Origin of the sequence: Achromobacter aegrifaciens (genome assembly GCF_902859735.1) — a bacterium.
Classification (GTDB): Bacteria; Pseudomonadota; Gammaproteobacteria; order Burkholderiales; family Burkholderiaceae_B; genus Achromobacter; species Achromobacter aegrifaciens.
This window is the reverse complement of sequence record NZ_CADIJY010000021.1, coordinates 1-82,001: the sequence shown is the minus strand read 5'-3', so window position 1 is coordinate 82,001 and position 82,001 is coordinate 1. Positions and strand designations below refer to the sequence as shown.

General features: G+C 66.5%; 80 protein-coding genes. 39 read left to right on the top strand and 41 right to left on the bottom strand.

Annotated features, from left to right (window positions below):
* Nucleotides 1-759 precede the first annotated feature (759 nt).
* The 5 genes from HV766_RS29040 to argB form a co-directional block, all read right to left on the bottom strand.
* On the bottom strand, nt 760-1,812 hold the full coding sequence (locus tag HV766_RS29040) for an Ldh family oxidoreductase (RefSeq protein ID WP_119450185.1): 1,053 nt from the start codon (nt 1,810-1,812) through the stop codon (nt 760-762).
* Between the two features lie 12 nt (nt 1,813-1,824).
* Nucleotides 1,825-3,318 carry a DASS family sodium-coupled anion symporter gene (locus tag HV766_RS29035; RefSeq protein ID WP_054457779.1) on the bottom strand — a complete coding sequence of 498 codons (1,494 nt, stop codon included), beginning with the start codon at nt 3,316-3,318 and terminating at the stop codon, nt 1,825-1,827.
* 314 nt (nt 3,319-3,632) lie between these two features.
* Nucleotides 3,633-4,208, bottom strand: coding sequence for a nucleoid occlusion factor SlmA (slmA, locus tag HV766_RS29030; RefSeq protein WP_054457778.1), 576 nt, complete (start codon nt 4,206-4,208; stop codon nt 3,633-3,635).
* A gap of 56 nt (nt 4,209-4,264) precedes the next feature.
* Nucleotides 4,265-5,011 (bottom strand): pyrimidine 5'-nucleotidase, encoded by a 747-nt coding sequence (locus tag HV766_RS29025; protein WP_054457777.1) that lies wholly within the window; start codon nt 5,009-5,011, stop codon nt 4,265-4,267.
* Complete coding sequence (gene argB, locus HV766_RS29020) at nt 5,011-5,913, bottom strand: acetylglutamate kinase (protein ID WP_013396740.1); 903 nt, start codon at nt 5,911-5,913, stop codon at nt 5,011-5,013. The genes HV766_RS29025 and argB overlap by 1 nt, the downstream gene beginning before the upstream one ends.
* Before the next feature lie 265 nt (nt 5,914-6,178).
* Here argB and HV766_RS29015 point away from each other — a divergent pair, with 265 nt between their 5' ends.
* The gene (locus HV766_RS29015; protein ID WP_175182294.1) at nt 6,179-6,967 is read left to right on the top strand and encodes a MetQ/NlpA family ABC transporter substrate-binding protein; all 789 of its coding nucleotides are present in this window, start codon (nt 6,179-6,181) and stop codon (nt 6,965-6,967) included.
* A 134-nt stretch (nt 6,968-7,101) separates the two neighbouring features.
* Here HV766_RS29015 and HV766_RS29010 read toward each other — a convergent pair whose 3' ends face one another.
* From HV766_RS29010 to HV766_RS28995, 4 genes are all read right to left on the bottom strand, one after another.
* A complete protein-coding gene (locus HV766_RS29010; protein WP_054457775.1) occupies nt 7,102-7,596 on the bottom strand; it encodes a peroxiredoxin family protein in 495 nt (164 codons plus the stop codon).
* On the bottom strand, nt 7,593-8,333 hold the full coding sequence (locus tag HV766_RS29005; protein ID WP_175182293.1) for a BON domain-containing protein: 741 nt from the start codon (nt 8,331-8,333) through the stop codon (nt 7,593-7,595). The genes HV766_RS29010 and HV766_RS29005 overlap by 4 nt, the downstream gene beginning before the upstream one ends.
* Nucleotides 8,330-8,923, bottom strand: a complete 594-nt coding sequence (locus tag HV766_RS29000; protein WP_054457773.1) for a phosphoheptose isomerase — start codon at nt 8,921-8,923, stop codon at nt 8,330-8,332. The genes HV766_RS29005 and HV766_RS29000 overlap by 4 nt, the downstream gene beginning before the upstream one ends.
* A gap of 87 nt (nt 8,924-9,010) precedes the next feature.
* A complete protein-coding gene (locus HV766_RS28995) occupies nt 9,011-9,493 on the bottom strand; it encodes a YraN family protein (RefSeq protein ID WP_119450187.1) in 483 nt (160 codons plus the stop codon).
* 66 nt (nt 9,494-9,559) lie between these two features.
* Between HV766_RS28995 and rsmI the strand changes: the two genes are divergently transcribed.
* Together rsmI and HV766_RS28985 are read left to right on the top strand one after the other, a co-directional pair.
* The gene (gene rsmI / locus HV766_RS28990; RefSeq protein WP_175182292.1) at nt 9,560-10,495 is read left to right on the top strand and encodes a 16S rRNA (cytidine(1402)-2'-O)-methyltransferase; all 936 of its coding nucleotides are present in this window, start codon (nt 9,560-9,562) and stop codon (nt 10,493-10,495) included.
* A gap of 3 nt (nt 10,496-10,498) precedes the next feature.
* Nucleotides 10,499-11,083, top strand: a complete 585-nt coding sequence (locus HV766_RS28985; RefSeq protein ID WP_175182291.1) for a methylated-DNA--[protein]-cysteine S-methyltransferase — start codon at nt 10,499-10,501, stop codon at nt 11,081-11,083.
* A gap of 30 nt (nt 11,084-11,113) precedes the next feature.
* On the opposite strand, the gene HV766_RS28980 is transcribed toward HV766_RS28985, so the two are convergent.
* Nucleotides 11,114-12,076, bottom strand: a complete 963-nt coding sequence (locus tag HV766_RS28980) for a septal ring lytic transglycosylase RlpA family protein (protein ID WP_054457769.1) — start codon at nt 12,074-12,076, stop codon at nt 11,114-11,116.
* The gene (gene rapZ, locus HV766_RS28975) at nt 12,073-12,945 is read right to left on the bottom strand and encodes an RNase adapter RapZ (protein ID WP_054457793.1); all 873 of its coding nucleotides are present in this window, start codon (nt 12,943-12,945) and stop codon (nt 12,073-12,075) included. Before rapZ ends, HV766_RS28980 begins: the two co-directional genes overlap by 4 nt.
* A 184-nt stretch (nt 12,946-13,129) precedes the next feature.
* Between rapZ and HV766_RS28970 the strand changes: the two genes are divergently transcribed.
* The gene (locus HV766_RS28970; RefSeq protein ID WP_175163483.1) at nt 13,130-13,882 is read left to right on the top strand and encodes a c-type cytochrome; all 753 of its coding nucleotides are present in this window, start codon (nt 13,130-13,132) and stop codon (nt 13,880-13,882) included.
* A 12-nt stretch (nt 13,883-13,894) separates the two neighbouring features.
* Nucleotides 13,895-15,178 carry a c-type cytochrome gene (locus HV766_RS28965; protein WP_054457767.1) on the top strand — a complete coding sequence of 428 codons (1,284 nt, stop codon included), beginning with the start codon at nt 13,895-13,897 and terminating at the stop codon, nt 15,176-15,178.
* Nucleotides 15,179-15,185: 7 nt separating this feature from the next.
* On the opposite strand, the gene HV766_RS28960 is transcribed toward HV766_RS28965, so the two are convergent.
* The 9 genes from HV766_RS28960 to HV766_RS28920 form a co-directional block, all read right to left on the bottom strand.
* The gene (locus HV766_RS28960; RefSeq protein WP_175163479.1) at nt 15,186-16,619 is read right to left on the bottom strand and encodes an aminotransferase-like domain-containing protein; all 1,434 of its coding nucleotides are present in this window, start codon (nt 16,617-16,619) and stop codon (nt 15,186-15,188) included.
* Between the two features lie 22 nt (nt 16,620-16,641).
* Nucleotides 16,642-17,568, bottom strand: coding sequence for an HPr(Ser) kinase/phosphatase (gene hprK / locus HV766_RS28955; RefSeq protein ID WP_013396727.1), 927 nt, complete (start codon nt 17,566-17,568; stop codon nt 16,642-16,644).
* Nucleotides 17,569-17,589: 21 nt separating this feature from the next.
* Nucleotides 17,590-18,045: a PTS sugar transporter subunit IIA gene (locus HV766_RS28950; RefSeq protein WP_006389881.1), complete on the bottom strand. Its 456-nt coding sequence runs from the start codon at nt 18,043-18,045 to the stop codon at nt 17,590-17,592.
* A 363-nt stretch (nt 18,046-18,408) separates the two neighbouring features.
* A complete protein-coding gene (gene hpf, locus HV766_RS28945; protein ID WP_013396726.1) occupies nt 18,409-18,747 on the bottom strand; it encodes a ribosome hibernation-promoting factor, HPF/YfiA family in 339 nt (112 codons plus the stop codon).
* A 222-nt stretch (nt 18,748-18,969) separates the two neighbouring features.
* Entirely contained in the window at nt 18,970-19,764 is a 795-nt protein-coding gene (gene lptB, locus HV766_RS28940) for an LPS export ABC transporter ATP-binding protein (protein ID WP_054457765.1), read from the bottom strand.
* 32 nt (nt 19,765-19,796) lie between these two features.
* Complete coding sequence (gene lptA / locus HV766_RS28935) at nt 19,797-20,426, bottom strand: lipopolysaccharide transport periplasmic protein LptA (RefSeq protein WP_054457764.1); 630 nt, start codon at nt 20,424-20,426, stop codon at nt 19,797-19,799.
* Nucleotides 20,423-21,055 (bottom strand): LPS export ABC transporter periplasmic protein LptC, encoded by a 633-nt coding sequence (gene lptC, locus HV766_RS28930; protein WP_054457763.1) that lies wholly within the window; start codon nt 21,053-21,055, stop codon nt 20,423-20,425. Before lptC ends, lptA begins: the two co-directional genes overlap by 4 nt.
* A 37-nt stretch (nt 21,056-21,092) precedes the next feature.
* Nucleotides 21,093-21,701, bottom strand: coding sequence for a KdsC family phosphatase (locus HV766_RS28925; protein ID WP_082401242.1), 609 nt, complete (start codon nt 21,699-21,701; stop codon nt 21,093-21,095).
* Nucleotides 21,698-22,687, bottom strand: a complete 990-nt coding sequence (locus HV766_RS28920; RefSeq protein ID WP_054457761.1) for a KpsF/GutQ family sugar-phosphate isomerase — start codon at nt 22,685-22,687, stop codon at nt 21,698-21,700. The genes HV766_RS28925 and HV766_RS28920 overlap by 4 nt, the downstream gene beginning before the upstream one ends.
* Before the next feature lie 103 nt (nt 22,688-22,790).
* On the opposite strand from HV766_RS28920, the gene purT reads away from it, so the two are divergent.
* From purT to HV766_RS28880, 8 genes are all read left to right on the top strand, one after another.
* Nucleotides 22,791-24,008: a formate-dependent phosphoribosylglycinamide formyltransferase gene (gene purT / locus HV766_RS28915; RefSeq protein ID WP_054457792.1), complete on the top strand. Its 1,218-nt coding sequence runs from the start codon at nt 22,791-22,793 to the stop codon at nt 24,006-24,008.
* Nucleotides 24,009-24,273: 265 nt separating this feature from the next.
* Entirely contained in the window at nt 24,274-24,819 is a 546-nt protein-coding gene (locus tag HV766_RS28910) for a GbsR/MarR family transcriptional regulator (RefSeq protein ID WP_059378283.1), read from the top strand.
* Between the two features lie 127 nt (nt 24,820-24,946).
* On the top strand, nt 24,947-26,521 hold the full coding sequence (locus HV766_RS28905) for a cytochrome ubiquinol oxidase subunit I (protein ID WP_119450190.1): 1,575 nt from the start codon (nt 24,947-24,949) through the stop codon (nt 26,519-26,521).
* A 13-nt stretch (nt 26,522-26,534) separates the two neighbouring features.
* Complete coding sequence (gene cydB / locus HV766_RS28900) at nt 26,535-27,689, top strand: cytochrome d ubiquinol oxidase subunit II (RefSeq protein ID WP_054457758.1); 1,155 nt, start codon at nt 26,535-26,537, stop codon at nt 27,687-27,689.
* A gap of 16 nt (nt 27,690-27,705) precedes the next feature.
* Nucleotides 27,706-27,831, top strand: coding sequence for a cytochrome bd-I oxidase subunit CydX (cydX, locus tag HV766_RS28895; RefSeq protein WP_054457757.1), 126 nt, complete (start codon nt 27,706-27,708; stop codon nt 27,829-27,831).
* Nucleotides 27,828-29,606 carry a thiol reductant ABC exporter subunit CydD gene (gene cydD / locus HV766_RS28890; RefSeq protein WP_175182290.1) on the top strand — a complete coding sequence of 593 codons (1,779 nt, stop codon included), beginning with the start codon at nt 27,828-27,830 and terminating at the stop codon, nt 29,604-29,606. The genes cydX and cydD overlap by 4 nt, the downstream gene beginning before the upstream one ends.
* Nucleotides 29,603-31,306 carry a thiol reductant ABC exporter subunit CydC gene (gene cydC / locus HV766_RS28885; protein WP_119450192.1) on the top strand — a complete coding sequence of 568 codons (1,704 nt, stop codon included), beginning with the start codon at nt 29,603-29,605 and terminating at the stop codon, nt 31,304-31,306. The genes cydD and cydC overlap by 4 nt, the downstream gene beginning before the upstream one ends.
* Before the next feature lie 54 nt (nt 31,307-31,360).
* Complete coding sequence (locus HV766_RS28880) at nt 31,361-31,915, top strand: adenine phosphoribosyltransferase (protein ID WP_054457754.1); 555 nt, start codon at nt 31,361-31,363, stop codon at nt 31,913-31,915.
* Nucleotides 31,916-31,933: 18 nt separating this feature from the next.
* Here HV766_RS28880 and HV766_RS28875 read toward each other — a convergent pair whose 3' ends face one another.
* A complete protein-coding gene (locus HV766_RS28875) occupies nt 31,934-32,824 on the bottom strand; it encodes a LysR family transcriptional regulator (RefSeq protein ID WP_013396712.1) in 891 nt (296 codons plus the stop codon).
* Between the two features lie 383 nt (nt 32,825-33,207).
* Between HV766_RS28875 and HV766_RS28870 the strand changes: the two genes are divergently transcribed.
* Nucleotides 33,208-33,591, top strand: a complete 384-nt coding sequence (locus HV766_RS28870; RefSeq protein WP_054457753.1) for a DUF4148 domain-containing protein — start codon at nt 33,208-33,210, stop codon at nt 33,589-33,591.
* 433 nt (nt 33,592-34,024) lie between these two features.
* The gene (locus HV766_RS28865) at nt 34,025-35,137 is read left to right on the top strand and encodes a porin (RefSeq protein WP_054457752.1); all 1,113 of its coding nucleotides are present in this window, start codon (nt 34,025-34,027) and stop codon (nt 35,135-35,137) included.
* 172 nt (nt 35,138-35,309) lie between these two features.
* On the opposite strand, the gene ilvA is transcribed toward HV766_RS28865, so the two are convergent.
* Nucleotides 35,310-36,818 (bottom strand): threonine ammonia-lyase, biosynthetic, encoded by a 1,509-nt coding sequence (gene ilvA, locus HV766_RS28860; RefSeq protein WP_054457791.1) that lies wholly within the window; start codon nt 36,816-36,818, stop codon nt 35,310-35,312.
* Between the two features lie 73 nt (nt 36,819-36,891).
* Between ilvA and HV766_RS28855 the strand changes: the two genes are divergently transcribed.
* Nucleotides 36,892-37,428 (top strand): YqaA family protein, encoded by a 537-nt coding sequence (locus HV766_RS28855; protein WP_054457751.1) that lies wholly within the window; start codon nt 36,892-36,894, stop codon nt 37,426-37,428.
* A gap of 133 nt (nt 37,429-37,561) precedes the next feature.
* Nucleotides 37,562-41,521: a DUF3683 domain-containing protein gene (locus HV766_RS28850; protein WP_119450193.1), complete on the top strand. Its 3,960-nt coding sequence runs from the start codon at nt 37,562-37,564 to the stop codon at nt 41,519-41,521.
* A gap of 102 nt (nt 41,522-41,623) precedes the next feature.
* Here the strand turns inward: HV766_RS28850 and HV766_RS28845 are convergent, their stop codons facing one another.
* A complete protein-coding gene (locus HV766_RS28845) occupies nt 41,624-42,592 on the bottom strand; it encodes a Bug family tripartite tricarboxylate transporter substrate binding protein (RefSeq protein WP_175182289.1) in 969 nt (322 codons plus the stop codon).
* A gap of 129 nt (nt 42,593-42,721) precedes the next feature.
* Nucleotides 42,722-43,441: a YggS family pyridoxal phosphate-dependent enzyme gene (locus tag HV766_RS28840; RefSeq protein ID WP_119450194.1), complete on the bottom strand. Its 720-nt coding sequence runs from the start codon at nt 43,439-43,441 to the stop codon at nt 42,722-42,724.
* A 199-nt stretch (nt 43,442-43,640) separates the two neighbouring features.
* Between HV766_RS28840 and HV766_RS28835 the strand changes: the two genes are divergently transcribed.
* Together HV766_RS28835 and HV766_RS28830 are read left to right on the top strand one after the other, a co-directional pair.
* Nucleotides 43,641-44,882 carry an aminotransferase-like domain-containing protein gene (locus tag HV766_RS28835; protein WP_054457747.1) on the top strand — a complete coding sequence of 414 codons (1,242 nt, stop codon included), beginning with the start codon at nt 43,641-43,643 and terminating at the stop codon, nt 44,880-44,882.
* A gap of 193 nt (nt 44,883-45,075) precedes the next feature.
* Nucleotides 45,076-46,092, top strand: coding sequence for an amino acid ABC transporter substrate-binding protein (locus HV766_RS28830; protein ID WP_054457746.1), 1,017 nt, complete (start codon nt 45,076-45,078; stop codon nt 46,090-46,092).
* 57 nt (nt 46,093-46,149) lie between these two features.
* Here HV766_RS28830 and HV766_RS28825 read toward each other — a convergent pair whose 3' ends face one another.
* The 3 genes from HV766_RS28825 to dprA all read right to left on the bottom strand — a co-directional run bounded on the left by HV766_RS28825 (nt 46,150) and on the right by dprA (nt 48,765).
* Entirely contained in the window at nt 46,150-46,623 is a 474-nt protein-coding gene (locus HV766_RS28825; protein ID WP_054457790.1) for a hypothetical protein, read from the bottom strand.
* An 8-nt stretch (nt 46,624-46,631) separates the two neighbouring features.
* A complete protein-coding gene (locus HV766_RS28820) occupies nt 46,632-47,540 on the bottom strand; it encodes a hydroxymethylglutaryl-CoA lyase (protein WP_054457745.1) in 909 nt (302 codons plus the stop codon).
* A gap of 112 nt (nt 47,541-47,652) precedes the next feature.
* Nucleotides 47,653-48,765, bottom strand: a complete 1,113-nt coding sequence (gene dprA / locus HV766_RS28815; RefSeq protein WP_119450195.1) for a DNA-processing protein DprA — start codon at nt 48,763-48,765, stop codon at nt 47,653-47,655.
* Nucleotides 48,766-48,981: 216 nt separating this feature from the next.
* Here dprA and def point away from each other — a divergent pair, with 216 nt between their 5' ends.
* Both def and fmt read left to right on the top strand, forming a co-directional pair.
* On the top strand, nt 48,982-49,494 hold the full coding sequence (def, locus tag HV766_RS28810; RefSeq protein WP_054457743.1) for a peptide deformylase: 513 nt from the start codon (nt 48,982-48,984) through the stop codon (nt 49,492-49,494).
* A 175-nt stretch (nt 49,495-49,669) separates the two neighbouring features.
* The gene (fmt, locus tag HV766_RS28805; protein ID WP_175182288.1) at nt 49,670-50,611 is read left to right on the top strand and encodes a methionyl-tRNA formyltransferase; all 942 of its coding nucleotides are present in this window, start codon (nt 49,670-49,672) and stop codon (nt 50,609-50,611) included.
* 34 nt (nt 50,612-50,645) lie between these two features.
* Here the strand turns inward: fmt and HV766_RS28800 are convergent, their stop codons facing one another.
* From HV766_RS28800 to HV766_RS28785, 4 genes are read right to left on the bottom strand one after another with little or no spacing between them, the layout of a single operon-like run.
* Complete coding sequence (locus HV766_RS28800; RefSeq protein ID WP_054457741.1) at nt 50,646-51,272, bottom strand: pyridoxamine 5'-phosphate oxidase family protein; 627 nt, start codon at nt 51,270-51,272, stop codon at nt 50,646-50,648.
* Nucleotides 51,273-51,289: 17 nt separating this feature from the next.
* Entirely contained in the window at nt 51,290-51,916 is a 627-nt protein-coding gene (locus HV766_RS28795) for an HAD hydrolase-like protein (protein WP_054457740.1), read from the bottom strand.
* A gap of 49 nt (nt 51,917-51,965) precedes the next feature.
* The gene (locus HV766_RS28790; protein ID WP_175182287.1) at nt 51,966-52,532 is read right to left on the bottom strand and encodes a hypothetical protein; all 567 of its coding nucleotides are present in this window, start codon (nt 52,530-52,532) and stop codon (nt 51,966-51,968) included.
* A gap of 37 nt (nt 52,533-52,569) precedes the next feature.
* On the bottom strand, nt 52,570-53,157 hold the full coding sequence (locus tag HV766_RS28785; protein ID WP_054457738.1) for an LOG family protein: 588 nt from the start codon (nt 53,155-53,157) through the stop codon (nt 52,570-52,572).
* A gap of 220 nt (nt 53,158-53,377) precedes the next feature.
* On the opposite strand from HV766_RS28785, the gene HV766_RS28780 reads away from it, so the two are divergent.
* On the top strand, nt 53,378-53,938 hold the full coding sequence (locus HV766_RS28780; protein ID WP_119450197.1) for a ferritin-like domain-containing protein: 561 nt from the start codon (nt 53,378-53,380) through the stop codon (nt 53,936-53,938).
* On the opposite strand, the gene HV766_RS28775 is transcribed toward HV766_RS28780, so the two are convergent.
* Complete coding sequence (locus HV766_RS28775) at nt 53,935-54,330, bottom strand: winged helix-turn-helix transcriptional regulator (RefSeq protein WP_119450198.1); 396 nt, start codon at nt 54,328-54,330, stop codon at nt 53,935-53,937. The two genes, HV766_RS28780 and HV766_RS28775, sit on opposite strands and share 4 nt — an antisense overlap.
* Nucleotides 54,331-54,411: 81 nt before the next feature.
* Here HV766_RS28775 and HV766_RS28770 point away from each other — a divergent pair, with 81 nt between their 5' ends.
* The gene (locus HV766_RS28770) at nt 54,412-54,729 is read left to right on the top strand and encodes a DMT family transporter (RefSeq protein ID WP_042796135.1); all 318 of its coding nucleotides are present in this window, start codon (nt 54,412-54,414) and stop codon (nt 54,727-54,729) included.
* Nucleotides 54,730-54,764: 35 nt separating this feature from the next.
* Here HV766_RS28770 and rimO read toward each other — a convergent pair whose 3' ends face one another.
* From rimO to HV766_RS28755, 3 genes are all read right to left on the bottom strand, one after another.
* Nucleotides 54,765-56,102, bottom strand: a complete 1,338-nt coding sequence (gene rimO / locus HV766_RS28765) for a 30S ribosomal protein S12 methylthiotransferase RimO (protein WP_054457789.1) — start codon at nt 56,100-56,102, stop codon at nt 54,765-54,767.
* A gap of 179 nt (nt 56,103-56,281) precedes the next feature.
* Nucleotides 56,282-56,539 (bottom strand): helix-turn-helix domain-containing protein, encoded by a 258-nt coding sequence (locus HV766_RS28760; RefSeq protein WP_054457735.1) that lies wholly within the window; start codon nt 56,537-56,539, stop codon nt 56,282-56,284.
* A gap of 245 nt (nt 56,540-56,784) precedes the next feature.
* The gene (locus HV766_RS28755; protein ID WP_054457734.1) at nt 56,785-57,417 is read right to left on the bottom strand and encodes a LysE family translocator; all 633 of its coding nucleotides are present in this window, start codon (nt 57,415-57,417) and stop codon (nt 56,785-56,787) included.
* Nucleotides 57,418-57,509: 92 nt separating this feature from the next.
* Here HV766_RS28755 and rsmB point away from each other — a divergent pair, with 92 nt between their 5' ends.
* The 7 genes from rsmB (at nt 57,510) to HV766_RS28720 (ending at nt 66,944) form a co-directional block, all read left to right on the top strand.
* Complete coding sequence (rsmB, locus tag HV766_RS28750) at nt 57,510-58,847, top strand: 16S rRNA (cytosine(967)-C(5))-methyltransferase RsmB (protein ID WP_054457733.1); 1,338 nt, start codon at nt 57,510-57,512, stop codon at nt 58,845-58,847.
* A gap of 40 nt (nt 58,848-58,887) precedes the next feature.
* Nucleotides 58,888-59,478, top strand: coding sequence for a DUF4390 domain-containing protein (locus HV766_RS28745; protein WP_082401241.1), 591 nt, complete (start codon nt 58,888-58,890; stop codon nt 59,476-59,478).
* A complete protein-coding gene (locus HV766_RS28740; protein ID WP_054457732.1) occupies nt 59,475-61,790 on the top strand; it encodes a sensor histidine kinase in 2,316 nt (771 codons plus the stop codon). Before HV766_RS28745 ends, HV766_RS28740 begins: the two co-directional genes overlap by 4 nt.
* Nucleotides 61,791-61,801: 11 nt before the next feature.
* Nucleotides 61,802-62,494: a response regulator gene (locus tag HV766_RS28735; RefSeq protein ID WP_119450201.1), complete on the top strand. Its 693-nt coding sequence runs from the start codon at nt 61,802-61,804 to the stop codon at nt 62,492-62,494.
* Nucleotides 62,491-63,870 carry a Trk system potassium transporter TrkA gene (trkA, locus tag HV766_RS28730; RefSeq protein WP_054457730.1) on the top strand — a complete coding sequence of 460 codons (1,380 nt, stop codon included), beginning with the start codon at nt 62,491-62,493 and terminating at the stop codon, nt 63,868-63,870. Before HV766_RS28735 ends, trkA begins: the two co-directional genes overlap by 4 nt.
* Nucleotides 63,871-63,921: 51 nt before the next feature.
* Entirely contained in the window at nt 63,922-65,391 is a 1,470-nt protein-coding gene (locus HV766_RS28725; protein ID WP_054457729.1) for a TrkH family potassium uptake protein, read from the top strand.
* Nucleotides 65,392-65,699: 308 nt separating this feature from the next.
* Nucleotides 65,700-66,944, top strand: coding sequence for a YbdK family carboxylate-amine ligase (locus HV766_RS28720; RefSeq protein ID WP_175182286.1), 1,245 nt, complete (start codon nt 65,700-65,702; stop codon nt 66,942-66,944).
* A gap of 56 nt (nt 66,945-67,000) precedes the next feature.
* On the opposite strand, the gene HV766_RS28715 is transcribed toward HV766_RS28720, so the two are convergent.
* Entirely contained in the window at nt 67,001-67,933 is a 933-nt protein-coding gene (locus HV766_RS28715) for a methyltransferase domain-containing protein (RefSeq protein ID WP_054457727.1), read from the bottom strand.
* 287 nt (nt 67,934-68,220) lie between these two features.
* Between HV766_RS28715 and HV766_RS28710 the strand changes: the two genes are divergently transcribed.
* Nucleotides 68,221-68,766: a ComF family protein gene (locus HV766_RS28710; RefSeq protein ID WP_367648239.1), complete on the top strand. Its 546-nt coding sequence runs from the start codon at nt 68,221-68,223 to the stop codon at nt 68,764-68,766.
* A gap of 80 nt (nt 68,767-68,846) precedes the next feature.
* Nucleotides 68,847-69,317, top strand: a complete 471-nt coding sequence (locus tag HV766_RS28705; RefSeq protein WP_054457725.1) for a tRNA (cytidine(34)-2'-O)-methyltransferase — start codon at nt 68,847-68,849, stop codon at nt 69,315-69,317.
* Between the two features lie 50 nt (nt 69,318-69,367).
* On the opposite strand, the gene HV766_RS28700 is transcribed toward HV766_RS28705, so the two are convergent.
* The 5 genes from HV766_RS28700 to HV766_RS28680 form a co-directional block, all read right to left on the bottom strand.
* The gene (locus HV766_RS28700) at nt 69,368-70,360 is read right to left on the bottom strand and encodes a Bug family tripartite tricarboxylate transporter substrate binding protein (protein WP_054457724.1); all 993 of its coding nucleotides are present in this window, start codon (nt 70,358-70,360) and stop codon (nt 69,368-69,370) included.
* 48 nt (nt 70,361-70,408) lie between these two features.
* Nucleotides 70,409-71,491 carry an NAD(P)H-dependent glycerol-3-phosphate dehydrogenase gene (locus HV766_RS28695; protein ID WP_054457723.1) on the bottom strand — a complete coding sequence of 361 codons (1,083 nt, stop codon included), beginning with the start codon at nt 71,489-71,491 and terminating at the stop codon, nt 70,409-70,411.
* A 94-nt stretch (nt 71,492-71,585) separates the two neighbouring features.
* Entirely contained in the window at nt 71,586-72,116 is a 531-nt protein-coding gene (gene secB / locus HV766_RS28690) for a protein-export chaperone SecB (RefSeq protein ID WP_175182285.1), read from the bottom strand.
* A 39-nt stretch (nt 72,117-72,155) separates the two neighbouring features.
* Nucleotides 72,156-72,413 carry a glutaredoxin 3 gene (gene grxC, locus HV766_RS28685; RefSeq protein ID WP_054457721.1) on the bottom strand — a complete coding sequence of 86 codons (258 nt, stop codon included), beginning with the start codon at nt 72,411-72,413 and terminating at the stop codon, nt 72,156-72,158.
* 51 nt (nt 72,414-72,464) lie between these two features.
* Entirely contained in the window at nt 72,465-72,887 is a 423-nt protein-coding gene (locus tag HV766_RS28680; protein WP_059378185.1) for a rhodanese-like domain-containing protein, read from the bottom strand.
* A gap of 162 nt (nt 72,888-73,049) precedes the next feature.
* Here HV766_RS28680 and gpmA point away from each other — a divergent pair, with 162 nt between their 5' ends.
* The 7 genes from gpmA to HV766_RS28645 all read left to right on the top strand — a co-directional run bounded on the left by gpmA (nt 73,050) and on the right by HV766_RS28645 (nt 81,191).
* Nucleotides 73,050-73,802 carry a 2,3-diphosphoglycerate-dependent phosphoglycerate mutase gene (gene gpmA, locus HV766_RS28675; RefSeq protein WP_054457719.1) on the top strand — a complete coding sequence of 251 codons (753 nt, stop codon included), beginning with the start codon at nt 73,050-73,052 and terminating at the stop codon, nt 73,800-73,802.
* Between the two features lie 7 nt (nt 73,803-73,809).
* Nucleotides 73,810-75,408, top strand: coding sequence for a peptidoglycan DD-metalloendopeptidase family protein (locus HV766_RS28670; protein ID WP_175182284.1), 1,599 nt, complete (start codon nt 73,810-73,812; stop codon nt 75,406-75,408).
* Between the two features lie 59 nt (nt 75,409-75,467).
* Nucleotides 75,468-76,913 carry a S41 family peptidase gene (locus HV766_RS28665; RefSeq protein WP_175182283.1) on the top strand — a complete coding sequence of 482 codons (1,446 nt, stop codon included), beginning with the start codon at nt 75,468-75,470 and terminating at the stop codon, nt 76,911-76,913.
* On the top strand, nt 76,910-77,665 hold the full coding sequence (locus tag HV766_RS28660; RefSeq protein ID WP_054457716.1) for a HesA/MoeB/ThiF family protein: 756 nt from the start codon (nt 76,910-76,912) through the stop codon (nt 77,663-77,665). Before HV766_RS28665 ends, HV766_RS28660 begins: the two co-directional genes overlap by 4 nt.
* 107 nt (nt 77,666-77,772) lie before the next feature.
* Nucleotides 77,773-78,960: a GGDEF domain-containing protein gene (locus HV766_RS28655; protein ID WP_175182282.1), complete on the top strand. Its 1,188-nt coding sequence runs from the start codon at nt 77,773-77,775 to the stop codon at nt 78,958-78,960.
* A gap of 102 nt (nt 78,961-79,062) precedes the next feature.
* Nucleotides 79,063-79,782, top strand: a complete 720-nt coding sequence (locus HV766_RS28650; RefSeq protein ID WP_175182281.1) for a FadR/GntR family transcriptional regulator — start codon at nt 79,063-79,065, stop codon at nt 79,780-79,782.
* Complete coding sequence (locus HV766_RS28645; protein WP_175182280.1) at nt 79,779-81,191, top strand: FAD-binding oxidoreductase; 1,413 nt, start codon at nt 79,779-79,781, stop codon at nt 81,189-81,191. The genes HV766_RS28650 and HV766_RS28645 overlap by 4 nt, the downstream gene beginning before the upstream one ends.
* The last annotated feature ends 810 nt before the right edge of the window (nt 81,192-82,001 follow it).

Genomic DNA, 82,001 nt, shown 5'->3' with positions numbered 1-82,001 from the left:
CGCCCGCGCCTACGGGCTACGTACGTCTTGGGTCGCTGCGCTGCTAGATCCGTGATCGGTGACGAGTCTTGCGTTGCCCGTAGCTTACGGCCGCGCGGGCGGCCGTAAGCTACATACGTGGTTTTGGGCGTCGTGGCGATGGTCGCTTGCGCGTTTGCGGAGCGTGGTTTGCTAGTGGCCGCTCATCATTGGGGTGGGGCGGTGATGGGTGGTGCGCGGCAGGCAGCGGCTTGCGCTTGAGGATTTTCTCGCGCGCACCACCCATCCGGCACCGTGGCTTAGCGGTCGGTGATGATCAACGGCCTGGTGACGTTCGGTGATGAGCAGCACCCTTGACGCGTTAACGCTGATGGGTGTCTCACACGCGCGCAGCGTCATTCTCAACCGTAAGACACCGCGGAAGCCTCGGAAGGCCGCCCGGGCGGCCGGCCCGAGGCGAGCCCCGCAAGATCCACCGCCATACCCCACCCGTTGCTAGAAAGCCAAGCACACAGCTCGCCCCAGCTGAGGCCGAATTGCAGTTGAACGAGCCCGTCGCGTCGGCGGCCCGCCATGCGCGGGGCGTCGATAAGCCCGACGGAATCCGAAGGAACCGCCGCAGGCGGTGACGAGGATGAGGATGGGGCAGTCCGGAGCGAAGGCTCCGGACCGCAATCGTTGCCCCGCGCATGGCGGGCCGCCGATGCGACGGGCGTCTTAAGAACCCAAAACGCCCGAAAGCAAGCAAATAAACGTTACCCGCAAGAACCGCCTACAACCTCAAGCAGGCAACGCCTCAGGCACCCCAAGGTCGACCGCCAGCTTGGTAAGACCATCCCAAATCCGGCTATCGAACGTCAGCGTATCCTCGTTAAGCGCCCGGTTGCGAGCTTCGTACTCGCCCGGATACTGCACGCCTTCGACGCCCGGTTGCGGCTTGCAGGCGTGCAGGTAGTCGATGAACGCGCCCACCTCCATCGACCGCCAATCCGTATTGAAGTCCACCTGCGGATCCAGCAGCAGCGCGAACATGTTGTTCGTCGCTACGCCGGTGCGTGGATGCTGCGGCTGGATCGTGCCGCCGCCAGACAGCACGCCGGCCAACAGTTCGGCCACCAGACCCAGGGCATAGCCCTTGTGGCCGCCGAACGGCAGCAGCGCGCCGGGCGGGTCGGTGAACAGCGCGTTCGGATCCGTGGTCGGATTGCCCTGGGCGTCGATCAGCGAGCCCGCGGGCGCTTCCTCGCCTTTGGCGGCCAGCACCCGCGCCTTGTTGACGGCGATCGAGCTGGTGGCCATGTCCACCAGGAACGGCGGACGGCCGCCCGGCAGCGGGCCGGCGAAGCACAGCGGGTTGGTGGTCAGGCAGGCCTGCGCGCCGCCGAAAGGCGCCACGGTCGGCGAGCGGTTGATCACGTTGGTGAAAGCCAGCAGGATCAGGCCCTTGGCCGCCACCATTTCCCCGTAGTGGCCCATGCGGCCCAGGTGATGGCTGTGACGCAGGGTCAGGATGCACTGGCCGTGCTCCTGCGTGCGCTCGATGGCCTTCTCGATGACGACCTTGCCGACATACTGGCCCAGCCCGTGGTGGCCGTCGTAGGCCAGCATTGCGCCGCGGTCGTTGACCAGTTCGGGCCGGCCGTCGGCCTGGGCCAGGCCCTCGGACAGCACGCGCCGGTAGTTCGTCAGGATGGACAGGCCGTGGCTGGTGTAGCCCACCCGGTCGGACTCGACCAGGTGCTCGGCCACGTCGCGGGCGATGTCCTCGGGCACGCCTTGGGCCATCAGCACGCGGCGGCCGTATTCATTGGCTTGGGCGATCGAAATCTTCATGACGCGCCCTCCTTACAGCCAGCCCAGCCAGCGCCAGTAGGTCATGCCCATCAGCAGCATCAGCAGGTAGCCGACGATGGTGACGATGATGCCGACCTTGGCGAACTGCTTGGCGTTGAAGGTCTCCGTTCCCAGGCACACCATGTTCTGCGGCGCGTTGATGGGCAGGATGAAACCGTAGCTGACGACAAAGCCCAGCAGCATGGTCATGCCCAGGCGGCTGAATTCGCCCGGCAGCGTGGCCAGCACCGAGATCAGGATCGGCAGCATGGCCGAGGTCAGCGCGGTGGCGCTGGCGAAACCCAGGTGGATGACAATGAGGAAGGCGGCCAGGATCGCGAAGATCGCCAGCGGTCCGAGGTGGTCCAGTCCGGTGTGCGCCACGACCTGGTTGCCCAGCCATTGGCCAGCCTGGGTCGTCAGCAGGGCGGTGCCCAGGCTGATACCGACGCCGAACACGATCACGGTGCCCCATGGGATGCGCGATTGCACGTCTTTCCACGTCATCACGCCAAAGCGCGGCAGCAGCAGCAGGACCAGGCCGAAGTAGGTGGTGGAAGTGGTGTCGAACTTGTGCAGCTTGCCTTCGGTCGACCAGAACAGCAGCAGCATCAGCGACACGGCCATCAGGCGTTTTTGCGCGCCGGTCATGGGGCCCAGTTCAAGCAGCGACTTCTCGACGGCTTCCTTGCCTCCCGCGATGCTGTCGCTTTCCGGCGGCAGCAGCTTGAGCACGATGATGATCAGCACGGCCGACATGATCAGCGACCAGGGGGCGCCAGCGATCAGCCAGTCCGACCATGCCACGCGTTCGCCCAGCATTTTTTCCATGAAGCCGACGGTCAGCAGGTTCTGCGCGGCGGCGGTCTGGATGCCGACGTTCCAGATGCTGGTGGCCTGCGCCACGATGATCATGATGCCGGCGGCGATGTTGGAACGCTTGTCCACGCCGAAGGCTGCGATGACGCCCATCATGATGGGCACCACGGCCGCGCTGCGCGCGGTGGCGCTGGGCACCACGAGGCTCAGCACGATGGTCACGGCGATACATCCGATCAGGATGCGGCGCGTGCTGGTGCCCACCTTGGCCAGCGTCACCAGGGCGATGCGCCGGTCCAGCCCGGTGAAGGTCATGGCGGCCGCAATGAACAAGGCGCCGGTGACCAGCGCCAGCGCCGAGTTCGCGAAGCCGGTCAGCGCCATGCTGATCGCGGCCGAGGTGCCATAAACCACTTGCGGGTCTTTGATTGTCGGAGCCGTGCCCAGCAGGAAGGCCATCAGCGTCGTGATCATGATCGCGCTGGCTTCGTAGGACACGGCTTCGGTAATCCAGACCACCACTGCGAATGCCAGGATGGCGAGCATCCGGTGACCCGCGACGGGCAGGTCGGCGGGCAAAGGCATCATCAGCACGCCGATCATCACTAGGACGCCGGCGATGAGTCCGATTGGAATTTTGGTTTTCTTTGGGGCTTGCGAGGCAGGGACGGCGGCTTGCGCGGTCATATCCATCTCCGGTTGAGGTCAAACTGCCGACACACCGCCCCGCGAGCAACGGGATAGGTCAAATCGGTGTGTCGACGCTACAGCATGATCGTGACGGCATTGCGGAAAACCCGTATTGATACTGATCAAGCCTGTGGAGATTTGGGCTTGTGGAAAACCTCTGACGGGCATTATGCTCGTCGCCCCGCGCCGCCGGCAAGCGGAGATTGTTGCATGGAACAATGCAAATGGGCGGAAATAGAGACGGATGGAAAATTAATTAGATCGTTTCACGATACTAATTCGCGCGAGGGCCGGCAGGCAGCCCCGGCCGCTCAGCCTAGCGCCAGGCGTAGCTGCTCGTCCAGATGCAGCGTGGGCGCGATGCGCCAGCCGCTCTGCGCGTAACGCAGCCAGCGGCCCAGCACCAGATGCGTCAGCAGGCTGGCGTGCGCCGCCACATTGGCCTGCGGCGGCAGGCCGCCATCGGTGACCGCGATGCGCAGCGATTGCTTCAACGACGCCTCGATGCGGTCGTTGATGTGGTTGATGCGTTCCTGCAGGCGGTTGTCTTCCGTGACCAGCGCATCGCCGGTCAGCACGCGCGTCATGCCCTTGTTGCGTTCCGAGAAGGTCAGCAGCATGGAGACGGTCTGGTGGGCCTGGGTCAGGCCTTGGGGCTCGGCGATGGCGATCTGGTTCACCAGCGTGAAGATGCTGGTTTCGATGAATTCGATCAGCCCTTCGAACATCTGCGCCTTGCTGGCGAAGTGCCGGTACAACGCGGCTTCAGAGACTTCCAGGCGCGCGGCGAGGGCCGCCGTGGTGATGCGGGAGGCGTGCGGCTGCTCCAGCATCTCGGCCAGGGTTTGCAGAATCTGGGTCTTGCGCTCGCCGGGTTTGCTCGCCATGGAAGGGTCTGCTCTCGCGCAGGCTTGACGGTGAAGGGGAGGGGAGGAGCGCGCCGCTATCCCCGCAAGGGGCGTCGGCGTAACAGCAAATCACTGACGGAGTTTACCCGCAAGTCGACATAGGCCGGCCGCTGCGAACGGCCGCGGGCGAACGGCGTGCCGGGGTGATACACGTGCACCGTGCGCAGCCCTGCCTGGCGCGCGCCGCGCAGATTGGCCAAGGTGTCTTCCACCAGCACCGCGTTGCGCGCCTGCACGCCTTCGCGGGCCAGCACGTGGCGCAGCAGGGTGGGCGAAGGCTTGGGCCGGAACTCGCCGTGCAGCCGCATGTGCTCGATGGCCCAGAGGCTGTCGAACTGGCGCAGGATGCCCAGGCGCGCGAGCACCGCACGCGCATAGTGCAGCGGCGCGTTGGTCAGCAGCACCTTGCGGCCCGGCAGTCGGCTCAGCTTGTAGGCCAGCGCCTTTTCCGCGCGCACCAGGGGGCCGACGTCGAAGTCATGGCTGCGGTGCAGGAAATCATGGGGGTCCACGCCGTGATGGCGCACCATGCCTATCATGGTGGCGCCGTAGCGTTTCCAGTACTGCGAGCGCAGGTGGTTGGCAGTGTCGATGTCGACGTTCAGTGCCTCGACCACGGCCATGGTCATGCCGTGGTCGATCTTCGGGAAGATGGCGTGCGAGGTGTCATGGAGCGTGTTGTCCAGGTCGAACAGCCACAGGCGTTCGGAATCGCCCGTGGCCGCGCGGCGCGAGCGGCGCACGCGCACCGCCGGCCGCAACAGGTAACGCTGTGCCCGCATCAGTGCGAGCTGATCATCGTGCCCACGCCCTGGTCGGTCAGGATTTCCAGCAGCAGGCAGTGCGGCACGCGGCCGTCGACGATGTGCACGGAGTTCACGCCGTTCTTGGCGGCGTCCAGCGCGGACGAGATCTTGGGCAGCATGCCGCCGGAGATCGTGCCGTCGGCGAAAAGTTCGTCGATGGTCTGGGCCGACAGGCTGCGCAAGAGCTTGCCGCCCTTGTCCAGCACCCCCGGGGTGTTGGTCAGCATCAGCAGCTTTTCAGCGCCCAGCACTTCCGCCATCTTGCCGGCGACGACGTCGGCGTTGATGTTGTAGGCCGTGCCGTCCTCGCCATAGCCGATGGGCGAGATGACGGGGATGAACTGGTCGTCCTGCAGCGCCTTGACCACGGCCGGCTCGACCATGGTGATGTCGCCGACGAAACCGATGTCGATGGGTTCGGACGGATTGTCCTTGTTGGCCATCAGCTTCTTCTGGGCCTGGATCAGTCCGCCGTCCTTGCCGGTCAGGCCCACGGCCTTGCCGCCGACCTCGTTGATCATCATGACGATGTCCTGCTGGACCTGGCCGCCCAGCACCCATTCGACCACTTCCATGGTCTCGGCGTCGGTGACGCGCATGCCCTGGATGAAGGTGCCTTGCTTGCCGATGCGGCGCAGCGCGTCGTCGATCTGCGGACCGCCGCCGTGCACCACCACCGGATTCAGACCCACCAGCTTCAGCAGCACGACGTCATGCGCGAAGCTGCGCTGCAGACGCTCTTCCGTCATGGCGTTGCCGCCGTACTTGACCACGATGGTCTTGCCGTGAAATCGTCGGATATACGGCAGTGCTTCAGACAGCACAGCGGCTTTGACAGCAGGAGACGAAACGGCAGCAGGGTCGGGGGTGTCGGTCATGGCAGCTAAGTCGGCAAATATACGTATGAGTGGTTAGAAAAAATGCCTGCACAAAAACGCGTCCGGGACGCGGTAGCGCAAGCATACGACGGATTGTAGTACCCACAGGTTTCTTATGCTTTAAACCCATGTTCATATGCCCGACAAATAACCGGCATTCAGGTAAATTGGGGGCGATTTCGCAACGGCCGGCCCCGCAAAAGGGGGCCGGGCCACACCGGCAGGGGCATCGGCCCCGATTTTTTACCCATAAAAGAGGCAACACATGCGTTTGAACTTTGTCCGGTCCGCTCTGGCGGCGTCGGTGTTCCTGGTGGCGGCGAACGCCGCCCATGCCGAAAAAGTGGTGGTGGGCGCGACCCAGGTCCCCCATGCCGAGATCCTGGAAGTGGTGAAGCCGCAACTGGCCAAGGAAGGCGTGGAGCTCGACATCAAGGTGTTCAGCGACTACGTGCAGCCCAACCTGCAACTGGCGGATAAGCAGCTGGATGCCAACTTCTTCCAGCACAAGCCCTATCTGGATTCCTTCAACAAGGACCGCAAGGCCACGCTGGTGCCGGTGGCGCTGGTGCACGTCGAGCCCTTCGGCGGCTATTCCAAGAAGATCAAGAGCCTGTCCGAGCTCAAGGACGGCGCGACCATCGCGATCCCGAACGATCCCTCCAACGGCGGCCGCGCGCTGGTGTTGCTGCAGAAGCAGGGCGTGATCAAGCTGAAGGATCCGTCCAACATCCTGGCGACGGCCGCGGACGTGGTCGAGAACCCCAAGAAGCTGAAGTTCCGCGAACTGGAAGCCGCCATGCTGCCGCGCTCGCTGGACGACGTGGACCTGGCGCTGATCAACACCAACTACGCGCTGGAGGCCGGCCTGGTCCCGACCAAGGACGCCCTCTTCATCGAAGGCTCGGATTCGCCCTACGCCAACATCCTGGTGACCCGCGCGGACAACAAGGACGCGCCCGGCATCAAGAAGCTGGTGCAGGCCCTGCACACGCCCGAGGTGAAGAAGTTCATCCAGGACAAGTACAAGGGCGCCGTGGTTCCGGCGTTCTGATTCCGGCCCGCCGTGGCCTGATCTGGAAACCGCCCATCGGGCGGTTTTTCTTTTGGGCGCCGTCGCGAAGGGGCCGGTTGCCGGGCGAAAAAAAAACCGCCCAGTCGGGGCGGTCCTTTGTGGGGCTGCGGCGCTCAGCCCGCCGCCAGGGCCTTTTCCACGGTGGCATGGAATTCCGCCACGTCGTATTCGCCCAGGTAGCGCTTGATGATGCGACCTTGCTTGTCGATCAGGAAGGCCGTGGGCGTGAGGCGGATGTCGCCGAAGGCCCGGGCAATGTCGCCCTTGGTGTCCAGGGCCACCGGGAAGGGCAGCTTGCGCGTTTCGGCGAAGTTCAGCACGAAGTTGGGCGGGTCGTAGTTCATGGCGACCGCAACCGCCTGGTAGCCCTTGGCGGCGTACTCGTTGTAGGCCGAGATCGTTTCCGGCATCTGCTTCACACAGGTCACGCAGCTGGTGGCCCAGAACTTGACCAGCACGACCTTGCCGCGCAGGTCCTGCATCGAGAAGGTCTTGCCTTCCAGCGTGGTGAAGGTGACGTCGGGCGCGGTCTGGGCGGGGCGCATGACGAACCAGGCGCCGATGCCGACCGCCACCAGGACGGCCAACGCGATGATGGCTTTCTTCATTTGATGGGCATGGCCTCTACGCCGCTGCTGGTGCCGGCCGCGTTATCGCTGCTTGCGCCGGCGCCGCTTTCGATGGGCGCTTTGGTTTCCGTGGAAGTGTTGGTCTTGGAACCGGTATTCGACAGCCGGATGGCTTCCTCGCGGCTGATCGTCTCGAACAGTTTAACCACCTTGGCCACGCCGCCGACGTCGGCGGTGGCGTTGGCGGCATATTCGCCTTCGGCCTGCGTCACCTTGCCCATCAGGTAGACCACGCTGTGGTCGGTCGTGACCGCGATGGTGCCGGACGGCACGTACTTGGTGTTGAGCAGGGCGGTCTTGACCTTGGAGGTCAGCCAGGTGTCGTTGGAGCGCGTGCCGAACGAGGCGATGGGGCCGACGTTCAACTGGTTGATGACCTGTTTGACGTTTTCCACGCCCTGGGCGATGGTGGTGGCCTGGTTCTTGGCTTCTTCGGTGGGCACGTCACCGGTCAGCAGCAGGTGGCCGCCGTAGGCCATGGCATTGACGCGGGCGGTGTCGCCCAGCTTCTGCGAGATCTGGCTCTGCGCCTTGAACGCCATGTTCTGGTCTTCGAGCTGGATGCCGGAGGTGCGGCGGTCCGTCACGACGACCGCGGTGGTGGCGGCCGCGCCGCCCACGATCAGGGGCGCGCAGGCCGACAGCGAGAGCGCGGCGGTGGAGAGCGCCGCGGCGAGCATCAACGGGCGGACTGCGGTACGGACGTCAGAAATCATTCGGTGTCTCCAAGCAGAAGAGCGTCAATGCCGTCGCACAGCGCGTGCAGCAGCAGAATATGGACTTCCTGGATGCGCATCGTGCGATCGCTGGGAACACATAGATGGACGTCCATCGGCGTAATGAGTTCCCCCATCACGCCACCGCCCTTGCCGGTCAGGGCAAGCACGTGCATTTCGCGGGCGCTGGCGGCTTCCATGGCGCGCACCACGTTGGGGGAATTGCCGCTGGTGGATATGGCTACCAGCACGTCGCCGGCCTGGCCGAAGGCGTTGACCTGGCGTTCGAAGATCTCGTCGAAGCCGTAATCGTTGCCCACCGCGGTGAGGATCGAGGTGTCGGTGTTGAGGGCGATGCCGGCCAGGGGCAGGCGTTCGCGTTCGAAGCGGCCCACCAGTTCGGCGATGAAATGTTGCGCATCGGCGGCCGAGCCGCCATTGCCGCAAGCCAGAATCTTGCCGTTGTTTGCCAGGGCGCCGAACAACACGTCCACCGCCACTGCCAGCGGCTCGGCCAGGACGTTCATGCTTTGTTCGCACGCAGCCATGGCGTCGCGAAAGTGCGACGTCATACGAGAGGTCATATCCATGGGCGCGATTATCTCACGGGGCCGAGGGGTGGTTCTGTCCAGGCGTAACGACTGTTAGGCAGGTCGTTACCGGGGGAGGGGCGGACTTCAGGCCTGCCAGAATGCGCCGCGCAGCCACTGGGGATCGCCGGCGTCGAAGACGACCGCGTCAAAGCGCGCCGCCGGCAGTCTGCCGCGCCAGTGGCGCCGGGCCAGCTCCGGCAGCCAGTGGGCCGCGGCGCGGGCCAGCCGGGCCTGCTTGTCCGGCCCGATGCTGGCCGCGGCGCCACCGTAGCGGCTGGGCCCACGCGATCGGACCTCGACGAACACCAGCGTGTCGCCGTCGCGCATGGCCAGGTCGATCTCGCCGGCGCGGGTCTGCAGATTGCGCGCCAGCAGGACCAGGCCGCGCGACTGCAGCAGGCGCAAGGCGGCGTCCTCGTGGTGGTCGCCCTTGCGCTGGGCGGGTGAGCGCCGCGGCGGCGGACGATCCGCGGGCGCTGCGCGGGAGGAACGGCGCCGGCGCCTGGCGGCGCGGCGGCGGGCCGCCAGGGCCAGTTCGCAGGCCAGTCGCAAGGTGTCGTCCGTCATGGGCGCTCCGGAAGTGGCGGGCATAGGCGGCTACACTGACATGGTTTCCCGTGTCTGTAGGCTGCAATGAATCAAAATGTCTCACCTCCCCCTGCCGGAGATGCCTGGTCCCGCGTTTCTGAACGCGTGGCGGGGCAGCATTGGCCTGCCTCGACGCTGTATGTCGTGGCCACGCCGATCGGCAACCTGGGCGACCTGGGGCTGCGCGCCTGGCACGCTTTGCAGCGGGCCGACGTGATCGCCGCCGAAGACACGCGCGCCAGCCGCGCCCTGCTGGACGCCTGGCGCGTGGGCACGCCGCTCATGGCCGCCCACCGCCACAATGAAGCCGCCGCGGCCCAGGCCATCTGCGAACGGTTGGCCCAGGGCCAGCGCGTGGCGCTGGTATCGGACGCCGGCGCACCCGCCGTCAGCGATCCGGGCGCACGCATCGTGCGTGCCGTGCGTGAAGCCGGCTTCGGCGTGGTGCCGGTACCCGGTCCCAGCGCGGTCATCGCCGCGCTGATGGGTAGCGGCGTCACCACCGACGAAAACCCGGGCTATGCCTTTGCCGGATTTCCGCCGCCCAAGGCGGCAGCGCGCCAGCGCTGGCTGCGCACCTGGTGCGCCTTGCCCGCGCCGGTCGTCATGTTCGAATCGCCGCATCGGCTCGCGGCTACGCTGGCCGACCTGCTGGAAGTGTGCGGTCCGGACCGGCTCCTGACCGTGGCGCGCGAACTGACCAAGCGCTTCGAAGAAATCGCGACCTTCCCGATGGGCGAGGGCGCAGCCTGGCTGGCCGCGGATACGCACCGCGAGCAGGGCGAATTCGTGCTGATCGCGCACGCGCCCGCTGAACAGGAAGCGGATGAAGAAGCCGATCCGCGCACCGATGCGCTGCTGGACGCCTTGCTGGAGTCGCTGTCGCTGCGCGATGCCGCGCGCGTGGCCGCCAAGGTTTCCGGCCTGCCGCGGGACGTGCTGTACAACCGGGCGCTGGCCCGCAAGAAATCGGCGGAGTAAGACATGGTGTATTCGACTATCGTGTCCAACAAGCCCGCGGATCCCGACGAACGCCTGGTCTATCGCGACATTCCTACGCCGCTGGGCGACATGCGCCTGGTCGCCAGTCCCAAGGGCCTGCGCGGCGCCTGGTTCACCGACCAGGAACTGCTGCCCGCGGCGGATGGCTGGATTCTCACGGACTCGGATCCCATCCTGGAGCAGGCGCGCCGCGAACTGGAAGAATGGTTCGCGGGCCAGCGCCGCGTCTTCGACGTGGCGCTGGACCCCGTCGGCACCACTTTCCAGCACCAGGTCTGGCATGCCCTGTGCGATCTGGAGTTCGGGGTGCTGGCCAGCTACGGCGATCTGGCGCGCACCGTGGGGCGGCCCAAGGGCGCGCAGGCGGTCGGCGGCGCCGTCGGGCGCAATCCGATCAGCATCATCATTCCCTGCCATCGTGTGATCGGGGCCGACACCTCGCTGACCGGCTTCGGCGGCGGCCTGCCGCGCAAGCAGGCCTTGCTGGCGCATGAAGGCAATCGCTACCGCAGCCGCAGCGCTAGCGCGCGCCGCGTGTGCGACGGGCAGGCCGAACTGCCTTGGTAGGCGGGCAGCCTCGATAGGTCTTGAGGTTTGCTACTGCGAGGCGATGCTGGGCAGGATGCCGATGCGGTCCGACACGATCTGCACGGCGTCCAAGGCGCTCTGCCGGTCGGGGTAGGGGCCGATCTTGACCCGATAGAGGTTATTTGACTGCTCGACCGACGCGGGCGGCGCGCCTGCGGCGCCCAGCTGCGTGTTGATGCGGCTGACCAGCGATTGCGCGTTGGCCGGCTGGCTGAACGCGCCCACTTGCAGGTAGACGCTGCCGATGCCGCCTGCGGCCGGCTGGCGCACCGGCGCTGAACCGGGTGCGGGCCCGGGTAGGGGTTCAGCCGCCAGCGCCACCGGCACGGCGGCGATGGGCGCGGCCACGGGCGAGGAGCCCGTCGCCGATGCGGGTTCGGGTGCGGCCGTGGCGGGCGCGCCTTGCGAGGCCAGCCGCCGGATCTCGTCCTGGGGGATGGCTTCCACGATCACCTGGCCGCTGCCGGGGCCGATGATGCCCAGCTTGTACGCCGCGACATAGGACAGGTCCATGATGCGGTCGCTGTGGAACGGGCCGCGGTCGTTCACCCGCACGATGATGGTCTTGCCGTTGACCATGCTGGTGACGCGGGCGTAGCTGGGCAGCGGCAGCGTGGTGTGGGCGGCCGTCATGGCGTACATGTCGTAGGACTCGCCGATGGACGTGGAATTGCCGTGGAACTTCTTGCCATACCACGAGGCGGTGCCGCGCTTTTTGTAGGGCTGGCCGCTGGTGTCCGGCACGTAGCGCTGGCCGAACACCACATACGGCCGGTTCGCGCCGCTGGCGTAGGGTTCGATCCTGGGCACCGCGTCGGGCACCTGGTCCAGGTTCGAGGGCGGATTCGCGTCTGGCCCGTCGTCCTTGTAATACCCGCCGCCCTTCTTGCGTCCGCCGGTGGAAGAACAGCCAGCCACGGCAATGGCCAGCAGCAGCATCACGAACAGGCGGGTCGGGCGGGACAGGGTCATGCGGATTCGTCAGGCAGTTGGGTGCGATGGCGCACCAGCAGCGGGTCGTGGTCGGCAAAGCGCAGCGCCAGCTGTTCGACCACATAGACCGAACGGTGCTGGCCGCCGGTGCAGCCGATGGCGACCGTGAGGTAATTGCGGGTGTCTTGCGTGTATTGCGGCAGCCAGCGGTTCAGGAAACCGGCGATGTCGTCGATCATCTGCCCCACCAGGTCAAAGCCCGCCAGCCAGGCGGCCACGGGCTCGTCGCGGCCGGTCAGCGGCCGCAGGTCGCGGTCGTAGTAGGGATTGGGCAGGCAGCGCACGTCGAACACCAGGTCCGCGTCGCGCGGCACGCCGCGCTTGTAGGCAAAGGATTCGAAGGTCAGCACCAGCGGCGCGCGGTCGGCCTTGATCAGGTCGCGGATCCAGACTCGCAACTGGCCCGGCGTCAGGTCCGAGGTGTCGATGACGTGTTCCTGCTCGCGCAGCGGCGCGAGCAGTTCGCGTTCCAGGGCGATGCACTCGGACAGCGTCGGGGTCTTGCCGCCATGCTGCAGACGGTCGGTCAGCGGGTGGCGGCGGCGCGATTCGGAATAGCGCTGCACCAGCGTTTCCGTGCTGGCGTCCAGGAAGACCACGCGCAGGCTGGTGCCCATGGCGCGCAGCGCGGTGACTACGTCGGGCAATTCGGCCAGTTCGCCGGGGGAGCGGACGTCGATGGCGACGGCTACGCGCTCCATGCCGTCATCCCGGGCGTTGGCGATGAACTCGGTCAGGAACCGCACCGGCAGGTTGTCGACGCAGGTATAGCTTGCGTCCTCAAGCATGCGCAGGGCGACGGACTTGCCTGAGCCTGAGATGCCGGTGACGAGGACGACTTTCAACATGGACATGATTGTGGCACGCTTTTCGAGGACGATGCCGGCGGGATGACATCTGATATGGCCGTAAACTGCCAATCTGCGCCTGTACCGCTTTGGTCCCCCTGGCGTAAGCTGGGGGCCGGATACTCGACAGATTCACATACGCGCCCCGCCGTCATGCGTTTCGGGGGAATGGAATTCGACCTAGATGTTAGCCTTCATTTCCTTTCGTAGTGTTTCACTGCCGCGTTTTTGGGCAATTTCCCTATTTGGGGTGGCTGCCGCCTTCCTCGCAGCGCCCGCGCCGGCCCAGCCCGCGCCCCAGGAAATCCTGCGTCCGGACACCATGGACGCCCGGGTTGCCGCCTGTACGGCCTGTCATGGCGCGCAGGGCAAGGCCGGCGCCGATGGCTACTATCCGCGCCTGGCCGGCAAGCCGCAGGAGTACCTGTACCACCAGTTGCTCAATTTCCGCGACGACCGGCGTCAGTACCGGCCCATGACGCACCTGTTGACCGGGCTGCCCGACGACTACCTGCGCGAGATCGCCGCGTATTTCTCTTCGCAGCATGTGCCGTATCCGGCGCCGACCCGCGCCGATGTCTCCGCCGCCACCCTGGAGGCCGGGCGCAAGCTGGCCCTGGATGGCGACGCGGCGCGCGGCCTGCCCGCCTGTGCTGCCTGTCACGGCGCCGCCCTGGGCGGCGTGCTGCCCGCCATTCCCGGCTTGCTTGGGCTGCCGCGCGACTACATCGGTTCGCAGATCGGCAGCTGGAAGAACGGCCTGCGCCGGGCGGCCGAGCCGGACTGCATGGCCGACATCTCCAACAAACTCACTCCCCAGGACATCGGCGCGCTGGCCGCGTGGCTGTCCTCGCAACCCGTCGTGGAACCCTACGCGCCAGAGGCCGCGGGTTCGATACGCCTGCCCGCGGAATGCGGCAGCCAGGCGCAACGGTAAGGGAGAGGCCGGATGTCGATCATGAAGAAAGTCCTGTCCCTCCTGTTGCTGCTCGCGGTCGTCGCCCTCGGCGGCCTCTACTGGTTCGGTACGCGCGACGACGCCAGCACCGGTCCCGCCGCGGCCGCGGCCGATACCGCGACGCTGGTGGAGCGCGGCCGCTACCTTGCGCTTGCCGGCAATTGCATGGCCTGCCACACCAGCCGCGGCGGCAAGGCGCTGGCGGGCGGCACGCCCATCCCCACGCCGTTCGGCACGGTCTACGGCCCGAACCTCACGCCCGACGAAAAAACCGGCATAGGCGCGTGGACCGCGGATGATTTCTGGCAGGCGCTGCACAACGGCAAATCGCGCGACGGCACGCTGCTGTATCCCGCTTTCCCCTACACCGAATACACGCGCGTGACGCGCGCCGATTCCGACGCGTTGTACGCCTATCTGCGTACCGTGGCGCCCGTGGACCAGCCCAACCGGCCGCCCGAGATGGAATTCCCCTATGACCAGCGGGCGCTGCTGGCCGCCTGGCGCGCGCTGTACTTCAAGCCGGGCGTGCAGGAGGCCGACGCGGGGCAATCGGTGCAGTGGAACCGCGGCCGCTATCTGGTCGAAGGGCTGGGGCATTGCGCCGCCTGCCATACGCCGCGCAACAGCCTGGGGGCGCTGCGTTCGGCCGACCCATTGGCCGGCGGCGTGATTCCGGTGCTGGATTGGTACGCTCCGCCGCTCACCAACGACATGGAAACCGGCATGGGCAGGTGGTCCGCCGAAGACATCGCGGCCTTGCTCAAGACTGGCATTTCCAAGCATTCCAGCGCCAGCGGGCCCATGGCCGAAGTGGTGCTGGGCAGCACACAGCACCTGACCGACGCTGACGCGCTGGCCATCGGCGTCTACATCAAATCCCTGCCCGCCACGGCGGCCTCAACGGAACGCACGCGGACGGCTGTCGCGCCGGCGGCCATGGAGCTGGGCGGCAAGATCTACCGCCAGCAATGTGTCCAATGCCATCAATCCGCGGGCGAAGGCAGCGGCACGGCGTGGCCCGCGCTGGCCGGCAATCCGACCGTGACGGCGCCGTCGCCCGTCAACGCGATCCGCATGGTGCTCGATGGCGGCTACGCTCCGGCTACGGCGGCGAATCCGCGGCCGCACGGCATGCCGCCCTTCGGACAACTGCTCAACGACGGCGACATCGCGATGCTGGTGACGTACATCCGCAATAGCTGGGGCAATGAGGCGGGCGGGGTGACACCGCTGGAAGTCAAGCGGGCGCGCGCCGCATCGACGCTGAACTGACGCGGAATCAGCGCGCCTTGAGGGCCTGCGCGCAGGCCTCGCGCGCCAACTCCCCCAGCACGCGGATGGCCGCCTGCGCAGCGGCGTCCCAAGGATGCCCGTAGTTCAGGCGCAGCGCGCTGCCGAACTGGCCGCTGGCCGAAAAGATCGGTCCCGGCGCCACGCTGATGCCGCGCGCCAGCGCCTGGCGATGCAGCGTCAGCGCATCCACCGCGGCCGGCAGTTCCAGCCACAGGAAGAACCCGCCTTGCGGACGCGTCACGCGCGTACCGGCCGGGAATTCCTGGGCGATCGCCTCGGCCATGCGCTGCTGCTGTGTCTGCAGCGTTTCGCGCAGGCGGCGCAGGTGGCGGTCATAGCCGCCCTGCTCCAGGTATTCGGCGATGGCGCCCTGGGCGGGGCCGGACGCCGATAGCGTCGACGACAGTTTCAGGCGCTGCACGCGTTGCGTGTAGCGGCCGGCCGAGGTCCAGCCGATGCGGTAGCCCGGCGCCAGGCACTTCGAAAACGACGAGCAATGCAGCACCAGCCCCTGGGTGTCATAGGCCTTGGCGGGTACCGGGCGCACCGATCCGAAATACAGCTCGCCGTATACATCGTCTTCGATCAACGGAATGTCGTGGCGTGCAAGCAGCTGGACCAGTTGCCGCTTTTTCTCATCGGGCATCAGGCTGCCCAGCGGGTTCTGGAATTGCGTCATCAGCCAGCAGGCGCGCGGCGCATGACGCTCGATGGCGGCCTGCATCGCGTCCAGGTCGATGCCGGTGCGCGGATGCGTCGGTATTTCCAGCGCCTTCAGTCCATGGCGCTCAAGCGCCTGCAAGGCGCCATAGAACGTGGGGGCCTCGACCATGACCGTGTCGCCGGGCTGCGTGACCGCCTGCAGGCAGAGATTCAGCGCTTCCAGCGCGCCGTTGGTGACGACGATGTCGCTGGCCGGCACGTTGATGCCGCCGATCAGGTAGCGCAGCGCGATCTGGCGGCGCAGGCCGGGATTGCCCGGCGCCAGGTCTTCCACCGTGTCCAGCGGATCCTGGCGCTTGAGGTGCACGGCCATGGCCTGGGCCAGCCGCGGCAGCGGAAACAGCAGCGGGGAAGGGAAGGCGGAGCCCAGCGGCGTCACGTCTCGGTTGCGCACCGAGCCGAGGATGTCGAAGATGCGTTCGCTGATCGCGAGCTCCGTCGATTCTCCGTCCGGACTGGAGGCGCCGGGTTCGGGCGGCAGGGATGCGGCAGGGGCGTTGACGTAATAGCCGGAGCGCGGCTGCGCCCGGATCAGGCCGCGCGCTTCCAGCAGATAGTAGGCCTGGAACACCGTCGACGGACTGAGGCCGCGCGCCGCGCACGCGTCCCGCACGGAGGGCAGCTTGTCGCCCGCGCGCAATACGCCGTCGCGGATCGACTTGGCGATCTCGGCGGCCAGAGTTTCATACAGGCTCAAGGTGCCGCCGGCCGATGTGCGCCTACTTGCTGCTTTGCAGGATCGCCATGGCCTGGCGTTCCATGAATTCGCCCAGCGTGTCGATGCCGCGCAGCTTCAGGATGGTGTTGCGCACGGCGGCCTCGACCAGCACCGCCAGGTTGCGGCCCGCGGCCACTTGCAGCATGACCTTGCGCACCGGCAGGCCCAGCATGTCCTGCGTGATGTCCTGGAGCGGCAGACGCTCGAACTTGTCCTGTGCGGTGGCGCGCACCAGGTGCACGATGAGCTTGAGGCGCATCTTTCGGCGCACGGAGGTCTCGCCAAAGATGGTGCGGATGTCGAGCAGGCCCAGGCCGCGCACTTCCAGCAGGTTCTGCAGCAGCTGCGGACAGTGGCCTTCGATCATGTTGGGGGCCGTGCGCGAGAACTCCACGGCATCGTCGGCCACCAGGCCGTGTCCGCGCGAGATCAGTTCCAGCGCCAGTTCGCTCTTGCCCAGGCCGGATTCGCCGGTGATCAGCACGCCCAGTCCCAGCACGTCCAGGAACACGCCGTGCACGGTGGTGGTGGGCGCCAGCTTCTTGCCCAGGTAGATGCGCAGCAGGTCGATCAACTGCGCGGCCGCCACGGGCGTGGAGAGCAGCGGCACCTGATGCTGGTCGCACTGGTCGATGAGGTCTTGCGGCGGGGTCAGGCCGTCGGCCAGCAGGATCGCGGGCACGCCGCCGATCAGCAGCTCGTCCATGTGATGCATGCGGCGGCGCAGGTCGAAGCGGGTGTAGTACGCCAGCTCTTCCTGTCCGAACACCTGGATGCGGGACGGATGGATCAGGTTCAAGTGGCCGACGAGGTCCGCGGCCGACATGCCGTCGTCGGGAATCGCGCGGTCCGCGGCGCCTTGGCCGGAAATCCAGTTAAAGGGGATTTTGTCGGCGTTGTCGTCGACGAGTTCCTGCACCGTGAGCATGGCTGCGCTTCCGCGTGGAGTTCAGAGTTGGCCGGTCGTGAGCATCTTGTGGACGACAGCGGGATCGGGCTCTGTGGCCAGGGCCTCGCGCAAGGCCTTGTTCGACATGAGCTGCGCCAGTTCGGCCAGGATGTCCAGGTGCTGCTGCGTGGCCGTTTCCGGCACCAGCAGGCAAAGCAGCATCGACACGGGCTGCCCGTCAGGCGCATCAAAAGTGATGGGCTGGGCCAGGCGGATGAAGGCCGCCAGGGCCTGTTCCAGGCCCTTCACCCGGCCATGCGGCACCGCCACGCCCTGCCCGAGCGCGGTGGAGCCCAGGCGTTCCCGGGCGAACAGGCTGTCGAAGACGAGCGCGCGCGCCAGGCCATGGTTGTTTTCAAAGAGAAGGCCGGCCTGTTCGAACGCACGTTTCTTGCTCGTTGCGAGCATATCGAGCACGACGTTGCCGGCGGGTAGGATGCGCGACAAATGATTCATCGGGTCATTATATGGTTATATGACGCACTGCAATAATCGGCCTCTGAGATGCGTCCTCGGCTCGGTCGCATCATGGGGCGGCAAGAGCGACAGCATAGACCGATAGCGGCGGATTGTGGGCATTCTTGCGCCCGGCGGCGGGGCTGGCCCTGGGGAAAGCGTCGGAAACCTGGAAAAACGGAATCGCCGGCGGAACCGGGAATGGGGGACAAATAAGGGGGGGTGCTGCGGGAGGTACTACAAGGAGGGGAAGTTTGCCGATGCCCCAGCTGGACGTTGCGTCTAGCGGGACACCGGGACTCAGGCAGGATTTCTAGAATCGCTGTTTAGCTAGTCTCGCAGTGCGAGTGCTCATGAAGCGCGTTACTGCTGGGGTGGCGTCAGATTTGCCGCTTGCCGCTTCACGGACTCCGCCGTGTGACTTCGTACCTTGTCCTTGTGCTTGATGACCTGACGGTCGACTTTGTCAGCAAGAAGGTCTATGGCTGCATAGAGGTTTTCATCGGTTGCTTCACAATGAATGTCCTTACCGCTTAGACGCATGGTGATTTCGGCTCTATGCCGCAGGGGCTCTACCGAGAGCATGACCTGGGTATCGATGACGTGATCGAAATGCCGCAGCACTCGCGCCAGTTTGTTCATGACATATTCCCGGATGGCCGGGGTGACGTCGAGGTGACGACCGCAGATGCTCAGGTTCATAGTGTGCTCTCCTTCTAAAAGAGGAAAAAAGGGTGCGCAAAAAGCGCGGCTGATTCGTTAGGCGTTCTCCTTGATTGAGCGGGTTCGTTTAGTACTAGTGTATAGACTCGGGCCGATAAAACAAGCTGACCTAGCGCAAGTTCATGGCATTTTTATGGCTGAGGCCCCAGGGTGCATGCGGCTTTGCGCAGGCGGCGCCTAGGGGTCTTCCCCAGGGCCGCATTACATGCGGAAATGCTCTCCCAGATAGACTCGGCGCACGGCGGGATCGCCCACGATTTCATCGGGATGGCCGTCGGTCAGAACCTTGCCTTCGCTGATGATGTAGGCGCGGTCGCAGATGCCCAGGGTTTCGCGCACGTTGTGGTCGGTGATCAGCACGCCGATGCCGCGGCCCTTCAGGAAGCGCACGATACGCTGAATCTCGATCACGGCGATGGGGTCCACGCCGGCGAAGGGCTCGTCCAGCAGGATGAAGCGCGGGCTGGTGGCCAGCGCGCGCGCGATTTCCACGCGGCGGCGTTCGCCGCCCGACAGGGAGATCGCGGCGTTGCTGCGGATGTGGCCGATCTGCAGTTCTTCCAGCAGCGATTCCATCTGCTCGTTGATCTTGGGCGTGGACAGCGGACGTCCATCCGGCCCCAATTGCAGTTCCAGCACGGCGCGGATGTTCTGTTCCACCGTCAGGCGGCGGAACACGGAAGCATCCTGGGGCAGGTACGACAGGCCCATGTGCGCGCGCTTGTGGATCGGCATCGAAGTGATGACGGAGCCGTCGATCTCGATGCGGCCCGCATCCGCGGGCACCAGGCCCACGATCATGTAGAAGCTGGTGGTTTTGCCAGCCCCGTTGGGGCCGAGCAGGCCCACCACTTCGCCGCTGACCACGGACAGGGATACGTCCTGCACCACGGTCCGGCCGTTATAGGTCTTGCGCAAACCAGTTGCGCGCAGGCTGCCCTGCTTGACGCCCGAGGGCGCGGAGGTTACCGGAGTCGGCACTGAAGGTTGGTTCATCGTGGCTGCGAGTGGTGTTGCATGGGAGGCGTTCAACGCCCCTTCTTGGCTGCCTGCTGCTTGCGGCATTCGGCGATGGCTGCGTCCGACTTGGCGCGCGGTTCAGCCACCGAACGGACCCGGCCGCCGGCCGCGGCGGAGTTGGGGCCGCCATGGGCTTCGTAGGTGCCGGTCTTCTCGTTGTAGCGTACCCGCTCGCCGCGAATGGTATCGAACGGTTTCCCACAGACGTAGCGGATCACGACCGCCTGGCCGATCAGGTCGAAGGTGCTCTTGGTGCCGTCGTATTCGGCGCGCAGGCCGGTGCCTTCGATGAGCTCGAAGGTTTCCGGGCGTTCCTGGCGGATGGTCACGATCTTGCCCTTGTTGGCGGTGGCCGTGCCGTACTGGTTGCCTTGCGCGTCTTCGTTCATTTCCAGCACGTCGGACGTCAGGGTCATGAGGCCGCGCGTCATGTTGACGTTGCCGGTGAAGACGCTCTTCTTCTTCACGTCGTCGTAGTGCAGGGTGTCCGACAGGATCAGCGTGCTGGGCTCTTCCGCCGGCGTCGCTGCCTTGGGCGCCGGATCCGCGGCATGGGCCGGGGCCAGTGCCGAGGCCGTCAGCAGGATGGCGCCGAGCAAGCGGGTCGTCGGGGCAAGGAGAATCCGGAGGTCGGTCATGGTTTTTTCTGGTCAGTGTTGTTGGCGGGAATTTCGGTCCGGCGTTGCTGCCTGCCTTCGGAACCGGCAATTTCCACATCGGTCGATGCCGAAACCTGCAGTTGGCGCGTTTTGTTGTTGTAGTGCATGCCCGTGCCGTTCATGCGCGAACGGCCTTTGATGACTTCCGCCGGCAGGTCGGTGTAGACCACGTCGTCGTCGGGCAGGATGATCAATTGCTGGCTGCGCACGTCCAGCAGGTCGTTATTGGCGTCCGGCTGGCGGCGCACGTGGGCGTCGCCGTTCATGACGATGCGCTTGCCGCCTTGCTCCATCACGGCGGTCTTGGAGACGGCCACGGTGATGGGGTTGTCCTCGCGCTGGCCCACGGCGCGCGGCGAGGTCACATGGTAGGAATCGTCATCCGGGAAATGTTCGGCGTAGTCGCCTTCCAGCCGGTTGATGGGCTTGCCGTTCGGGTCGGTGCGCAGCATGACGAAGTCGCGCGACCAGGCGTCCATTTCGTGGGTGACGCGGCGCGGCGGATCCGTCTGGATGGCCCGCTGCGCGTAATCCGCCGCCCACCACGAGCTGGCGACCAGCACCAGCAGCAGGAACAGCGCGATCAGGGAGGGAAAACGTTCTTTCATCGGGTCTGCCGCAAGGGCGTATGGGTTGTCCTGGCGGTCATTGGATGGCGCCCGGGCCAAGCAGGCCAGGCGCCGCCAGGAAGGCGCCCAGGCGTCCCTGGGCCGCCAGCAGCAGGTCGCAGCATTCGCGCACGGCGCCGTTGCCGCCGGTGTGCGTGGAGACCCAGTGGGCGGCCTGGCTGACGTAGCCCGGCGCGTTCGGCACGCTGGCGGCGAAGCCGGCGCGCTGCAGGGCCGGCAGGTCGATGACGTCATCGCCCATGTAGCCGGTCTGGTTCAGTTGGACACCGCTGCGCTGCGCAAGTTCGGCCAGGGCGCCGCCTTTGTCCCGTACGCCCTGGATGACCTCGGCGATACCCAGCTCGGCGGCGCGGCGCGCCACGATGGGGCCGGAGCGCCCGGTCATCAGCGCAACCTTCAGGCCGCCTTCCATCAGCAGGCGCAGTCCGTGGCCGTCCAGCGCGTTGAAGCGCTTCTGGAGTTCGCCGTTGTCGCCGTAATAGAGGCTGCCGTCGGTCAGCACGCCGTCCACGTCGAACACCATCAGGCGCACTGCGGCGGCGCGTTCGCGCACGCCGGCGGGGATGCGGGCCAGGACCAGCGCTTCGGCCGGATGCGTCACGGGTACAGAAAGAGTCATATTCATACCACTTTGGCGGCCATCAGATCATGCATGTGCAGGGCGCCGAGCAGAACGCCGTCGCTGTCCAGCACGAGCATGTGGTTGAGCCGTAGTTTGTCCATTTGCTGGGCCGCCTCGACGGCCAGCGCGTCGGGAGTGATGCTGCGGGGCGAGCGCGTCATGCCGGATTCGACGGTCAGGCTGCGGATGTCGCCCTGCCGGGCGATCAGGCGGCGCAGGTCGCCGTCGGTGAAGATGCCTAGGGGGCGACGCTGCGCGTCGGTTACGACGGTCATGCCCATGCCCTTGGCGGACATGACTTCCAGCGCCTGGGATACCGGGGTGCCGGCCATTACGATGGGCAGGGCGTCGCCCTGGCGCATGACGTCGCGCACATGGGTCAGCAGGCGGCGGCCGAGCGCGCCGCCCGGGTGCGAACGGGCGAAATCCTGCGGGCCGAAGCCGCGGGCCTCCAGGCAGGCGACGGCCAGGGCATCGCCCAGGGCCAGCGCAGCGGTGGTGCTGGCCGTGGGCGCCAGATTCAGCGGGCAGGCTTCCTGCGCCACGCTGGCGTCCAGGTGGATGTCGGCCAGCCGGGCCAGTTCGGACTGCGGATTGCCGGTGATGGCGACCAGCTTGGCGCCCATGCGGCGGGCGACAGGCAGGATCGTCAGCAGTTCCTGACCGGAGCCGGAATAGGAAATCGCGATGAGGACGTCATCCTGGGTGATCATGCCCAGATCGCCGTGGACGGCCTCGGCGGCGTGCACGAAAAAGGCCGGCGTGCCGGTCGAGGCGAGGGTCGCCGCGATCTTGCGGGCCACGTGGCCGGTCTTGCCGATGCCGCTGACGACCACCCGGCCGCGGCAGGCCAGCAGCATCGCGACGGTCTGCGTGAAGCTGTCGTCCAGCCGGGCGGACAGGTCCATCAGGCCCTGGCATTCGATCTGCAGCGTTCTGCGCGCAGATGCCAGCGCGGTCTCGGACGATGTTGTGGGATGGTCAGTCATACGTGGATTTTAATATCAGTATGCGGGTTTGCCCCCGGAAAGGGCGTATGGCATGCTGGCGGGTCATTTCAACGGCTTTCCAACTTTTTTCCAGGCCCGCTCCATGTCCAGCATTTCCAGCCCCGTCCTTGGCACGCCTTTGTCCCCCTTGGCCACCCGCGTCATGCTGCTCGGGTCCGGCGAATTGGGCAAAGAGGTCATCATTGCCCTGCAGCGGCTGGGCGTGGAAGTCATTGCCGTGGATCGGTATGCCGACGCCCCGGGCCACCAGGTGGCGCACCGGGCGCATGTGGTCTCGATGACGGACCCGCAGGCCCTGCGCAAGGTCATCGAACAGGAACGGCCCCACGTTATTGTCCCCGAAATCGAAGCCATTGCCACCAATTTGCTGGTGGAGCTGGAAGAGGCGGGCGTGGCCCGGGTGACGCCGACCGCGCGCGCGGCCCAGCTGACCATGAACCGCGAGGGCATCCGCCGGCTGGCGGCTGAAACCCTGGGGCTGCCGACCTCGCCGTACCGATTTGTCGACACCGAAGAAGAACTGCGCGCGGCCATCGACGGCGGCATCGGCTATCCCTGCGTCATCAAGCCGGTCATGTCCTCCTCGGGCAAGGGCCAATCCGTCATCAAGAGCGCTGACGACGTCGAATCCGCCTGGCGCTACGCCCAGGAGGGCGGCCGGGTGGGCGGCGGGCGCGCCATTGTCGAGGGCTTCATCCGCTTCGACTACGAAATCACCCTGCTGACCGTGCGCGCCCGCGGCGCCGACGGCCAGGTCGAGACCCGCTACTGCGAACCCATCGGCCACAAGCAGGTCGACGGCGATTACGTGGAAAGCTGGCAGCCGCACCCGATGTCTCCCGCCGCGCTGCAACGTTCGCGGGACATCGCACTGGCGGTCACCTCCAACCTGGGAGGCCTGGGCATCTTCGGCGTGGAGCTGTTCGTGGCCGGCGACCAGGTCTGGTTCTCGGAAGTCAGCCCGCGTCCCCACGACACCGGCATGGTCACCATGATCACCCAGGTCCAGAACGAATTCGAACTCCACGCCCGGGCGTTCCTGGGACTGCCGGTGGATACCAGCCTGCGGCAGCCCGGCGCCAGCAGCGTCATCTACGGCGGGGTCGAGGCCGCGGCGGTCTCGTTCCACAACGTGGCCGAAGCGCTGGCCGAACCCGGCACCGACCTCCGTCTCTTCGGCAAGCCTGAATCCTTCGTCAAGCGCCGCATGGGCGTGGGCCTGGCCGTGGCCGAGGACGTGGCGGCGGCTCGCGCCAAGGCCAAGCGGGTGTCGGCGGCGGTGTCCGTCAAGGCCGGCTAACGCTTCTTTTTCCCCTTTTCCAGCGGCCACCAGCTCACCGGCTGGTGGCCGCTTGCGCTTGTCCGCGGCTTTTGCCAAACCCGCGGAAGCCGTCTGTCACTGCCGCGACATCATGTCTTGCGATCATCCCCCTGCCGCCGGTGTGGTTTGCGCTTTCGCATGGATTGTTTGATAATTTCGGAAATTCCAGAATTTTATGAAATCGGTGTAACTGTTTTTATCGGCCAGGGCGACGCGTCCTGGCCTTGCCGGCGTAGCGCAACCCATGGCCCTGTCTCCCCAAAACGAACGATTCGTCCTGCATTTCGGCGAAATGGGCAGCCGGTGGGGCGTGAACCGCACGGTCGGCCAGATCTACGCCCTCCTGTTCCTGTCGCCCAAGCCGCTGAATGCCGATGACATTGCCGAAACCCTCGGCTTCTCGCGCTCCAACGTCAGCCTGGGGCTGAAGGAGCTGCAGTCCTGGCGGCTGGTCAAGCTCATGCATCAGGTCGGCGACCGCCGCGACTACTTCGAAACTCCCAAGGACGTCTGGGAGATCTTCCGCATCCTGATGGAAGAAAAGCGCAAGCGCGAAATCGATCCCACGCTGACCCTGCTGCGGGACACCTTGCTGGAACCCCCGTCGGGTCCGGATGAGGCATACGCGCAACAACGCATGAACGACATGCTGGAGCTCATCGAACTGTCCACCGGATGGTTCGATGAGGTTCAACGACTGCCGCCAGAAACCCTGCAGAACCTGATGAAGCTCGGTTCGAAAGTGCAGAAGGTGCTGGGTTTCGCCGGCAAATTGCGGGGCAAGGGCTAAGCCTGATCCGCCCCGATTTTTCAGGAAACCTCTATGAAGTTGTATGCAACGCCCGTAACATGGCGCGAGAGACGGCCTGGGAACCATGCCGGTTGCCGCGGCACCTCAACTGCTTGGGAGCGACCCAATGATTGATCTCGACGTCGTAAATCTGTCGCGATTCCAGTTTGCCGCGACCGCGCTCTACCACTTCCTCTTCGTCCCCCTCACGCTAGGCCTGTCGTTCATCCTGGCCATCATGGAAAGCGTGTACGTCATGACCGGCCGCGCCATCTGGAAGCGGATGACGATGTTCTGGGGCACGCTCTTCGGCATCAACTTCGCATTGGGCGTCGCCACCGGCGTCGTGATGGAGTTCCAGTTCGGCATGAACTGGTCCTACTACAGCCATTACGTAGGCGACATCTTCGGCGCGCCGCTGGCGCTCGAAGGGCTGATGGCCTTCTTCCTGGAAGCGACCTTCGTCGGCCTGTTCTTCTTCGGCTGGAACCGCATGTCCAAGGTCAGCCACCTGATCGTGACCTGGCTGGTGGCGTTCGGCACCAATTTTTCGGCGCTGTGGATCCTGATCGCCAACGGCTGGATGCAGAATCCGGTCGGTTCGATCTTCAATCCCGACACCATGCGCATGGAGATGACCGACTTCGCCGCGGTGATCTTCAATCCCGTGGCGCAGGCCAAGTTCGTGCACACGGTCAGCGCAGGCTACGTCGCGGGCGCCATGTTCGTCATGTCGATCAGCGCCTGGTACCTCCTGAAGGGCCGCCACATCGACCTGGCCAAGCGCTCGATGGCGGTCGCCGCCAGCTTCGGTCTGGCCTCGGCGCTGTCGGTCGTGGTGCTGGGAGACGAAAGTGGCTACCTCACCACCGAACACCAGAAGATGAAGATCGCGGCCATCGAGTCCATGTGGCACACCGAGCCGGCCCCCGCGTCCTTCAACCTGATCGCCATCCCCAACCAGGCCGAGCGCAAGAACGACTTCGCCATCGAGATTCCCTACGTCATGGGCATCATCGGCACGCGTTCGCTCACCACGCCGCTGCTGGGCATCGACGACCTGATCCGCCGCGCCGAAAACCGCATCCGCGATGGCATGGTGGCCTATGACGCCTTGCAGAAGATCCGCGCCAATCCCAAGGACGTGGACGCGCGCATGGTGTTTGACAAGACCTGGCCCGACCTGGGCTATGCGCTGCTGGTCAAGCGCTATCAGCCCGACATGAGCAAGGTCACCGAAGACGACATCAAAAAGGCCGCCGTCGATACCGTGCCCAACGTGGCGCCGCTGTTCTGGGCGTTCCGCATCATGGTAGCGGTGGGCATGTACCTGATCCTGTTCTTCGGCGTGGCCTTCTGGCTGGCCTCGCGCGGGCGGCTGGACAGCCGGCGCGGTCTGCTCAAGGTGGCGTTGTGGAGCCTGCCGCTGCCCTGGGTCGCCATCGAAAGCGGTTGGTTCGTTGCCGAATACGGCCGCCAGCCCTGGGTGATCGAAGGCGTGCTGCCGACCTACTACGCGGCTTCCGGCCTGACTATCGTCGACCTGGCGATCAGCCTGACGATATTCCTGGTGCTGTACACGGTGCTGCTGATCATCGGCGTGAAGGTGATGCTGCACGCCGTGAGGAAGGGACCGAAATCCGATGGGCCGGCGCCCGGCGCTGCCGCCGCCGATCCTGTGCACGCTGCCGTGCGGGCCTGAAGGAGAGACAGCGATGGATACTCTTATTCCTTTCGACTACGGCACGCTGCGCGTGGTCTGGTGGGTGCTGCTGGGCGCGTTGCTCATCGGCTTCGCCGTCATGGACGGCTTTGACCTGGGCGTGGCCGCGCTGCTGCCGGTGGTAGCCAAGACCGACGCCGAGCGCCGGGTGGTGATCAACGTGGTGGGACCGGTCTGGGAAGGCAACCAGGTCTGGCTCATCACCGCGGGCGGCGCCATTTTCGCGGCATGGCCCTTGCTGTACGCCGCGTCGTTCTCCGGGTTCTATCTGGCGATGATGCTGGTGCTGATCGCGCTGATCCTGCGGCCGGTCGGCTTCAAGTACCGCAGCAAGATGGAAGGCACCAGCTGGCGCAACCGCTGGGACGGCGTGCTCTGTTTCTCGGGCGTGGTGGCCTCGCTGGTGTTCGGCGTGGCCATGGGCAACATCATCCTGGGCGTGCCGTTCACGTTCGATCCGGTGACCTTGCGTCCGATCTATGAAGGCCACTTCTACCAGTTGTTCATGCCGTTCGCGTTGTTGGCCGGCGTGCTCAGCGTGGTGATGCTGGCCATGCACGGCGCCGTGTTGCTGGCCTGGCGCACGGAAGACCCGATCTCGTCGCGCGCCCGCAACTGGGGCAGGCTGTGCGCCTTGCTGACCGCGGCGCTGTTCGCAGCGGGCGGCTTCTGGGTGGCAAGCGGCTTGCCTGGCCACGTGATCACCAGCGCGGTGGACATGGCCGGTCCGTCGGACCCGATGCTCAAGGCCGTGACGGTGCAAAACGGCGCCTGGATGGCCAACTACGCGAAATGGCCGCTGATGTGGATCGCGCCCGCGCTGGGCGTGGGCGGCGCCGTCCTGGTGGCGCTGCTGCTTAGCGTGCGCGCCAACGTGCTGGCGTTCCTGGCGTCGTCGGTGTCGATCGCTGGCGTGATCCTGACGGTGGGCTTTTCGCTCTTCCCGTTCATCATGCCCTCGTCGACCAAGCCGCAGGCCGGCCTGACCATTTGGGACGGATCCTCCAGCCACTTGACGCTATGGATCATGGTGATCGCGGTCGCCATCTTCCTGCCCATCGTGACCGTCTACACCGCCTGGGTCTACCGCGTCATGCGCGGCAAGGTCACCCATGAGTCGGTCGGCGACACGCCCAACTCATACTGATAAAGGAGCCTCCACCATGTGGTATTTCTCGTGGATACTCGGTCTGGGCCTGGCGTGCGCCTTCGCCATCCTCAATGCAATGTGGTTCGAGCTGCGCGAGGGTCATACCCATGATCCGCGCGCCAGCCGCGAAGACGAGTGAGCGGCGGCGCCAGCAGCCTCGAGCACGATCCCTCGGCCACCCTGAACAAACCGCCGCGCGAACAGTCGCGGTGGTTGATGGCGCTCGCCAAGACGGCCAGGCTGCCGCTGATGCTGGCGGGCGCCGCGCCTCTGGTCAGCGGCGCCTTGCTGGTGGTGCAGGCCTGGTTGCTGGCCAGCGTGCTCGACGCGGCCATCGTCAGGCAGGCGCCCCGGCAGGAGCTGCTGGGCGACATCCTGGCTATCGCAGGGCTCATGCTGGTGCGCGCCTGCATCACCTGGGCGGGCGAGCGCGCGGGCGCGGATGCGGCCGAGCGCATCAAGCGCCACGTGAGGCTGTCGCTTTTCCGGCGTTTGGTGCAGAAGGGGCCGTACTGGAGCCGGGGGCAGGCGTCGGGAGAACTGGCGAGCGCAGTGGTGGACCAGGTCGAGGCCCTGGACGGGTTCTTTGCCAAGTACCTGCCCGCCATGGCCGCGGCCGCCATGCTGCCGGTCGCTTTTTCGGTGGTGCTGCTGCCGATGGACGTGATTGCCGGACTGGTCCTGCTGATCACGGCGCCGTTGATTCCCTTGTTCATGGCCCTGGTGGGCTGGGGCGCCCAGGGCGCAAGCCGCCGGCACCTGCGCGCCTTTGCGCGCTTGTCGGGCTTCTTTGCCGATCGGCTGCGCGGTCTGTCCACCCTGAAGCTCTATGGCCGCGCCGAGGCTGAAGCCGAGTCCGTCGTGGCGGCCAGCGACGCGCTGCGCCAACGCACGATGTCGGTGCTGCGCATCGCGTTTCTTTCATCGGCGGTGCTGGAGTTCTTCGCGGCGCTGGGCGTGGCCGGGGTGGCGGTCTACATCGGATTGACCTATCTGGGATTCCTGGATCTGCGCTGGTCGCCGCTCACTCTGCAGGCAGGGCTCTTCTGTCTGCTGATGGCGCCGGAGGTCTATGCACCGTTGCGCCAGTTCGCGGCGCACTATCACGATCGCGCGGCCGCGCTTGCGGCAGTTTCGCAGATCTCCCTGCTGTTCGATGGCTTGCCGCAGGCTGGCGATGCTGCAACCGATGGAGCGCCTGGCGCACGCAAGGCCGCCGCAGGCCCGGGACGCGTTTCCGCAAGCCGCGGCGCCGGCGCCGCCCTGGCCATCGCGGGTTTGAACCTTGACGCGCCAGGCCGCAGCCAGGCGGTACTGGCGGACGCTGGCCTGACCTTGGCGCCCGGCGAGCATGCCGCGCTGATGGGGCCCAGCGGCATCGGCAAATCCTCCCTGATCGAGGCGATTGCGCGCCTGCGGCCGTTTCAAGGCGATATCCGCATCGACGGCGTGCCCTTGCCGGATTGGGGCGAGGCGGCACTGCGCCAGCGCGTGGCGCTGATTGGGCAGAAGCCGCAGCTGCTGACGGGATCCATCGCCGACAACATTCGCCTGGGGCGTCCGGAGGCTTCCGATGCCGAAGTGCAGACGGCCGCGCGCCGCGCCTGCGTGCTGGAGTTCGCCGAGGCCCTGCCGCAAGGGCTGGCGACGCAACTGGGCGGCCGCGGGCACGGCCTGTCCGGCGGCCAGGCGCAGCGCGTCGCGCTGGCGCGTCTATTCCTGCGCGATCCGGGCTTGATCCTGCTGGACGAACCCACGGCGCATCTGGACGAAGGCACGCAGGCGCGCGTGCTGGACGCGATCCTGGAATTCTCCGCCGGCCGCACCTTGTTGCTGGCAACGCACGCGCCCGCGGTGGCGGCCCGGCTGGGCAGGACGTTGCAGGTGGTTGGCGGAAAAGTGGAAGACGCATGAAGAATCTGTTGTTGCTCCTGCCGCTCTATGTGCGCCGTAAAAGCGGGCTTTTACTCGCATTGTTCTGCGCGCTGGCCACCGTGGCGGCCGGCGTGGGCCTGCTGGGCGTGTCGGGCTGGTTCCTGACCGGCGCGGCGCTGGCGGGGGCGGGCGGCGCGTTCAATCTGTTTGCGCCTTCGGCGCTGGTGCGGGGTTTGTCGTTCCTGCGCATCGTGGCGCGTTACGCCGACCGCGTAGTGGGCCATTCCGCCACGCTGCGCCTGCTGGCGGACCTGCGCGCCAAAGTGTTCTCGGCCTTGATCCGGCTTACGCCGCGGCAATTGGCGCGCTATCGCGACGGCGATCTGGTGGCGCGCATGACGGGCGACGTCGACGCGCTCGATACGGTCTTCCTGTTTGTGCTGGCGCCCTTGATCACCGCCATCCTGGCGGGAGCGGTGTTGACCGCGGTGTTGGGATCGTGGGTGCCCGCCGCCGCACTGGCGCTGGCCCTGGCCTTGCTGGTCGCATGCGTGCTGGTGCCCTTGTGGCTGCTGCGCGCCGCGCGCAAACCTGGCGCGGCGGCCCAGGAGAGCGCGGCGGGACTGCGCGCCGCGACGCTGGACGCGGTGGATGGGCATGCCGACATGGTGGCCTTGCACGCGCAGGCGCAGACGGCCGCGCATTTCGAACGTCTGTGCGACGCCAGTGCGCTCGCCCGCCGCAGCCAGGCGCGGGTGGCTGCGCGGGGACAGTTTTTCCTGCAGGCCGCCGCCGGCGCATCGGTGCTGGCCTTGCTCTGGTTCGGCCTGGACACGCTGGAGATGGGGCGCATGGAAGGTCCCACGCTGGCCGGATTGTTGCTGGCGGTCATCGGCATTTTCGAAGTGGCCGGCCCGATCATGCGAGGCGCATCGCGCATGGGCTCGGCCATCTCGGCGGCCGGACGCATCCGTGAAGTCACGCAAAGCGAGCCGGACATGCAGGATCCGACGACGCCCCGGGCCTTGCCCGAGAGCGGCGCGCTGGAGCTGGACGGCGTGCGCTTTGCCTATCCCGCCCGGGGAGCGGCCGCGAGTCCGCCCGTGCTGGCCGGCGTAAGCCTGCGCGTGGCGCCTGGCGAACGGATCGCCATCGTGGGACCCAGCGGCGCGGGCAAGTCGACACTGTTGCACCTGCTCCTTCGTCTGGAAGACCCGCAGGCGGGACAGGTGCGTTTCGGCGGCTGCGACGCGCGCGCCTGTACGCAGGCGGATTGGCACCGGCGCATCGCGCTGCTGTCGCAGGACGCTCCCGTGTTCCTGGGAACCCTGCGCACCAATCTGCTCATCGGCGATCCCGAGGCGGACGACGCCGCCTTGTGGCGCGCGCTGGACGCTGCGCGGCTGGGCGACTTCGTGCGTGGCCTGCCCGATGGCCTGGACACCTGGGCGGGGGAGACTGGGTCGCAGCTGTCGGCGGGACAGGCGCGCCGCTTGTGCCTGGCGCGTGCGCTGTTGTCGCCAGCTGCGGTCATCGTGCTGGACGAACCCACTGCCGGTCTGGACGTCGAGGCCGAAGCGGCATTCTTCAGCGATCTGGCGGGCGCCTTGCGGGGACGCGCCGTGGTGCTGGCCACCCACGCTGCGTTGCCCGCAGGGGCGGTCGATCGCCGCTACGCACTGCAGGGCGGCCGGCTACAGCAATGTGAATTGTCATCGCGGACGGCAACCCTGGCTTAAGCGCTGTTGCGAGGTTATAGTTCGCCTTGCTTCAATTCTTCAGGGCCGTCTTCCATGCAGACCGACAACGCCGAGTACATCCGGCGCACCATCCGCAGCGTTCCAGACTGGCCCCAACCCGGTGTCATTTTTCGCGACATCACGCCCGTGCTGCAGGATCCGCGCGCGTTCCGGGTGCTTATCGATCTCTTCGTCTATCGCTATATGCGCCAGCGCCTGGACCTGGTGGCTGGCGTGGATGCGCGCGGCTTCATCGTGGGCAGCGTGCTGGCTTACGAACTCAATCTGGGCTTTGTGCCGGTGCGCAAGAAGGGCAAGCTGCCGTTCCGCACCGTGGCCGAGGAGTACTCGCTCGAGTACGGCAACGCGTCGGTTGAAATGCACACGGACTCCGTGCGCACCGGCCAGCGCGTCCTGCTGGTGGACGACCTGATCGCCACCGGCGGCACCATGCTGGCCGCCATCAAGCTGCTGCAGCGCCTGGGCGCCAACGTGGTCGAGGCGGCCGCCATCATCGATCTGCCCGACCTGGGCGGTTCCGCCAAGGTCGCCGCCACCGGCACGCCGCTCTACACCGTCTGTCAGTACAGCGCCGACACGCCCGCGTAACTCATCAACAACCGCCGCTCAAGCGTCCGACAACCTGGGTTGTATGAAATCCAGGAAAGCCTTGGTCTTCGCCGGCAGCATGCGCGAAGGCAGCAGCGCGAAGAGCGGCAGGGGCGTCAGGCTCCACTCCGGCAGCACCCGCACCAGGCCCGCTTGCTTGATTGCGCGTTCCATCGCGTCAAAGACCAGCAGCGGCGTGATGCCCAGGCCTTGTCCGGCCAGCCGTCCGAGCATGCCGACGTTGTTGGCCGACAGGCGTCCCGACACTTGTACGCGTTCCACCTTGTCGCCCGAATGCAGCATCCAGAAGGATGACTCCTCGCGCATGGTGGGGCGCAGACATTCGTGATGGCTGAGATCCGCGGGCACCCGAGGCTCGCCGTGGCGGGCCAGGTACTCGGGAGAGGCATATAGCTGATGGGCCATCAGCACGATCTTGCGCGAGATCAGGCTGGAGTCCGGCTGCTGGCCAAAGCGCAGGATCAGGTCGAACGGATTGCTGATGGGGTCGATCGGGCGCATGCTCAGATCGAAGTCGCATTCGATATCCGGATGCTGCTCGCGGAATTCGCTGATGACGGCGGGCAGGAACAGCTGCGCCAGGCTGGTGGGCAGCGAGATGCGCAGGCGTCCCTTGGGTTGCACCGCCATGTCCAGCAACTGATCGTGCGCAATGCGCGCTTCTTCCACGATATGACGGCAGCGTTCGAAGTAGATGGCGCCGGCCTCGGTCAGGTCGATCTTGCGCGTGCTGCGGTTGAGCAGCCGCATGCCGATGCTGCGCTCCAGTTCGCTGACGCGGCGCGAGAGCGTGGACGTGGGAATATTCAAGGCTTCGGCCGCGTGGCTGAAGTTCTTGCGCTTGGCGACTTCGACAAACAGAGCGATGTCGTTAAGCTGGATATCCATGGGGGCTCTCACGATTTAATTCCATTTCTGGGTGGATTCATATGATAAATGGAATAATTGTCCCGCCAGTAGAAATGTCTATTTCCCCACGCTGAACGGCGCATCCACCCGATCAGCTGCATATGTTCTCTTACCTAGCTTGCTTCCCGCTGAATGCTGGCAAGTCTTGCCGTCGCTGGATGGTATGGGGAACTGTGCAGAAAATGCGCAGATTCTGGCGATAACATCCCGTAATTGTCCCATCTGTGCAAATATGTTCCCCAAAATAAGGGTTTTTACTAGGCTGCAATCGCCAGATACTTCGTCCCAGCAATCAAATTGTCATATCGCACCTGCCAGCCTGGCAGAAGACGATGTGCAAGGTTTAGGATGGAGTCATCTCAATGAAAGCCCTAGCTACCGCACTCATGGTTACCGCAACGTTGGTGGGTATGTCCGCCGCTCACGCCGATGGCAAGACGCGTGAACAGGTCCAGCAGGAACTGCAAGCCGCCAAGGCCGCCGGCCAGGTCACGTTTGGTGAACTGGACTACCCGCCCGCCACCGTCGAGCGCACCAGCCTGTCGCGTGAACAAGTCCAGCAGGAACTGCAAAGCGCCAAGGCCGCTGGCCAGGTGACTTCTGCTGAACTGGACTACCCGCCCAAGGCCGCCGTGTCGCAAACCGCGGGCAAGAGCCGCGAACAAGTGCGCCAGGAACTGGCTGAAGCCAAGGCGCGCGGCGAGTACAGCTTCGGTGAACTGGACTATCCGCCCCAAGGCCGTTAAGTCGCCCCGCTACCAAGGAAAAAGCCCCTACGGACGCCGAGGGGCTTTTTTCTGCGCGGTGCGCACGGCCGCGCTTGCCAAATAGTGTCGCGTTTGCGCATCAGAATTGTGCGAATCAGCCAACAAGTCTTGTTGGCCGGTCAGGCGCGGCAGGAGAATGTCTGAGGCTTGTTTGATTTTTTGCGAGCCTTAATTCGCATTTGATATCAACACGTTAACGCAGGTTTCCAAAGAGGGTAGCTAGTAAGAGGGCCGTGATTATCCCAACCATGGAAAGTAGTTCTTCGAAATCCGGGTTACTTCGAATTGGCGCAGGCTGGACACTGGCTTCAGTGCATGCGCCGCTAACTTGTTCGCAGCGGCACGCAGACTCCCAGCTCTGTGCGCGGTGGGTTTGCGGTTTGCCTTTCATCTCGCCATTTTGGGGACTTATATGAAGAAGACGCTATTGGCTGTCGCGCTGCTGGCTGGTTTTGCCGGCGTTGCGCAAGCCGCAGACTCCGTGACGCTGTACGGCTTGATCGACGCCGGTATCGGCTACGAGAAGGTCAAGTTCGACGGCAATTCGCAAAGCCGTTTCGGCGGCGTGCAGGGCGTGAGCAGCGGCTCGCGTTTTGGCCTGCGCGGTACCGAAGATCTGGGCGACGGCCTGCGCGCGGTGTTCACGCTGGAAGGCGGCTTCGGCCCCATGAACGGCAAGTCGCTGCAGAACGGTCGCCTGTGGGGCCGCCAGGCCACCGTGGGCCTGGACAGCGATACCTGGGGCCGCCTGGAATTCGGCCGCCAGACCAACCTGGCTTCCAAGTACTTCGGTTCGATCGACCCGTTCTCGATCAGCTACAACACCGCCAACATGGGTACCACGTTCGGTAGCGCCAACACGATGCGCCTGGACAACATGGTCCTGTACCAGACCCCCAGCATGGGCGGCTTCAAGGTGGGCGTGGGTTACTCCTTCAGCGCCGATGACGCCGTCAGCGACACCTCGCAGACCGGCTTCCAGACTGGCAACAACAACCGCGTGCTGACCGCGGGCGTGCAATACGTCAACGGCCCGTTGAACCTGGCTGCTGCGTATGACCGCTTCAATCCGTCCAACGGCCAGACCGGCGGCAAGTCCGAAGCCCGCATCCAGGAATACATCCTGGGCGGTTCGTACGACTTCGAAGTCGTGAAGGTTGCGGCGGCATTCGGCCAGACCCGCGACGGCTGGTTCGTCGGCCAGAACATGGGCACCACGCCCGCTGGCATGCAGAACCTGGGCACGTTCAAGCTGGCCGACGGCTTCCGCGCCAATTCGTACATGATCGGCGCGACCGTGCCGCTGGGCCGCCACGCGGTCTTCGGTTCGTGGCAGCGCGCGACCGCCAGCAACGACAAGCTGACGGGCGACGACGCAACGTTCAACGTCTACAGCTTGGGCTACACCTACGACTTCACCAAGCGCACCAACCTGTACGCGTACGCCTCCTACGGCGACAACTACGCGTTCCAGCGCGATGCGACCGACACGGCAGTCGCCGTGGGTGTGCGTCACCGTTTCTAAGCGCTAGGACGTCCGGCAAGACCTTGCTGAATGCGCGGCTCATCTCCGTGGGCCGCCGAGTGACAGCGAACCCCCCCACTGGTTGCCGCCGGACGTTTGTAGAGCAGGGAAGGGAAGGGCCTCCGCAAGGAGGCCCTCTCGTTTTTTATGCGCCCGCGTGAAGGGCGTGGATTTAGAGGAACAGCTTGTAGGCCGGATTGTCGGTCTCGTTCCAGTGGGGATAGCCCAGTTCCGCGACGAAGCTGCGGAACTGTTTCTTGTCGGCGGGCGGCACCTGGATGCCGATCAGGATGCGGCCATAATCCGCGCCCTGGTTGCGGTAATGGAACAGGCTGATGTTCCAGTCCGGATTCATGGCGTTCAGAAAACGCATCAGCGCGCCCGGGCGTTCCGGGAATTCAAAGCGGTACAGCAGTTCGTTGCGCGCCAACGCCGAGCGCCCGCCCACCATGTGGCGCAGGTGGGTCTTGGCCATTTCGTCGTGGGTCAGGTCCAGCGTGTCAAAGCCGTGGCGGCGGAAGTTTGCGGCGATCTTGTCGGGTTCGGACGCCGAGGACACCTGGATGCCGACGAAGACGTGTGCGCGGTCCGCGTCGGAGATGCGGTAGTTGAACTCGGTCACGCTGCGCTCGCCCACCAGTTCACAGAAACGGCGGAAGCTGCCGCGCTGCTCCGGCATGGTGACGGCGAACACGGCTTCGCGCATTTCGCCGACCTCGGCGCGTTCGGATACGAAGCGCAGCCGGTCAAAATTCATGTTGGCGCCGCAGGCGATCGCCACCAGCGTCTTGCCCTTCAGATTGTGTTCGGCCGCGTACTGCTTGGCGCCCGCGACCGCCATCGCGCCAGCCGGCTCCAGCACGCTGCGCGTGTCCTGGAACACGTCCTTGATGGCCGCGCAGATCGCATCGGTGTTGACCACCACGAAGTCGTCCACATACTGGCGCGTGAGCTTGAAGGTCTCCGCGCCCACCATCTTGACTGCCGTGCCGTCCGAGAACAGCCCCACATCGTTCAACTGCACGCGGCGGCCCGCGCGCACGCTGCGCAGCATGGCGTCGGAATCTTCCGTCTGCACGCCGATGATCTTGATTTCCGGACGCAGCTGCTTGATGTAGGCGGCCACGCCCGCGATCAGCCCGCCGCCGCCGATGGCCACGAAGATGGCGTCGATCGGGCCGGGATGCTGGCGCAGGATCTCCATGCCCACGGTGCCCTGGCCGGCGATCACGTCAGGGTCGTCGAAGGGGTGGACGAAGGTCAGCTTCTCTTTCTTTTCCAGGATCTGCGCGTGCGCGTAGGCGTCGGAAAAGCTCTCGCCGGCCAGCACGACTTCGCCGCCCAGGCGGCGCACCGCGTCGATCTTCACTTGCGGGCTGGTGGTGGGCATGACGATGACGGCGCGGCAGCCCAGCCGGCTGGCGGCCAGCGCCACACCCTGGGCGTGGTTGCCCGCCGAGGCCGCGATGACGCCGCGGTTGCGCGCGGCCGGGCTCAGGTTGGCCATCTTGTTGTAGGCCCCGCGCAGCTTGAAGCTGAACACCGCCTGGGTATCTTCGCGCTTGAGCAGCACCGTGTTCGAGATCCGCTGCGACAGCAGCGGCGCCGTCTCCAGCGGCGATTCGACCGCCACGTCGTAAACCTTGGAGGTCAGGATGCGTTTCAGATAGTCAGTGGACATGGACAGCGGGCGGGGCAAGAAGTAGGAAGGTGGGGCAGATTATGCACCCGCGCGCGGCTACACTCGCCCCACTATGGAAGAAAGTCTGTTATCCGCTGTGCATTGGATGCTGGGGGTGCTGTCGCTGCCCTCGGTCGGCCTGTCCGCGATCTTCACGGTCTCGCTGGTGTCCGCGACCCTGCTGCCCTTGGGTTCGGAACCCGCCGTGTTCGGCTACATCAAGCTGGCGCCGGACATGTTCTGGCCGGCCATCCTGGTGGCGACCGCGGGCAATACCGTGGGCGGCGCCATCAGCTATGCCATGGGCCTGGGCGCCGAGCGCGCCGTGCAGCGCTGGAAGGAACACCACCCCCATCCGCATCCTGACGCGACCGAAGGCGGACGCATGCGCGGACGCTGGAACGAGCGGGCCCATGACTGGATCCACCGCATGGGGCCGCCGGCGCTGCTGCTGTCCTGGCTGCCCGCGGTGGGCGATCCGCTGTGCGCCGTGGCAGGGTGGCTGCGGCTGTCGTTCTGGCCTTGCGTGGTCTACATGGCCATCGGCAAATTCCTGCGCTATCTGGTCATGACGGCCGGACTGCTGTGGTTTTTCCCCGGGCAGATCTAGCGCCAGGATTGCACTTAATTGGGGACGCACCGCCCCTCTCATTTCCGAGTTTCGAGCGCTTCCCTAGGGGTATTAGGGGCCAGACTCGGCCTATGGCATAAAATAATTTTTTAAGGGCCCCCTTCTTGCAGCCATGAACGCCCCACTCGCTAGCCACATCTTGAACGGGGCGATGCCGCCCGCAGCACCCGCGCGCTTGCGCGAAATCCCGTACAACTACACGTCGTTTTCCGACCGCGAGATTGTCGGCCGCTTGCTGGGCGACGACGCCTGGAGCCTGCTGAGCGACCTGCGCGGCGAACGCCGCACCGGCCGTTCCGCGCGCATGCTGTACGAGGTGCTGGGCGACATCTGGGTGGTGCGCCGCAACCCCTATCTGCAGGACGACCTGCTCGACAACCCCAAGCGCCGCAAGCAGCTCATCGAAGCCCTGCATCACCGCCTGGGCGAAATCGACCGTCGCCGCGAACCGGACGTGCCCGCCGAGGCCGGCCATGATCCGCACCGCGACGAGAAGGTCGTCGGACTGCTGGCGCGGGCGCGCTCCGCCATCGCCGCATTCGAGGGCGAATTCGACCAGACCGCCATGATGCGCAAGCAGGCGCAGAAGGTGCTGGGCCGCATCACCGCCCGCGACAACATCAAGTTCGACGGCCTGTCGCGCGTCTCGCACGTGACCGACGCCACCGACTGGCGCGTGGAATACCCCTTCGTGGTGCTGACGCCGGACTCGGAAGACGAGATCGCCGCGCTGGTCACAGCCTGTATTGAACTGGGGCTGACCATCATCCCGCGAGGCGGCGGCACCGGTTATACCGGCGGCGCCATTCCGCTGACCTGGAAGTCGGCGGTGATCAACACCGAAAAGTTCGACAAGCTGGGCAAGGTCGAGTCCTGTCTGCTGCCCGGGCTGACCGAGCCCGTGGCGGTCATCCATGCCGGCGCCGGTGTGGTGACCAAGCGCGTTTCCGAGGCCGCCGAGGCCGCGGGCTTCGTGTTCGCCGTCGACCCGACCTCGGCCGAGGCTTCCTGCGTGGGCGGCAACATCGCCATGAACGCGGGCGGCAAGAAGGCCGTGCTGTGGGGCACCGCGCTGGACAACCTGGCCTGGTGGCGCATGGTCGACCCGAACGGCAACTGGCTGGAAGTCAGCCGCCTCGACCACAACATGGGCAAGATCCATGACGTGGACGTGGCGCGCTTCGAGCTCAAGTGGTTCGACGGCCGCGGCAAGCCGGGCGAGCGCCTGCTGAAGACCGAAACCCTGGAAATCCAGGGCCGCGTGTTCCGCAAGGAAGGCCTGGGCAAGGACGTCACCGACAAGTTCCTGGCTGGCCTGCCCGGCATCCAGAAGGAAGGCTGCGACGGCCTGATCACGTCGGCGCGCTGGGTGCTGCACCGCATGCCGCGCTACACGCGCACCGTCTGTATGGAGTTCTTCGGCCAGGCGCGCGACGCGATCCCGTCGATCGTCGAGGTCAAGGGCTACCTGGACGGCGAAGGCCGCGCCCGCGGCGCCATCCTGGCAGGTCTTGAGCACCTGGACGAACGCTATCTGCGCGCGGTGGGCTACGCCACCAAGAGCAAGCGCGGCGTGCTGCCCAAGATGGTCCTGATCGGCGACATCGTCGGCGACGACGAAGACGCCGTGGCCGCGGCATCCAGCGAAGTCGTGCGCCTGGCCAACACGCGCCACGGCGAAGGCTTTGTGGCCGTCAGCCCCGAAGCGCGCAAGAAGTTCTGGCTGGACCGTTCGCGCACCGCCGCCATCGCGCGCCACACCAACGCCTTCAAGATCAACGAAGACGTGGTGATCCCGCTGCCGCGCATGGGCGAGTACACCGATCACATCGAACGCATCAACATCGAACTCTCGACCAGCAACAAGCTCAAGCTGCTGGGCGAGCTGGACGCCTATCTGTGCACGCCGTTGCCGGTCGGCAAGATCGACGACACGGACGTCGAGACGACCCGCGCCGAAATGCTGGCCGAGCGCACGCGCCAGGCGCTGGAACTGGTGGCCGCCGTCCGGCAGCGCTGGCAGTGGCTGCTGGACAACCTGGACCTGCCGCTCCTGCAGGCGCTGCCCGAGCTGCACGGCCTGGGCCTGGGTGAATTGCAACCCGCCTTGTCGGACCGCCTCGCGGCGCAGCCCGGCGCGCGCGTCTTCGACGTGGTGCAGGATCGCACCATCCGCCTGTCCTGGAAGACGGAAGTGCTGGCGGGCCTGCAGCGCACGTTCTCGGGCGCAGCCTACAAGAAGATCATCGACGAGATGATCGCCATCCATGGCCGCGTGTTGAAGAGCCGCGTGTTCGTGGCGCTGCACATGCACGCCGGCGACGGCAACGTGCACACCAATATTCCGGTCAACTCGGACGACTACGGCATGCTGCAGGAGGCCCACCAGGCCGTCGAGCGCATCATGCAGATCGCCCGCGACCTGGACGGCGTGATCTCGGGCGAGCACGGTATCGGCCTGACCAAGTATGAATTCCTGACCGAGGCCGAACTGGCCCCGTTCCAGGACTACAAGCGCCGCGTCGATCCCAACGGCCACTTCAACGCCGGCAAGCTGATGCCGGGCGCGGACCTGCGCCACGCCTGGACGCCCAGCTTCAACCTGATGGGCCATGAGTCGCTGATCATGCAGCAAAGCGACATCGGCGCCATCTCCGAATCCATCAAGGACTGCCTGCGCTGCGGCAAGTGCAAGCCGGTGTGCGCCACTCACGTGCCGCGCGCCAACCTGCTGTATTCGCCGCGCAACAAGATCCTGGCCACCTCGCTGCTGGTGGAAGCCTTCCTGTACGAAGAGCAGACTCGGCGCGGCGTCAGCCTCAAGCACTGGGAAGAGTTCGAGGACGTGGCCGACCATTGCACGGTCTGCCACAAGTGCTACAACCCCTGTCCGGTCGACATCGACTTCGGCGACGTGTCGATGAACATGCGCGCCGTGCTGCGCCGCATGGGCCGCAAGTCGTTCAATCCGGGCACGGCCAGCGCCATGTTCTTCCTGAACGCCAAGGATCCGGCGACCATCAACGCCACCCGCAAGGCGATGGTGGGCGTGGGCTACAAGGTCCAGCGCGCCGCGCATGACCTGCTGTCGGGCCTGGTGAAGAAGCAGACCGCCGCGCCTCCGGCCACGGTGGGCAAGCCGCCGCTGCGCGAGCAGGTGGTCCACTTCGTGAACAAGAAGATGCCCGGCGGGCTGCCCAAGCAGGCGGCGCGCAAGCTGCTGGACATCGAAGACGCGAACTACGTGCCCATCATCCGCGATCCCAAGGCCACCACGGCCGACACGGAAGCGGTGTTCTACTTCCCGGGCTGCGGCTCCGAACGCCTGTTCTCGCAGGTGGGCCTGGCCACGCAGGCCATGCTGTGGCACGCGGGCGTGCAGACCGTGCTGCCGCCGGGCTACCTGTGCTGCGGCTATCCCCAGCGCGGCAACGGCATGACGGACAAGGCCGAGCAGATCATCACCGACAACCGGGTGCTGTTCCACCGCGTTGCCAACACGCTGAACTACCTGGACATCAAGACGGTGGTGGTCAGCTGCGGCACTTGCTACGACCAGTTGGCGGGCTACGAGTTCGACAAGATCTTCCCGGGCTGCCGCCTGATCGACATCCACGAGTACCTGCTGGAAAAGGGCATCAAGCTGGAAGGGGCCAAGGGCGTGCGCTACATGTACCACGACCCCTGCCACACGCCCATGAAGCTGCAGGAACCCATGAAGACCGTGCGCGCCCTGGTTGGCGACGACGCCGTCAAGAGCGACCGCTGCTGCGGCGAATCGGGCACGCTGGCCGTGAGCCGTCCGGACATCTCCACGCAGGTGCGCTTCCGCAAGCAGGAAGAGCTGCTCAAGGGCGATGCCGCTTTGCGCAGCGACGGTTTCACCGGCGACGTGAAGGTGCTGACCTCCTGCCCGTCGTGCCTGCAGGGTCTGTCGCGCTATGAAGGCGACACCGGCATGGACGCGGACTACATCGTGGTCGAGATGGCGCGCCATATCCTGGGCGAAGGCTGGATGGAAGAGTACGTGCGCCGCGCCAACGCGGGCGGCATCGAGCGGGTGCTGGTCTAGGCCGGCAGTCCGCGCAAGATACGCGCAAGATACGCGCAAGAAAAAACCGCGGCCATTGCTGGCCGCGGTTTTTTTTTTTAGCTGTGGCAGTGAGCCGGAGGTTTACTCCAGCTTGATGCCGGCCTTCTTGATCACGTCCGCCCAGGCGCTGCGTTCCTGTTCGGCGTAGGCCTTGAACTCCTGCGAGGACATCGGCATCGGGATGACGCCCATGTCCAGGATCTTCTGCGATACGGCGGGCGACTTCAGCGTGGCTTCCAGGTCGGCGGCCAGCTTCTTGACGACGGGCTCCGGCAGGCCGGCCGGGCCGACCAGGCCTTGCCAGGCATAGGCGGTGAAGTTGGGCACGCCTTGTTCGGCCATGGTGGGCACGTCCGGCAGCGCGGCGACGCGTTCCGGAGTGGCCGCGGCCAACACGCGCAGCTTGCCGGCCTTGACGTTGGGCAAGCCCGAGGCCAGGTCGATGAACATCAGGTCCACCTGTCCGCCCAGCAGATCCTGCACGGCGGGCGCTGCGCCCTTGTAGGGCACGTGCAGCACGTTGGCGTTGGTACGCTGCTTGAAGAGTTCCTGCGCCAGGTGATGCGGCGAACCCGCGCCGGCGGACGCCGCCGACAGCTTGCCCGGCTCTTTCTTGGCGGCCTGGATCACGTCGTCCACGGTCTTGAACGGCGAATTGACGTTCACGGCCAGCAGCAGCGGGAACTTGGCGATGCCGCCGATGTAGGTGAACTTGGACGGATCGTAGGACAGCTTGGCGTACAGCGACGGGTTGAAGGCCAGCGTGCCCGAGTCGGCCGTGCCGACCATGTAGCCGTTGGCCTCGGCCTGGGCGATGGCGGTGGCGCCGATGATGGTGGCGGCGCCGGGGCGGTTTTCGACCACGATGGTCTGGCCCAGCGGCTTTTCCAGGCCGCTTGCCACCGTGCGCGCCACGACGTCGGTGCCGCCGCCGGCCGGGTAGGGCACGATCCAGCGGATCGGCTGGGTGGGCCAGGATTGGGCCGAGGCCGCGCCGGCGGCCAGGGACAGGGCGGCCAGCGCCAACAGGCGCTTCGCGTGCTTATGCATGGGGTGTCTCCAAGTGCGGAATTGAGTATGGGCCGCCGCCGCAGGGTATGCGGGGGGCCTGTTATGCGCCGTTATTATGCCTTGCGTCCCCGGCAATCGGCAGATGTTTTGTGCCCTGCTTTCAGCGGCTTATTGCGGATCGGGATAGCTGCGGGCACCGAAGATCGCCGAGCCGATACGCACCTCGGTCGAGCCTTCCTCGATCGCCAGCTCGAAGTCTCCGCTCATGCCCATCGAGAGGCGGTCCAGCGATACGCCTGGCAGGTTTTCCTGCCGCAGGCGGTCGCGCAGCTCGCGCAGGGTGCGGAAGCAGGCGCGCACCTCGGCGGGATCCGGCGAATTCACGGCCAGCGTCATCAGGCCTTGCACGCGTAGCGTCGGGAAGTCGGCGGTGATGCGGCGCAAGAAGGCGGGCACGTCGGCGGGGGCCATGCCGTACTTGGTGGGCTCGGACGAAGTCTTGACCTGCACCAGCACGTCCAGGGTCCGGCCTTCGTTGGCCAGGCGGCGGTGCAGGGCTTCGGCCAGCTCCACCCGGTCCAGCGACTGGACTTCGGCCGCGTCGCGCGCCGCGTCGCGGGCCTTATTGGTCTGCAGATGGCCGATCAGCACCCATTGCAGGCCCAGGCCGTCCAGCGCCGCGGCTTTCTGGCGGATTTCCTGCGTCTTGTTTTCGCCGTAGCGGGTCAGCCCCAGCGCCATGCCCTCGCGGATGGCGTCCACGCCGAAGGTCTTGCTGACGGGCAGCAGCGTCACGCTGTCCGGGCTGCGGCCGGCGCGCGCGCAGGCGTCGGCGATGCGTTGCTGGATCTGGGCAAGGCGCCCGGCCATGGTGTCTACGGCGGTCATTCAGCTCTCTGGTAGGAACGGGATGTCCCATAGTGTAGGACTGCGCCCGATCGTTTCGCCACAGCGCCCGTGCGCGTCGTTGACCCTGTCTGATCGGCAGGCTTAGAATTTGAAGATATTTGTTTATATTTCAATGTTCTATGCCATCCGGCGCCGCCCCAGCGGGCGACACGGTATCCAACCTACACAGTCTCCCGCCATGTCCACCGCAGCGCCTGAATACGCTTTCGCCACGCCTTTCCTGAATCCCCCAGCTTCCCCCATCCGATCGCTCATGCCGTATGCCATGCGGCCGGGCACCATTTCGCTGGCGGGCGGCTATCCCGCGCAGGAACTGTTCGACGTGGAAGGCCTGTCGATCGCGTCGACCCAGGTCCTGGCCCGCCTGGGCGCCTGCCTGCAGTATTCCAACATCGACGGCCAGGCCAGCCTGCGCCACGAGCTGGCGCGTCTGTCGGCCGAGCGCGGCCTTATCTGCAACGCGGATACCGAGCTGGTCGTGACCGGCGGCTCGCAGCAGGCCCTGGCTTTGCTGACCCGCGTCATGCTGCAGCCCGGCGACCATGCCATCATCGAATCGCCCGCGTTTCCGAATTCCGTGCAGGCGCTGCGTTACACCGGCGCAACGGTGCATACGGTGCAGTCGGGTCCCGAAGGCATCGACGTGGACGCGCTGGACGAACTGGCCGGCCGCATCAAGCCCAAGATGGTCTGCGTGGTCGCATCGTTCTCCAACCCCTGCGGCGCGACCCTGACGCGCGAGCGCCGCCTGCGGCTGCTGGAACTGGCGGTCAAGCACCGCTTCCTGATCGTTGAAGACGATCCCTACAGCGAACTGCGCTTTGCCGGCGAAGCAGTGCCGCCCATCGCCGCGCTGGCCGAGGGCGAAGCGCGCCACTGGGCCGTGTACCTGGCCAGCATGTCCAAGACCATGGCGCCGGCGCTGCGCATCGGCTGGCTGGTGGCGCCGCCCGAAGTCCGCCGCCGCTGCGTCAGCGCCAAGGCAGCCGACGACATGGCCTCGTCCGCCTGGATCCAGGAAGTCGTGGCCCAATACCTGGCCAATGGCCGCTACGGCGAACACGTGCCGCGCATCCGCGCAGCCTACGGCCTGCGCTGTGACGCCATGGCGGAATCGCTGGCCCGCGAACTCAACGGCCGCGTCACCTTCAGCAAGCCCGAGGGCGGCATGTTCTTCTGGGCCCGCCTGACGGGCGAGATCGACGCCACGCGCCTCTTGCCCTACGCCATCGAGCACGAGGTCGTCTACGTGCCGGGCAAGGCGTTCTACGCGGATGCTGCGCAGGCCGACCTGCATGCCATGCGCATGTCGTTCGCCACCATGAATGAAAGCCAGATCGCCCAGGGCATGGTGCGGCTGGGCCGCGCGCTGGACGCGTGCGAGGCCAACGAACCAGTGTCGATCTCGCTGGCTGCCTGATGCCGGCTTGACGGCGCGCATGCGCCGCTGTGCGGCCTGTTGCTATGCTCTTCTGCCTGTCCGCCCCGGCGCTTGCGTGCCGGGGCGCGCATACCTAAATAAGCGTTGGTTATTTGGTTTGGGCGCTTCATGTCTATAAGCTTCTTGCCTCGGCGCGTTCCCGCGCCCGCAAAGCAGAACAGGAAACGAGGTCATGAACATTGCAAAAGGGTTGATCGGCGCAGCGTTGCTGGCGGCAGCGGCGCAGGGCGCGCAAGCGGCCACGCTGGACGTGGTGCGCCAGCGCGGCGCCGTGGCTTGCGGCACGACCACAGGCTTCGCGGGCTTCTCCGCGCCTGACGCGCAAGGCAAGTGGCAGGGGCTGGACGTCGACCTGTGCCGCGCGATTGCCGCAGCGGTCTTCGGCGACGCCAGCAAGATCAAGGTGGTGCCGCTGAATTCGCAGCAGCGCTTCACCGCCCTGCAATCCGGCGAGGTGGACGTGCTGACGCGCAACACCACGGTGACGCAGCAGCGCGATACCGCACTGGGCATCATCCACGCCGGCATCAACTTCTATGACGGCCAGGGCTTCCTGGTGCCGAAGTCCCTGGGCGTGAAGAGCGCCAAGGAGATCAACGGGGCCACCATCTGCCTGCAGACCGGCACGTCCAACGAAAACACGCTGGCCGACTGGGCCCGCGCCAACAACGTGAGCTACAAGCCGGTCGTGATCGAGACCTTCAACGAGGTGGTCAACGCCTTCGCCGCGGGCCGTTGCGACGTCTTCAGCACCGACGCCTCGGGCCTGGCCTCGATTCGCATTTCCAAGCTGCAGAACCCCGACGACTACGTGGTGCTGCCCGAGATCATCTCCAAGGAACCGCTCGGCCCCTTCGTGCGCCAGGGCGATGATGCCTGGCTGAACATCGTGCGCTGGTCGTTGTCGGCCATGATCGAAGCCGAGGAATACGGCGTGTCGTCCGCCAACGTGGACGAGCAGGCCAAAAGCGCCAACCCCAATATCAAGCGCATCCTGGGCGTCACGCCCGGCAGCGGCGCCAACCTGGGGCTGGACGAGAAATGGGCCTACAACATCGTCAAGCAGGTGGGCAATTACGGCGAAAGCTTCGAGCGCAACGTGGGCCAGGGCAGCCCGCTGAAGATCAAGCGCGGGCTGAATGCGCAATGGACGCAGGGCGGCCTGATGTACGCGTTGCCAATACGGTGATGACGGCGGGTTTCGCGCGTTGGGTACTCGATTGCCCGTGCGCGAAGCCCGATGGCTTTATCCGCGCCGGTACAACTCCGCGATCTTCACGAACGCGGCGCGCAATTCGCGCGTGCCGCCCTGGAAGATCATCGGCCGGCCGCGGTGCGTGAACACCACCAGCCGCTTGGAAAACAGCATCGGCACGAAGCGCGCGTAGCGCACGTCTTCCCAGGCGACTTCGCGGCGCGTGAACCAGGTCTGGCGCAGGCCGCGTTCATCGATGGTGGTGATGGATGTCTGCATGTGCCAGGAAACGAACAGCAGCCCCAGGAAGCACAGTCCCACCACGACGGCCAGCAAAGTGTCGAAGGGCTGCGAGGGCGCGCGGATGGCGGTGGTGACCACCTGCACGCCCAGCACTGCCAGGATGACCCAGGTCAGGATGCGGACCCAGTCGGGCCAGGCCTGGCCGGACAAGGGCAGGGGACCGATGGTCCGCAGCAGCGCCGCGTGCTCCTCGGCGGAGGGCGTGCTGGCCGGAGTATTCATGCGATCCGTCATGCCGCCCGTTTGGCGGCGATGGCGTTGCCGGCGCGGCTCGAGCCCTTGCGGTTCAGGTGGGCCGACATCCACTGGCCGATATCGACCACGGCGTCGAAATCCACGCCGGTGTCGATGTCCAGTCCGCGCAGCATGTACAGCACGTCTTCGGTGGCGACGTTGCCGGTGGCGCCCTTGGCGTAGGGGCAGCCGCCCAGGCCGGCCACCGACGTGTGGAAAATCGAGATGCCGGTTTCCAGCGCCGCCAGGATGTTGGCCAACGCCTGCCCGTAGGTGTCATGGAAGTGGCCGGAGATGCGGGCCGGGTCGGCCACGCGCGTCACCGCGGTCATCACTTCGCGCACGCGCCGAGGCGTGCCCACGCCTATGGTGTCGGCCACGTCGATCTCGTCGACCTGCATTGCCAGGTAGCGCTGCGCCACGTCCACCACCGCTTCCACCGGTACTTCGCCCTGATAGGGACAGCCCAGCGCGCAGCTGATACTGCCGCGCACGCGGATGCCGGCGGCGCGCGCGGCCTGCACCACGGGCTCGAAGCGCGCGATCGATTCGGCGATGGAACAGTTGATGTTCTTCTGCGAGAAGGCTTCGCTGGCCGCGCCGAAGATTACGATTTCGTCGGCGCCGGCGGCCAGCGCACCCTCGAAGCCCTTCATGTTGGGCGTCAGCACGGAATAGATGGTGCCGGGACGGCGCTCGATGCGGGCCATGACTTCCGCGCCGTCGGCCATTTGCGGCACCCATTTGGGCGACACGAACGAGGCGGCCTCCACGTTGGGGAAGCCTGCGGCGGATAAGCGGTTGACCAGTTCCACCTTGATGTCGGTGGGCACGAATTCCTTTTCGTTCTGCAGGCCATCGCGGGGCGACACCTCGACGATCTTCACGCGGGAGGGCAAAGCCATGTCTATTCCTGTCTCGGGATGGGGTAGGCGGCGCGGCAGGGCGGCGCTATCTGCTCAATATTAGCGCCATAGCGCCGACCCTGTTTTGCAGGGAGGTCCAGGGGGAACAACCCTATTTCATGCGTTGGTAACGGCCGTCGTCCAGCTGGACGACGCGGCCTTGCAGCTCCAGTTGCACCAGTTGCGTCTGCAGGTCGGCGGTGTCCATTCCACTGCGGGCCTGGATCGCATCCAGGTGCAGCGGATCGTAGCCCAGCGCGTCCAGCACCGGGTGGTCAGGCAAGGCCTCCGCGGCGGCAGGCTGGGCGCGCACGGCCGGCGTGGGGTCGCCGCCCAATTCGTCGGTGATGTCGCGGGCGGTCTCCACGAGCTTGGCGCCCTGGCGGATCAGCGCATGGCAGCCGCGCGAAAGCGGTGAATGGATGGATCCGGGAATGGCGAAGACCTCGCGCCCGCCTTCAGCCGCCAGCCTGGCCGTGATCAGCGATCCGCTCTGGCGGGCGGCTTCCACTACCAGCACCCCGCGTGCCAGCCCGGCCACGATGCGGTTGCGCTTGGGGAAGTGCTGCGGCAGCGCGCCCGTGCCCAGTGGCAGTTCCGACACCAGTGCGCCGTGCGCCGCGATGCGGTGCGCCAGGTCGCGATGCTTGGCGGGGTAGATGCGGTCTATGCCGGTGCCCATGACGGCCACGGTGCCGGCGCCATCGGGGCCGGCGTCCAGCGCGCCTTCATGGGCGGCGCCGTCGATGCCCAGCGCCAGCCCGCTGATGACGCGCCAGCCATGCCCAGCCAGATGCCGCGCAAAGGCGCGGGCGTTCTCCTGGCCGCCGGGCGTGGCGTTGCGCGCGCCCACCACGGCCAGCGACGGCCCCTGCAGGAAAGCGGGGTCGCCTGCGACATACAGCAGGATGGGCGGGTCGGCGATGGTCAGCAGGCTTTGCGGATAAGTCGGATCGGCCAGCGTCAGGATGTGCCGGCCGGGCGCGGCTACCCATTCCAGCGCGCTTTCGACCTGCGCTGCCATTTCTGGCGGCATTGGGGCGGCCAGTTGCCGCGCCAGCGCCTCGGGCAGATGGCGCGACAAGGCGGTGGCGCGCTGGGCGTAGATCTGTTCGGGCAGGCCGAGCGCGCCGAGCAGGGTGCAGGCGGTGGCGGAGCCTATGTTCGGTTCCAGGGACAGGCGCAGCCAGGCGGCCAGTTCGGAAGGGGATTGCGTAAGCGGCATCGTGCGGGCGCGTAAGGGCGTCGGTGGTGCGAGAGTGTCGCATGCGGGGCGCTGGACCGCGGGCCCGAGGCGGATTGATTTGCGGCGCGGAGCGGCCAGGAAACGCCGCGGACATGGCAATCCGGCCAATCCCGGGATTAGCCGAAAACTATTAGAAATCAAGAGTCTAATGAATTAAACTCTTATGTAAACCTGACTACTGGCATTTCCCCCGCAATGGCTTTACTTCCTATTCTTCGCTACCCGGACCCGCGCCTGCACAAAAAGGCCAAGCCGGTCGCCGAGGTCGACGACCGCATCCGCCAACTGGTGCGCGACATGGCCGAAACCATGTACGACGCGCCGGGCGTAGGCTTGGCCGCGACCCAGGTCGACGTGCATGAGCGCGTCGTCGTGATCGACGTGTCCGAGGAAAGCAACCAGCTGCTGGTGCTGATCAATCCCGAGATCACCTGGCGCAGCGACGACTACAAGATCTACGAAGAGGGTTGCCTGTCCGTGCCCGGCGTCTATGACGACGTCGAGCGGGCCTCCCGCATCCGTTGCAAGGCGCTGGATATCGACGGCAAGCCCTTCGAGTTCGAGGCCGACGGCCTGCTGGCCGTGTGCGTGCAGCACGAGCTTGACCATCTGGAAGGCAAGGTGTTCGTGGAATACCTGTCCAGCCTGAAGCAGAACCGCATCAAGACCAGGCTCAAGAAGGCCGAGCGCGAAGCGTTGCGAGCGTAAGGGGCTCACCCCCTACCCGCTGCGCGGGCCCCCTCAGGCGGGCCGCCGTCCAAGGGGTGGCGCAGGCGAACCGGCAAAGCCGGATCCGCGGCGCCCCGGATCGGCCAGGCCTCCTGGCTGCGGGCAACGCGATTCTTTGAACGTCCGTTCCATTTCATTCTTCTTTTCTCGTCCCATGCGCCTAGTCTTTGCCGGCACGCCGGAATTCGCCCGTATCGCCTTTGACGCCCTGCGCGCCGCAGGCCACGAGATCCCGCTGGTCATGACCCAGCCCGACCGCCCGGCCGGGCGCGGGCTGAAGCTGACGCCCAGCCCCGTGAAGCAGGCGGCGCTGGACGCCGGCATCGAGGTCGCCCAGCCGCGCAGCCTGCGCCTGGACGGCCGCTATCCCGAAGAGGCCGGCGAGGCCCGGGCCCTGCTTGAGCGTGTGGCGCCCGACGTGATGGTGGTGGCGGCCTATGGCCTGATCCTGCCGCAGTGGGTGCTGGACCTGCCGCGCCTGGGCTGCCTGAACATCCATGCCAGCCTGCTGCCGCGCTGGCGCGGCGCCGCGCCCATCCAGCGCGCCATCGAAGCCGGCGACGCGCAGACCGGCGTGACCATCATGCAAATGGATCAGGGCCTGGATACGGGTGACATGCTGCTGGAACGCAGCGTGCCCATCGGCGGCGACACCACGGCGGCCGAACTGCACGATGCGTTGGCGCTGGCGGGCGGGGAGGCGATCGTTGCGGCGTTGGACGCGCTGGCTCAAGGCGGACTGACGCCGCGCAAGCAGCCCGAGGCCGGCGTGACCTACGCCGCCAAGCTAGACAAGGCCGAAGGTGCGCTGGATTGCTCGCAGCCAGCCGCACTGCTGGCGCGCCGCGTGCGCGCCTTCAATCCCGTGCCGGGCGCCAGCATCCGCCTGCCCGGCCTGGCAGATCCGGTGAAGGTGTGGCGCGCGCAGGCGCTGGACCAGGCCACGACGGCTGCGCCAGGCAGCGTGCTGCGCGCCGATGCCACGGGCATCGACATCGCCACCGGCAACGGCGTGCTGCGTCTGTTGGAACTGCAGAAAGCGGGCGGCAAGCGCCAGCCCGTGGACGTGTTCGCGCGCGGCTGGCAGCCGGCCTGAACCCGCCGGGGCCTGGCGGCCCCGGGATCTTTCTTCAATACAAGGTGCTGGCCACGCGGGCAGGCAATTCGCGGTCGTAGGTGACGCCGTCGAAGGTGCCCGCCGTCAGGTCCGACAGGATGCGGCCCACGCTGGGCAGCGCGGTGCGCGGCACCTGTGTCGCCGGATCCCATAGCTTGGAGCGCAGCAAGGCGCGCGAACACTGGAAGTACACGGTGTGCACGTCCACGACCAGCACCGAGCGCGGGAGCTTGCCGTCCATCTCGAAGCGCGCCAGCAGCGCCGGGTCCACGCTGATGCGCGCCGCGCCGTTGACCCGCAGGGTCTCGCCCACGCCCGGCACCAGAAACAGCAGCGCGACCCGAGGATCGGCCAGGATGTTGCGCAGGCTGTCGATGCGGTTGTTGCCGCGGCGGTCCGGCAGCAGCAGCGTCTTGTCGTCCTCTACCACCACGAAGCCGGCGGGATCGCCGCGCGGCGAAGCGTCCAGGCCATCGGGGCCCGCAGTGGCCAGCACCGCGAAAGGCGCCGCTTCGATGAAGGCGCGGTAGTGCGGATGCACATGATCCACCTCCTTCTTGATGGAGGCTTCGCCGGACGCGCCATACAGCGCCTGCAGGGCGTTTGCGTCGGTGACCAGATGGGCGGGATCGATATGCATGGCTGCGGGTTCCAGGTTCAGGCCAGCGCGGCTGGCAGGTCGGCAACGGTCAGGAACAGCTCGTCGGGGCCGCGTTCGCGCAGGGCCTCGACATGGTTATAGCCCCAGGCGACGGAACCGATACGCACGCCGGCCTTGCGGGCGGCGTCGATGTCGCGCATTTCGTCGCCCACCAGCAGGAAGCGCTCGGGGGCGGTGCCATGCTGCTTGAGCAGGCGGTCGATCTTGGCGGACTTGCCGAACAGGTCGGTGCCGCATTCGTAGTCGTCGAACAGGGCGGCGGTTTCAGCGCCCAGCACGCGCTGCACGTTCTCGATGGAGTTGGAGCTGACCACCGCCAGCCGCAGCCCGCCCGCCTTCAGGCGCGCCAGCGCGTCGGGAATGCCGTCGAACAGGTGCACGCTGGGGTCGATTTCCTGCATCAGCGTGCGCACGTGGGCCATGATGGCGGGCAGCTTCCACAGCGGGATGCCCAGAAACTTGAGGATCTCGGCGGCATCGCGATGGCGCAGCTGGTCGCGTTCGGAGGCGTCGATCTTGCGGAAGCCATATTTGTCGGCCACCGTATTCAGGATGGAGTTGAACCATGGCATGGTGTCCGCCAGGGTTCCATCAAAATCAAAAGCGGCGATGTCGTATTTCAAGTCGCGGGTCTCTGAGCCTGTTGATGCTGAAAATAGTCTTGTGCCGGCCCTAGGCGCCGTTCGGATGCAGCAGATAGTGCACGACGGGAGCCAGGCCCTCGAGCGGCGGCGCGCCGGCCACGACGCGGGCGGCGCTGGTCCAGGGATAGTCCAGACCCAGCAGCCAGCCGAACACGGCTTCGGTGTCGTGCGCGGGCAGCGTCACCATGGTTTCGATGGTGATGACGAGGTTGCTCGCGCGATAGGGCTCGGGCTGGAATTCCCAGTCATAGCGGCCACAGCCCACCCGGACGTTGCCCGTGGCCTTTTCCGTCATGCCCACGATCCAGTCGCACTGGTAGGCGGGCAGGCGCGCCCCGGTCTCGGGTCGCGCCAGATAGAACGTGTAGACGTTGTCGTAGGTCTGGCCGAACTTGCGCACCAGCGTATCGGTGATGGCGGCCAGGCCGTGCGACTCGGGCGGGAAGGCGATGGCCTGCGTGCGCAAGGCCATCTTCAGCACGGCGTCCGGTGCGAACGCGCGCGCCATGTAGTGCGGGCGGTTCTCGTCCTTGGCATGAAAGTAGTCGCGCAGGACGGACTCGGTGCTGGCGGGAGTCAACGCATGGGTGGGCATTGCGGGGCTTCCGTTGTGGTCGGGTGGATGGATGGCCTCAGGCCTTGATCTGTTCGAACCACTTCGAGACATTGGGCGGTTCGTACATGGCGTAGCGGTCCAGCAGCAAAGCAGGGTCCTCTTCCACCACCAGCATGTCGCGATGCTGGGGGCGGATGAATTCTTCCTCGACCGCATGGTCCACGAACTGGACCAGCGCGTCGTAGTAGCCGGCAATGTTCAACAGGCCGCAGGGCTTCTGGTGCATGTTCAGCTGCGCCCAGGTCCAGACCTCGAAGAACTCTTCGAGCGTGCCCGCGCCGCCGGGCAGCGCGATGAAGCCGTCGGCCTTCTCCATCATCATGGCCTTGCGCTCGTGCATGTTCTGCACCAGGTGCAGCTCGGTCAGGCCGCGGTGCGCCTGCTCCTTCTTCATCAGCAGTTCGGGGATCACGCCGATCACGCGGCCGCCGGCGGCCAGCACCTCATTGGCGACCACGCCCATGATGCCCACGACCGAGCCGCCATACACCAGCCCCAGATCGCGCCGCACCAGTTCGCGGGCCAGCACGCGGGCCTGCTCGATGTAATCCGGCCGGGCGCCCGGGTTCGAGCCGCAATACACGCAAATGTTCTTCAAAGTCATAGATCTTCGGGTGATGCCCATCCCGTTACAGATTGCGTCACGGGTTTTCGGGAAGCCCATAGTTTACGCAAGGATCGAAAACCGTTTTCGCCGGGCAATTTGGGGGGCGCAGGCAATGTTTGGACACAGCATGTTCCGCCACGATCGGTAGACTGGGTTGTACGGAGAGACTGGAAGCCCAGTGTCGCAGTGCTTTCACTTAACCAAGAGGAGCCACGATATGGAACAAGCAACCCGTACCCAAGCGCAGGCGAACCGCCCGTTCGACATGGACGTGAAGGCCATACGCGCCAAGGCGCGCCAGGACATCGAGTCCGGCGCCGTGACCGACACCTATCGCGCCGACCGCCAGACCGTGCTGAAGCTGCTGAATGAAGCGCTGGCCACCGAGATCGTCTGTGTGCTGCGCTACAAGCGCCACTACTTCATGGCCCGCGGGCTGAACGCCGAGCCCGTGGCCGCCGAATTCGCCGAACACGCCACGCAGGAACAGGACCATGCCGACCGGCTCTCGGAACGCATCGTGCAGCTGGGCGGCGAGCCCAACCTGTCGCCCAAGGGGCTGTTGGAGCGCAGCCATTCCGAGTACGTCGAAGGCACGTCGCTGGAGGACATGATCAAGGAGAACCTGATCGCCGAGCGCATCGCCATCGACAGCTACCGCCAGATGATCGAGTACATCGGCGAACAGGACACCACCACGCGCCGCCTGCTGGAAGAGATCCTCGCGGTGGAGGAAGAGCACGCCGACGACATGTCGGACTTCCTGGCCAAGCGCTAGCGGACGCGCCGCGCCGCCCGGGCGTCATGGCGGCGCGCGGCCGCGTCCAGCGCCGCATGATGGGTCTCGGCCCAGCGGTCCAGCGCGATCAGGGCCACGTTGAGGGATTGGCCCAGTTCGCTCAGCCGGTAGTTCACGTGCGGCGGCACGGTGCCCAGGTCCTCGCGCAGCACCAGGCCGTGACGCTCCAATTCCTTGAGCGTCTGGGTCATGACCTTCTGTGAAATCCCGTCCAGCCTGCGCAGCAGCTCGTTGTTGCGCATGGGGCCATGTTCCAGCGCAGGCAGGATCAGCGGCACCCATTTGCCGGCAATCAGTTCCAGCGCTCGGCGCGACGGGCAGGCAGCGTCGAACACGTCGCCCGAGGGCACGGAGGCGGATGGCTTTTTCATAGTTACCAAAAGGTGCGTACTTGTCTTGTGGTAACTATAGTCTCTAAGCTAGCCGTTCCCTGGTTCTGGCAGGAGGCCGCAATGGCCTGGTTGATTCTGGTCGCCGCGAGCGCGGTGGAAATCGTGATGGCCCTGGCCTTGAAGTATGCGGATGGCTGGACGCGATTCTGGCCCAGCGTGATCGGCATTGCGGCCGCCCTGGGCAGCGTGTTCCTGCTGACGCTGGCCATGAAGCAGCTGCCTGCTGGCACGGCCTACGCCATCTGGACCGGTATCGGGTCAGTGGGCATTACCGTGCTGGGAATCATGCTGTTCGGGGATTCGCCGTCTGCCGCGCGCCTGCTGTGCATTGCGATGATCGTGGGCGGCGTGGCTGGGCTCAAGCTGCTGGAAGCCTGAGCTGCGCGCGGCGGGCGCCGCGCGCAGGAGCGGATTCAGATCGCGTCGGCCCAGAGGTCGTATTCGTCGGAATCGGTGACGCGGGCGCGCACCAGATCGCCTGCCTTCAGGGGCTTGTCCGAGCTGACGTAGACGCAGCCGTCGATTTCAGGCGCATCGGCGCTGCTGCGGCCCACGGCGCCGTCTTCGTCCACTTCGTCGATCAGCACGTCGATCTCGCGGCCCACCTTCCTGGCCAGGCGGGCGGCGGAGATCGATTGCTGCAGCTCCATGAAGCGTTCCCAGCGTTCCTGCTTGACCTCGTCCGGCACCGGATTGTCCAGCAGGTTCGCGGGCGCGCCTTCCACCGGCGAATACTGGAAACAGCCCACGCGGTCCAGCTGCGCTTCCTGCATCCAGTCCAGCAGGTACTGGAAGTCTTCCTCGGTTTCTCCGGGGAAGCCGACGATGAAGGTCGAACGGATCGTCAGGTCCGGACAGATCTCGCGCCAGCGCTTGATGCGGGCCAGGGTCTTGTCCTCGAAGGCCGGGCGCTTCATGGCCTTCAGGATGCGCGGGCTGGCGTGCTGGAACGGGATGTCCAGGTAGGGCAGGATCTTGCCCTCGGCCATCAGCGGGATCACTTCGTCCACGTGCGGGTACGGATACACGTAGTGCAGGCGCGTCCACACGCCCATCTCGGACAAGGCCGTACAGAGCTCGGTCATGCGGGTCTTCACCGGACGGCCGTTCCAGAAGCCGCTGCGGTACTTCACGTCCACGCCATAGGCGCTGGTGTCCTGCGAGATCACCAGCAATTCCTTCACGCCCGCCTTGACCAGGCGCTCGGCTTCGCTGAGCACATCGCCCACCGGCCGGCTGACCAGGTCGCCGCGCATCGACGGGATGATGCAGAAGCTGCAGCGGTGATTACAGCCTTCCGAAATCTTCAGATAGGCGTAGTGCCGCGGCGTGAGCTTGATGCCTTGGGGCGGCACCAGGTCCAGGTAGGGATTGTGGTCCTTCTTGGGCGGCGCTGCCTCGTGCACCGCGCGCACCACCTCTTCGTATTGCTGCGGGCCGGTCACGGCCAGCACGCTGGGGTGCACGTCGCGGATCACCGATTCCTCGACGCCCATGCAGCCGGTCACGATGACCTTGCCGTTCTCGGCCAGGGCTTCGCCAATGGCCTCCAGCGATTCCGCCTTGGCGCTGTCGATGAAGCCGCAGGTATTGACGACGACCACGTCGGCATCGTTGTACTCGGGCGTGACTACGTACCCTTCGGTGCGCAGTTGGGTCAGGATGCGCTCGGAGTCGACCAGGGCCTTGGGACAGCCCAGGGAAACGAATCCCACGCGCGGGGTCCGGCCGTCGGCGTTGGCGGCGGCGATGGTGTCGGCCAGGGCGGAGGTGGCGGACGCGTTCGCGTCAGCGTCGTTGGCCTTGCCGGGGCCCTTGCCAGGCCGGGAGGTTTCGAGGATTTCCAATGTCGTTCACCAAAAAATCGCGCGGCAAACGTGTCGCGCGGCGGATGTGTTGTTCGTGTCGGGCGAGGCCGGGGCGGCTGGCCTCAGGATTCAGCGTGTTCGTTGGCGGGCCACGGGGGCAGCTCTCGCAGGGTCTCGGGGTGCATCATTGCTACCTGCAGCAGGGTCTTCGCCGCGCCCGAGGGGGTGCGCCGTCCTTGCTCCCAATCTTGCAGAGTGCGTACGCTCACGCCCAGCAGTTCAGCGAAATCCGTTTGAGGCAGGCCCACGCGGCTGCGTGCTTCGCTGATATGCGACGCCTGCCACGGTACGCTGCGCGCCGTCGGGGCAGCATTCTTCATGGCTCTTCAAAAGTCGGGCGCCTGTGTGGCGTCCCAGGGTTCAGGCCATCGCACCAGGATGGGCGGCGAAGGCGAATTTTTAATTATACGGCATTGCCGTAGGTCGAGCGCGGGGCGCTTAGCGCGATGTGCCTGCTATCAGGAATCATCCCCGCGCGTAGTGCGGTCGCGAGGCGGACCGATGCATCCGCGTTGTTGGGTGCTGCCCAACGTGTATCCGTGCGGGATTTGGAATCGAGGTTGCATCAAGGCGCGCTGCGCCGATACAGCGCCAGCGTCCCCGCCAGCCCGATCAGCAGTCCCCCGCAGACGCGGTTCAGCCAGCGCAGGCCAGCGCCCTGGAAGGCGCGCACCATCTGCGCGCCCAGCGCGGCGTAGGCCAGCATCACGGCGATGTTCATTAGCGCCATGACCCCGGCCAGTACGGCGTACTGCGCCAGCAGAGGGGCGGCGGGATTGATGAACTGGGGCAGGAAGGCGGACATGAACAGCAGCGCCTTGGGGTTGGTCAGCGCCACCGCGAAGCTGCGCAGGCCCAGCGCCAGGCCGGCCGGACGCCGGGCATCCGCCTGGGCGGCGGGCATGACCAGCGCCGCGTCCGAGCGCAGCATCTTCCAGCCCAGGTACGCCAGATAGGCCGCGCCCACCCATTTGATGAGCTGGAAGGCGATTTCGGACGCCGCCAGCACCACGCCCAGGCCCGACGCCACCGCGCCGATCAGGACCAGGTCGGCCAGCACCGCGCCGGCCATGCCCCAGCAGGCAGCGCGCACGCCGTGGCGCGAACCGTTGCTCATGGCGAGCAGGACGGTGGGGCCCGGCGTGATGATGGTGACGGCCGAGGCCAGGATGAAGAGCAGCAGGGTGGCGAGGGTCATGAGGGGCTCCGTGGCTGGGGCCAGTGTGCCGCGACGGCCGCCATTCGTCCAGGTCCGGCTACCATAGCGGTCTTATCTCCTGAATTTGCATCATGTCCACGCGTTCCGACTCCCCCAATCTGGCCCCTCCGCTGTCCTCCGTCCTGCTTTCCAGCGCGGAGGTGGTCGAGGGCGTGCTGGACGGCCGCTCCCTGACGGACGCGTTGGCCGACGTGGAATCGGCCCTGCGGCCCGCCACGCAGGCCGTGTCGTTCCATGCCATGCGTTACCTGGGCTGGGCCGACGCCGTGGGCCGCGAGATGGTGCAGCGCTATCCCAGCGTGTTGTTCGAATCTTTGTTGCTGGTGTCGCTGACCCTGCTGAAGGAAGAAGGCGATGCCGCCGCCGCCCTGCCGGGCATGCCGGTCTACGCGGCGCACACGGTGGTGGACCAGGCCGTGACGGCGGCCTCCCGCAGCCGCGCCCTGGCTTCCTATAAGGGCATGCTCAACGCCTGCCTGCGTCGTTTCCTGCGCGAGCGCGCGGCGCTCGAGGCTGCCGTGGCGGACAGCCCCGAGGCCCAATGGAACCACCCCGGCTGGTGGGTCAAGCAGCTGAGCGTGGCCTATCCGCGGGAATGGCGCGAGATCCTGGCTGCGGCCAATGTGCCCGCGCCGCTGACCCTGCGGGTCAATCGTCGCCGCGCCAGCCGCGAGCAGGTGTTGGCCGCCTTCCAGGCCGCCGGCCTGGCGGCCGAACCTGTGGGCCAGTCCGGCCTGGTACTGGCCACGCCCAAGCCGGTCACGCAACTGCCCGGCTTTGCCGAGGGCTGGTGGTCGGTGCAGGACGCCGGCGCGCAACTGGCGGCCGAACTGCTGGCGCCTGCCGACGGCATGCGGGTGCTGGACGCCTGCTCGGCCCCTGGCGGCAAGACCGCCCACCTGCTGGAGCTGGCCGATATCGACCTGCTGGCGCTGGATGCCGACGCCGACCGGCTGGCCCGCGTCGGGCAGAACCTGGACCGGCTGGGTCTGGCAAGCGATCGTGTCCAGTTGAAAGCGGCGGATGCGGCAGACCTGGACGCCTGGTGGGACGGCAAGCCGTTCGACGCCGTGCTGGCCGACGTCCCCTGCACGGCCTCGGGCATCGTGCGCCGCCATCCCGACATCCGCTGGCTGCGGCGCGAGAACGACGTGCGTCGCACGGCCACCCTGCAGGCCAGCATCCTGGACGCGCTCTGGCGCACCGTGGCGCCCGGTGGGCGGCTGCTTTACGTGACCTGCTCGATCTTCCCGATCGAGGGTACGCGCCAGGCGCTGGAGTTCATGCAGCGCCATCCGGAGGCGCAGCGCCTGGACGCGCCCGGCCAATTGCTGCCAGTTGCGGTCGATGCAACACCTGCGGCGCAGCGCGACGGGTTTTTCTACGCCTTGTTTGCCAAGCAGTCCTGAATCGCCAAGAATAGGGGGCATGACGTAGTTCCGGTGCCGTATGTCCATTATTCCGCGCTTATTTCTCGGGTTGTTGCTCGCATCTGCCTTGCTTTCCTTCGTGCCGGGCGGGCAGGCGCATGGGGCGGAACCCAAGGTCACCGAAGTTCGCCCGGCGGTTCGAGACGGCCAGCTCCAGATCGACGCGGACATCGAGTTCGAACTGAACTCGCAGCTGCGCGAAGCCGCCCAGCGCGGAGTGCCGCTGTATCTCACCGCCGACCTCACCGTCACGCGCGAACGCTGGTGGTGGTTCGACAAGTCCCTGGTCGACACGTCCCGCACCTGGCGCATCATCTACAACGCCCTGACCCGGCAATGGCGGGTGGGCGTGGGCGAACTTACCTTTCCAGTCGCCTCGCTGGATGACGCCATGGGGGTCATCCGGCATATCCGCAACTGGCCGGTGGCGGACGCCGCCGACTTCGATGCGGGCGTGCTGTACGGCGGCCAGTTGCGCCTGCGCCTGGATACGTCGCTGCTGCCGCGGCCCTTCCAGGTCAACGCCCTGAACAGCAGCTCCTGGGTACAGTCGACGCCGTGGATGGACTTCACGTTCGTGCTCAGCGACAAGGAGAAAGACCCGTCATGAGGCTTGTGCTTCGGCTGGCCCTGATGGTTGGCGCCGCAAGCGGCCTGGCATTGCTGGGGCTGTTGGCGTGGTCCACCGGCAATGCCTCGCGCTTTGCGCGCTACTACGACACGCTGCTGGTGCTGAATGGCATTTTTGCGCTGGCGCTCTTCATCTGGGTGGTGGCGCTGACCGTGAGGCTGGCGCGGCAGATCCGTCGACGCCAGTTCGGCGCGCGGCTGACGGCCCGTTTTTCCCTGGCGTTTGCGCTGATCGGCGTGGTGCCCGGCGCCCTGATCTACACCGTGTCGGTGCAGTTCATGTCGCGCTCGATCGAATCCTGGTTCAACGTGCGCGTGGACACGGCGCTGGAGGCGGGCCTGAACCTGGGCCGCGCCGCGCTGGATTCGCTGCTGGCCGACCTGGACGCGCGTGCGCGCTCCATGGCGATGGAACTGAACCGCAGTTCCGACAGCGGCGTGACGCTCGCCTTGACGCGGCTGCGCGAGGCCAACGGCGTGCAGGAAGCCATGGTCTTTACCGGCAGCGGGCGCATGATCGCGTTCTCCACCAGCCAGTACGGGCAATTGCTGCCCGCGATGCCGCCGTCCACCGTCATGAACCAGCTGCGGCTGGCGCGCGGCTACTCCGCCGCCGAGGCCGATGACCCGGTGACCCCCGGCGCTGAAGGCGGGCTGCACCTGCGGGTGGTGATTCCGCTGACCGGCCCCGACCGCTACGACAACCTGTTGGGACCGGCATCCGAACCGCGTTGGCTGCAGCTGCTGCAGCCGGTACCCGAGCAGATCGCCCACAACGCCAATCTGGTGCAGCAGGGTTTTCGCGACTACCAGGAGCTGGCGCTGTCGCGGCTGGGCTTGCGCAAGCTGTACGGCATCACCCTGACCCTGGCCTTGCTGCTGGCGGCCTTCGGCGCCATCGCGGTGGCGCTCTCATTGTCCAAGCGGCTGGTGCGCCCGCTGCTCAGCCTGGCGGGCGGCACGCAGGCCGTGGGCGTGGGCGACTACCGGCCCTTGCCCGAGCCGCCCGAGCGCGACGAAGTCGGCCAGCTCACGCGTTCGTTCAACGCCATGACACGCCAGCTCGACGAGGCCCGCCGCATGGTCGAGAGCAACCGGCAGCAGCTGGAACGCTCCAATGTCTATCTGGAAAGCGTGCTGTCGAACCTATCCTCCGGGGTGCTGGTGTTCGACGAATCGTTCCGCGTCACCACCGTCAACCAGGGCGCCCAGACCATCCTGGGCGCGGACCTGCGCTCGGTGATCGGACGGCCGCTGGAAACCGTGGCCGGCATGCTGGAGTTCGCCAACATCGTGCGGCAGGCTTTTTCCGCCCACGCCGCGGTGGGGTCCGAGCGCCAGCACTGGCAGCAGCAATTCGAGATCGCCCCGGGCCAGGACGACGCGCCCGCTGGCTCGCAGCCCCTGACCCTGCTGGCGCGCGGCACGCATCTGCGCGTGGACGGGCGCGGCAACGGCTATCTGGTGGTGTTTGACGACATCACGGAAGTGATCTCGGCCAACCGGACCGTGGCCTGGGGCGAAGTCGCCCGCAGGCTGGCGCACGAGATCAAGAACCCGCTTACGCCGATCCAGCTATCGGCCGAGCGCCTGGCGATGAAGCTGGAGGGCAAGCTGCCTCCCGCCGAGGCCCAGATCGTGGCACGGTCTACCAATACCATCGTCAACCAGGTGGCATCGCTCAAGCAGATGGTGGACGACTTCCGCGAATATGCCCGCACGCCGCCGGCCGTGATGCAACGCATCGACTTCAACGCCCTGGTGGCGGACGTGCTGTCGCTGTACGGCTGGGAGCCCGAAGGCGGTTCGTCGCGCCTGGCCGAAAAGGCCCTGAATCTGGACGTGACGCTGGCGCCGGACCTGCCGCCCATCGAGGGCGATCCCACCCAGTTGCGGCAGGTGATCCATAACCTGATGTCCAATGCCCGCGACGCGATCGCCGAGCAGGGCGGGCAAGGGCGGGTCAGCGTGACCACGCAGCTCATGCGCAGCGAGCAGCCCGACCGGGCGGCCCATCAGGCGCTCAGGTTCACGGTCGCCGACACGGGCCCGGGCTTTCCTCCCCAGGTCATGCAGCGCGCGTTCGAGCCCTACGTCACCACCAAGTCCCACGGGACTGGGTTAGGATTGGCAATCGTACGCAAGATCGTGGAAGAACACGGCGGGCGTATAGACCTTGCGAACCGCAAGGAAGGGGGCGCGCGGATCTCCATATTGTTGACCCGGCTGGCTTCCGAGGCCGATACTATGGACGCGACCGCGCAAGAAAAGGATAATGCGGCTACGCAATAGGTGGATGCTTTATGGCCAGAATTCTGGTGGTTGACGACGAAGTCGGTATACGCGAGCTTTTGTCGGAAATCCTATACGACGAAGGACACACGGTCGAGCTGGCTGAAAACGCGGCGCAAGCGCGCGCCGCACGCTTGCGCATGCGTCCTGACCTGGTGTTGCTGGACATCTGGATGCCGGACACGGACGGCGTCAGCCTGCTCAAGGAATGGGGCTCGCAAGGCCTGCTGGACATGCCCGTGATCATGATGAGCGGCCATGCCACCATCGACACGGCAGTCGAAGCCACGCGCATCGGCGCCATGGACTTCCTTGAAAAGCCGATCACGCTGCAGCGCCTCCTGAAGACGGTCGCCGCCGGCCTGGCGCGCGGCCGCGCGCCGCATCCGGCGCCTGCCGCCGCGCATTCGGCCGTGGCCAGCCCCGCGGTGGCGCTGGAAGACGAACTCGATCCCCCGGTCCAGGCCGCCGCGCCGTCCAATGAAGTCCCCGTCACGTCCAACGGCCAACTGGGCAGCATTTCGCTGGACCAACCGCTGCGCGAGGCGCGCGACGAATTCGAGCGCATCTATTTTGAATACCACCTGGTCCGCGAAAGCCACAGCATGACCCGCGTGTCGGAACGCACGGGGCTGGAACGCACCCACCTGTACCGCAAGCTCAAGCAATTGGGCATCGAGTCCGCCCGCAAGCGGAGCTCATGAAGATCCTGATCATGGGCGCTGGTCGCGTAGGCACCAGCGTGGCCGAGAACCTGGTGTCCGAAGAGAACGACATCACGGTGATCGATTCGGATCCTGTCCAGCTCCAATACCTGCAAGAACACTTTGACCTGCGCGTCGTCCATGGCGACGGCTCGCAGGTTTCGGTGCTGGAGGCCGCTGGCGCCGCCGACACCGACCTGCTGATCGCCTGTGCGGCCTCGGATTCGGCCAATATGGTGGCCTGCAAGATCGCGCGCCAGCTGTTCAACATTCCCCGCCGCATTGCCCGCATCCGTTCGGTGGAGTTCGCCGAACACCCGGAACTCATGAGCGAAGAGGGCTTCTGCATCGACGCCCTGATCAGCCCCGAGCGCAGCGTCACCACCTATCTGCACAGCCTGATCGAATTTCCCGAGGCCCTGCAGGTGGTGGAGTTCGCCGAAGGCCGGGTCAGCGTCGTGACCGTGCGGGTCGGGGCGGGCAGCCCGATGGCCCATTCGCCGGTCGACAAGCTGCGCGACGTCTGGCCCGACGTGAAGGCGCGCGTGATCGACGTGCTGCGCGGCGGCAGGCCGCTGCGGGCCGGCAGCGGTACCGTCGTCGCCCCGGGCGACGAGGTGGTGCTGGTGGTGGACTCGCGCGATGCGCGCCGCGCCGTTCGGCAGCTGCGTGAGGCCGAGCGTGCCGTGCGTCGCGTGATGATCGCGGGCGGCGGCAACATCGGCCTGCGCCTGGCGCGCCAACTGGCCGAGGAAAAATACAGCGTCCGCATCATCGAGCGCGACCAGAAGCGCTGCGAATACCTGGCGACCCAGTTGCCCGACAGCGTGCTGGTGCTGCACGGCAGCGGCACCGACGAGGCGCTGCTGGAACGCGAGAACATCGAGGACATGGACACCTGGCTGGCGCTGACCAGCGACGACGAGGACAACATCATGTCCTCGCTGCTGGCCAAGCGCCTGGGCGCGCGCAAGGTGATCGCGCTGATCAACCGCCAGGCCTACGGCGAACTGATGCAGGGCAGCCATATCGACATCGCCGTGTCGCCATCCCAGGCCACCATGAGCGAACTCCTGCGGCATGTGCGCCGTGGCGACGTGGCCGCCGTGCACCGGCTGCGCCAGGGCGTGGCGGAAGCGCTGGAGGCCATCGCCCACGGCGACCGCTCCACCTCCAAGGTGGTGGGGCGCGCGGTCGGGCAGATCAGCCTGCCCAAGGGCGCCAGCATCGGCGCGCTGGTGCGGGAGGACGAAATCATCCTGCCGGACGCCGACACCGTGATCGAATCCGACGACCACGTCATCGTCTTCGTGCCCTCGCGCCGGCAGATGCCGCGCGTGGAAAAGCTGTTCCAAGTCTCGGCGTCGTTCTTCTGATGCGCGCCGCCTCCTTCCTTCTGCGCGGGCCGCGCGCGGCCGGATAGCTCCATGAAGCGCGTCCTGGGCACTCTCTACATCCTGGGCCTGACGATGGTGATGTTCGCGCTCACCATGCTGATCCCGCTGACCGTCGCCTACGTGGGCGGCGACGGCGCGCGCGAGGCCTTCCTGGACGGGTTCCTGATCTCGGTGGGCATAGGCGGCGGCCTGGCCGCGATAACGCGCCGCGCCCGCTGCGAGTTGCGGGCGCGCGACGGCTTCGTGCTGGTGTCGGCCGTGTGGGCGGGCCTGCCCCTGCTGGCGGCCATTCCGCTGCTGCTCTACTTCCATGGCGCCGGCTTGCCGCTGTCGTTTACCGGCGCCTATTTCGAGGCCATGTCGGGCCTGACCACCACCGGCGCCACCGTCCTGACCAATCTGGACACCTTGCCCGCGTCGATCAACCTGTGGCGGGCCACGCTGATCTGGATCGGCGGCATGGGCATCCTGGTGCTGGCCGTGGCCATTCTGCCCCTGCTCGGTGTCGGCGGGCACCAGGTGGTGCGGGCGGAAACCCCCGGACCGATGAAGGACGAGCGGCTCACGCCGCGCATCGCCAGCACCGCCAAGGCGCTGTACGCGGTGTATTTCGTGTTCTCCATCCTGTGCTTCCTGGCCTACCGGGCGGTCGGCCTGTCGTGGTTCGAGGCCTGGTGCCACATGGCCACCACCATGGGCCTGGGCGGCTTTTCGACCTGGGATGACGGCTTCGCCCATTTCGATTCGGTCGCGGTGGAAATGGTGGCGATGGTGTTCATGCTGATCGCGGGCATCAACTTCGCCACCCACTTCAACGCCTTCCGCCAGCGCAGCGCGCGCGCCTACGTGCGGTGTCCGGAGGCGATCCCCTACCTGGTGGTGGTATTGGGAGTCGGGCTGGTCATCTCGGTGTTCCTGTTCCTGAAAGGGGTCTATGAAGACCCGCTGCAGGCGCTGCGCTACGGCATGTTCAACACGATTTCCATGGCGACCACCACGGGCTACGCCAATACCGACTTCGCGCAGTGGCCGCTGTTCGCTCCGCTGACCATGCTGCTGCTGTCGGGCTTCGCCACGTCGGCCGGGTCGACCGGGGGCGGCATCAAGATGATCCGGGCGATCCTGCTGGTCAAGCAGGCGCGCAATGAGCTGGTCACAATGTTGCACCCGCACGCGGTCAGCCCGGTGCGCATCAATGGCCGCGCGGTCGAGACCCGCACCATGTCGTCGGTGCTGGCCTTTATGCTGTTCTACGGCCTTTCCATCGCCGTTTTCACCAGCCTGCTGCTCCTGTCCGGCCTGGATCCGATCACCGCCTTCTCGGCCGTCTTCGCCAGCGTCAACAACACCGGACCAGGCCTGGGGCCCGTCGGACCCATGGGCAACTTCGCCGTCCTGTCCGATTTCCAGATCTGGGTCTGCACCTTCGCGATGCTGATCGGGCGCCTGGAACTGCTGACGGTGCTGGTGTTGTTCACCCCTATTTTCTGGCGGAAATAGATAAGGGATAACCCTTATAAGGGTTGTCCCACCCCCTCTTGAAAGCCCCTTGAGCGCTTGCTTTCCGGCTGCCGCAGCCCGGGAGGCCGCGCCATTTCTATGCCGTGAGCGCTCGCTCACTTTCCTTCACAGGGAAAAACCGATTGCTTCGTGATGTTGCACATAAATGTCACGATTTTCCATCTTCTTGCCACAAAACAGCGGCTATCATGCGTGCACAAGCTGCCGTCTAGTGCCCCCCGGGCTGTTTCCGGGCTTCAAGGTCGAACGGCGCACACCCTCATCAAACATTCAGAAAGGAGTCCGAGATGGAACAGATCCCGTTCATTTCGTCGGCCCCCAACACCCTGGGCATCGAGCTCGAGCTGCAACTGATAGACCCGCGCAGTTTTGACCTGACCGCAGCCTCGGACGAGCTGCTGGCCCAAATGGCCAACCACCCCATCGCCGACCGCGTTAAACCGGAAATCACGCGGTCCATGATTGAACTGAATTCCTCGGTGCACGAGCACCCCATGGGCCTCTTGGCCGAGATGCGCGAAATGCGCGACGCCCTGATCGAAGCGGCGGACGCCGTGGGCGTATCGGTCGCTGGCGGGGGCGCCCACCCCTTCATGCGTTGGCAGGAACGGTCCATTTCGGACACCCCGCGCTTCCAGTACCTGGCCGAAATGTACGGTTACCTGGCGCGTCAATTTACGGTCTTCGGCCAGCACATCCACCTGGGCGTCAAGAACGGCGACGATTCCATCAAACTGTTGCGCCGCCTGTCGCCCTATGTGCCGCACTTTATCGCCCTGTCGGCCTCGTCGCCCTATTGCGAGGGGGTGGACACCTTGTTCTCGTGCTCGCGCCTGAACGCGGTGAACAGCTTCCCGCTGGCCGGGCACATGCCGCCCGAAGTGAAGGACTGGTACCAGTTCGAGGCCCATCTGGCGCAGCTGCGCGCCTATGGCCTGGCGGAAAGCATCAAGGACCTGTACTGGGACATCCGCCCCAAGCCGGAATTCGGCACGGTCGAAATCCGCGTGTGCGACACGCCGCTGACGGTCGAACGGGCCTGCCAGCTGGCGGCTTTTGCCCAGGCCCTGGCGGTGCTGCTGATGCGCGAGGGCGACCCCGGCGACGGCGCCTGGCTGTCCTACCGCAGCAATCACTTCCAGGCTTGCCGCTTCGGCCTGCAGGGCAGCTACGTGACGCCGGACGGCCAGCGCCTGCGGCTGATGGACCACCTGCGCAACCTGTTCCAGCGCCTGATGCCGGTGGCTGAAGAACTGGGCACGGGCGACATGATCGCCGCCCTGCGCGATGAATCCATGCGCAGCGGCAACGATTCCCGCTGGCTGCGCAGCCAGTTCCACCGCTTGCGCGACCTGCCGTTGGTGGTGGAGGCCATGTCGAACGCCTGGCGCGGCGTGGCTTCGCCCGGCGTAGGGCCCGCAGAACCGACGGCGGTCCTGAGGCGCCGCATTCGCGCAACCTCCGAGCCTATGTCGGCGTTGCCGGCTTCCGAGCCCGGGGTCAGCGTGCCGATGCCGGAACGCCTGCACTAGACGGGGAGGCCGGCGCCCGCAAAGCGCCGGCTCTGCCGGTCAGCCTGCGGCCCAGGTCAGGGCGCGCGGTGCCGGCCGCCAATCGCGCTGACCGACAGCCGGGTTTCACCGGCCACGGTGCGATGCGCCGCGGCGCGCCAGGCGTGGCCGTAGGCGACTTCGATACTCAGCACGATCAGACCGTCGGGCCGGCGCTGCGCTTCCAGCGCGGCGCAGAGACGGTCGCGCCAGTCGCGGCCCACCAGGCCGCCGCGCCGGCCTTCGGCCGGGTTGCCGCCCAGCGCGCGTACGTCCTGCAGCAGCTTTTCCGGGCTGCGGTAGGTCAGGGTCAGGATCTCCTGGTCCATGACCGGATCCGCGAAGCCGTTTTCCACCAGCAGGTCGCCGAAATCATGCATGTCCACGAAGGACGGCGTAGCCGTGCGCAGCCCGGCGTCGTCCAGGGCCTGGCGCAGTTCCCGCAGCGTGGCCGGCCCAAGACAGGAGAACATCGCCAGTCCGCCCACTTTCAGGATGCGCCGCCATTCCGCCAGCACGGCGTGCGGAGCGCGGTGCCAGTGCATGGCCAGGTTGGACCACACCAGTTCCAGCGATTCGGGCGCCAGGCCCGTCGCCGCCAGGTCGGCGTTGACGAAGGCAGGGGCGGCCGGGCCGCGGCGCGCCAGCTTGCCGATCCAGGCCGACAGGCCGGCAGGGGCATGGCGCTTGCGCGCCTGTTCCAGCAGCGGTTCGCAGTTGTCCAGCCCGGTATAGGCGGCGTCGGGATAGCGTTCACGCAGCAGCGGCAGGTTGTCGCCCGCGCCGCAGCCCGCGTCCAGCATGGCTTGCGGCTGGACCCGGATGTATTGCAGGCGGCCCAGCATGCGGCGGGCGATTTCCCCGTACAGGAACTGGGCCTCGGCCAGGTCGCCGCGGCGGGCGAATTGCCGGGGCACGTCGGCGCTGACGATGGGCAGGGAGGGGAGCGTTGCGGATTCTGGCAGGGACATTTCGGTCGCACCCGCGTCTGCAACGCGGGCGGATCATGGTTTCATGAGGGATGGCATCCATTATTGCGCATCCCGGCCGCGGCTTCCGATTGCCCCTACGGGTCATGGGGCGGTGGCTGCTGTCGCGCGTCGGTTGCGACTGCCCCTTGTGCGGCGCCCGGGTGGCGGGTGCTAGGCTTTGCGCGGGCTGCGAGGCGGATATCTGCGGCGATGCTCTCCGCCGGGCCGATAGTGGGGTGGTCGCGCGTCGCCCTGCAGCGCCACGCTGTCCTCGTTGCGCCCTGCGGTTGCGCCCGGATGCGCCGCACTGCGCCGCCTGCCTGGGCGCGCCCCGGACGTTTTCGCGCACGATTGCCGCCTTTGACTACGCGCCGCCCGCCGACACCTTGATCCTGATGCTGAAGACCCGGCTGCGCCTCAGCATGGCGCCGGTGCTGGCCCGGATGATCGCGGCTGCCGTGGCCCGAGACGGGCCTGCGCCGGAAGGCGCCTTGCTGGTGCCCGTTCCCGCCAGCCGCGCATCGCTGCGCCAGCGCGGCATGAATCCGGCCGGTGAAATTGCGCGCAGCCTGGCGGCGGAGCTGGGGCTGCCGCTGGCGCGCGGGCTGCTGCGGCGCCGGCGCGAGACGCCCCGGCAGACCGCGCAGGGCCGCCAGGCCCGCCGGCTCCGGGCGCAAAACCTGTTTTATTGCGTGGGCGACGTAAGCGGCCGGCAGCTGCTATTGGTGGACGACGTCATGACCACCGGCAGCACCGCCAACGCGGCCGCCGCTGCGCTGCTGGCAGCAGGAGCTGCGGATGTCACGGTGCTGGTGGCGGCGCGCACGCCCTGAGCCGGCCCCCAGGTAAATCGGCGACAATTCCCGGTGCGCGGCGACGTTTCCGCCGCAAGCCGTCCCGAGTCCCTAGCGCCATGTTCCACGTCATCCTTGTTTGTCCTGAAATCCCGCCCAATACCGGCAACGCCATCCGCCTGTGCGCCAATACGGGCGCGCAATTGCACTTGGTTCGTCCCTTGGGCTTCGAGCTCGACGACGCCCGCATGCGCCGCGCCGGCTTGGATTACCACGAATGGCAGCCCGTCCGCGTGCACGACACGCTGGAGGAGGCTTTGGCCGATACCGGCGCCGCGCCGTCCAGCATCTACGCGCTGACCACGCATGCGCAACGCAGCGTGGCGGATATCGGCTTCAAGCCGGGCGACGTGTTCGTATTCGGCCGCGAAACGTCGGGCCTGTCGGAAGAACATCAGGCGATGTTCCCGCCCCAGCAGCGCCTGCGCCTGCCGATGCGCGCTGGCCAACGCAGCCTGAACCTGTCGAATGCCGTCGCCGTGACGGTGTTCGAGGCCTGGCGTCAACAGGGGTATGAAGGGGGAGTGTGACGGGGGCGCGCTGAGGCCGGCGCGCCTGGCCCGTCACGGCTGGGCTGCAATCAATCCAGCGACAGATTCAGCTTCTCGATCACCTGGTCCCAGCGCGCCTTTTCATTCTTGATGCGGGCGGTCAGGGCTTCCGGCGTGGACGGCGCGGGGGTGAAGTACTGCAGCGCCAGCTGCTTGCGCACCGCTTCGCTGCCGATGATGCGCGCCAGCTCGCTGTTGAGCCGTTCGACGATGGGCGTGGGCGTGCCGGCGGGAACCAGCACGGCATTCCAGGAAATTGCTTCAAAGTCCGGATAGCCCTGGGATGCCATCGTCGGCACGCCCGGCAGCGCCTCGCTGGGCTGCAGGCTGGTCACGGCCAGCAGCTTCACCTTGCCGTCGCGGGCCTGGGGCACGGCGATGGCGGGCACCATGAAGCCGGCCTGGACATCGCCGCCGATGATGGCCGAGATGACCTGCGGGAAGCCGGAATAGGGGATGTGCGCCAGGTCCACGCCGGCGCTTTCCTTGAACATTTCCATCGCCAGATGGGCCGAGCTGCCCGGGCCCACGGAACCGTAGTTCAGCGAATTGCCGCGGCCCTTCACCAGCGCGACGAAGTCCTTGACGTTATCGACCTTCAGGCTGCTGGGCACGACCAGCACGTTGGGGCTGGTGCCCACCAGCGATACCGGCTGCAGATCGCGCAGCGGGTCATAGCCCAGCGTCTTTTTGTACAGCGTGGGGGCGGTGACCAGCGGGCCGTTGATCGTGTAGAGCAGCGTGTAGCCGTCCGGCTTGGCCTGCGACACGATGCGCGTGCCGATGTTGCCGCCGGCGCCCGGCTTGTTGTCGATCACGATGGGCTGGCCCAACGCCTGCGACAGCGGTTCCGAGATGGTGCGCGCCAGGATGTCGGGCGACGAGCCGGGCGGGAAGGGCACGACCATGTGGATCGGACGGTCGGGCCAGTCGGCATGGGCGGCGGCGGGCAGGATGGCGGCCAGGCTCAGGCACAGGCCGCGTAGCAGCGGGCCGACCCGGAACTTGCGGGTTTGCGTCATGAAGGATGTCTCCTCGGGGTTGTGCGTGGTATTTGTTTTTGGGGCGGCTCAGCGGGGCCGGTTGTCCGGCGACGCGTCCGGCTGGCTGGCTATCCCGCTTTCGTAGCGGGCGTCGCGCGCCAACAGGGCGGACACGGCCGTCATTGGGGCCACGCCGTCGAACAGCACGGCGCAGACGGCTTCGGTGATGGGCAGTTCGACCCCGATGGCGCGGGCGCGGTCCAGCGCGGCGCGCGCGCAGCGCACGCCTTCGGCCGTGATGCCGCTGGCCAGGATGTCGGCCAGCTTGCGCCCGGCGCCGATCTCCAGGCCCACGCGGCGGTTGCGCGACAGCTCGCCTGTCGCGGTCAGGACCAGGTCGCCCAGGCCGGTCAGCCCGGCGAAGGTCTCGGCCTGCGCGCCCAGCGCCACGCCGAAGCGGGTCATCTCGGCCAGGCCGCGGGTGATCAGCGCGGCGCGGGCATTGGTGCCCAGGGCCAGGCCGTCGCCAATGCCGCAGGCGACCGCGATCACGTTTTTCAGCGCGCCGCCCACTTCCACGCCCACCAGGTCGGTGCTGGCGTAGACGCGCAGCGCCGCGCCGTGGAAGGCGGCAGTGGTGGCATCGCGCAAGGCGGGGCTGTCGCTGGCCACGGTCAGCGCGACCGGCAGGCCCTGCGCGACTTCGCGCGCGAACGAGGGGCCCGACAATGCGCCGCCGGTGGCGCCAGGCAGGGCCTCGCGCATGATTTCATGGGGCAGCCTGGCCGTGTCGGCTTCAAAGCCCTTGCACGTCCAGACGATGGGAGTGTCCTGCAATCCCAGCGCGGGCAGCCGGCGGGACAGCTCGCCGCAGATGGCGGTCAAGCCGGCCACGGGCACGCCCAGCACGATCAGCCGGCGCGCGCCGTCTTCTTGCAGGCTGCGCAGCGTGGCGTCGAGATCGGAGGAGATATTCAGTGCCTGCGGCAGGGCGATGCCCGGCAGGTAGCGCGCGTTTTCGTGCGAGGCGGCCATGTCGGCGGCCTGCGCGGCATCGCGCGCCCAGAGTACGGTGGCGTGGCGGCGGCTGGCAGCCGCCGCCAGCGCGGTGCCCCAACTTCCCGCACCCAGGACGGCGACGCGCAGGCGTGGCTCGATGGGATTTTTCATCGCCGAGCCGCCTCAAGATGAAAAGCGCCCCCACGGGGGGCAGCAAGCCGAAGGCGCAGCGTGGGGGCTCTTTTCATTGGACGCCGCGGCTGCTTTACTGGCGGGTCGCGCCGGGGGGCAGGATGATGCCCGAGTCGCTGCCGTTGCCGTTGGCGGCGCTTTGCTGCTGTTGCAGCTCGGCCAGGCGCTGCTCGTACAGGGCCTGGAAGTTCACTTCGGTCAGGTGCAGCGGCGGCATCGAGGTGCGGGTGATCGCGTCGGCGATGTTGGCGCGCAGGTAGGGGTACAGCATGGTCGGGCAGACGATGCCCAGCAGCGGGTCGAGCTGTTCTTCGGGGATGTTGGTGGCCTCGAAGATGCCGGCTTGCGTGCCTTCGACCAGGTACACGACCTTTTCATTGATGCGGGTGGTGACGGTGACGGTAACCGTGGTTTCGAACACGGTTTCAGCCAGGCGCTGGCCACCCACGGTGATGCTTACCTCGACCTGGGGCGCTTCCTGTTCCAGGAAGACGTGGGGCGCATTCGGCATTTCCAGCGAAAGGTCTTTCAGGTAGACGCGCTGCAGATTGAACGAGGGCGCGTTGCCGCCTTCTTGCTGGGTGTTTTGGTCTTGATCAGCCATGAGTGTTTCCGTTGGTGGGAGGGGCAAAAAGGGGGCGATTTAGCTGGCCAGCATGGGGGCAAGGCCACCCGAGCGGTCCAGGGCCATCAGGTCGTCGCAACCGCCGACGTGGGTATCGCCGATGAAGATCTGCGGGACGGTGCGCCGGCCGGTGCGTTCGATCATGACGTCGCGCTGGGACGGGTCCCGGTCGATCTGGATGATTTCCAGGTCGGTCACGCCGCGCTGCTCCAGCAGGGCTTTGGCGCGGGCGCAATAGGGACAATAGTCCTTGCTGTACATGACGACTTTATTCATGGGCGCTCCTGTGAGTACAAGAATAGGTAGATGGGGGCGCGGCCCCAGGCTTCAACCCTTCTGGGTCACGGGCAGGCTGGCGGCCGACCAGGCGCGCATGCCGCCTTCCAGCGGCACGACATCGGCGAAACCCTGGGCGCGCAGCTTGGCGGCGGCGCGGGCAGAATCGCGGCCATTGTCGCAAACCACGACCAGCGGCTTGTTCTTGGGCAGCGAGGCGGCCTTTTGCTCCAGATCGGCCGCCGGCACGTTGCGGGCCTGGGCGATGTGGCCGGCCTGGAACTGTTCGGCGGGACGGACGTCGACCCATACGGCCTGGCGCTGGTTGACCATCTGGATGGCCTCGGTCGTGCTCACGGCCGAACCGGTGCGGCCTTTGCGCAGGGCGGGGATGGCCAGCATGATGCCGGAGATCACGGCAACGGCGACGATGAAGACGTTGTTTTTATCGATCAAGAATTGCAAAAGGTCCACGGGGCATCCTGAAGTGCGGCGACTAGCCTGGTATAGGCGAACCCTGATGCGCCGCGCCGCAGAAATGGGCGGGTGCGCCGGGGCAAAATCAAGGGCAAAATCGCTCAATTATAAAATGAGCGCATTCCTTCACTTTAACCCGCGTTACAAGCGTCCCAAATCATGCACAAACTCGTTCTGATGCGCCACGGCGAAAGCCAGTGGAATCTGGAAAACCGCTTCACCGGTTGGACCGACGTCGACCTCACCGAGACCGGCCGCGAACAGGCCCGCAAGGCCGGCGAACTGCTCAAGAAAGAAGGCTTCACCTTCGATCTGGCCTACTCGTCGCTGCTCAAGCGCGCCATCCGCACCCTGTGGATCGCCCTGGACGCCATGGACGCCATGTACACCCCGGTCGGCGTGACCTGGCGCCTGAACGAACGTCACTACGGCGCGCTGCAAGGCTTGAACAAGGCCGAAACCGCCGCCAAGTACGGCGACGAGCAAGTGCTGATCTGGCGCCGCGCCTACGCCATCGCCCCGGAACCGCTGGCGCTGGACGACGAACGCCATCCGCGTTTTGACAAGCGCTACGCCAAGGTGCCGGCCGACCAGCTGCCCGCCACCGAATGCCTGAAGGACACCGTGGCCCGCGTGCTGCCGTTCTGGAACGAATCCATCGCCCCGGCCATCCGCGCCGGCCGCAATGTCCTGATCGCGGCCCACGGCAACAGCCTGCGCGCCCTGATCAAGCACCTGGACAACGTGTCGGACGAGGACATCGTCAACCTGAATATTCCCACCGGCCAGCCGCTGGTGTACGAATTGGATGATGACCTGCGCCCGATCCGCCACTATTATCTGGGCGATGCCGCCGAGATCGAGGCGGCCATGGCTGCGGTGGCAGCCCAGGGCAAGGCTAAGAAGGACTGATATTCCTATGCGTCGCGCGGCAGGGTTGTTGTTGGCGGTCATGTTGACCGGTGGAGCGCTGTCGGCTCGCGCCGCGCCCAACGACCTTGCCGGCCGCCAGTCCGACGCGGAAAAGCAGCAGGCCGCCTTGCGCGACCGCATCGAGAACCTGCAAAAGGATATCGATGACCGCGAGGCTGCCCGCAAGGAAGCCGCCGACGCGCTCAAGCAGTCCGAGTCGGCGATTTCCAAGATCAACCTGCGCCTGCGGGAGCTGGCCGAGGCCAACCGTCAGGCGCAGGCCGACCTGACCGGCCTGGAAAAGCAGATCGGCGCCCAGCAGGCGGTGCTGGCCAAGCGCCGCACCGAACTGGCCGAACAGCTGCGCACCCAATACACCAGCGGCCTGTCACCCTGGACCGCCCTGCTATCGGGCGACGATCCCCAGGTGCTGGGGCGCAACCTGGGCTATCTGGATTACGTGTCGCAGGCCCGCGCCCAGGCCGTGCAGGCCCTGCGCGAAGACATCGAGCGCCTGGCCGCCCTGCAGGGGCGCGCCGACGCCCGCCGCGCCGAAATCGAAAAAGTCGTGGCCGAGACCTCCGAGCAGAAGACCGCGCTGGTCCGTCAGCAGAAGGAGCGCGCCACGCTGCTGGCCCAGCTGGAAGGGCAGATCGCCGCCCAGCGCGCCGAAGCCAACAAACTGGGCCGCGACGACCAGCGCCTGTCGCGGCTCATCACCGATCTGGATGCGGCTATCGCCAAGCAGATCGAGGACGCCCGCCGTGCCGAGGAAGCGCGCAAGCGGGCCGAGGAAGTGCGTCGCGCGGAAGAAGCGCGCCGCGCCGCCGAGGAAGCCAAAAAACGCGCCGACGCCGAGCGCCGCGCCGCCGACGAGGCCCGCAAGAAGGCCGAGGCTGACCGCAAGCTGGCCGCCGACAACGCCAAGCGCGAGCGCGACGCCCGTGACGCCCGCGATGCCGCCCAGGCGCGCGAACAGGTCGAAGCCGCCTCGCGCCAGAACCGCGGTCCCGTGGCCGTGGCCGACCCGGATGCCGCCGGACTGCGCCCGGCCGAGCAGAAACAATCCCGGCTGACCACGCCCGAACCGCCGCCTCAGGCCAAGCCCGCGGAACCGCCCAGGAAGGCGGAACCTATAGAGGAAAAGCCCGCTCCAAGCCGTAGCGAGCCTGCGCAGCAAACCCAGACCGCGCGCGCCGCGCCGGCGGTGGGCGGCGGCAACGGCTTGCGCCACGGGCTGTCCATGCCGGTGCGCGGCCAGGTGCAGGGGCGCTTCGGGGTCGACCGTCCGGATGGCGGCGTATGGCGCGGCGTGGTGCTGCGCGCCGCCGAAGGCACGCCGGTCAAGGTGGTGGCCCCCGGCACGGTGGTCTACGCCGATTGGCTGCGGGGTTTTGGCAACCTCATCATTGTGGATCATGGGCAGCAATACCTGACCGTCTATGCTTACAACCAAAGTCTGCTCAAACGGGTGGGAGATTCGGTGACGGGTGGCGATACCATCGCCACGGTCGGGGCGACCGGCGGCCAAGTGGAATCCGGCCTATACTTTGAAATTCGCCATCGTGGCGCTCCTGTGGATCCGGCACAATGGCTGGCGCAGTAGATTGATGTCGTTGGTAATTACCAAACCCCATCGGCGAAAACAAAATTCGGGAAGTGTGCATGGGCACTCGTAAGTTTCGCGGTTTCGGTCTGATTGCCATCGGTGCGGTGGCTGGTGTGTTGCTCAGCGTAGGCGTGACCGCGGTCGCCCAGCGCGGCAGCCCTCTGCCACTGGACGAACTCAGGCAGCTGAGCAATGTGTTCGCCGCCATCAAGAACAACTACGTGGAGGCCGTCGACGACAAGACCCTGATCGACAATGCCATCTCCGGCATGGTGTCGAACCTCGACCCGCACTCGGCCTACCTGGACGCCGATGCCTTCCGCGAAATGCAGACGGCCACGCAAGGCGAGTTCGGCGGCCTGGGCATCGAGGTCGGCGCGGAAGACGGCTTCGTGAAGGTCATCTCGCCCATCGAAGACACGCCCGCGGCCCGTGCCGGCGTGATGGCTGGCGACCTCATCATCAAGATCGACGACACGCCCACCAAAGGCATGACGCTCAACGATGCCGTCAAGCTGATGCGTGGCGCGCCCAAGTCGCCGATCACGCTGACCATCATGCGCGCCGACCGTCCGCAGCCCATCGTGCTGAAGATCGTGCGCGACATCATCAAGGTGCGCAGCGTGCGCAGCAAGATGCTGGACAACGGCATCGGCTACGTCCGCGTCGCCCAGTTCCAGGAAAAGACCGGCGCCGACCTGGCCAAGCAATTGAAGGACCTCGGCGCCAAGGAAGCCCCCAAGGGCCTGGTGCTGGACCTGCGCAACGACCCGGGCGGCCTGCTGACCAGCGCCATCGGCGTTTCCGGCGCGTTCCTGCCGCCCGACTCGGTGGTGGTGACCACCGACGGCCGTACTCCGGACGCCCGCCACAAGTACCTGGCCACGCCTTCGGAATACGCCCGCGGCGAAAGCAACTACCTGGCCGGCCTGCCGGCCTGGACCAAGACCGTGCCGATGGTGGTGCTGGTGAACGTGGGCTCCGCCTCGGCGTCCGAGATCGTGGCCGGCGCGCTGCAGGACCACAAGCGCGCCAAGGTCCTGGGCAACCGCACCTTCGGCAAGGGCTCGGTGCAGGTGATCCTGCCGCTGTCCGAAACCACTGCGGTCAAGCTGACCACCTCGCGCTACTTCACCCCGAGCGGCCGCTCGATCCAGGCCACCGGCATCGAACCCGACTACGTCGTGGCCGACACCGCCGAAGGCGACCTGTTCCGCCTGCCGCGCGAAGCCGACCTGCAGCGCCACCTGTCCAACCAGCAGACGGCCAACGAAGTGAAGTCCAGCGCCGGCGAAGACAACGCCGATGTGCCGGCCAAGGTGTTCGAATTCGGCGGCAAGGACGACTTCCCGCTGCAACAGGCCCTGAACGTGCTGGCCGGCAAGCCGGTGCAGAAGGGTTCGGCCCGCGCCCAGGCCAAGGCTGATGCCAAGGCCGGCGGCGGTACGCCCCAGCGCATGAAGATCACGCCGACCGGAGTCGAGCCCAGCAAGGACAAATGAACGACGAGCAACTGCTGCGCTACGCCCGCCACATCCTGCTCGACGAGCTGGGAATCGAAGGGCAGGAAAAACTGCTGGCGGCGCGTGTGCTCATCGTGGGGGCGGGCGGACTGGGTTCCCCCGCCGCCCTCTATCTGGCCACTGCCGGCGTGGGCGACATCACCCTGGCCGATGACGATGTCGTCGAGCTGAGCAACCTGCAACGCCAGATCCTGCACACCACCGCCAGCGTCGGCCGCCACAAGGCCGAGTCGGGGCGGGACATGCTGGCGGCCTTCAATCCGCAGACCCGGGTCCATGCCCGCGTCGAGCGGCTGGAAGGCCAGGCCCTGTCCGACGCCGTCGCCCAGGCGGACCTGGTGCTGGACTGCACCGACAACTTCACCACCCGCCACGCCATCAACCGCGCCTGCGTGCAGCACCGCAAGCCACTGGTATCGGGCGCGGCCATACGCTTCGACGGCCAGGTCAGCGTCTATGACCTGCGCGACGACAACGCGCCCTGTTACCACTGCCTGTTCCCGGAAGCGGACGACGTCGAGCAAGCCAATTGCGCCACGATGGGCGTGTTCGCCCCGGTCGTCGGCATCATCGGCAGCATGCAGGCCGCAGAGGCCCTGAAACTGCTGTCCGGGGTGGGCGAAAGCCTGTCCGGCCGCCTGCTGTGGCTGGACGTGCGCACCATGCAATGGCGCAGCGTCAACGTCCAGCGCGACCCGGAATGCGCGGTCTGCGGCCATCGCGGGCACTGATTTCCTGCCCGGGATTGGCCCCGCGGACAATATTAAAGGCTTGAAATACCTGCTATAACGCCAGCCAGCCTACCCGAAAGCGGGTAGATGGCCAGGGACGTGACCGCGTGGATACAGCACTGAAGTTCAGTTTGCCCAAATGGCGCCTGACGCGTTGGCTGACGCATTCCGGGCACGACACCCCTGCGGACATCCGTTCGGCCCTGATCGCCAGCTTGTTCGGCACGCTGCCCATTTTTGCCGGCGGCGTCATCAACACCCTCATGATTTCCGGCGTGGTCGCCTGGCGCCGCCCCGAGCCGCTGTACCTGTCCTGGCTGGCGATGGAGGTGATACTGGCCCTGGTCCGCGTGCTGATCCTGCGGTCCGCCTTGCGCGCCGCGCCCAAGGGCGGCAATACCCATACCGATATCTACATCCTGCTGGCGCTGCTGTGGGCGTTCAGCGTGGGCTACGGCGTCTTCGTCACCTTCATCAACGGCGACTGGCTGGCCGCCACCCTGGCGGGCGTGTCCTGCGGGGCCATGGCCGGCGGCATCTGCTTCCGGAACTACGGCGCGCCGCGGCTGGTCGGCGCCATGATCTTCCTGAGCCTGGGGCCGATGTGCCTGGGCGCGGCCTTCACCGGCGAATACGTCACAGCCATCGTCTTCATCCAGATTCCGTTCTACCTGGTCAGCATGAGTGTCGCCTCGCACCGGCTCAACCGCATCCTGGTGTCGACCATGCTGGCCGAGCGCGACAGCGAACGCCGCGCCAGCGAAGACGCGCTGACCGGCCTGGCCAACCGCGCCGGCCTGCAGGCCGCGCTGGAGCGCGTCTGCGCCAGCGCGCGCGGCCAGGACAGTTCTGCGGCGCTGTTGTACATGGACATGGACGACTTCAAGCTCATCAACGACACCTACGGCCATGCTGCCGGCGACCAGGTGCTGATGACCATCGCCCAGCGCATGCGCTCCATGTTGCGGGTGGACGACGTGGCCGCGCGGATTGGTGGCGACGAGTTCATCGTGCTGGTGACCGGCATTGACGCCACGGCCGCGCTACGGCTGGGCGAGCACCTGCTGCATGACGCTTCCCAGCCGATCACGCTGGCGGATGGCACGCGGGTCAGTGTCGGCCTGTCCATCGGCATTTCCATTGTGTCCGGCGCCAACCGCAGTCCGGAAGCTGCCTTGCATTCCGCCGATGCCGCCCTCTACCGGGCCAAGGCGCAGGGCGGCCGCTGTTGCGCGGTGGCCGGGGCGGATGAGGCCGAAAAGACCGTCCGGGACGACGAACCCGCCGTCGCCTGATCCGCCCGCTTCGCGTAATCCATCAAGCCTGAACCCGATCTGGAAGCGGCTTCTTTCTCAAAAGTTATCAGATAACCTGAGAAGTGTGCCTATAATGCCCGGATGCTGACCAAGAGCCTCACCCTGACCGAACAGGTCGCCCGCCAGATCGCCGCCGACATCGCCGGGGGCGCCTATCCCGTCGGCGCCAAGCTGCCGGCGGGCCGCGTGCTGGCCGAGCAATACGGCGTCAGCGCCGCGGTCATCCGCGAGGCCACCGAACGCCTGCGAGCCCAGGGTCTGATCCAGAGCCGGCAGGGTTCCGGCAGCACCGTGTTGTCGCGCACGGGCGCGCAGGGCTTCCAGCTGTCCGCCGGCATCGCCGTGGACCGCAAGCAGCTGGCCGGCGTCTACGAACTGCGCATGGAGCTGGAAGGCGGCGCAGCCGCGCTGGCTGCGCTGCGGCGCGACGATGCTGACCTGGCCGCCATGGCGCGCGCCCTGGCTGACCTGGGATCGCATCTGGAAGACCCGGAGCAGGGCGTGGAGCACGACATCGCCTTTCACCGCGCCATTGCCGCCGCCACGCACAACAGCTGCTACCAGGACCTGTTGCAGTACCTGAACCTGCAGCTCAGGCTGGCGGTCAGCACTGCGCGCAGCAACAGCCGCCTGCAGGCCGGTTTGACGGCCGCCGTGCACCAGGAGCACGTGGCCGTGTTCGAGGCCATCCGCGCGCGCGATCCCGAACGGGCGCGGCACGCCGCCGCCCGCCATCTGCAACAGGCGGCCAGCCGCCTGCAACTCGATCTCCTCTCTCCCGCCGCAAGGCAGACATCATGAGCGCATCCGACTTTACGCAACGCCTGGTCCAGGCCCTGGGCCCCGATACCGTCATCACCGCCGAGGCCGACATTGCGCCCTGGCTGTCCGACTGGCGCGGCCTGTACAAGGGCAACGCGCAGGCGGTGGTGCGCCCGCGCACAACCGCCGAGGTCGCCACTTGCCTGGCGCTGTGCCAGGAGGCAGGCGTGCCGGTAGTGCCGCGCGGCGGCAACACCGGCCTGTGCGGCGGGGCCACGCCGGATGCCGCCGCGGGCAACGTGGTGCTGAGCCTGGACCGCATGAACGCCGTGCGCTCCATCGACACCATCGCCAACACCATGGTGGCCGAGGCGGGCGCGATCCTGGGCAATTTGCGCCGTGCCGCGCAGGACGCCGGCCGCCTGCTGCCGCTGAGCCTGGCCGCGGAAGACTCCAGCCAGATCGGCGGCAACGTTGCCACCAACGCCGGCGGCGTGAACGTGGTGCGTTACGGCATGGCGCGCGAACTGGTGCTGGGCCTGGAAGCGGTGCTGCCCACGGGCGAGATCTTCCACGGCCTGCGCACGCTGCGCAAGGACAACACCGGCTATGACCTCAAGCAATTGCTGATCGGCTCCGAGGGCACGTTGGGTGTCATTACCGCCGTCGCTTTGCGATTGTTCCCGCGCACTGATGTGCGCTCGGTGGTGCTGGCCGCCGTCGAGTCGCCGGCGCAGGCCCTGCAACTGTTCGAGATCCTGTTCGAGCAATGCGGTGCGCGGCTGCAGGCGTTCGAGTACTTCTCGGGCGACTGTCTGGATCTGGTGCTGGCGCACGCCGCGGGTGTGCAGGAACCTTTTGACCAGCGCTATCCGGCCTATGTGCTGGTGGAGCTGGCGGACACGGCCGATGAGGCCGCGCTCAATGGCCTTGTTGAAAACGTGATCGGCACGGCGCTGGAACGCGGCCTGTGCCTGGACGCAGCCGTGTCGGCGTCGCTGGCGCAATTGCAGGCGCTGTGGAAGCTGCGCGAGGAAATCTCCGAAGCCCAACGCGCCGACGGCCCGCACCTGAAGCACGACGTGTCGCTGCCGATCGAACGCATTCCCGACTTCATGGAATCCGCCGAGGCCCGCGTGCGCGCGCTGTACCCGGACATCCGCCCCTTCATCTTCGGCCACTTCGGCGACGGCAACCTGCACTACAACCTGTCGCGCCCGGCCGGAGCCGATCGCGACTGGGTGGCGGTGCATGGGGCGGCGATCACTGATGCGGTGCTGGACGAGGTCAATCGCTATGGCGGGAGCATTTCGGCAGAACACGGGATCGGGCAGCTGAAGCGGGATCATTTCCTGCATAGCGAGGACGCGCTGGAGTTGCGGTTGATGCGGGAAATCAAGGCTGTATTGGATCCTGCGGGGATTATGAATCCGGGGAAGTTGCTGTAGTTTTTTTTGGGTTGTTTTTGAGCGGGGCTTCGGCGGTGTGCATGAGCGAAGCTTCGTAGGCCGCACGGCGGTGCGGGCGGCATGGCGGCGAGCGCCCACGATTGCGGTCCGGAGCGTTCGCTCCGGACTGCCCCTTCGTCATCTTCGTCACCGCCTTCGGCGGTTCCTTCAGATTCCCTCGGGCGCATCGAGGTTGCTCGCCGCCATGCCGCCCGCACCGCCGTGCTATCTGCGTCTTGGCTTGTTGCGTTGCTAGAGCCGTGTTCAGTGGCGAGTCTTGCGGGGCCCGCTCATTGCGGCCGCCCGGGCGGCCGCAATGAGCATGCGCGCTTGCTTGCGTCGTGATGGGTGCGCTGGCGCGAATGCGACGAGCGGTTTGCTAGTGGTTGTCGCCGTTTTTTGGGGGGCGGTGATGGGCGGCGCGCGTTGGACAGAAGCTTGCGCACGCAGATCCTCTCGCGCGCGCCGCCCATCCGGCGGCGGAGTTGAAATGACGAACGTTTGGCGCCTCATGACGCTTCCGTGGGATGGGTGAAGCATCAAGTAAGAACCCCAGCGTCCAGCACAAGTAGCTCACGGCCGGACCCTTACACACTCCCCCGTCCTGCCCATCTCCACGCACTCAACACCAGCGCGCAGCGTCATCCTTCGACGCGAGACACCGCGTAAGCCCCCAAAGGCCGCCCGCGCGGCCGGCCGGGGGCGGGCCCCGCAAGATCCTCGCCCACCCCCGCCGGTGGCGAAAACGCCAAGCACACTTCTCGTCGCGGCGACCGTGAAGATCCAACAGACAGAGCACGGCGCGGCAGC

Bases quoted from the DNA above. Each gene is read 5' to 3' on its own strand.
- HV766_RS29040 (WP_119450185.1), bottom strand. From the start codon at position 1,812: ATGAAGATTTCGATCGCCCAAGCCAATGAATACGGCCGCCGCGTGCTG.
- HV766_RS29035 (WP_054457779.1), bottom strand. From the start codon at position 3,318: ATGACCGCGCAAGCCGCCGTCCCTGCCTCGCAAGCCCCAAAGAAAACC.
- slmA (WP_054457778.1), bottom strand. From the start codon at position 4,208: ATGGCGAGCAAACCCGGCGAGCGCAAGACCCAGATTCTGCAAACCCTG.
- HV766_RS29025 (WP_054457777.1), bottom strand. From the start codon at position 5,011: ATGCGGGCACAGCGTTACCTGTTGCGGCCGGCGGTGCGCGTGCGCCGC.
- argB (WP_013396740.1), bottom strand. From the start codon at position 5,913: ATGACCGACACCCCCGACCCTGCTGCCGTTTCGTCTCCTGCTGTCAAA.
- HV766_RS29015 (WP_175182294.1), top strand. From the start codon at position 6,179: ATGCGTTTGAACTTTGTCCGGTCCGCTCTGGCGGCGTCGGTGTTCCTG.
- HV766_RS29010 (WP_054457775.1), bottom strand. From the start codon at position 7,596: ATGAAGAAAGCCATCATCGCGTTGGCCGTCCTGGTGGCGGTCGGCATC.
- HV766_RS29005 (WP_175182293.1), bottom strand. From the start codon at position 8,333: ATGATTTCTGACGTCCGTACCGCAGTCCGCCCGTTGATGCTCGCCGCG.
- HV766_RS29000 (WP_054457773.1), bottom strand. From the start codon at position 8,923: ATGGATATGACCTCTCGTATGACGTCGCACTTTCGCGACGCCATGGCT.
- HV766_RS28995 (WP_119450187.1), bottom strand. From the start codon at position 9,493: ATGACGGACGACACCTTGCGACTGGCCTGCGAACTGGCCCTGGCGGCC.
- rsmI (WP_175182292.1), top strand. From the start codon at position 9,560: ATGAATCAAAATGTCTCACCTCCCCCTGCCGGAGATGCCTGGTCCCGC.
- HV766_RS28985 (WP_175182291.1), top strand. From the start codon at position 10,499: ATGGTGTATTCGACTATCGTGTCCAACAAGCCCGCGGATCCCGACGAA.
- HV766_RS28980 (WP_054457769.1), bottom strand. From the start codon at position 12,076: ATGACCCTGTCCCGCCCGACCCGCCTGTTCGTGATGCTGCTGCTGGCC.
- rapZ (WP_054457793.1), bottom strand. From the start codon at position 12,945: ATGTTGAAAGTCGTCCTCGTCACCGGCATCTCAGGCTCAGGCAAGTCC.
- HV766_RS28970 (WP_175163483.1), top strand. From the start codon at position 13,130: ATGTTAGCCTTCATTTCCTTTCGTAGTGTTTCACTGCCGCGTTTTTGG.
- HV766_RS28965 (WP_054457767.1), top strand. From the start codon at position 13,895: ATGTCGATCATGAAGAAAGTCCTGTCCCTCCTGTTGCTGCTCGCGGTC.
- hprK (WP_013396727.1), bottom strand. From the start codon at position 17,568: ATGCTCACGGTGCAGGAACTCGTCGACGACAACGCCGACAAAATCCCC.
- HV766_RS28950 (WP_006389881.1), bottom strand. From the start codon at position 18,045: ATGAATCATTTGTCGCGCATCCTACCCGCCGGCAACGTCGTGCTCGAT.
- hpf (WP_013396726.1), bottom strand. From the start codon at position 18,747: ATGAACCTGAGCATCTGCGGTCGTCACCTCGACGTCACCCCGGCCATC.
- lptB (WP_054457765.1), bottom strand. From the start codon at position 19,764: ATGAACCAACCTTCAGTGCCGACTCCGGTAACCTCCGCGCCCTCGGGC.
- lptA (WP_054457764.1), bottom strand. From the start codon at position 20,426: ATGACCGACCTCCGGATTCTCCTTGCCCCGACGACCCGCTTGCTCGGC.
- lptC (WP_054457763.1), bottom strand. From the start codon at position 21,055: ATGAAAGAACGTTTTCCCTCCCTGATCGCGCTGTTCCTGCTGCTGGTG.
- HV766_RS28925 (WP_082401242.1), bottom strand. From the start codon at position 21,701: ATGAATATGACTCTTTCTGTACCCGTGACGCATCCGGCCGAAGCGCTG.
- HV766_RS28920 (WP_054457761.1), bottom strand. From the start codon at position 22,687: ATGACTGACCATCCCACAACATCGTCCGAGACCGCGCTGGCATCTGCG.
- purT (WP_054457792.1), top strand. From the start codon at position 22,791: ATGTCCAGCATTTCCAGCCCCGTCCTTGGCACGCCTTTGTCCCCCTTG.
- HV766_RS28910 (WP_059378283.1), top strand. From the start codon at position 24,274: ATGGCCCTGTCTCCCCAAAACGAACGATTCGTCCTGCATTTCGGCGAA.
- HV766_RS28905 (WP_119450190.1), top strand. From the start codon at position 24,947: ATGATTGATCTCGACGTCGTAAATCTGTCGCGATTCCAGTTTGCCGCG.
- cydB (WP_054457758.1), top strand. From the start codon at position 26,535: ATGGATACTCTTATTCCTTTCGACTACGGCACGCTGCGCGTGGTCTGG.
- cydX (WP_054457757.1), top strand. From the start codon at position 27,706: ATGTGGTATTTCTCGTGGATACTCGGTCTGGGCCTGGCGTGCGCCTTC.
- cydC (WP_119450192.1), top strand. From the start codon at position 29,603: ATGAAGAATCTGTTGTTGCTCCTGCCGCTCTATGTGCGCCGTAAAAGC.
- HV766_RS28880 (WP_054457754.1), top strand. From the start codon at position 31,361: ATGCAGACCGACAACGCCGAGTACATCCGGCGCACCATCCGCAGCGTT.
- HV766_RS28875 (WP_013396712.1), bottom strand. From the start codon at position 32,824: ATGGATATCCAGCTTAACGACATCGCTCTGTTTGTCGAAGTCGCCAAG.
- HV766_RS28870 (WP_054457753.1), top strand. From the start codon at position 33,208: ATGAAAGCCCTAGCTACCGCACTCATGGTTACCGCAACGTTGGTGGGT.
- HV766_RS28865 (WP_054457752.1), top strand. From the start codon at position 34,025: ATGAAGAAGACGCTATTGGCTGTCGCGCTGCTGGCTGGTTTTGCCGGC.
- ilvA (WP_054457791.1), bottom strand. From the start codon at position 36,818: ATGTCCACTGACTATCTGAAACGCATCCTGACCTCCAAGGTTTACGAC.
- HV766_RS28855 (WP_054457751.1), top strand. From the start codon at position 36,892: ATGGAAGAAAGTCTGTTATCCGCTGTGCATTGGATGCTGGGGGTGCTG.
- HV766_RS28850 (WP_119450193.1), top strand. From the start codon at position 37,562: ATGAACGCCCCACTCGCTAGCCACATCTTGAACGGGGCGATGCCGCCC.
- HV766_RS28845 (WP_175182289.1), bottom strand. From the start codon at position 42,592: ATGCATAAGCACGCGAAGCGCCTGTTGGCGCTGGCCGCCCTGTCCCTG.
- HV766_RS28840 (WP_119450194.1), bottom strand. From the start codon at position 43,441: ATGACCGCCGTAGACACCATGGCCGGGCGCCTTGCCCAGATCCAGCAA.
- HV766_RS28835 (WP_054457747.1), top strand. From the start codon at position 43,641: ATGTCCACCGCAGCGCCTGAATACGCTTTCGCCACGCCTTTCCTGAAT.
- HV766_RS28830 (WP_054457746.1), top strand. From the start codon at position 45,076: ATGAACATTGCAAAAGGGTTGATCGGCGCAGCGTTGCTGGCGGCAGCG.
- HV766_RS28825 (WP_054457790.1), bottom strand. From the start codon at position 46,623: ATGAATACTCCGGCCAGCACGCCCTCCGCCGAGGAGCACGCGGCGCTG.
- HV766_RS28820 (WP_054457745.1), bottom strand. From the start codon at position 47,540: ATGGCTTTGCCCTCCCGCGTGAAGATCGTCGAGGTGTCGCCCCGCGAT.
- dprA (WP_119450195.1), bottom strand. From the start codon at position 48,765: ATGCCGCTTACGCAATCCCCTTCCGAACTGGCCGCCTGGCTGCGCCTG.
- def (WP_054457743.1), top strand. From the start codon at position 48,982: ATGGCTTTACTTCCTATTCTTCGCTACCCGGACCCGCGCCTGCACAAA.
- fmt (WP_175182288.1), top strand. From the start codon at position 49,670: ATGCGCCTAGTCTTTGCCGGCACGCCGGAATTCGCCCGTATCGCCTTT.
- HV766_RS28800 (WP_054457741.1), bottom strand. From the start codon at position 51,272: ATGCATATCGATCCCGCCCATCTGGTCACCGACGCAAACGCCCTGCAG.
- HV766_RS28790 (WP_175182287.1), bottom strand. From the start codon at position 52,532: ATGCCCACCCATGCGTTGACTCCCGCCAGCACCGAGTCCGTCCTGCGC.
- HV766_RS28785 (WP_054457738.1), bottom strand. From the start codon at position 53,157: ATGACTTTGAAGAACATTTGCGTGTATTGCGGCTCGAACCCGGGCGCC.
- HV766_RS28780 (WP_119450197.1), top strand. From the start codon at position 53,378: ATGGAACAAGCAACCCGTACCCAAGCGCAGGCGAACCGCCCGTTCGAC.
- HV766_RS28775 (WP_119450198.1), bottom strand. From the start codon at position 54,330: ATGAAAAAGCCATCCGCCTCCGTGCCCTCGGGCGACGTGTTCGACGCT.
- HV766_RS28770 (WP_042796135.1), top strand. From the start codon at position 54,412: ATGGCCTGGTTGATTCTGGTCGCCGCGAGCGCGGTGGAAATCGTGATG.
- HV766_RS28760 (WP_054457735.1), bottom strand. From the start codon at position 56,539: ATGAAGAATGCTGCCCCGACGGCGCGCAGCGTACCGTGGCAGGCGTCG.
- HV766_RS28755 (WP_054457734.1), bottom strand. From the start codon at position 57,417: ATGACCCTCGCCACCCTGCTGCTCTTCATCCTGGCCTCGGCCGTCACC.
- rsmB (WP_054457733.1), top strand. From the start codon at position 57,510: ATGTCCACGCGTTCCGACTCCCCCAATCTGGCCCCTCCGCTGTCCTCC.
- HV766_RS28745 (WP_082401241.1), top strand. From the start codon at position 58,888: ATGTCCATTATTCCGCGCTTATTTCTCGGGTTGTTGCTCGCATCTGCC.
- HV766_RS28740 (WP_054457732.1), top strand. From the start codon at position 59,475: ATGAGGCTTGTGCTTCGGCTGGCCCTGATGGTTGGCGCCGCAAGCGGC.
- HV766_RS28735 (WP_119450201.1), top strand. From the start codon at position 61,802: ATGGCCAGAATTCTGGTGGTTGACGACGAAGTCGGTATACGCGAGCTT.
- trkA (WP_054457730.1), top strand. From the start codon at position 62,491: ATGAAGATCCTGATCATGGGCGCTGGTCGCGTAGGCACCAGCGTGGCC.
- HV766_RS28725 (WP_054457729.1), top strand. From the start codon at position 63,922: ATGAAGCGCGTCCTGGGCACTCTCTACATCCTGGGCCTGACGATGGTG.
- HV766_RS28720 (WP_175182286.1), top strand. From the start codon at position 65,700: ATGGAACAGATCCCGTTCATTTCGTCGGCCCCCAACACCCTGGGCATC.
- HV766_RS28715 (WP_054457727.1), bottom strand. From the start codon at position 67,933: ATGTCCCTGCCAGAATCCGCAACGCTCCCCTCCCTGCCCATCGTCAGC.
- HV766_RS28705 (WP_054457725.1), top strand. From the start codon at position 68,847: ATGTTCCACGTCATCCTTGTTTGTCCTGAAATCCCGCCCAATACCGGC.
- HV766_RS28700 (WP_054457724.1), bottom strand. From the start codon at position 70,360: ATGACGCAAACCCGCAAGTTCCGGGTCGGCCCGCTGCTACGCGGCCTG.
- HV766_RS28695 (WP_054457723.1), bottom strand. From the start codon at position 71,491: ATGAAAAATCCCATCGAGCCACGCCTGCGCGTCGCCGTCCTGGGTGCG.
- secB (WP_175182285.1), bottom strand. From the start codon at position 72,116: ATGGCTGATCAAGACCAAAACACCCAGCAAGAAGGCGGCAACGCGCCC.
- grxC (WP_054457721.1), bottom strand. From the start codon at position 72,413: ATGAATAAAGTCGTCATGTACAGCAAGGACTATTGTCCCTATTGCGCC.
- gpmA (WP_054457719.1), top strand. From the start codon at position 73,050: ATGCACAAACTCGTTCTGATGCGCCACGGCGAAAGCCAGTGGAATCTG.
- HV766_RS28670 (WP_175182284.1), top strand. From the start codon at position 73,810: ATGCGTCGCGCGGCAGGGTTGTTGTTGGCGGTCATGTTGACCGGTGGA.
- HV766_RS28665 (WP_175182283.1), top strand. From the start codon at position 75,468: ATGGGCACTCGTAAGTTTCGCGGTTTCGGTCTGATTGCCATCGGTGCG.
- HV766_RS28660 (WP_054457716.1), top strand. From the start codon at position 76,910: ATGAACGACGAGCAACTGCTGCGCTACGCCCGCCACATCCTGCTCGAC.
- HV766_RS28650 (WP_175182281.1), top strand. From the start codon at position 79,063: ATGCTGACCAAGAGCCTCACCCTGACCGAACAGGTCGCCCGCCAGATC.
- HV766_RS28645 (WP_175182280.1), top strand. From the start codon at position 79,779: ATGAGCGCATCCGACTTTACGCAACGCCTGGTCCAGGCCCTGGGCCCC.